Origin of the sequence: Arsenicicoccus sp. UBA6765, assembly GCF_002453335.1 — a bacterium.
In the GTDB taxonomy this organism is placed as follows: domain Bacteria; phylum Actinomycetota; class Actinomycetes; order Actinomycetales; family Dermatophilaceae; genus Arsenicicoccus; species Arsenicicoccus bolidensis.
This window is the reverse complement of the sequence record NZ_DKGR01000033.1, coordinates 89,432-200,990: the sequence shown is the minus strand read 5'-3', so window position 1 is coordinate 200,990 and position 111,559 is coordinate 89,432. Positions and strand designations below refer to the sequence as shown.

The following is a 111,559-nucleotide window of genomic DNA, read 5'->3' as shown; positions in this document are numbered from 1 at the left end:
CCCCGCGCACGTGGTCTCGCAGCTGATGGCCCTCTCCCTGGACGAGGCCCTGCTCGGTCGCCTGGTCGAGCTCGTCACGGCCTCGGAGCCGGTCACCTGACGGCAGCTCCTGACAGGGCGTCCAGGCTGACCATGGGTGCGCCGTCGACCCAGTCGGCGCGCGTGGATCCCTGCGCGGCGTACCACGGTCGGACCCGCCACGCGGTGTCCGTGAGGCGCGCCCGTTCGGTCGGGTGACGCACGATGCTCGCGACGACCTGGAGGTCCAGGTCCGGTTCGTGCAGGCGCAGCCGGGCGTTCGGGTCGGCCGCGAGGTTCGCCAACCAGTGGCGAGGGCCAGGGGTTCCGACGACGTGCAGGCGTCCCTCGTGGACGACGTACCAGATCTCGAGGGTGCGCGGGCGCCCGCTGCGTCGGCCCGTCGTGGTCAGGTCGCAGACGCCCGTGGGTGGCAGAGCGGCGACATCGAGTGGGCTGGGAGCCGGGTGGACGCCCCCGTCGCTGGTCGGCCCGGCGCGTGCTCGTGATCCCATGCACCCCAGCCTGGATGGTCAACCTGGGTTGAGGTCAAGGGCGTCCGAGTTCGCACCCACCGACATCGTGAGTGTTTCGTCCAAGATTCTTGGACGGAACACTCACGATCATGGAGGTGGGGAGGGCCGTCCGGGGCGGAGATCGGCGGGCCACGTGGGCCGACCGGCTAGGTTGGGTCCGACGAGCAGAGGGAGGGTGCCGTGCGCCGCACGACGACGAGCCTGGCCGGTGCGGGGGCGATCGCGCTCGCGCTCGCTCTGGGGGTGGCGGGCTGCACCTCGGACACCCCGGCCCCGCAGGACGTGGCCAGGCAGTATGCCGAGGGCCTGGCCCGCCTCGACCTGACCGGCGTGCCCGTCGACGGCGTCGACGCCGCCACCGCCACGACCCGCCTGACCGCCCTGACCAAGCCCCTGGCCGGCACGAAGCCGCAGGTCAGCGTGCGACAGGCCGGTCCCGACGAGGGGGAGTCCACGACGGCCCGCCTCGCGGTGACCTGGCCCGGGACGGGGGCGAAGCCCTGGAGCTACGAGACGACCCTCCCCCTGGTCAAGCGGGACGGGACCTGGCGCGCGCAGTGGAGCCCCGCGACGGTCGTGGCGGGTGCGACGGAGGGGGACACGATCCGCGCGGAGCGCACCGCCGCCCGCCGTGGTCGGGTCCTCGGCGCCGGCGGCGCAGCCATCGTCCAGCCCCGGCCGGTGCGTCGCGTCGGCGTCGACAAGGTGACCGTCACGCCCGAGCAGGCCCTGGCGGCAGCGCCCAAGGTCGCGGCCTTCGCCGGGCTCACCGACACCGCTGCCTACGCGGCGCGGGTCAGGGCGGCGGGGCCCAAGGCCTTCGTCGAGGCGATCGTCCTGCGCCAGGGCGACCCCACCCTGGCCCGGCTCGACGCCCTCACCGCCTCGACGCCGGGGGTGGGGGTCGTGGACGCCGAGCTCCCCCTCGCGCCCACCCGCACCTTCGCCAAGCCCATCCTCGGGACCGTGGGGGAGGCCACCGCCGAGGTCGTCGAACGGTCCAAGGGTGCGGTCGCGGCCGGCGACGTCGTCGGCCTGTCCGGACTGCAGCAGGCGCAGGACGCGACGCTGCGAGGCACCCCCGGGCTCACGGTCTCGCTCGTGCACGCCGGCACGGCCAAGCCGGTGCACAGCACGGAGCCGGTCCCCGGCCGGGACGTCACGACGACGCTGGACGTCGCCCGGCAGACCCGCGCCGAGCAGCTGCTCGCGGGGATCAAGCCTGCTAGCGCCCTCGTGGCCGTCCGCCCCTCCACCGGTGAGGTCGTCGCTGCCGCGAGCGGCCCTGGGGGACAGGGATACTCGACCGCCACGCTCGGCAAGTACGCCCCCGGCTCGACCTTCAAGATCGTCAGTGCGCTGGCCCTCCTGCGCGGCGGCGTGACCCCCACGACGCCCGTGCCGTGCACCCCGACCCTCACGGTCGACGGCAAGCCCTTCGAGAACTACGACGCCTATCCCGCCGACGGCCTCGGCCAGGTGCCGCTGTCCACGGCCTTCGCCAAGTCCTGCAACACGGCGTTCATCGCCTCGCGCGACAAGGCGTCCGGCGACGCGCTGCCGCGGGCCGCCGCGTCGCTGGGCCTGACCGCGACCCCGTCCGCCGGCGTCCCCGCCTATCTCGGCGGCGTGCCGGCGCCGGGCAGTCAGGTCGAGGCCGGCTCCGAGATGATCGGCCAGGGCGAGATCACGGCGAGCCCGCTCGGGATGGCCACGGTGGTCGCCAGCGTGGTCAAGGGCGGCCCGGTGACCCCGCGGATCGTCATACCCACCAACGAGACCGGCGCCACGACGCCCTCTGCCAGCGCGACGCCCCCGACCACGGCGACGCCCTCGGCGGCGACGGCTCAGCCGGTCACGGCCGCCGAGGCCGCCACCCTGCGCACCCTCATGCGCGGGGTCGTCACGGGCGGCAGCGGCGCGTCGCTCGAGGACCTGCCCGGCGATGTGATCGCCAAGACGGGCACCGCGGAGTTCGGCACGACGACCCCGCCCAAGCTCCACGCCTGGATGGTCGCGGCCCGAGGCGATCTCGCCGTCGCGGTCTTCGTCGACGAGGGGGAGGGCGGGTCGCGCACGGCCGGCCCGATCCTCAGGGCCTACCTGCAGGGATGAGGAGCGAGATGACGACCACCTCTGGAGCGCGGTCACACACCTCCCCCTGGGAGCTGTATGACGGCCTGACGGCGCTGGTGCCTCGCGGCGTCACCGTCACCACCTGCGTGGTGTCGCGGTGGGCGCTCGTCGAGACCGACGCCGGCGGGGCGGGGCTGTCGAGCGTGCCCGACGACGGCCGCGACGACCCGCACGGGCCGCAGGACGTGGTCGGTCAGGACCTCGCCGACGTGGCCGCGCTGGTGCGCTCGTGGGACCGACGCCTCGCCGCGATCGGGCTCGCCGCCATCAACGCCTGGTGCAACACCCAGGAGCGGCTCGAGGCGCACGCCGGTGACGTGATCGACTGGGACGCCTCGGCGTTCGAGCGGTCGGGGGAGCTCGTGCAGGGGCGCCGGGTGGCCGTCGTGGGGCGCTTCCGCCACCTCGACCAGCTCGCGTCCCGCTGCGACCTGACGGTCCTCGAGCGCCGCCCCCAAGGTCGTGACCTGCCCGACGCCGCAGCGGAGTTCGTGCTGCCGGAGGTCGACCACGCGTTCATCACGAGCATGACGCTGGCCAACAAGACGCTGCCGCGGCTGCTCGAGCTGAGCGGCGGCGCCCGCACCACGCTGGTGGGGCCGAGCACGCCGCTGGCGCCCGAGGCGTTCGCGGGGCGGGTCGACGAGATCAGCGGGTCGCTGGTCTACGACGCGCCCTGGTGCCGCCGCGCCCTGATGCAGGGGCAGGGGATGGCCTCGATGCGGGGCGCCCTGACGCTCTTCAACCTCCGCGTCCCCGCCTGACCGCCCGCCCCAGACCACCCGCCATTGGTCACCAATGACGTGTCGAGGGGTGTTATGAACGATCCAAAACGTCATTGGTGACCAATGGCGCGAGCCGGGTGAGCCGCGCGAGCCGCGCGAACCACGCGAGCCGGGGGAGGACGCGGCAGGTCAGATCAGGTCAGGTCAGGGGCAGCGGACGACCTGGCCGGCATAGGCCAGCCCGCCGCCGAAGCCGAACAGAAGGATCGGGGCGCCGCTCGCGACCCGTCCGCTGCGCACGAGCTTGGACAGGGCGAGGGGCACGCTCGCCGCCGAGGTGTTGCCGGACTCGACGACGTCGGTGGACACGACCGCGTCGGTGGCCCCGATCTTGGCCGCGAGCGGCTCGATGATCCGCAGGTTGGCCTGGTGCAGCACGATCCCGGCGAGGTCGCTCGGCGCGACGTCGGCCCGCTCGCAGATCTGTCGGGCGATGGCCGGCAGCTGCGTCGTCGTCCAGCGAAAGACGGCCTGGCCCTGCTGGCTGAACCCGTCGGGCAGCTCCTTGATGACGACGGCGTCGCCCATCTCGGGCACCGACCCCCACACCACGGGGCTGACCCCGCGCTCCGGCGACGCCTCGAGCACGACGGCCCCGGCACCGTCGCCCACGAGGATGCACGTCGTGCGGTCGTTCCAGTCGATGAAGTCCGTGAACTTGTCGACACCCACGACGACCGCGCGCGTGGCGCTGCCCGTGGCGATCGCCTGTTCCGCGAGCGCCAGCGCGTGGCAGAAGCCCGAGCAGACGGCGTTGACGTCCATGACCGCGGGCGCCGAGCCGAGCCCGAGCCGGCGGGCCACCTGGGCGGCGGTGCTGGGGGAGCGGTCGTGGTTGGTGCAGGTCGCGACGATCACGAGGTCGATGCCCGCGGGGTCGATCCCCTTGTCCTGCAGGGCGTCCCGTGCGGCCTCGGTGGCCATGTCGGCGACCGTCTCGTCCGGGGCGGCCACCCGGCGCTGCGCGATGCCGACCCGGCGGGTGATCCACTCGTCGCTGGTGTCGACCAGGCGGGACAGCTCGTCGTTGTCCAGGATGCGCGCGGGCTGGTAGTGGCCCACGGACACGATGGTCGAACCGATCACGGGTGGGCTCCTCGGGCAACGGTGGACGGGATGCGTCGGTTCGCCCCAGCATGCGCGTTACCCCTGGGTACGCAGAATCGGCGTCGTCTCGCCGGAGGTTGACGGATTGTGGCGACGCGTGGTCACGGATGCCGCTCCCCCCTATGGCGTAACGGGCGGGGGCGTCATACGCTCGCGAAGCGACCAACGTCGGTCGCACGCCATCTCTGGGAGGAACCGTGCACAAGCACCCATGGACCGGTCGAGGGAGACCGGTCATCGTCTCGGCGGCTGCTGCAGCCGTCGCGTTCGGCCCGCTGGCGATCGCCGGCGCGCCGGCCAACGCCGCAGGCCAGGGTTCTGCAGAGCTCTACATCGTCCAGGTCGCGGGCGCGCCGCTCGCCACATACACCGGTGGGGTCGAGGGGATCCCCGCCACCAAGCCCGGCAAGGGCAAGAAGGTCAAGGTCCGGTCCAGCGCGGGGCAGCGCTACGCCCAGCACCTCAAGGCCGACCACACCGACACGCTCAAGGCCGCGGGGGTCCCCGCCTCGGCCAAGACGCGCGACTACACCACGTCCTTCAACGGCATGGCCGTGCGCCTCACGCCGGCTCAGGCGGCCAAGCTGGAGAAGTCCGGCGACGTCGTGCGCGTGTGGAAGAACGAGATCCGCACGATGGACACCAACACCACGCCGCAGTTCCTGGGCCTCGACGGCCCGAACGGCGTGTGGCAGAAGCAGTTCGGCGGCAACGCCAACTCCGGCTCCGGCATGATCATCGGCGTCATCGACTCGGGCATCTGGCCCGAGAACCCGTCCTTCGCCCCGCTCGCCAACCCGACCGACCAGTGGCGCATCGACCAGAACTGGAACGGCGTCTGCGACGGCGGCACCGGACCCAACAAGGTCACCTGCAACAACAAGCTCATCGGCGCGCGTGCCTACTACAGCGCCTCGACGGTCGAGCCCTTCGAGTTCAAGACCCCGCGCGGCTACAACGACCACGGCACCCACACCGCGGGGACCGCCGCCGGCAACTACGGGGTCCCGGCCTCGATCAACGGCATCTCGGTCGGCAAGATCTCCGGTATGGCGCCTGCCGCCCGCATCGCGGCGTACAAGGCCCTGTGGGCGACCCCTGACGGCCGCGCGAGCGGCGCCACGGTCGACCTCGTGGCCGCCATCGACCAGGCGGTCGCGGACGGCGTCGACGTCATCAACTACTCGGTGTCGGGCTCCAGCGTCTACTCCGTGACGCCGGACGAGATCGCGTTCTTCAACGCCGCCGACGCCGGCGTCTTCGTCTCCGCGTCGGCCGGCAACTCCGGTGACACCGTGGGCGAGTCGTCGGTCGCGCACAACTCCCCGTGGGAGATGACGGTCGCCGCCAGCACGGCGCCCAAGGCCGTCAGCAAGAAGGTCACGCTCGGCAACGGCCAGACCTACACCGGTGTCGGCACCGGCGGCAAGATCGGCCCCGCGGCCGTCATCGACTCCGAGAAGGCCGGCCTGCCGGGCGCGGACGCGACCAAGGTCAAGTACTGCTACTCCGACGTCGACGACAACCACGGCAACGGCATCACGCCCGTCCTCGACCCCGCCAAGATCAAGGGCAAGATCGTCCTGTGCACGCGCGGCGGCAACGCCCGCGTCGACAAGGGTGAGGCGGTCAAGGCCGCCGGCGGCATCGGCATGATCCAGGTCAACACCGCGGACAACCAGTCGCTCAACGCCGACTTCACGCCGGTGCCGATGATCCACCTGTCGGCCACGGACGGCGCCAAGGTCAAGACCTACGTCAACGCCGACGCCAACCCCACCGCGACGCTGGGCGACCCCTACCTCGACCCCGCCGCGCGCAACCCCGAGATGGCGGGCTTCTCGTCATACGGCCCGTCCCTGGCCGGTGGTGGTGACCTGCTCAAGCCCGACATCACCGCCCCGGGCGTCGACATCATCGCCGCCGTCTCGCCCAAGGCCGACGGTCACAACAACTTCAACTCCATGTCCGGCACCTCGATGTCGGCCCCGCACATCGCCGGCATCGCCGCGCTCATCAAGCAGGCCCACCCCGAGTGGACCTGGTCCCCGATGGCCGTGAAGTCCGCGATGATGACGACCGCGTCCCCGCTCGACGACAAGGGTCAGCCGATCCAGCGCTCGGGCGAGAACGCCACCCCGCTCGACATGGGCTCCGGTCACGTCCGTCCGGCCCAGGCCCTCAACCCGGGCCTGGTCTACGACTCCTACTCGCCCGACTGGCTGATGTACCTCTGCGGGATCAAGCAGCTCGAGCTCGTGCAGGCGCCCGGCACCTGCGACCGGGTCGGCACCATCGACCCGAGCGACCTCAACTACCCGAGCATCGCGGTCGGCGACCTCGCCGGCTCGCAGACGGTCACGCGCTACGTGCGCAACGTCGAGAGCAAGACCGCGACCTACAAGGCTCGCGTCCAGCAGCCGACCGGCGTCAAGGTCTCCGTCTCGCCGTCGACCATCACCGTCAAGCCGGGTGAGACCAAGAAGTTCACGGTCACCTTCACCCGCAGCGCGGCGCAGATGAACCAGTACGGCTTCGGCGCGCTGACCTGGCAGGGCAACCGCGGCCAGGTCGTCCGCAGCCCGCTCGCGATCCGCCCGGTGGCCCTGGCCGCCAGCACCAGCGAGATCAAGAGCGCGGCCACGTCCGGCTCCGAGGTCATCAAGGTCACGCCCGGCTACTCGGGCACCCTGACCGCCAAGCCCGCCGGCGCGATCCCGTCGCAGGTCAGCACCGGCACCGTCGCCAAGGGCGCCGTCCTCACGACGACCGTCCAGGTGCCGGCCGGCACCAAGGCCGCCCGCTTCGCGACCTTCGACGCCGACTACCCGCAGGGTGTCGACATCGACCTCGTGGTCAAGAAGGACGGCAAGGAGATCGGCAACAGCGGCGAGGCCACGGCCCAGGAGCAGGTCACGCTGATGAACCCGGCGGCCGGCACCTACACCGTCGAGGCCAAGCTCTTCGCCGGTGCGGACTCGCTCGCGATCAAGCAGCACTCGTTCGTGCTGGGCGACAAGGCCGAGGGCAACCTCACGGCGACCCCGGCCACCCAGTCCGTCACGATGGCCCGACCGACCACCGTCACGGCCGCCTGGAAGGGCCTGACCGCGGGGCAGCACTACTTCGGTGCGATCTCCCTCGGCAACGGCGCGGCCACGGTCAAGGACGTCTTGGTCAGCCTGGACCCCAAGTGACCTCAGCCCGCTGAGTCACCGACGAGGGCCCGTCACCTCCGCGAGGAGGGGGCGGGCCCTTCGGCATACCTGCTCTGCTCTGGTCAGGCCGGGGAGGTGAGACCGTTCAGGTCGGGCAGCACGACGTCGGCGCCCGCCTCGCGGAGCGCCTCGGCCGAGAAGCTGGTGGTGACGCCGACGACGGTCCCGACGCCCGCGGCTCGCCCGGCCCGGACGCCGGCTGGGGTGTCCTCGGCGACCAGGCAGTCCTCGGCGCGGACCCCGAGGGTGCGTATGGCGAGGAGGTAGCCGTCGGGCGCCGGCTTGCCCTCGGTGACGTCCTCGCGGGTCACCATCGCCGCGAACCGCTCGGAGCCGCCGAGGAGCTCGAGCGCGGCGACCGCCCAGCGACGGCCGGCCGAGGTGACGAGCACGCACGGGATGCCGCGGGCGCAGGCGTCGTCGACGAGCTCCCGTGCCCCGGCGACCGGCTCGGGGAGCAGGTCGTGGGGGTGGTGCGACACGACCTCGTGGAAGAGGGCGGTCGGGTCCTCGGCGGACCAGGGGCCCGGGGTGCTGGCAAAGACGTCGTCCGCGCGGCGACCGGTGAACAGCGAGAGCAGCGCGTCGTCGTGCTCCCACCCGCGGGCGCGGAAGAAGCGCCGGTAGGCCTCGCGGTGCACGGGCTCGGAGTCGACGAGCGTGCCGTCGAGGTCGAGCAGCAGCGCGGCGGGTCGCCTCAGCTCGGCCACGTCAGCAGCGTCTCGCCCACGGCGACCGGCGATCCGGCGCGGTCGGTCGGCACGGCGCCGGCCAGCTGGTCCAGGACGCACACCATGACGATGGGGGAGCGGTCGCCCGCCTCGACGGTGGTGGGATCCCAGCGGACCACGGCGGCGCCGGCGTCGACGTGGGCGCCCTCGGTGGCGAGGACCTCGAAGCCCTCGCCGCCGAGCTGGACGGTGTCGATGCCCAGGTGGACGAGCACCGCGATCCCGTCCCCGGCGATGGCGAACGCGTGGGGGTGCAGCTTGGCGATGGTGCCGGAGATCGGCGCGACGGCGGTCTGCGGCTCGCGCGCCGGGTCGACGGCCAGGCCGGGGCCGACCATCTCGGCGGCGAAGACCGGGTCGGGGGCCTCTGCCAGCGGCCGGATGGTGCCGGTCGCCGGGCTGAGGACGTCCGTCACAGCAGGTCCTCGATGTCCTCGGCGAGGTTGTCGGCCTCGGGGCCGACGACGACCTGCACGACCGTGCCGGCGGCGACGACGCCGTGCGCGCCGGCGGCCTTGAGGGCGGCCTGGTCGACCACGGAGGGGTCCTTGACCTCGGTGCGCAGGCGCGTGATGCACGGCTCGATCTCGACGATGTTGCCGGCGCCGCCGAGAGCGGCCAGGATCTGCTCGGCCTTGGTCATGTCAGGGGTCCTTTCGGGATCACGCGCGGTCGTCGGAGGACGAGTCTGCTTCGGTCTGGGTGACCTTGGCGAGCCCGCGCGGGCTGTCGGGGTCCAGGTCCAGCCGGGCGGCGAGGCGTTCGACGACGAGCTGGGCGGGGACGATGGTGCCGATGGGGGCCAGCGTCTCAGGTGCGGCGGGTGCCGGCACGTGCAACCCGCAGGCCCGGACGAACTCGTCGTCCCCACCGATGCCGATCACGGTGGCGCCACGCTCGGCCAGCGCTCCGGCGAGCTCGGTCATCGGACCGGTGAGCGGGCCGTCCTGGGCGCAGACGAGCACCGCCACCGCGCCCGGACGGACGACGGCGATCGGCCCGTGCCGCAGGTCGGCGTAGGAGTAGCCGCGCACCGGGCGCAGGCAGGTCTCCTCGATCTTGAGCGCCGTCTCGAGCGCCGTGCCGAGCAGCAGGCCGCGGCCCGTGACGATCGTGGGGCCCATGGCCTCGGCCAGGGCGCACGCGGCCTCGTCCACGCCGGCGCCGGCCTCGATGACCTGCGCGATGCGCCGGGGGAGCTCGGCGAGCTCGGCGTCGAGCGTCGTCGGGGTGGGCGAGAGCGCGGTGGCGAGGACGGCCATGGCGATGGTCTGGCCGAGATAGGTCTTGGTCGCGGGGACGGCGAGCTCGGGACCGGCCTGGGTGACGAGGGCGAGGTCGGCCTCGGCCGCGAGGGGGGAGTCGGCGACGTTGGTGATGGCGACCGTCGCAGCGCCCTGCGCGCGCACCAGCGCCTGGGTCTCGACCAGCTCCTGGGTGCTTCCGGACTGGCTGACGGTGACGACGAGCGTGTCGGACAGGTCGACGGTCGCCTGGTAGTGCGTGAACACGCTCGGTGCCAGCATCGCGGCGGGACGCCCGGCATACGTCTCCAGCAGGTAGCGGCCGTAGAGGCCGGCGTTGTCGCTGGAGCCGCGCGCCGCGAACAGGACGTGGCGCCGGCCCTCGGCGAGGGCGGCGATCTCGGGACGCATCGGCACCAGCGCCTCGATGGTGCGCGTGGCGGCGGCGGGCTGCTCGTGGATCTCGCGCAGCATCTGGCTCTCGATCATGACGTCTCCTTCGAGTCACGAGTCGGCATCGGCACGGTTGGGCGCGTTGACAGCGATGGCGACGAGGTGGATCCTACAGGTCCGTACTGGTACGGACCAGTATGCACCACACTGCCGGACGAGAGGACCCCGATGCCACCGCGCACCCGCCTCTCCGACGGCCCCGTCCCCAAGCACGTCCAGCTCCGCGAGGCCCTCGCGGGCCGGGTGCGCACCCTCGGGCCGGACGACGCCATCCCGTCCGAGCGGGAGCTCATGACGGCCTACGACGTCAGCCGGGCCACGGTGCGCCGGGCGATCGAGGGGCTCATCGCCGACGGCGTCCTGCACCGCATCCAGGGCAAGGGGACCTTCGTGACCCGGCCCCGCGTCCAGTCCCACCTGCACCTGGCGTCGTTCACCCAGGACATGCGCCGCCGGGGGCTGACCCCCTCGACCCGGCTCGTCGGGATCAGCCTCGAGGAGCTGCCCGGCGAGGTGGCCGGGGACCTGCGTCTCGAGGCGGGCGTGCCGGCCTGGCTCGTCCAGCGGGTGCGGCTCGCCGACGACGAACCCATGGCCTTCGAGCGGGCCTGGCACCCCGCGGACCTGCTCCCCGGCCTCGACCAGCACGACCTGACCGGCTCGCTCTACGACGTGTTCGCCCACGAGTACTCCCTGACCGTCGACACGGCCGAGCAGACCGCCTGGGCCGACCAGGCCCAGTCCGCCGCCCGCCACCTCGGGGTGTCCACCACCGCCCCCGTCATGATCTTCGACCGGCTCTCCCGCTCCGGGGACCGGCCGATCGAGCGCGTACGCAGCTGGTACCGCGGAGACCGCTACCAGGTGCACATGACGCTCGACCGCACGATGACGCCCTGACGCCGTCGCGCCGCACCACCCCGCACCCCCGAGAGGAACATCCGATGAGCACCACCAGCACGACGACGGCGTCGGCGCCCCGAGAGCGCAAGGGCCTGGCCGCCGCCCAGAAGCTCGGTCGCAGCCTCATGCTGCCGATCGCCGCCCTGCCCGCCGCGGCCATCCTGCTGCGCCTCGGCCAGCCCGACATGCTCGGGGCCGACGGCGCCGGGTGGACCCAGGTCGCCCCCGTCATCGCGGCGGCCGGTGACGCACTGTTCGCCAACCTCCCGCTGATCTTCGCCGTCGGCGTGGCCATCGGCTGGGCCAAGAAGGCCGACGGCTCGACGGCCCTCGCCGCCGTGATCGGCTACCTCGTCTTCAAGGGCGTGGGCGACGCCATGTCGCTCCTGGTCCTCGACCAGCCCACCAAGGCGGGCGAGAAGCCTGCGCTGATAAACTACGGCGTGCTCGGCGGCATCCTGATCGGTCTGCTCGCCGGCTGGCTGTGGCAGCGGTACTACCGCATCTCCCTGCCGCCCTACCTCGCGTTCTTCGGCGGCCGACGCTTCGTGCCGATCGTGACGGCCTTCGCCGCCCTGCTGCTGGCCGTGCTCACCGCGTTCATCTACCCCGCCTTCAACACCGGGCTCACCTCCGTCGGTGAGTGGGTCGCCAAGAACACGATCCTCGGCGGCTTCGTCTACGGCACGCTCAACCGCCTCCTGATCCCGCTTGGCCTGCACCACATCCTCAACTCCGTGCCGTGGTTCATCCTCGGCGACTACACCGCCGCCTCGGGCAAGGTCGTGCACGGCGACATCGCCCGCTTCCTGGCCGGCGACAAGACGGCCGGCGCCTTCATGACCGGCTTCTTCCCGATCATGATGTTCGCCCTGCCCGCAGCGGCGATCGCCATCTGGCAGGAGGCCAAGCCGGCCGCCAAGAAGGTCACCGGCGGCATCATGCTCTCGGCCGCGCTGACCGCCTTCCTCACCGGCGTGACCGAGCCGCTCGAGTTCGCCTTCATGTTCGTCGCCTGGCCGCTCTACGTGATCCACGCCGTCCTGACCGGCACCTCGCTGGCCCTGGTCAACGCCCTGGGCATCAAGGACGGGTTCGGCTTCTCCGCCGGCGCCATCGACTTCGGGCTCAACCTCGGCATCGCCACCAACCCCTGGTTGCTCGTGCCCATCGGGCTCGGCTACGCCGCGCTGTACTACGTCCTCTTCCGGTTCGTCATCCGCAAGTGGAACCTCAAGACCCCCGGCCGCGAGGACGAGGGCGAGGAGAGCGGCGTGCTCGACTCCGACGCCCGCCGATGATCCTCACCGCGCAGCGTCTGCTCACCACCCGGGGCATCACCGGCCCCGGGTGGGTGCGCGTCCAGGGGGACACGATCGTCGAGGTGTCGTATGCCGAACCGCCCGCACCCGGGGCCGGTCCCGACGCAGAGGACTGGCTGGACCTCGGGGACGTGCTCCTCGCGCCGGGCTTCGTCGACGCGCACAGCCACGGAGGCGGCGGTGCGGCATACACCGATGGCACCCAGGACGCCGCACGCCAGGTGATCGCCACGCACCTCGCGCACGGGACGACCACGATGATGGCGAGCCTGGTCACCGACACGATCGACGAGCTCGCCCGGCTGGTGGGGGTGCTCGCGCCGCTGGTGGCGGACGGCGAGCTGGTGGGCGTGCACCTCGAGGGGCCGTGGCTGAGCCGCTGCCACAAGGGCGCGCACGACCCCGACAAGCTCGTGCCCCCGACCCGGGCAGACCTCGACCGCCTGCTCGGCTCCCATCCCGGCACCGTCCGGATGGTCACGCTGGCACCCGAGCTGGAGGGCGGCCTCGACGCGGTCCGCACCGTCGTGGGGCGCGGCGTCGTGGCGGCGATCGGCCACTCGGACGCGACCTACGACATCGCGCTCGACGCGATGGATGCTGGGGCGACGGTGGCGACGCACCTGTTCAACGCGATGCGGCCGCTGCACCACCGCGAGCCCGGCATCATCGGCGCCTCGCTCACGGATCCCCGCGTGGCGGTCGAGGTGATCTGCGACGGCATCCACGTGCACCCGGCGATGGTGCGTCACGCCGCCGACACCTGCCCCGAGCGGCTCGTGCTCGTCACCGACGCGATGGCGGCGGCGGGGGCACCGGACGGTGAGTACCTGCTCGGGCCCCTCGGCGTCGAGGTCATCGACGGCGTCGCGCGGCTCGTCACCAACGGCGCCATCGCCGGCAGCACGCTCACGCTCGACCGGGCCGTCCGCTACGCGGTGCACGTCGCCGGCGTCCCGCTGGAGGTGGCGCTCGCCGCCGCGACGGCCAACCCGGCCCGGGTGCTGGGGCTGGACGACCGCGGCACGCTCGAGCCGGACAAGCGGGCCGACCTGGTGGCTCTCGACGCCGACCTGCAGGTCACCACCGTGGTCCGCGCCGGGATCCCGCTCGGGGACTGACCCCGGGCCGATGTTCCTACCCCAGGCGCGGGAAGGGCCGGTCACCGTGATGCGGTGACCGGCCCTTCGTCATACGGGCTCGAGCGTGAGACTGGGTGCAGGATCCGGTGTCAGCCCGGCGTCAGTGACCCGCCGGGCGACCGGTGTCCTCGGCGTCGTCGGTGTCGACGTAGTCCGGGACCACGATCGGCCGCAGCCGCGCCCACGCCATGAAGCAGCAGGCGACGACCAGCAGGGCGAGGCCCGTCCACAGGTTAGCGTTGACGCCACCGGTCTTGTCGAGCTCCTTGTCCCCGAAGAGTCCCATCAGGGTGAGGACCAGGCCGTAGAGGCCGAGCAGGTAGCCGATGAAGTTGCGGATGTCGAACGCGCCCGCCTTGTGCCTTCCCTTGCCCGGGCGAGCGGCTGAGGTGCTGGTGCTGGAGCTCATCGGTGCCTCCTCAGGCGAAGATCGTGTTGAGGATGATGACGAGGACGAGAGCCAGGCCGGCCAGCGGCACCGGGCGCGCCAGGAGCGGCAGCGACGCCGCGTCCGCGTCGGTCAGGCTCTCCTTCGGCGTCTCGGAGTAGACCAGGCCGACGAGGGACTCCCGCGGCTTGGGCTTGGTAAACATCGTGACGACGACGCTCACGACGATGTCGACGACGAACGCCGTCGAGGCCGCGAGGAAGGCCAGGCCCTGCCCCGCCATCTCGAAGGCACCACCGAACTTCGAGGCGTACCAGAGGCCGATCGCCGAGACGGTGCCGGCCACGAGGCCCGCCCAGCCGGCGGTCGCGGACATGCGCTTCCAGAACATGCCGAGGATGAACGTCGCGAACAGCGGGGCGTTGAAGAAGCCGAACAGCGTCTGGAGGTACTCCATGACGTTGCCGAACTGGCCCGCGATGCTGGCGGTGAACACCGCGATGACGGTCGCCGCGACGGTGGCCAGACGGCCGACGCGCAGGTAGTACTCGTCCGGCTTGTCCTTGACGGCGTACTCCTGCCACAGGTCGTAGCTGAACACCGTGTTGAAGGCCGAGATGTTGGCGGCCATGCCGGCCATGAACGCCGCGAGCAGACCCGCGATCGCCAGGCCGAGCAGACCGTTGGGGAGCACGTCGCGCATCAGAAGGAGCAGCGCGTCGTTGTAGGTCGCCGTCGTCTCGCCGCCACCCTTGAGGGTCTTGATCTCGCCGACCAGGACCGCCGCCACCATGCCGGGCAGGATGACGATGAACGGGATGAACATCTTGGGGAAGGCGCCGATGATCGGTGTCTTGCGGGCCGCGGTGATGGAGTTGGACGCCATCGCGCGCTGCACCTCGACGAAGTTGGTCGTCCAGTAGCCGAAGGACAGCACGAAGCCGAGGCCGAAGATGATGCCGACGACCGACAGGATCGGGCTGTCGAAGCCCGACAGGGCCTGACCCGGCCAGGAGGACAGCTGCTCGCCGCCACCGGGCGAGGCCGTGACCTTCTCGGTGAAACCGTTCCACCCGCCGACGCGGTGCAGACCGATCAGCGTCAGCGGCAGCAGCGCCGCCACGATCACGAAGAACTGCAGCACCTCGTTGTAGATCGCGGCCGACAGGCCACCGAAGGTGATGTAGGACAGCACGATCACGGCGGCCACGATCAGGGACACCCACTGCGGCCAGCCCAGCAGCGCCTCGACGATGCGGGCGAGCAGGAGCAGGTTGACGCCCGCGATCAGCAGCTGCGCCAGCGCGAACGAGATCGCGTTGACCAGGTGCGCACCCGGGCCGAAGCGGCGGAGCATGAACTCCGGGACCGACCGCACCTTGGAGCCGTAGTAGAACGGCATCATCACGACGCCGAGGAACAGCATCGCCGGGATGGCACCGATCCAGAAGTAGTGGAAGGTCGGCATGCCCATCTCGGCGCCGGTGGCGCTCATGCCCATGATCTCGACGGCACCGAGGTTGGCCGAGATGAAGGCCAGGCCGGTCACCCACGCGGGGAGCGAGCGGCCGGACAGGAAGAAGTCCATGGAGCTGGAGACCTGGCGGCGCGCGGCGAAGCCGATGCCCAGGACGAACAGGAAGTACAGCGCGATCAGGAGGTAGTCGACCCAGGTCGCATTGATCAGGGTCTCCTTGGCGACCATCGCTGCCGGTGCTAGTGCGGTCATGGGACCACCCTTACGTCGGTGGAAAGGTACGGCGGGACACTACTCCCGCCTCGCGGTGACCGCCCTCCGGGCCGATCGTGGCACTCGCACTGTGGCCGAACCGTCATACTGGGCAGGCCATGTCATCGCTCGCGCCGCCGCCCGCAGGGGCGCGCATCCCCCGTGAGATCTGGGTCCTCGTCGCGGCGGCCCTGGTCATCGCGCTCGGCTTCGGCCTGATCGCGCCCGTCCTCCCCGCCTATGCCCGGTCCTTCGACGTGGGCGTGACGGCCGCGTCGGTCGTCGTCAGCTCGTTCGCGCTGATGCGGCTGGTGTTCGCGCCCGTCGGTGGGCGCCTCGTCGGCCGGCTCGGGGAGCGCCCCGTCTATCTGGTCGGCCTGCTCATCGTGGCGGTGTCGACGGGGGCGTGCGCCTTCGCGGGGACCTACTGGCAGCTGTTGGTCTTTCGCGCGCTCGGCGGCATCGGCTCGACGATGTTCACCGTGTCGGCGGCGGCGCTGATCGTGCGCCTCGCACCGCCGACGCTGCGCGGGCGGGTCTCGTCGGCCTACGCGTCGGCCTTCCTGACCGGCAACATCCTCGGCCCGGTCGTCGGTGGGGCGCTGGCCGGCCTGGGCTATCGCGTGCCGTTCATCGTGTATGCCGTCACCCTCGTCATCGCGTCCGGCGTCGTCGCGGTGTTCCTCTCCGGCGCATCGTTGCGGCCCGCGCCCGGCTCGGTGCCGCTGCCGCCGATGACGCTGCGCGAGGCCTGGGCGCACCCGACCTATCGCGCGATCCTCGGGGCCGGCTTCGCCAACGGGTGGTCCAACTTCGGCATGCGCGTGGCGATCCTGCCGTTGTTCGCCGTCGCCGCGCTCGGCACCTCTCCCGCGGTCGCGGGGCTCGCGCTCGCGGTGTTCGCCGCCGGCAACGCCGCCGCCCTCACCGTCGCCGGCCGTATGACGGACCTGCGGGGCCGCCGCCCCCTCGTGATCGCCGGGCTCGTGGTCAACGGGATCTTCACCATGCTCGTCGGGGTCACCGGCTCGCTGTGGCTGCTCTTCGCCGTGTCCCTGCTGGCGGGGGCCGGGGCCGGGCTGTTCAACCCCGCGCAGCAGGCCGCCGTCGCCGACGTGGTGGGCAACGAGCGCTCGGCGGGCGAGGCGCTCGCGAGCTTCCAGATGGTGCAGGACGCCGGCACGATCGTCGGGCCGGTCCTCGCGGGCCTGATCGTCGACCACTACGGCTACGGCTGGGCGTTCGCGATGGCGGGGGCGATCACCCTGCTGGCGGCCGTGCCATGGGTGCGCGCCCCCGAGACCGCCCCCGCCACCACCTGACCCCCCTCACCCATCACCCCCGCGACCCCCGTCACCCCCGCGCCCCCACACTCAAAGATCGGGGCTACTTCTGGTGGCTATGACCACCAGGAGTGGCCCCGATCTTCGGTGGAAGCCTCATGCTGCCTCGTCGGCGGCCTCGCGACACCGAGAGCACCGGCCCGTCTCACCGGTCCAGCCGCGACGCTGGAGGGCTGTCGCCACCTGTGCGGCCACCGTGCACGGAACGGTCGCCACCTGGCGCCAGCCATAGCGGAGAGTCGCCTTGCCCAGCACCGTGTGAGCGTTGTCGCGATCCATGTCTCGGAAGCGCCCGTCCCCGACATGACCTTTGCGCCCGTCCAGCTCCACGAGGACGTCGAACCCGTCGTACTCGACATCGCAGATCGCGCCGGTCCCGTCCTGCCTGGCCTGGCGCCGAGCCACGGGAAGGCCATGGGCAGACTCGACGTCTCGGGCGTATCGCAGCTCCAGGTGCGTCGTGGTCCCTGACGCCATGTCGTCCAGCAGCGCGTGAAGGAGCTGCCGATGGGGGTGTCGCGTCCGCAGCGTGAGTCGGTGACGGAGGAGGTCTGCCGTCGTCCTCCCTCGTTGGACCGCGTCGAGCAGAGGTGACATGCATCCGTCGACGTTCGTGGACGCCGCGGAGAGGTCGAGCACGGTGTCCTCCACGCGCTGCCGCGGTGGGTGTCCCGGGCGAGGGTCCAGCAGGACCCCCGGGCGCCTGCGCACGAAGCGCCACCCCGCTCGCGACCGCACCCGCCGATTGCGGGGGACGGAGATGTCGATGACCCGGGGCTCCTCCCCGATCAACCCCTCCAGGCGTGCGGCCGCCCTGCCGGCGACCAGGGCGCCCTCGCCCGCATGGAGCAGGCCTGCCCAGACACGGCTCATGAGCGGCAGGTCCCGTGGGTCTGTGCCGGGAGCAGCGGAGACGGCGTAGATGCCGGCAAAGACGGTGACCCATTGCTGCCGCCGCCAACGGATCGCGTTGTCCGACAACCCTGCCGCGAGTAGCTCGGCACGCGTCACGATGCCCCCACGCCGTCTGACGAGGGTGGTGACCGACTGCGGGAGCTCGCGCATGAGCGCAGCCTGACCGATGCCGCCGGGCGGCGCACCTGGCCGGCCAGCACCTGTGGATCCCGCGGTCCGATCCGCGTCTCGCTGTGGACGCCGGGGCGCTGATGCACCCTTTTCACCCGATGCCATGACATCGGGGCTACTTCTGGTGACCATGACCACCAGAAGTAGCCCCGATGTGCAGCGAGCGGTCGGCGAGGTCAGCGGGAGGGATAGGGGCGTGGCAGGCGCAGCCCGTTCAGCGCCATCACGCGACGCCCCAGGTCGGGGTAGTTCGTGATGAAGCCGTCCACGCCGTTGTCGATCAGCGTCTGCATCGTCGCGGGGTCGTCGACGGTCCACGGCACGACCTTGAGCCCGCGCGCATGGGCCGCGTCCGTCATGGCGCGGTCGGCATACAGCCGGAAGCCGGGCTCGCCGACCTTGCCGTCCTGCGGGAAGCCGTAGTTGGGGGAGAGGGTCGTCACCCCCGGGATCGACGCAGCGGCCGCCACGAAGTCGCCGCCGAAGTCGTCCGCGTCGATGCCGCCCAGCCACGGCGAGGCCCCCGGCTTCCCGACCTGCAGGAAGTCGTAGTTGGTCAGCGCCACGACGGGCAGCGAGCGGTCGAGGCTGTGCATGACCTTGAGCGCGCCCCAGTCGAAGCTCTGCACCGTGACCTGCTTCTTCAGGCCGGAGCGCCGGATCTCGCCATACACAGTCCGGACGAAGAGGTTGCGCTCCATCGTCTGCTCGGGGGCGCCCGCCTCGACCTTGGTCTCGATGTTCATCATGACCCTCTTGGCCTTGTGCTCCCGCACCACGGCGAACACGTCGCGCAGCTCGGCGAGCCGGTTGCCCCAGACCACCTCCTGGCGGGGGTGGTCGGGCAGCTGCTGGTAGCCGCAGTTGAGCGTCTTGACCTGGGCCAGCGTCAGGTCCTTGATGAACTTGCCGACGTACGGGAACTGCGGGTCGCCGGCCCGCACCGGTGCCGTGTCCGCACACTTCACGCCGGACACCTGGCGGTCGTGGGTGACGACGACCTTGAGGTCGCGGGTGACCTGGGTGTCGAGCTCGAGGGTGGCGACGCCCAGCTCGAGCGCCTTCGCGAAGGCCTCCGGCGACTCCTCGGTCGTGAGGCCGAGCCCGCCTCGGTGGGCCTGCAGGTCGAAGGCCTTGGCGGGCTTGGGCTTCGGCTTGGCGGACGGCTGGGCGGTGGCGGACGGCGCGGCGAGGCCGGCCAGGGCGAGGGTGGCGAGGGTTGCCGCGGCGGTGCGGGTGAGGCTCACGAGGGCTCCTGCGAGGTATGGCGAGCGCGCTGCTCGCTCGACGGGTCCTGCCTGGTGCGCACGACGCTAGGTCTCGCCGATGACCTCCCGCCCATCACCGGTTGAACGTCAGGGGGAGGATGAAGCCATGGACCATCGACCGAAGCACGTCGACGCCGATCCTGACGAGGATGGGCACGAGCACGAGCACGAGCACGTTCCCGTGCCGGCGGGGATCCTGCAGGCCGCCCGTGCCGCGAGGCGGGTCACGGTCCTGACGGGCGCGGGCATGAGCGCCGAGAGCGGCATCCCGACCTTCCGCGACGCGCAGTCGGGCCTGTGGGCGCGGTTCGACCCGATGCAGCTGGCCACCCCCGAGGCGTGGGAGGCTGACCCGGCGCTCGTGTGGGCGTGGTATCGCTGGCGGGCCGCCCTCGTCCGAGGCGTCGAGCCCAACGCGGGGCACCGGGCGCTCGCGACCTGGGCCGACGAGACCGCCACGCAGGTCCGCGTCGTCACCCAGAACGTCGACGACCTGCACGAGCGCGCGGGCAGCGCCGTGCTCGCCCACGTGCACGGCAGCCTGTTCGCGACGCGGTGCGCGGACTGCGGGGAGGCGCCATACGAGGAACCGCCCGTGCCACCCGCCCCGGTGGAGCGACTCGACCCGCCGACCTGCACCCGCTGCGGCGGGCTGCTGCGGCCCGGCGTCGTGTGGTTCGGCGAGATGCTGCCGACCGCGCCGATGTCGCGGGCGGAGGAGGCGGTCGAGGAGTGCGACCTGGTGCTGGTCGTCGGCACCTCGGGTCTCGTCCACCCCGCGGCCGGCCTGCCGCACCTGGCCCGCGCCCGCGGGATCCCCGTCGTCGAGATCAACCCCGCGCCCACCGAGCTGAGCGACGCCGTCGACGAGGTATGGCGGGAGACCGCCGCCCGCGCGCTCCCCGCAGTGGTGGCCGCCGTCCTCGCCTGACGTCCGCCAGGTCGTCATCGCACGGCCTCCTGAGGTTCACGTGTGACGGTGAACGTTGCTGTGGCGCACCAGCGCTCACCCCGCAGCAGCACCCTCCCCGAGGAGCTCGTGATGATGTCTCGCCGCACACCCATCGCTCTCGCCGTCGTCGTCGGCCTCGTGCCGGCCACCGCACTCGCCGTCAGCATCGCCGCTGACGAGCCGGCCGTCGCCCAGGCCCCGGCCGCTCCCCAGCCGAAGGCCGCGTTCGACCGGTTCGTCGGCAAGGTCCAGGTCGTCCGCGACGTCGGCGCCAGGACGCCCACCACCAACGCCGAGGGCGAGCCCGTCCTGCGCGGCGTCGTCTTCGAGGACAAGGACAAGGACAGCGCCTGGCAGGCCAAGGACAAGGGCGTCGCCGGGGTCAAGGTCAGCAACGGCATCGACGTCGTCCGGACCGACGCCCAGGGTCGCTACGAGCTCCCGGTCCGGGACAAGATGACCGTCTTCATCACCCAGCCGTCGGGCTACCAGGTCCCCGTCGACAGCAACAACGTGGCCCAGTTCGCCTACAACCACGCCCCCAAGGGGACCCAGCAGAAGCTGCGCTTCGGCGGGATCGAGCCCTCCGGCCCGCTGCCGTCGATGGTCAACTTCCCGCTCGCGCCGTCCAAGGCCACGGCCGCCGACACGCAGCGCTGCGTCGCCGCCGGGGACCTGCAGACCTACTCCGGCCGCGAGATCGGCTACGGCCGCGCCGGCGGCCTCAAGCACCTGGCCGACCGCGGTGACCTGGGCTCGTGCGGCGTCCTGTTCCTCGGCGACGTCGCCGGCGACGACCTCGGTCTTTACCCCCGCATCAAGGAGGCGGCCGGCCAGATCGACGCGCCCCTGCGCTTCGTGCCGGGCAACCACGACCTGGACTACGACGCGACGGACGACAAGGACTCCTTCGACACCTTCCGCCAGCAGATGGGTCCGGCCTACTTCTCCTACGACGTGGGCAAGACCCACTTCGTCGGGCTCGACAACGTGGTCTTCCCCTGCAAGAAGGCCACGGACAACGCTGACGGCAAGCGCCCCTCGTGCGACGACCCGGCCAAGCCCGTCTACAACGGCCGCCTCACCGACGAGCAGCTGCAGTGGCTCAAGAACGACCTGGCCAACACGCCCAAGGACTACCAGGTCGTCCTGGCCAGCCGCATCCCGCTCGTGAGCTTCGCCGACATGACCAGCCCCATCCACAGCACCGACAACGTCAAGGAGATCTGGAAGCTCCTCGAGGGTCGCAAGGCGCTGTCGCTGTCGGGCCACACCCACTCGCTGGAGAACATGCGCGCGGGTGACTCCTACGGCCCCTGGCAGAAGGCCGCGGGCGTCTCCACGCTGCCGTTCCCGCACATCGTCGCCGGCGCGCTCTCGGGCGACTGGTACTCCGGCGACCTGGACGTCGACGGCCTGCCGATGGCGACCCAGCGTGACGGCGGCCGGCCCGGTCACCTGGTCCTGGACATGAAGGGCAACGAGTTCCGCGAGACCTTCGTGGTGACCGGCGAGCCGGAGCAGAAGCAGATGGCGCTCGGCATCAACTCGCCGCACTGGCGGAGCTGGTTCACGACGCTGTCCCAGTGGCGCCAGGCCAACCCGCCGTCGGCCAAGGACCTCGTCCCGCCCCTCAGCTACAACGACCTCGGCGACCCGCACCTGGTGACCCCGCAGGACCTGGCCGGTGGCAGCTACCTGACCGCCAACGTCTGGAACGGCACCACCGGCTCCAAGGTCGAGGTGTCGATCGACGGGGGCGCCAAGGCGCCGGCCCAGCGCACCCAGCAGGCCCGTGGGGAGGAGTACCGCGTCGGAGCCGAGTGGGCCGACCCCTACGCCGCGACCCGCCAGCTGAGCGTCAACCGCTACGCCCAGCAGAGCACCTCGGGTGACCCCCGTTCCCAGGGCTACGAGCTCTACCGCGGCTCGAAGTACGGTCCGGGTGCGGCCCGTCCCGGCAACAACATCGCGGACCGTATGTCGCACCTGTGGCGCCTCCCGCTGCCGGCCAACCTCTCGGTCGGCGTCCACCGGGCGGAGGTGACGGCGACCGACCGGCTCGGTCGTCGCTTCACCGAGACCATCAGCTTCGAGGTCGTCGAGAAGCGCCCGCAGATGGAGTTCCGCAAGGAGCTGTTCACCACCGGCGGCTGACGATCCCGCTGTGCCGCAACCGCGCCCGCCCGCCGTGACCCCGTCACGGCGGGCGGGCCGGCATACGGCACCTCTAGGATTGCGGGGACACCCGACGACCGAGAGGGACCCCAGATGACCGCGCCCCAGCTGCCCTCCCGCCTCGAGACCGTCCGCGAGACGATCCTGCGCCGCAACCCTGGCGAGGTCGAGTTCCACCAGGCCGTCGACGAGGTCCTCGTCAGCCTCGGGCCCGTGCTGGAGCGCCGTCCGGACTACGTCGACGCGAGCATCCTCGAGCGCCTCGCCGAGCCCGAGCGGCAGATCATCTTCCGCGTGCCGTGGGTCGACGACCACGGCCGCGTGCAGGTCAACCGCGGCTTCCGCGTCGAGTTCAACTCCGCGCTCGGCCCCTACAAGGGCGGGCTGCGCTTCCACCCCAGCGTCTACCTCGGGATCGTCAAGTTCCTGGGCTTCGAGCAGGTCTTCAAGAACTCCCTGACGGGGCTGCCGATCGGCGGCGGCAAGGGCGGCTCGGACTTCGACCCCAAGGGCCGCTCCGACGGCGAGGTCATGCGCTTCTGCCAGTCGTTCATGACCGAGCTCTACCGCCACATCGGGGAGTACACCGACGTCCCGGCGGGCGACATCGGGGTCGGTGGCCGCGAGATCGGCTACCTCTTCGGGCAGTACAAGCGGATCACCAACCGCTACGAGGCCGGGGTGCTGACCGGCAAGGGCCTCACCTGGGGCGGCGCGCAGACCCGCACCGAGGCCACGGGCTACGGCACCGTCTTCTTCGCCGAGCAGATGCTGGCGATGCGCAAGGCCGCCTTCGAGGGGATGCGGGTGGTCGTGTCCGGCTCGGGCAACGTCGCGATCTACGCCGCGCAGAAGGTCGAGCAGCTCGGCGGGGTCGTGGTCGCCATGAGCGACTCCGGCGGCTACGTCGTCGACGAGGACGGCATCGACATCGAGGTCATGAAGGACCTCAAGGAGGCCCGACGAGCACGGATCAGCGTGTATGCCGAGGGTCGGTCGAGCGCTCACCACGTCTCGGACGGCTCGATCTGGGACGTGCCCTGCGACGTGGCCCTGCCGTGCGCCACCCAGAACGAGCTGCCCCTCGCCGGCGCCAAGGCCCTGATCCGCAACCACTGCCGGGTCGTGGCGGAGGGCGCCAACATGCCGACGACGCCGGACGCGACCGCCGCCCTGCAGGAGGCGGGTGTGCTCTTCGCCCCCGGCAAGGCGTCCAACTGCGGCGGCGTCGCCGTCAGCGCGCTCGAGATGCAGCAGAACGCCTCCCGCGACTCGTGGACCTTCGAGCACACCGAGCAGCGGCTGCGGGACATCATGTCGGGCGTCTTCGGCACCTGCGCGATGACGGCCGAGGAGTATGGCGTCCCCGGCGACTTCGTCAAGGGCGCCAACATCGCCGGCTTCGTCAAGGTCGCGGACGCCATGCTGTCCCTCGGCGTCATCTGACCCGGCCATCAGGTCGCTGGGCCGCCCAGTCCTTCCCGCGGGCCCGCCGGGAGGCGGGCGAGCCGGTACGGTGGGCGCCGTGACCACCCCCACCACGCCCAGCCGCCCCGCTGCAGCACCGTCGTCCCACCGCTGGTGGCAGGCCTCCCCGCCCGCCAACCTCGCCGCCGTCGCGCCCGAGGTCGCCCGCCGCACCCCCGCCAAGGTGGTGGCCCGCAGGCGCCGGGGCAAGGAGTGGCACCCGGTCACGGCCACCCAGCTGGCGGCCGAGATCGCCCAGCTGGCCAAGGGATTCGTCGCCGCGGGGGTGCAGCCGGGGGACCGCGTCGCGATCATGAGCCGCACCCGCTACGAGTGGATGGTCGTCGACGTCGCGCTGTGGACCGCAGGGGCGATCCCGGTCGCGGTCTACGACTCGTCGTCGGCCCCGCAGCTGGAGTGGATCCTTGAGGACTCCGGCGCGGTGGGTGTCGTGGTCGAGGGTCGTGACGGGGTCGCGATGGTCGAGCAGATCGCGTCACGGCTGCCCGACCTGGTCCACCGCTGGAGCATCGACGACGCCGACGGCGCGACGAGCCTGGACTCCCTCGGGACCCGCGCGGCCGCGGTCGAGGACGCCGAGCTGGACCGTCGCCGCGAGGCGCTCACCCGCGACGACGTCGCCACCTTGATCTACACCTCCGGCACGACCGGGCGCCCCAAGGGGTGCGAGCTGACGCACGACAACCTCCTGCGCGAGGCGGAGCTGGCGGTCGGGCGGCTGCCCGAGCTGTTCGACGGCGAGGACGCCTGCTGCCTGTTCTTCCTGCCGATGGCGCACGTGCTGGGGCGGCTCATGGAGGTGGCCTTCCTGCTCGACGGCACCACCGTCGGCCACAGCGACCCCGGCCGCGTCACCCTCGACCTCGCCACGCTGCGCCCGACCTTCACGGTCGCCGTGCCGCGCATCTTCGAGCGCATCTACGACGGCGCGCAGCGCAAGGCCACCAAGGACGGCAAGGGTCGCATCTTCGACGCGGCCACCGCGACGGCGATCCGCTGGAGCAAGGCGCGCGAGGCCGGCCGCGTCGGCCCGATCCTGGCGGCGCAGCACGCAGTGTTCGACCGCCTCGTCTACGCCAAGATCCGCGAGCTCTTCGGCGGGCGGGTGCGGTATGTCGTGAGCGGGGGCGCGCCCCTGGGGGAGCGGCTCGGCCACTACTTCCACGGCATCGGCGTGACCGTGCTCGAGGGCTATGGCCTCACCGAGACGACGGGCGCGGCGACGGTCAACACCGCGGCCGAGATGCGCATCGGGTCCGTGGGGCGGCCGCTCCCCACCTACGACGCCCGGGTCGACGCCAAGGGCGAGCTGCTCGTCCGGGGCCGCCACGTCTTCCGCGGCTACTGGCACAACCCCGAGGCCACCGCCGACGTGCTCGACAGTGACGGATGGTTCCGCACCGGCGACCTCGCCCGCATCGACGAGGACGGCTACGTCCACATCACGGGTCGGGTCAAGGAGATCATCGTCACCGACTCCGGCAAGAACGTCTCGCCCGCACCCCTCGAGGACGTCATCCGCTCCCACCGGCTCGTGTCACAGGCCGTGGTGGTGGGCGACGCCCGGCCCGCGATCGGGGTGCTGATCACCCTCGACGAGGAGGCGGTCGCCGAGTGGCTGCGCGACCAGGGACGCCCCGAGGTGCCCGTCGCCGAGCTGGTGGACGACCCGGCCCTGCGGGCAGAGCTGCAGCGCGCGGTCGATGCCGCCAACGCGACGGTGTCCCACGCCGAGCGGATCGCCCGCTTCGGCATCCTGCCGGTTGAGCTGACCGAGGAGGGTGGGCACATCACCCCCACGATGAAGCTGCGCCGGGGTGCGGTCACCTCGCAGTTCGCCGACCAGATCGACGCGCTCTACCGCCGCGGCTGACGGCCCGCGCGGCGACACGCAGTGCCATGACGTATGCCGCAGGGTGATCGCGGCCCCCGTCTGGCGCTGCCAACCTGTGAGGTGTCTCCGCATCTGCGGCCTGACCCCAACCCTACCCTCACGTAAGGGTAGGGTTGGGGCTGTCGTCATGCCCGCCGTCCACCGCCTAGGAGCCACCGCCGTGACCCGGTCCAACGCCTTCCGGCCCCCGTGGGACGCACCCCAGCCCCAGCCGGCCGAGCCCATCGCCTCCGATGCCCGTGTCCCCGCCGAGCGCCGCTGGGTCGAGTGGCTCGCCCGCCGTCACCCGATCGTCGACGTCCTGCGCGAGGACCGACAGCGCAACGACGGCATCTCGTCGCCGGGATTCCAGGCCGTCGCGTCGCAGCGGCTGGCCCGGTGGGCGGCCTCCGCGGAGGCCCCGCGATGGGCGCGAGGACCGGTGGGTCGCGCCGCTCGTGCGGGGCAGTGGGTGGCCCGGTCCGTCTACGGCATCGAGATCCCGGCCGAGGTGAGCCTCGGTCGTCGCGTCCGGGTCGCCCACCAGAGCGGCATCGTCGTGCACCGCGACGCGGTGATCGGTGACGACGTCACGCTGCGGCAGAACGTCACGATCGGCCTGCACCGCGACGACGTCGAGGACCAGGCCCGCAACGTGCCGACGATCGGGGACGGCGTCTCCCTCGGCGCGGGCGCCGTGGTCGTCGGACCGGTCGACGTGGGTGCCGGTGCTCGGGTGGGCGCCAACGCCCTGGTCACCGAGGACGTGCCGGCCGGGGGCAAGGCCGTGCTGCCCAAGGGCGTCGTGACCGGCCCGGACCGGCTGGCCGCGACGCCGCGCGCCTCCTGATCCCGGGCCGCTCGCGCGGGCGCCGATCCGATCAGGACGTCAGGCCTTGGCGCGAGCCGTGGCCTGTCCGAGGCGCTGACCCAGGTGCTTGGCCGCCGACAGCCGCTGCTCGATCTCGGCCAGCGCCGTCGTGACGTCCGACCGGCACTCGGCGACGGTGGCCACGTCGTCGTCGGTGCCCTCGCCGTTCTCCAGCGCGAGGCAGGCGTCGACGATCGGGCGGATGCGCTCCAGCGGGAGGCCGATGATCTTGAGGTCCATCACCAGCCGCAGCCGCTCGACGGCCTCGGCGCCATAGATGCGGAAGCCGCCGTTGGTGCGTCCGCGGGGCGTCACGAGCCCCAGGTCCTCGTAGTGCCGGATGGACCGCAGGCTGAGCCCCGTGAGGTCGGCGACGTCCCCGATGTGCAGGGGACGGTCGGGGACAGGCCCGGACAGGGGCGAGATCAGCATCGAGGACTCCGGGACGTGGCTGGCAGGGTGGCTGGCTAGGAATCCTAGCCGTCGTCAGCCCCAGACCCCCGACGATCCCCGGCGGTGGCTGTCGACCAGGTGGGTGTCGACGATGCCGATGGCCTCCATCAGCGCGTGCATCGTCGTGGGTCCGACGAAGGTGAATCCCTTGCGCTTCAAGGCCTTCGACAGGGCCAGGGACTCCGGTGTCGTCGTGGGGAGCTCGGCCAGGGTGCGCGGGGCGGGGGTGGAGGCCGGCCGGTGGGCCCAGACGAGCTCGGCCAGCCCGCCCTCCGCGCGCAGGGTGACGGTGGCGCGGGCGTTGGTGATGGTCGCCTCGACCTTGCGGCGGTTGCGGACGATCCCGGCGTCGCCCATCAGCCGTTCGACGTCGCTCTCGCCGTAGGCCGCGACCGTGTCGGGGTCGAAGTCCGCGAAAGCGCTGCGGAACGCCGGTCGCTTGCGCAGGATCGTCGACCACGAGAGGCCGGACTGGAAGGCCTCGAGGCTCAGCCGCTCGAAGACCCCGCGCTCGTCGCGGACCGGCATCCCCCACTCGGTGTCGTAGTAGTCGCGCAGCAGCGGGTCGGTGGCCGCCCACGGCGGGCGCGCCAGGCCGTCCTCACCGATCACGATCTCGCTCAACGACTCTCCTCAGGGGCCGGTATGCCGGTCCGCCGGCGTGGCAGCGGCGGACTCCATCGCCAGCAGCCACTGCTTGGCCTCGGCCCCACCACGATAGGCGCCGCTCGTGCCGTCGCTGCGGACGACGCGGTGGCAGGGCACGAGGATGGGCACGGGGTTGGTGGCGCAGGCCGTGCCCACCGCCCGCACCGCCCCGGGGCTGCCGGCCGCGGCGGCGACCCCGGCGTAGGACCGCGTTGCGCCATACGGGATCTCGCGCAGCCGGTCGAGGACGTCGCGGCGAAATCCCTTGGCGAGCGCCAGGTCCGCGGCGACGTCGAAGTGGTCGCGGCGCCCGGCGAAGAAGTCGTCCAGCTCCCGGGCGACGTCGTCGAGCGTCGAGCCTGCCGGCAGCACGCGCGGGCCCAGGCGCCGGGCGAGGTCGTCGACCACCGCGTCGAACCCCTCGTGCGCGAAGGCGACCCGGGCGACCCCTCGCGGCGTCGCCGCCACCAGCAGCGGCCCGACCGGGCTGTCGATCGTGCGGTGACGCACGTCCAGGGTCCCCTCGAGCAGGGCGCGGAAGGACAGGGCCGCGGTGAGCCGGGCGAGGTCGGCCGTCTCGTCAGCCTGGCCCGTGGCGTCGGCTCCGGCCTCCAGCAGCGTTCGCAGGTCGGTCATCTCGGGTCCTCGTCTCGGTCGTCGTTGGCCAGCAGGGGATAGGTGCGCCGCAGCGCCGCGATGCCGTCGGCGCAGGCGCGGCGGGTGGCGGCCGGCGTGCTGCCGAGGATGACGGCGACCTCGGCGTGCGGGATCCCGGCGAGGTGGTGGTAGGCCACCGCCTGGCGCTGCCGGTCCGTCAGGGTGGCCAGGGCGGCCCACAGGTCGGGGTCGTGGTCGTGCGGGTTCCCGTGGCGCGCAGGGCGGTCCGGGACGTGCTCGGTCGGGGTGCTGCGAGCGGCCTTGCGCACCAGGTCGATCGCCTTGCGGTGCGCGATCGTGACGAGCCACGCCTCCACGTTGGCGTCCGCGTCGAGCCGCGGCCAGGCGCGCAGGGCCGCGAGAAAGGTCTCGGACCAGGCGTCCTCGGCCTCGACCGGCCCCACCACGGCCCGGCAGACCCGCAGGACGGTGGCCCCGTGGGCGGTGACCACGTCCTCGAAGGGCTCGCTGCGCGGCATACGAGATCGGCTGCCGCTCAGAAGAGCCGGCCGGTCACGGACGCCGCCGGCTCCTCGTGCGCGAGCAGCCAGCGCTTGCGCTCGAGCCCCCCGGCATAGCCGGTCAGGGAGCCGTCGGACCCGATGACGCGGTGGCACGGGACGACGATGGAGATCGGGTTGGCGCCGTTCGCGTTGCCGACCGCCTGGGCCGCGCCCGGCTGGCCGAGAGCCCGGGCGAGCTGCCCGTAGGACCGCGTCTCGCCGTAGGGGATCTCGCGCAGCTGCGCCCACACGCGCTGCTGGAAGCCGTCCCCGGGGGGAACCGTGGCGAGGTCGAAGGTCGTCCGCTCGCCGCCGAAGTACTCACCCAGCTGGGTTCGTGCCCGGGTGAGCAGCGGGTCCTTGTCCGCCCGCTCGCCGTGCTCGGTGACGGCCGGAGCGCGCCCGTGCCGCTCGAAGTAGAGCGCGATCAGGGCGTCGTCCTCGGCGACCGCGGTCAGCGGCCCGACCGGGCTGTCGATGATCGTGTGGCGACGCATGCTGCTCCTCGGGCTGGGGCTCTTCACACACGGTAGACGCCGCGACCCCCCGATCCGTGAGCCCTCACGCCCGATAGGTCTGCGCGACGCCGTGCCAGGCCAGCTCGGCCAGCTGGTGCGTGAGCTCGGCGCGCGTCATGCGGGGCGCGGGGTCGGTCGCGAGCCAGTCGTCCGCGCAGGCCTGCACCGATCCGACCAGCGCCACGGCCCAGACGTGAGCCACCGCCGGGGTGGTCGCCTCGTCGAGGATCGCGGCCACCGTGGCCGCCACCTGGCTGGTGATGCCGGGCACCGGGTCGTCGTCGAGGGGGCCGTCGACCAGCGGACGTCGTATGACGAAGCGGTACAGCTCGGGGTCGCGCTCCACCAGGCGCAGGTAGGCGTCGATCACGGACTCCAGCACCTCGCGCGGCGACGCGTCGGCGTCCAGCGACGAGCGGACCCGCCCCACGATCTGCCCCTCGACGCGCTGCGCCACGGCGCGGTACAGGCCGGTCCGGTCCTCGAAGTGCCGGTAGATCACGGTCTTGCTGGTCCCCGCCTGGGCCGCGATGTCGTCGAGCCCGACCCCTGCGCCGTGCTGCCGGATCGCGCGGACGGTGTGGTCCACGAGCTCGACCCGTCGCTGCCGGCGGTGCTCCTCCCACCGGGAGGCCCGCCCGTCGACGCGTCCGGCGCCGTTGCCGGGGTGGGGAGTGTCGCTCGTCATGCAGGAGAAATTATCAGGTGATCAAGGTATCGGGTACTCAAGGTATCGGTTAGATTGGCAACAGTGTCAGACCCATCTCGCACAGGAGCACCCATGACGACCACCCGTCGCGTCGCCGTCCTCGGCGGCAACCGCATCCCGTTCGCCCGGTCCAACGGCGCCTACGCCAAGGCCTCCAACCAGGACATGCTCACCGCCACGCTGGACGGGCTCGTCGCCCGCTACGGCCTCGCGGGCGAGCGGCTCGGCGAGGTCGCCGCCGGCGCGGTCATCAAGCACTCGCGCGACTTCAACCTCACGCGTGAGTCCGTGCTGGGCACCCGGCTGTCCGCGCAGACCCCGGCCTACGACCTGCAGCAGGCCTGCGGCACCGGCCTCGAGGCCGCCATCCTGGTCAGCAACAAGATCGCCCTCGGGCAGATCGAGGTCGGCATCGCCGGTGGCGTCGACACCACCTCGGACGCGCCGATCGTCATCAGCGAGGGCCTGCGCCGCAGCCTGCTGTCCGCCATGCGCGCCAAGACCCCGATGGCCCGCGCCAAGGCCTTCGCCGGCCTGCGCCCCCAGCACCTGGCCCCCGTCGCCCCGCAGAACGACGAGCCCCGCACCGGCCTGTCGATGGGCGAGCACATGGCCCAGACCGCCAAGCGCTGGGGCATCACCCGTGAGGCGCAGGACGAGCTGGCCGCCGCCTCGCACCACAACCTCGCGGCGGCCTACGACCGCGGCTTCTTCGACGACCTGATGACGCCGTTCCTGGGCCTCACCAGGGACAACAACCTGCGGCCCGACTCCTCGGTCGACAAGCTCGCCACCCTCAAGCCGGTCTTCGGCAAGGGCGAGGGCGCCACCATGACCGCCGGCAACTCCACCCCGCTCACCGACGGCGCCTCGGCGGTGCTCCTCGCCAGCGAGGACTGGGCGCGCGAGCACCGCCTCGAGCCCCTCGCCTGGTTCGTCGACGGCGAGACGGCGGCCGTCGACTACGTGCAGGGTGACGAGGGCCTGCTCATGGCCCCGGCGTATGCCGTGCCCCGCCTCCTAGCGCGAAACGGCCTGAGCCTGCAGGACTTCGACTTCTACGAGATCCACGAGGCCTTCGCCTCCACGGTGCTGTCCACGCTCAAGGCCTGGGAGGACGAGGACTTCTGCCGGGATCGGCTCGGCCTGGACGCGCCGCTCGGCTCGATCGACCGCAGCAGGCTCAACGTCAACGGCTCGTCGCTCGCGGCCGGCCACCCCTTCGCGGCCACCGGTGGTCGCATCCTCGCCAGCCTGGCCAAGATGCTGCACGAGCGGGGCTCGGGCCGCGGCCTGATCTCCATCTGCGCGGCCGGTGGCCAGGGCGTCGTCGCGATCGTGGAGGCCTGAGATGGCCGACCAGTACTCCGACTTCATCAACACGCCCTTCGGCAAGAACGTCGCCAAGCGGCTCGGCCTGCCCGCCCCCGTGCGCCTGCGGCGCTACGAGCCGGGCCAGATCCTCTGCGAGTCACCGGTGCTCGTGGCGGGGACGGGCTCGTATGTCGCGAGCGTGCGCTCCCTGCTCACCAACGCCGCCGTGTCCGTGGTGGACTCGCTGGAGGAGCTGGGCGACGGTCGCCTCGGTGGCGTCGTGCTCGACCTGTCGGACGCGCGTCACCCTGCCGACCTCGCCGCGCTGCGCGAGCTGGGCGCCCCGGCCGTCAAGCGGCTCGGCCGCAACGCCCGCGTCGTCGTGATCGGCACGGACCACACGCAGCTCACCGACCCCGTGCAGGTGGCGACCCAGCGCGCCCTCGACGGGTTCACCCGCTCCCTGGCCAAGGAGCTGCGCGCCGGCGCCACGGCCAACCTCGTCCTCGGGCCGGTCTCGGAGGGAGAGGTGTCCGAGCAGGCTCGCGCCAACGTCGGCGAGGCCGTGCGGTTCTTCCTCTCCGGCCGGTCGGCGTTCGTCGACGGGCAGCCCGTGCGGGTGAGCAGCGCTGCGGCGCAGGCCAACCCGTCCGTCGACCGTCCTCTCGACGGCCAGGTCGCCGTCGTGACCGGCGCGGCGCGAGGCATCGGCGCGGCCATCGCGCGCACCCTGCACCGCGACGGCGCCACGGTCGTGTGCGTCGACGTGCCCGCGGCCGGCGAGGCTCTCGCGCAGGTCGCCGGCGAGGTCGGTGGCACGGCGCTGCAGCTCGACGTCACGGCCGAGGACGCCGGCCGCCGCATCCTCGACCACGCTCGCGGCCGTCACGGCGGGCTCGACATCGTGGTGCACAACGCCGGCATCACCCGCGACAAGCTCTTCGTCAACATGGACGAGTCCCGGTGGGACAGCGTGATGGCCGTCAACCTCGCCTCGATCGTGCAGATGAACGAGACCCTCCTCGGCTCCGACGGCCTGGGTGACGGCGGCCGCATGGTGTGCCTGTCCTCGCAGTCCGGCTTCGCGGGCAACCGCGGCCAGACCAACTACTCGGCCACCAAGGCCGCGATCATCGGCCTCGTCGGCGCCCTCGCCCCACAGGTCGCCGAGCGCGGCATCACCGTCAACGGGGTCGCCCCCGGCCTCATCGAGACCGAGATGACGGGCAAGATGCCGTTCGCCACGCGCGAGGCGGCCCGCCGCCTGTCCTCGCTGCAGCAGGGCGGCCTGCCCGTCGACGTCGCCGACACGATCGCCTGGCTGGTCCAGCCCGCGTCGGCCGGGGTCACCGGCCAGGTCGTCCGCGTGTGCGGCCAGAACATGATCGGGGCGTGAGGGCCGGATGACGACCGACCAGCCCACCGTCGCCACCGAGGAGATCCGCGAGTCTCCCTCTCTGGTGCGCTCGCTCGTGCGCGGCGCCCTCACCGCCAAGGGGCGCGGCGGTGACCTGAGCACCCGACGCCTGGTGCGCCGCGGGGTGCAGGTCGACCGTGGTCACCTCGCGGACTACCAGCGGCTCGTGGGGGCGGCGGGCGGTGACGTCCTGCCGCACGCCTACCCGCACCTGCTGGGCTTCCCCCTGGCCGCAAAGATCATGTCCGACAAGGACTTCCCCCTGCCCATGCCGGGCCTCGTGCACGTCGAGAACGCCACGACCGTGCACCGCACCCTGACCGCCGACCAGGCCTACGACGTCACCGTGTGGGCCGAGTCGCTGCGCCCGCACACCAAGGGGCGGCTCGTCGACCTGGTGACGCTCGTGGAGGTCGACGGCGAGGCCGTCTGGCAGGAGACCAGCACCTACCTGCAGCGCGGGGCCGGCCAGGCCGACGCCCCGCGTGGCGCCGCGGCCCCCGGCATACCGGCTGGAGACCCGTGCGCCCGGTGGCGGCTGGCCGACGACCTGGGCCGGCGCTATGCCGCGGTGTCCGGGGACGTCAACCCGATCCACCTGCACCCGCTGACGGCCAGGGCGATGGGCTTCCCGAGGGCCATCGCGCACGGCATGTGGACCGGCGCGCGCACCATCGCCGCGCTCGGTCCGCAGAGCACCGGCCCGAGCCGGTCGCACGTGTGGTTCCGCAAGCCGGTGCTGCTGCCGACCACCGTGGACCTCGTCGTGGACCGCTCGGGCAGCGCGCAGGTCGCGGCGCTGCGTGGGACCAGGAAGCCCGACACGATCCACCTCGTGGCCACGCTCGAAGCCTGACACCCGTCCGCGCGCTGCGGCGCGGCAGGGGGTTGCGTCGTATCTAGATATGACGTGTACTTAGATACGTGACGGACGACATCTCGCGCTGGCCGCTCCCCTGGGTGCGGGCCCTCCTGGAGCCCGCGATCCTGGGCGTGCTCAGCGCCGGACCGGGGCACGGCTACGCCATCGCGGCGTCGCTGGAGGCCGCGGGGCTCGGCCGTCTCAAGGGGGGTTCGCTCTATCCCGTGCTCGCCCGGCTCGAGGAGCGACGCGACGTCACGACCACGTGGACCCCCGGCGAGAGCGGGCCCGGTCGGCGAAGCTACACGCTGACCGAGCAGGGGACGGCCCGTCTCGCCGACGACCTCGCCGCGCTGGGTGACCTGCAGGCCACCCTCACGCGGCTCGCCACCAAGGGGGAACGATGAGCAGCACGCAGCAGCCCGACGTCCTGGCCGTCCTCGACGGCTTCCGCGAGGCGCGGGGGAGCGCCGACGACCGGGCCTGGGCGGAGCGGGCGTACTACCGCCTCTTTCGCGACGACGTCCGGTCGAGCGCGGCGGCCCGAGCGCTGGACCAGGCGCTCGACCTGGTCCGGGAGTCCGGGGAGGGGCCGGAGGAGCTGTTCGGGTCGGCGGACGAGTGGGCCGAGGAGCAGCGGGCGCGGTGGAGCGAGGCGGGATCGGACGTCACCGACGACAGCGGGGCGCAGCTGCGGGACGTCCCGGTCATCGCCTCGGTCGGCGCCGTGGTCGTCACGCTCCTGCTGGGCGTCGTGCACGCGCTGTCCGGGGAGTGGGAGGTGACCTACACGATCGGCCTGGTCACCATGCCCTTCACGATCTCCGCCGCCGCCCTCCTCAGCCTGTGGACCTACGAGCGGCTCCTGCGCCGTCGCCGCGTCGCGGTCGCCGCGGCCGGGGCGCTGGGCACGCTGCTCGTCTGCGCCGTCGCGATCGCCCTGGCCTTCGCGACCGGCAACCCCCACCCGATCGCCCACGCGTCCGTCCTGTGGTTCGTCCCGCTGCTGGCCGCCTACGCCGGGCTCGCCTGGGTGCTGGGCAAGGTCGTCCCGGACGCTCCCGCTGCGGCGCCCGCGAGCCGGCGCCGGCTGGTCGACGAGGACTGGGCCGCCGAGCTGGCCCGCGTCCTCCGGTCCCGGGGAGACGTGACGGAGGACCGCATCCGCACCATCACCGAGGAGGCGCGAGCCCACGCCGCGCAGGCGGGCTCGACCCTGGACGACGAGTTCGGGACCCCCGGCGCCTATGCCCAGCGGATCGCTCGCGACCCCCGCGTGCGGGCCCGGCGCGGCATCGTCGCCCGGCTCGCGCTGCTCGGGATCTGGGTGTGGCTGCTCCTCGACGCCGGCCTCGGTGGCGAGTCCGCCTGGACGATCGGGTGGCGGAGCCTGCTCCTGCTGGTCCTCGTCGTCGAGGCGGTGCGCGTCTGCTGGCGCTACCGCGAGCTGCTGACGTCCGGCCGCGTCAACGACCGCTGATGCTCGAGTAGGGGATCCGCTTGATCTCGCGCACCTCCCCCACCGTGCCCCACTCGTCGCGGCCGAGGCGGGCGAGGGGCGCGAGGTCGCGGATCCGGGCGTGCGGGCTGTCGGGGCGGCTGAGGTCGAGGACGTCCTCGTCGACGGCGACGTGCTGCACGGCGCCGATCACGACCGTCGAGTCGCCGAGCGTCACCGCGGCGTGCAGCCGGCACTCGATGGCGACCGGCGACGCGGCCAGACGGGGCACCGAGACGGTGGCGCTGGGCTCCCGTTCGAGCTCGAGCGCCTCGAGCTCGCTCACCTCCGCCGGGTAGTCCGTCCCCGATGCGTTGCCCACCTCGACATGCCGCTCCCCGAGCAGGTGGACGACGAACTCGCCGGTCTCACGGACGTTTCGCAGGGTGTCCTTGACCCCCACCGAGGTGAACTGCACCATCGCCGGGTCCACGCACGAGACGGTGTAGAACGAGTGCGGCGCGAGGTTGTCCACGCCCGCGGCGGACCGTGAGGTGACCCAGGCGATCGGCCGCGGGACGATCACCGACGTCAGCAGGCGATACAGGCCGCGGTTGGGGAGGGCACCCTCGCCATGGACCGGGAAGTCGTGACGCATGCCGCCACCCTAGGGCCGCGGTGCCGGACCACGCCCGTCCGCCCCGGCTAGAGTCGCCGCCATGGAGACCCTCGACCACGACGGCGGACCGGTCGTCACCTCGACCCCCGACCTCGTCCGGCGCCTGGCGGAGGCCATCGACGGACCCACCCGCCGCAAGGCGCGCGCCTTCGAGGTGGTGCTCGTCGTCCTGGCGGTCGTCGCGGCGGTGGTCGTGGCGCTCTCCGGCGGATCGACCTCCTGGTGGCTGGCCCTGGCGCCCGTCATCCTGGCGGTGGTCCTCGTGGCGGCCGACGTCGGTCGGCGCCGGCGGGTCACCTCGGCGCTCGGGGGGCAGGAGCGCTTCGCGCTGCGGTATGACGCCCCCGCCCGCCTCGTCCGGTTCCCCATCTCGGGGACGGAGCACCCGCTCGACCGCTTCCGCCGGGCCCGGGTCACTGACGACGGCGTGCTCGTCCTGGAGCGCCGCGACAACACCCGCACCCCGCTGCCCGTCGACGCGATCCCCGCCGACCAGCGCGATTCCCTCCTCGCCGACCTCGCCGGCTGACCCTCGCCGCCCCACCTGGTCACGGGTTCAGGCGTCGCCGAGGTGCTTGAGGGCCTCGCGGACCGAGAGCGGGGACAGGCGGGTGCGCCGGGTCGCGACATACGTCCGCACCCAGGCGGGGTCGACCCGGGCGTGCTGGCGCAGCGCCCACCCGATGGCCTTGCGGATGAAGAACTCGCGGTCGCCGAGGTTGGCGTCCAGGCAGTCCTGCAGCAGCGCGACGTCGGTGCGTCCCTTGCTGTCGAGCTGGCCGATGATCGAGGCGCGGCGCAGCCAGAGGTCGTCGGACGTCGACCAGGCGCGCAGCCGTGATGCGAATCCCGGCTCGGCGCGCAGGATCTCGCCGACCACGGGCGTGGTCGCGTCGACGACGTCCCACCACGCACCGGTCGTGATGAGGTGCTCGAGCAGGGGAGCTAGGCCGCTGTCGCGCCACTCGCGGTAGGCGCGGTGCCGGAGCAGCTCGATCGCGGTGTAGCGCTCCTCGCGGTGGGTCGCCTCGTCCCACACCCGGCGGACGGTCGCCTCCCACTCCTCGCGCGTGGTCAGCCGGTGCGCCGCGAGGACGGGACGGGTCACGAGCCGGCGCTCCGGCGAGGTCAGCCCGTGGAACGGCATCGCCGACCTCATGTAGCGCTGCTGCGCCGCCGCCCGCTCCGGGTCTGCGTGCGCGGCGAGGAGGGACCGGACCTCGAGGACCAGGGCGTCGGCGTCGCTCACGGCGCCAGCGTAGCCACCAGCGGCCGGACGGTCCTGCGCGAGGTGGCGACCACGGGTGCCGCGGTCAGTGAGGGCCGCCGGGCCGCCACTGGTCGGGGTCGGGCACGCCCGCCGAGATGATCGACCCGTCCGTGCGCAGGTCGCCGATCACCGGGTGCGAGCCCTGCAGGCTGGCGCGTCGCTCTCCCTGCCCGTCGAGCGGGACGGTGACGGGCGAGCCGGCGGTCACGGCATACGGCACCCCCCGGACCGACAGGTCGACCTGGGTGCCCTCCTCGACCTCGAAGGCGATCGACTCCTGCCGCACGGTGACGCGGATCCTGGTGCCGCGCACCCGGATCGGGAAGGTCAGCTGGGGCCAGGCGTCGGGCATGCGGGGGTCGAAGGACAGCTCGCCGTGGTAGTCGCGCATGCCGGCGAAGCCGTAGACCAGGGCGTTCCAGACGCCGCCGGCGGACGCGATGTGCACGCCGTCGGAGGTGTTGCGGTGCAGGTCGGCGAGGTCGACGAACAACCCGGAGTAGAAGTACTTGAGCGCCATGTCGGCGTACCCGACCTCGGCCGCGATGATCGACTGGACGACGGCGGACAGGGTCGAGTCACCGGTGGTGATCGGGTCGTAGTAGTCGAAGTCGCGGCGCTTCTCCTCGAGCGAGAAGCGGTCACCCTGCAAGAACAGCGCCAGCACGACGTCGGCCTGCTTGAGCACCTGGAAGCGGTAGATCACGAGCGGGTGGTAGTGCAGGAGCAGCGGCCGCCGGGCGGGGTCGGTGCGGGACAGGTCCCAGACCTCGCGGTCGATGAAGTGGTCGTCCTGCGGGTGGATGCCCAGCTCGTCGTCGTAGGGGATCTCCATGTGCTCGGCGCAGGCCTGCCACTCGACGATCTCCTCGTCCTCCAGCCGGAGCCGACGCACGAGGCGGGCATAGCCGGAGGGGTCGTCGTCCTGCAGCTCGCGGACCGCGCGGGCGGCGCGCTCGAGGTTGTCGCGCGACATGACGTTGGTGAAGAGGTTGTTGTTGACCACGGTGGTGTACTCGTCCGGGCCGGTGACCCCGTGGATCTGGAAGGTGCGCTTGCCGTTCTCGCGCCAGAAGCCCAGGTCGGCCCACATGCGGGCCGTCTCGACGAGCACGTCGATGCCGTCGCGCGCCATGAAGCCCACGTCGCCCGTGACGTCGTGGAACTTGCTGAACGCGAAGGCCACGTCGGCGTCGATGTGGTACTGCGCCGTGCCCGCGGCGTAGTAGGCCGAGGCCTCCTCGCCGTTGATCGTGCGCCAGGGGAACAGCGCTCCGCGCTGCGACAGGTCGCGGGCGCGCTCGCGGGCCTTGGGGAGCATCTGCACTCGGGCGCGCAGGGCGTTGCGCGCCACCTCGGGGGAGGTGTAGGTGAGGAACGGGACGACGTAGACCTCGGTGTCCCAGAAGTAGTGGCCCTCGTAGCCGGACCCGGTGACGCCCTTGGCGGCGATGCCCATCTGGTCGGCGCGGGCCGAGGCCTGGGCGAGCTGGTAGAGGCTCCACCGGATGGCCTGCTGCAGGGCCGGGTGACCCTCGATCTCGACGTCGGTGTTGGCCCAGTAGCGGTCCATCCACGCGCGCTGCTGCTCGACGTAGTGGTCGGTGCCGTTCTCCCGCACCCGGTCCAGCGTGCGGCGGCACCGGTCGACGAGCTCGCGCACGGGCACGCCCCGCGACGTGTGATAGCTGACGGCCTTGGTGATCGTGACCGTCTGGCCCTGCTTGGCGTCGATGCGATAGATCTTGCGGCCGCGGTCCTGGTCGCTGTCGATGAGCTCCTCGTATGCCGCCTCGGTCTCGATCGTGTGGTCCGCACCGACGGCGAGGGTCATGCCGGACTGCGCGGTGCGGTAGCCGAGGATCATCCGGCGGTCGCTGTGCCAGTGCGACTGCGGCTCGAGCACCCGGTCCGCGAAGGCCGCCGCCTTGCGGGGGTCGTGGCCCTCGCCCATGGCGGCCGCGCGCACGTGGTACTCGTCCTTGCCGTCCTGCCGGTTGATGATCTGGCTGGACACGACGATGGGGGCGTCGCCCTCGAGCAGGGTCACCTCGAGGGACATGAGGGCGAGGTGGCGCTCGGTGAAGCTGACCATGCGGGTCGAGCAGATCCGCACCCGCTTGCCGGAGGCGGTGCGCACCTCGATGTCGCGGGTCTGCATCCCGGTCCGGAAGTCCAGGGTGCGCTCGTAGTGCACGAGGTCCGCGACGGCCAGCAGCAGCGGCTCGTCGTCGATGTAGAGCTTCATCAGCTTGGCGTCCGGGACGTTGACGATGGTCTGCCCGACCTTGGCGAAGCCGAAGGCCTGCTCGGCGTGCCGGATGTCCCACGTCTCGTGGAAGCCGTTGATGAAGGTGCCGTGCGTGTGCGCCTCGCGCCCCTCGGGCGGGTTGCCGCGCATGCCGAGATAGCCGTTGCCCACGGCGAACAACGTCTCGGTGGTGCCGAGGTCCTCGCCGGAGTACTCGGTCTCGACGAACCGCCACGGCTCGACGGGGAAGCGGGTGCGGTCCAGGGGGTCGGCCGTCAGGTGCAGGGGTGTCACTGCACCAGCTCCGCGAGGTCCGAGACGACGACGTCGGCCCCGCACTCGGTGAGCCGCTCGACGCCGGCGCCGCGGTCGACGCCCACGACCAGCCCGAAGTCGCCCGCGCGGCCGGCCGCCACCCCGGACTCCGCGTCCTCGAGCACCACGGCGCGCTCGCGGGGCACGCCGAGGCGCTCCGCGGCCGCGAGGAAGGTGTCGGGGGCGGGCTTGCCGGGCAGGCCGTCGGCCTTGGCGACGACGCCGTCCACGATCACGGGGAAGCGGTCCACGAGCCCGGCGGAGGTCAGGACGGGTCGGGCGTTCTGGGAGGAGGAGACGACGGCGACCTTGGTGCCGATGGCGGCGAGGTGGTCGAGCAGCTGCACCGATCCGGCATACGGCTCGACGCCGTCGCGCTCGAGGACGGTGCGGAAGGCGTCGTTCTTGCCGTTGCCGAGGCCGCAGACGGTCTCGGTGCCGGGCGCGTCGGTCGGCTCGCCCTCGGGCAGCGTGATGCCCCGCGAGGCGAGGAAGGTCCGCACGCCGTCGTAGCGCGGCTTGCCGTCGACGTGGGCGAAGTAGTCCTCGTCGGTGTAGGGCTCGGTGATCCCGCGCGAGGTCAGGTAGGCGTTGAACATCTCGCTCCACGCCCGCATGTGCACGATCGCGGTGGGCGTGATCACGCCGTCGAGGTCGAAGAGCGCAGCGTCATATCGGGTCCAGTCCACCCCTCGAGGGTAGCGAGGATCTGACGCCACTTGAACGATCTAGTCGTGATTGCCCCGCACGAGCGCCCGGGGTCGCTGAGCGTGACGGCCCGCGCGGCGTGCACAGTGGTCCCATGACGACGACGCAGCGCACCGGGGCGCGGACCGTGGCAGGGATCGAGATGGGCGGCACCAAGGTCGTGTGCGCCGTCGGGGCGGGACCGCAGGACCTGCGCGAGCGCACGGTGATCCCCACGACGAGCCCCGACGAGACGCTCGGCGCCGTCGGCGACTGGGTCCAGGGGCGGCTCGACGCGGGGGAGGAGCCGGCCGCGCTCGGCGTCGCGTCGTTCGGGCCGGTGTGCCTGGACGAGGGGGACCCGGCATACGGCCGGATCACGACGACCCCCAAGCTGGGCTGGGGCGACACCGACGTGGTGGGACGTCTCCGGGAGCGGTTCGGGCTGCCCGTGGGCTGGGACACCGACGTCAACGGCGCCGCGCTGGCCGAGCAGCGCTGGGGCGCGGGGCAGGGGGTCGGCTCGGTCGTCTACCTCACCGTCGGCACCGGGATCGGCGGCGGTGCGGTCCTCGACGGCCGCCCCGTCCACGGCCTGCTCCACCCCGAGATGGGCCACGTCCTCGTCGAGCGGCACCCGGACGACGACTACGCGGGCCGCTGTCCCTACCACGGGCGGTGCGCCGAGGGCATGGCGAGCGGCCCGGCCTTCGCCGACCGGTACGGGACGCGCCTGGAGCTGCTGGACCCCGGCCGCCAGGCCGAGGCGGCGCAGCTCGCCGGCTACTACATCGGCCAGGTGACGGCGGCCCTGGTGCTGATGCTCTCGCCGCAGCGCATCGTCGTCGGCGGCGGCGTGCCGCACCTGACGGGGGCCTTGGAGGCGACGCGCGCGGCCATGGTGGGGAGGCTCGGCGGCTACATCAGCCGTCCCGAGGTCGTCGGTGGTGCAGCGGACTTCGTGGTGCCGCCGGGGCTGGGCGATGACGCCGGGGTGCTCGGCGCGATCGCCCTCGGCCTCGACGTCAACGGCTGAGGAACGGATCCACATCAGTGCTGCACGGGTCGATGACGTCGTCCAGGGAGACGTGGCACGATCTGCGTCGCTGTCGTCAACCGTGCCGAGGAGTCCCGTGAGCCCCCGTCTGCTGTACCGCCGTCTCGCCCAGGCCGAGGTGGTCACCTGGACCCTGCTGATCATCGGCATGGTCCTCAAGTACGTCACGCACACCACCGAGCTCGGGGTGCGCATCGGCGGGATGGTGCACGGGGTGGTCTTCCTCGCCTATGCCCTGGTGACCGTGGTGGTGGCGATCGACCGGCGCTGGCCGGTCGGCACGACCCTGACGGGGTTGGCGTCGGCCGTGGTGCCCTACGCGACGGTGCCGTTCGAGTCGTATGCCGAACGGCGCGGCCTGCTCGCCGACCGGTGGCGCCTGGGCGCCGGGGGAGAGGCTCCGCGGACGCTGCCGGAGCGGGTCGTCGCCACGGGTCTGGCCCGCCCGCTCCTGGCCGTCGTCGTCGCGGTGCTGGTGGTGGCCGTGGTGGCCGCCGTGCTGCTCTGGCTGGGCCCGCCCGTCCCCCGGCGCTGAGGCGTCACGGGGACCGCCGCACGCCGCGACGGCCTCAGGCGGTCATCGGACCCTGGCGTCGAACGCCCGGGCGTAGGCGTCCTGGCCCTCGGCGGTCGGGTGCATCGACGAGGAGTCGATCGAGACGGACCCGGTGGTCGCCGAGACGGTGCCCTTGACCGGCGTGATCCACGACGAGGTGCCGCTGCACAGCGAGTGGTCTCCGTAGTAGGGGCGCACGTCGGCGACCTGCGCGGGGCGGCCGCGGACGGACCGTGGCGCGTCGAGGATCACCTGGTCGAGGCGGTCGACCGTCTCGGTGAACCACGTGGCGTCAGCCTTGGAGACGTAGAGCGGGACGGTCTGCGTCGGCGCCTCCCGCACGGTCAGCCCACCGACCCGGCACTCGGTGCCGGCGAAGGTCGAGGACACGAGCCGAGGGTAGGTGCCGAGCACGACCTGGGCGTGCGGGGAGCGCTCGCGGATGTCGGCGACGATTTCGTGCAGGGGCGTGATCGGCAGGCCGCCCGGGGTGGTGGCGGTGCCGCGGCCGGCCAGGGCGTCGATGCGGGCGGCCACCGCGCCGGTCAGCGCGGCGTCGGCCGAGCAGTCCTTGCGGGTTGCGCGCTGCTGGTCGCCATACAGGCATGCCGCGAGGACCGAGCCGAAGCCGACGTCGTTGCCACCGATGGTGAGGGTCACGACGTCGGTGCGGCGGTCGACCCGACTGAGCTGGGCGGGCTCGAGGGCGTCGACGGTGACGCGGTTGCCGTTGTGGTCGGGGGCGTAGAGGTCCTCGGTGACCGCGCCCGCGCAGGCGCCGAAGTCGAAGCTGGTGGCGCCCAGGGTCGCGGCGAGCTGCGGGGGATACGCCCGCTGGGAGCGGTGGCAGCGGTTGGTGGCGGTGTCGGAGCCGGGGAGGTAGGGCGTGACCGCCTCGCCGGAGGAGTAGGAGTCGCCGAGGGCGACGTAGTCGCGCGGGCGCTCGGCCTGGGCCGGGGACGCCGCGACCGCCGTGACGAGGGTCGTGGTGACCGCGGTCGCGGCCGCCAGGGCTGCGAGGCGCGCCGGTCGGGTCGTTCGACGTGCGGTGGAGTGACGGTGCTGACCCATGGGGGCTCCTCGGGGCGGTCTGGTGGTGGCTGACCGTGACGATAGCGGTCCGTGGTCGGGGGCGGGCCCGTTGCCTGGGATGATGGGGCCATGGGCGATCCCCGACTGATGAGCATGCAGCAGCGCTACGAGACCTGGGCGGACCACGCGAGCGTCCTGCTCCTGGAGACCGCGGCGGTGCACCAGACCGCGGTGACCTACGCCGACCTGGCGGCTCGCGTCCAGGAGCGCTCGGGGGTGAGCACCGAGGTGCCGTTCCGCAGCTGGCTGGGCAAGGTCCTCACCATCGTGGCCGGCCGCACCCGGGAGGCCGGCGAGCCGGAGCTCGTGTCGCTGGTCGTGCAGGCCGACGGGGCGGTGGGCCCGACGTATGACGCGGTCCTGACCGCCTGCGGGGACCAGGCCCCCGGACCGGAGCTGCGCGAGCAGGCCGCCGCCGAGGCGCGGCTGGAGTGCAACCGTCGCTATGCGCCGGGCGTGCCCGAGGACGCCCAGCCGCTCCTGCACCCGGTCACCACCGTCGACACGTCCCCGGTCGCGGACCGTGCGGTGCGTGCTGTGCGGACACCTCGGACACCCAAGGAGCCCAAGGCGCCTCGCGAGCCGCGGGTCCCCAAGGCGCAGCCGGCCCGCCGGGTCAGCAAGGCCGACTCCGAGCCCGCGCCGGTGATCTGCCCGCGGTGCTTCCTGCAGGTGCCGCTCAACGGGATCTGCCCCAACTGCGACTGACCTGACCGCGGACCCGCTCCTCCTCGAGGGGGAGGCGGGGCGGCCGGATCTCCGCCCTTGGGCCGAGGTGCGGGGCCGTCATCGCTGGTGTGATGGATCCATGGAGACGACGCAGAAGGCCCAGCAGACCCAGAAGCCCCGGCAGTCCGAGAAGGCCCGCATGCAGGGCGCCATCGCCGCCTTCACGGCCCCGATCGCGATCCTGATGACCTGCCTCATCACGCTGGTCGCCAAGGGTGAGGGATCGCCCGTGGAGTATTCCGTCCTCGGCCTGGCGCTCGCGGCGATCGTGGGCACGATGTCCTGGATGCTGCGCCGCCAGCGGGCCGTGCAGTCTCAGCGCTGAGGGTCGGGGCGGCGCGCCGCCGTCACGGGGTCGCGGCCCCGGGTGACGGCCCAGCCGAGCCCGACCACGGCCAGCAGGCCGAGGAAGGACCCGAAGACCCGGGCGAAGCCCGACGGCTCGTGCTCGCGCGAGATGTCATCAGTCATCGCCCCACCGTAGCCCCGCACCGCGTCCTGCTGGCCGGATCGGTCAGCGGCGGCGGTTGGTGCGCGCCGTCGCCTGGGCCGTCCACGGGTCCTCGGGCCACGGGTGCCTCGGGTAGCGGCCCCGCATCTCGGCGCGCACCTGCTGGTAGGGCCCGCTCCAGAAGGACGCCAGATCGTCGGTGATCGCGAGCGGCCGCTGCGCCGGCGACAGCAGGTGGAAGATGAGGGGGACCCGTCCGTCCGCGACGGTCGGCGTCGCCGCCCAGCCGAAGCACTCCTGCAGCTTGACCCGCACCGTCGGGCGCGCGGTCGGGTCGTCGTGCGGGGGATAGGTGATACGGACGTGCGAGCCGCTCGCGACGGTAAGTCGCTCCGGGGCCAGCTCGTCGAGGCGGGCCGCCTCCGGCCAGGGCAGCAGTCGACGCAGCGGGTCGGTCAGGTCGAGGCCGCTCGCGGCGGATCCTCGCGCCAGGGTGTCGATCTCGGGTCCGAGCCACGCGTCCAGCCGGTCGAGCAGCCCCTCGTCCGAGACGTCAGGCCAGGGCCCGCCGAGATGAGCGTGCAGCAGCGCCAGGCGATCTCGCAGCGCGGCCGCCGACGGTGACCACGTGAAGATGTCGAGTCCCTTGTCCTGCACGGCTTCTCGGACGGCCTCCCGCAGGGCCGAACGCACGTCGCCCCGGAGCCCTGCGCCGGACGTCGCCACCGGCGTCGAGGTCAGCTCGATGGCGCCGATCGCCCGCACCTGCCGGGCTCGCACGCGTCCGCCGACCAGCTCGGCCCGCACCTCGTCGACCAGCAGGTGGGCGGCGACGAGCTCCGCCGTCGCCTGGTCCAGCGGCGCGGCCAGCCGGACGACGGCGCCGGTCCCCGCAGCGGCACGGCCGGAGGCCCTCGTGACGTCGGCGATCGCCAACCACTCCCTGTGCGCGAGTGGGCTGCCCTGCGGCAGAGCGGCTCTCGTCCCACTGGCCAGCAGATAGGTGTCGCCGGACCGTCGAGCCACGCGGTCGGGGTGCGCCAGCCCGACGACGAGCCCCTCGACCACCCCGTCGTATGTCGTGCCGCCCACCCGATCGGCGGCCAGGGGCTCCAGGCGGCGGGTCTCGCGGCGCCACCGGTCCGAGGCCGGGTGCCCGGACCGCAGGTCGCGCAGCAGGCCCGTGAGATCGCCGGTGGGAGAGCGGATGTCGTCGGACAGTGCGGCCACCACCTCGGCGGCCCGGCGCGGTCCGACCAGCTCGCTGCCGTCGAGCAGGCCGCGAGCGAGCCTGGCGGACACCGGGATCCGCGCGAGCCGGTGGCCCTCGGCGGTCGCCGAGCCGACGGCGTCCACGGCGCCCAGCCGCCGCAGGGTCGTCTCCGCGTCGCGCATCGCCGCAGCTGGAGGGACGGTGGGCAGGTGCAGGCCCTGCCCCCGCGGAGTGCCCCAGCAGGCGAGCAGCAGCGCCGCGTCGGTGAGGTCGCTCGTCGCGATGGCGGGGGTCACGTGCTCGGGCATCCCGGCATACGTGCTCTCGTCGTAGCACCGCACCACCACGCCCGGCCCGAGGCGGGCCGCGCGACCGGCGCGCTGGTCGGCGGAGGCGCGCGAGCAGGTGACCGTGACCAGGCCTGACATGTCGCGTGCCGCGTCCCGTCGAGGCTCCCGGGCGAGCCCGGAGTCGACGACCAGGCGGACCCCGGGGACGGTCAGCGAGGACTCGGCCAGCGAGGTCGAGACGACGATCCGCGGCGGTCCCCCGGGCGGCCGGCCACCCACGGCACGGTCCTGCTCGCGCGGTCCGACCTGGCCGTGGAGCTCGAGCACCTCGGTGCCCGTGAGCTCGCGCAGGCGCGACGCGACCTGGCCGACCTCCCAGGCGCCAGGCACGAAGACCAGCGCGTCCACGTCCGGGTCGGTGGCGAGGGCGTCCCGGTGGGCCTCGGCCGCGACGTCCGCCACGTGACGCAGGAAGGCGCGGGAGACCCCGCGGTCGTCGGTCCGCGGTCCGGCCCCGGGTCGCCAGGACACCGTCAGCCGGTGCAGGGCCGACGGGCAGTCGACCACCGGGGCGGCTCCCGACCCACCCCCGAGCAGCCGGGCGAACATCCCCGCGTCGACCGTCGCCGACATCGCCACCAGCACCAGGTCGTCCCGCAGCTCGCGCAGGTCGGTGAGCAGCCCGACGAGCAGGTCGGTCTCCAGCCCGCGCTCGTGCACCTCGTCCAGCACCACGGCACTCACGCCGTCCAGCGAGGCGTCGCCGAGCAGGCGCCGCAGGAGTATGCCGGGGGTCACGACCTCGATCAGGGCGCCCCGGTCCAGCCGTCGCTCGCCCCGCACGGTCCATCCGACGAGCTCGCCGACGCGGGTCCCCGTCAGCGCCGCCAGCCGGGTGGCCGCAGCCCGCGCGGCGACTCGACGTGGCTGCACCACGACGACGCGACCCGCAGCGCCAGCACCATCCCCGCCACCACCATCCCCGCCACCACTCTTGCGGCTCGCCAGCACCCTGGCGACCACGGGCGGCACGAGCGTCGTCTTCCCCGTCCCCGGCGGCGCCTGCACCACCGCGACACCTGCGGCCAGCGCCTGCTGCAAGGCCGGCACCGAGGCCGCGAACGGCAACCCTGCACCGATCCGGCCGAGGTCCAGCCGGTCGAGACCTGGCAGGCGCAGGGCAGTCATGCCCAGAGAGTAGCCCCCGGTTGTCAGAGTGCTCTCAGGTCGTGCAATATTAAGCACGACATATCCCGTTATTAATGGAGGGGCGATGAGCCTCAAGGACTCTCAGGACACCGGAGCGCTCGTCGAGCACCACCGGATCTCCCGGCGAGACAAGCGATGGTGGATCGCGCTGGCCTGCGTGGTCGTCGGCTCGTTCGCCGTGCTGCTGTGGATGGGGCAGCAGATCAACACGCACAAGCCGCCGATCCCCGCCCACGTCGTCTCCACCGACGGGCAGGAGCTGTTCACCGGCCACGACATCGTCCAGGGACAGCAGGTCTGGGCGTCCCTCGGCGGGCAGGAGATCGGGTCCGTCTGGGGCCACGGGGCCTACGTCGCTCCGGACTGGACGGCCGACTGGCTCCACCGCGAGTCCACGCTGCTGCTCGAGACCTGGACCAAGGCGGAGGGCATGTCGTCCTACGACCAGCTGCCCGTCGAGCGCCAGGCCGCGCTCAAGGCGCGCCTCAAGCAGGCCATGCGCACCAACACCTTCGACGCCCGCACCGAGACCATCTCGCTGTCCCCGGAGCGGGTCCGGGCGTTCGAGTCCAACGCCCAGTACTACGGCTCGATGTTCGCCGGCGGCCACGAGCACTACGCCATCCCGCGCGGCACGCTCAAGGACCCCGCGGCGGCCCGGCAGATGGCGGCCTTCTTCTGGTGGACCAGCTGGTCGTCGTCCACCGACGCCCCCGGCACGGACGTGACCTACACGCAGAACTGGCCGCACGAGCCGCTGATCGACAACGTCCCGCCGCCGGGCAACATCCTGTGGAGCATCATCAGCTTCATCCTGCTCCTGGGCGGCATCGCCGGGCTCGTGTGGTACCACACGTCCCACGCCGAGGAGGACGTGCAGACCCCGGAACTGGCACCCGGCCGCGACCCGCTCCTCGGCTACGCCCCGACCCCGAGCCAGCGCGCGACGCTCAAGTACTTCTTCGTCGTCGGCTTCCTGCTGGTCCTGCAGATCGCCTGCGGCATCGTCAGCGCCCACTACGGCGTCGAGGGCGGTGCTCTCTTCGGGATCCCGATCGACCAGGTCCTGCCGTATGCCGTCGTGCGCACGTGGCACACCCAGCTCGGCATCTTCTGGATCGCGACCGCGTGGCTCGCCACCGGCCTCTACGTCGGTCCCGCCGTCGGCGGTCGTGAGCCCAGGCTGCAGCGGCTCGGCGTCAACGTGCTGTTCGTCGCCCTGCTGATCGTCGTGCTGGGCTCGATGGCCGGCGAGTGGCTGTCGATCAAGGGCAAGATGGGCTACGGCACCGAGCTCACCTTCTGGCTCGGGACCCAGGGCTACGAGTACGTCGACCTGGGCCGCGTCTTCCAGATCGGCCTGTTCATCGGCCTGTTCCTGTGGTTCTTCCTGATGTGGCGCGCCATGGCCCCGGCCCTGCGCCGGGCCAAGGCGACGGGCTCGTCGATCAGCCCCACCGAGGACGCGCCCCTGGCCTCGGGCAGCATGCGCTCCCTCGTGGCGATGCTGCTCATGAGCTGCCTGGCCATCGCCGGGTTCTACGGCGCCGCCTTCGGCATGGGCCACTCCACCCACCTGTCGATCGCGGAGTACTGGCGCTGGTGGGTCGTGCACCTGTGGGTCGAGGGCTTCTTCGAGGTCTTCGCCACGACGGTCATCGCGTTCCTGTTCGCCCGCCTCGGCCTGATCAAGGCGACCACCGGCACCACGGCGGTCATCTCCGCGACGACGATCTTCCTCGCCGGCGGCATCATCGGGACGGCCCACCACCTGTACTTCACCGGCGCCCCGGCCCCGGTCATGGCACTCGGCGCCGTCTTCAGCGCGCTGGAGGTCGTCCCGCTCGCCCTCGTCGGCTTCGAGGCCTTCCGCAACCTGCGCATCCTCAAGGTCAAGGAGTGGGTCTCGGGCTACAAGTGGGCGATCTACTTTTTCGTCTCGGTCTCCTTCTGGAACATGTTGGGCGCCGGGGTCTTCGGCTTCCTGATCAACCCGCCGATCTCGCTGTTCTACGTCCAGGGCCTCAACCTGACTCCGCTGCACGCCCACACCGCCCTGTTCGGCGTCTACGGGATGCTCGGCATCGGTCTCATGCTGTTCTGCGTGCGCTCGCTGATGCCGGGCCACGAGTGGAACGACCGGTGGATCAAGTGGGGCTTCTGGGGCCTGAACGGCGGCCTGCTCACGATGGCCCTGGTCTCGCTGCTGCCGCTGGGCCTGGCCCAGGCCTGGGCGTCGATCGACTCCGGCCTGTGGTACGCCCGCAGCGAGGAGTTCCTCTACACCCCCACGCTGACCTTCGTGCGGTGGCTGCGCGTCCCCGGGGACATCATCTTTGCCCTGGGTGCGCTCGCGATCGGCGTGTTCATGGTCGGCCTGCTCACCGGGAGGTCGCTGCGCGGCCGCTCGGACGAGGTCGAGGCCGGCGACCTGCGCACGACCGACACGGAGCCCGCGCTCCACGAGTGATCAGGGCGGGCCCCGGCGACCACGCGGGTCGCCGGGGCTCCGTCATACCTGAGCGCGCTGAGCCCGCTCACTGCCAGGCGCACTCTCCCAGAGGGGTGTGGTCCGCCGGCACGCGCTCGCCCTCGGGGACCGGGCCGGGAGCCGTGCCCGCGCCCCACGGCGACCCGCCGAGCTGCTCGCGGCCGCTGGGCTCGAGCAGCCCGGCCAGGTCGGGGCCGAGCGGGACGATGCGCGTGGGGTTCACGTCCGAGTGCACCCAGTAGTAGTGCTCCTTGATCTGCGGGAAGTCCGTCGTGTCGCCGAACCCGGGCGTCTGGAACAGGTCGCGCAGGTAGGCGTGGAGGACCGGCATCTCGGACAGCGTGCTCCGGTTGCACTTGAAGTGGCCGTGGTAGACGGCGTCGAAGCGCACCAGCGTGGTGAACAGCCGCACGTCGGCCTCGGTGATGTGGTCGCCGACGAGGTAGCGCCGGTCGGCGAGGTAGCCCTCGAGCCAGTCCAGCGCGGCCCACAGGCGCTCGTACGCCGCGTCGTACGACGCCTGGTCCGAGGCGAAGCCGCAGCGGTAGACCCCGTTGTTGACCTCGGTGTAGATCCGCTTCATCAGCGGCTCCATCTCGGCCCGGAGCGCCTCCGGCCACAGGTCGGGCGCGCCCTCGCGGTGGTGCTCGCGCCACTGCGTCGACAGGTCGAGCGTGATCTGCGGGAAGTCGTTGGTCACCAGCTGCCCGGTCGAGACGTCCACGATCGCCGGGACCGTGACCCCCTTGGGGTAGTCGGGGATGCGCTCGTCGTAGGCCTCTCGGAGCAGGTGGATCCCCAGGACCGGGTCCCGCCCGTCCGGGTCGAGGTCGAAGTTCCACGACTCCTCGCCGTGGGTGGGGGACACGAGCCCCAGCGAGATGACGTCCTCGAGGCCCAGCAGCCGGCGGACGATGACGCTGCGGTGCGCCCAGGGGCAGGCACGGGCCGCGACCAGGCGATAGCGACCCGGCTCCACCGGCCAGCGCATGGCGCCGACCCGGTCACCCGTGGGCTCGCCGGCGGCGGCGTCCGCGACGATGCGGTCGTTGACATAGGACTCGTCCCGCTCGAACGGGCCGTCGACGGAGGCGTTGCGTGCGTCAGGCATGACCTCACCATGCCCCGGCGGTCGCGAGGTTAGCCACGGGTCGCACGGCTCAGGCCACCTGGAAGGACCGCTTGGACAAGCCCGTCCAGTAGCCCTCGACGACGCCCTGCACGGGAGCGGTCGGATCGGCTGCCGCCCCCAGCGTGACGAACAGCGGCGTGAAGTGCTCGACGGTCGGGTGCGCGAAGCCCACCCCGGGAGCGCGCTCGGCGAACCGCGCCAGCTCCTCGACGTCCCCGCGCCCGAGCGCCTCGGCCGCCCAGGCGTCGAACTCCGAGGACCAGGTCGGCACGACGTCCGGCTGGGACCACTGGATGAAGGGCAGCCCGTGCGTCATGAAGCCCGAGCCGAGGACCAGCACGCCCTCGTCGCGCAGGGGGCGCAGGGCCGCCCCGAGGCGCAGGAGCCGCTCGGGGTCCGCGGTCGGCAGGCTGAGCTGGAGCACCGGGACGTCCGCCTCGGGATACATCGCCTTGAGGGGCACCCAGGCGCCGTGGTCGAGTCCGCGAGCGGTCTGCTCGTGGACGTGCACCCCGTCCGGCATGACCTCGCGCACGCGTCGGGAGAGCCACGAGGCGCCGGGGACGTCATACCGCATCCGCTCGTAGAGGGGGTCGAACCCCCAGAAGTCGTAGACCAGCTCGCGCGGGTGGGGGTTGGTGATGGCGATGGCGTCGGACTCCCAGTGGGCGCTCACGACGAGGACGGCGCGCGGGCGGGGCAGGTCGTGGGCCCAGGTGTGGAGCTGCGCCATCCACCCCGCGTCGGCGAGCAGCGGCGGTGCGCCGTGGGAGAGGTACATCGCGGGGAGGGCCCCGTCGTCCGGCGTCCACGAGGGGTGCCGCTCCGCCGCCGCGGCGCGGTGCAGGTGGCCGGCGAAGGGGTGGGTCGCGGGCACGAGCGCGTCGGCTGCGGCGGTGGTGGTGGTCACGGGCTGGCTCCTGGCTGGCAGTCTGCTAGATAGTTGAGGATTCAACCATAGCAGTGCTGCGCCTGAGGGAGAAGAGGTATGGCGGTATCCCGCGCAGGTCCATCACCCCAACGAGGGTGTCCGGGTCGACCGCCCGGAAGGTGTCGACGATCGGCTGGTGGTCGTAGACGAGGGCTGCCGACACCACGCCACGATGCTCGAGCATCCGCAGCCGGCCCCGAGGACGACGGGTCTGCAGCGCCGGGCGCAGCGCGCGAAAGGCATTGGCCGTCATGCGAGCTCGCAGCAGGGGCGGCACCCGCAGGCCGACGCCCAGGGGGAGCCGGGCGGGGTCGACCTCGTAGGTCCCGCCGCCCTGCGCCCGGAACACCAGCGGGTGCGCGTCCTCCGGTCCCGCGAACCACTTGCCCCACCAGCCGTATGCCGTCAGCGCGCCGTCGAGGGGATGCCCCGTCGGGATCTCGGTGCCGCGCCACCATCCCCGCAGCTGCGCCACCGTCACGGGCGCGAGCCGGTCGTAGGTCTCGAGCGCCGTCCCGAGGTCGGTGCCGTGCTCGAGGTCGTGAAGGTCGGTCATGCCCCCACTGTCTCGCGCCGTCGGGTGGTCCGCACCGCCCAACCGGCCAGGGCGGCCGCCGCTGGCAGCTCCACGGAGGCCATCAGCACCGCGCCGACGAGGTCTGCGGATCCTGCTGTGCTGCAGTCGAACCACGCGTCCGCCAGCAGGGCCGTCGCGGTGGCCAGCGCGAGTCCCGGGGCGAGGGGGTCCTGCCGCCGGACGAGCCAGCCGGTCGTGGCGAACAACCCGGCGAGGGCCAGGTCGAGGCCCGCCCAGGCGAGGCCCCACCGCTCGGCGGCGTAGGTCGCCGGCAGCGTGCGGTCGAGCCCGTCCCGGCGGGGACGGCGAGGCGGGGGAGGGAGGCGGCAGGCGTGCTCATGTCTCCAGGGTGGGTGCGCAGCCTGCCGTGGCGCTGTCGTGCGCCTGTGCCGACGCTGTGGAGCCCGGCGACCGCGTGGGTCGCCGGGCTCCGGTGGGCGAGCTGGTCAGGCGCTGGTGGGGGCAGAGGTCGAGCTGGAGCTGGGCGCCTGCTCGCCTCCCTGTGCCCCGCCGTGCCCGCCCTGGCCGCCGGTGCTCTGGGTGATCGTCGCCAGGTCCTTGGACACGTCGTAGAACACCTGCTGGCCGGCCTTGGTGCCGAGCGCGTCGTAGGACCCGTCGGGGTCCTTGCGGACCTCCGTGATGGTGACCGAGGAGTCCTTGGCCTTGACGGCGTCCTTGACCTTGGTCGCCTCGGTGCCGGTCACGGCAGTGTCCGTGCTCCCCCCGCCGCGCCCGCCGCCGTGGCCCCCGCCGGTGCCGACCGTGACCGTCTTGTAGTCCGCGGAGACGTCGACGCGGACCTGCTGGCCTGCCTTGGTGCCGAGCGCGTCGAAGGATCCGTCCGGGTCCTTCTGCACGGTGGTGACCGTGATGGTGGAGTCCTTGGCCGTGACCGCGGCCTTGACCTTGGCAGTCTGGTCGGCCGTGGCGGCGGTGTGCTCGTGCGGGGCCCGCTGCCCGCCGCGCCCGGCGTCGCCGTAACCCTGGGCGGCGTAGCCGTAGCCCGTCGTCGCCTGCCCGGACCCGGTGGTCGCGGCGTTGGCGGCCGCGGCGCCGCCGGCGATCATCAGACCGGCAGCGGCCACCGCGGCAGCCGTGAGAGTGCGGTTGTTGGGGGACATCGTTGCTCCTGGTGGATCGTCATGAGGTCGGTGCGGGTGCACCGGCGGGCCCTTCACCCGCCACCTCTACGATCACGACCAGGGCTGTCGCGACGCTGTCAACGCCGTGGGGCCGACCTAGGAATCAGACGGCGTAGCCGGCGGGGGAGGCCGCTCCGCTCGTGCTGGGGGCCGGCGTCTGACCGGGCTGGCCGGCGTGACGCCCATGGCCGCCGCGGCCACCGGTGCGCACGTCGACCGTCTTGAGGTCCTTGCTGACCTCGGCCATCACGCGCTGGCCGGCCTTGGTCCCCATGGCGTCGAAGGAGCCGCCTCGTCCTTCATGACCTGCTCGACCGTGATGGTCGAGTCCTTGGCCTTGACCGCGGCCTTGACCTGCGTGGTCTCCGAGGCCGTGGCCGCGGTGTGGTTGCCGCCGCGCGGGCCCTTGCCGCCGCGCCCGCCGGGTCCTCCTCGTCCACCGGTGCGCACCTCGACCGTCTTGAGGTCCTTGCTGACCTCGACCATCACGCGCTGGCGGGCCTTGGTGCCGATGGCGTCGTAGGACCCGTCCGGGTCCTTGAGGACCTGCTCGACGGTGACCGCCGAGTCCTTGGCCGTCACGGCCTCCTTGACCCTGGTCGCCTCGTCGCCGGTGACGGTGGTGTGCTCGTGGCCGCCGCGACCCCGCCCGTCGCCGTAGCCGGGCGGGGCGCCGTAGCCAGGCGTCGAGCCGTAGCCCGTCGCTGCGGGGGCGGTCGAGGTGGCCGCCTGCGCTGCGGCCGCGCCACCGGCGATCATGAGCCCGGCGGCGGCGACGGCGCCGGCCGTGAGGATGCGGTTGTTGTCGGACATCGTGACTCCCGTGTCGGTGTGGTGGCGCCGGCGCCCGAGGGGACAGGCGCCGGAGCCGACGCCGTCTGCTGCGTCGCCAGCGAGCCTGGTGCGCGGTCCTGTCGCGAGCCTGTCGTGAGGTTATGAGTTGCCTAGGAATCCCGGGGGACGCGGTAGGTTCTCTCGCCATGACCTGGGGCGAGCGGCGGCGTGCGGTCGCACCTGACGGTGCCGCGATCTCCTGGTGGTCGTATGGCGACGGCCCACCGCTGCTCCTGGTCGCCGGGCAGGCCGTCGACCACCGCTCGTGGGACCGAGCGCTCACGGGGCTGGGCGCAGGGCGACGGGTCCTCGTCTACGACCACCGGGGGATCGGGGACAGCGAGCGCGGCGACGGGTCCCGCTACAGCACGCGCCGGCTCGCGGAGGACGCGGTGTCCGTGCTCGACGACGCCGGGGTGGACCGCGCCGACGTGCTCGGCCACTCGATGGGCGGCCGGATCGCGCAGTGGCTCGCGATCGACCACGTCGAGCGGGTCGGGCGGCTCGTGCTGGCGGCCACGTCGGCCGGGGACCGGCATACGCCCGCTCGTGATCCCGAGGCCGACGAGATCCTGAGGTCCGGGGAGACCGGCCGGCTCGCCCAGCTGTTCTTCCCCGGCGGCCCGAACCCGCAGTCGCTCGTGGATCTCCTTGCCGTGGGCGGCCGCTCGCTGGACCGAAGCCGTCACTTCCGGGCCAGCCGCTCGCACGACGCCCTGGCCGACCTGGGGGCGATCACCGCGCCGACCCTCGTGGTGCACGGCGAGCTGGACCGGCTGACTCCGGCCAGCCAGGCGCGGCTCGTCGCCCGCGCCATCCCCGGCGCACGCCTCGCCATCCTGCGGGGTGCCGGGCACGGCGTGGTCCTCGACGGCGGGCTGGGGGCGGAGCTGGCGGCCCGTTGGCTCGCGGATCCTCAGGCGTAGGAACGCATCACGCGCAGCGCGCTCGCGCCGTAGCCGCCGCCGAACAGGATGGCGTGCACGAGCAGCGGCGGCAGCTGGTGCCATGCGATGCGCTCACGCCACCCCTCCGCCAGGGGGAAGGCTTCGTCGTAGGCCCGGTAGCACTCCTCGCCGAAGCCGCCGAAGAGCTGCATCATCGCGAGGTCGTACTCGCGGTGCCCCCAGTGCGCCGCGGGGTCGATGAGCCAGCTGCGACCGCCCTTGTCCACCAACCGGTTTCCCGCCCACAGGTCGCCGTGCACGAGCGCCGGCGGCTCGGGCGGACCACACAGCTCGTCAGCCCGTCCGGCCAGCTCGTCGACGAGCTGCAGCGCCACGGGGTCGATCCGCGACTCCCGCACCGCGCGCTCGGTCAGCGGGCGGACCCGCCTGTCCACGAAGAACTCTCGCCAGCTGCTGGTGGGCGTCAGGTCCACCTGCGCGGATCCGAGGTAGCCCGCCAGGGCGTCGTCGATCGCCCCGAGCGTGTCGTGGGTGCTGCGGTGCAGCCCGGCCAGCCCCCGCCCGAACCGTTCCTCGGCGCCCCGTCCGGCCCGTCCGCCTCCACCCTCGTCGATCCACTCGAGCACCAGGCCGCTCGCGTCGGCCCGCACCACCTGCGGCACGCCGAGGTCGTCGGGGGCGTGCTCGCGCAGCACCGCGAGCCCCGCAGCCTCCCGCTCGAACAGGTCGGGGGTCGGCCGGTCCTTGGTCTTGAGGAAGTAGGTGCCGTCGGCCGTCTCGAGCCGGTAGGCGAGCGCGATGTCGCCGCCGCTCACGGGGGTGGCCCGGCGCACGTCCAGTCCGCGGGTCAGGGTCTCGGGCAGATGATCGGCCATGAGACCTGCGTACCCCAGGGCTGCGGCGGTCAGCCGGTGCCGTCAGCCGGTGCGGTCAGGCGAGGGAGAGGAAGAGCTTCTCCATCGCCGCGAGATCGACGTCGCGCTCCGGGTTGTCCTCGGTCATGCACTGCTGCAACCCGGTCGAGATGAGCGCGAAGCCCGCCCGGTCGAGGGCCTTGCTGCACGCCGACAGCTGCATGACGATGTCGCGGCAGTCCCGCTCCTCCTCGATCATGCGGATCACGGCGCCGAGCTGACCCTGGGCGCGGCGCAGCCGCTTGAGGACGGGGTCCAGATCCTCCACGTCGAGCTGCACGGGGCCTCCCTAGGGTCGTCGATCGGTGGCAGGTGTTCGGTCGTGTGGGCTCAGCGTCCCAGAAGGCGGGCGAGGAAGCCTCGACCCTCCGGCTGACGGTCGGCGTGGCCCGTGCACCACTGCCCGGCGGGGACGGAGCGGCGCACCTGGTCGACGTGCTGGCCGCAGCCGGCCCAGGTGGTCTTGCCGCAGGTCTTGCAGGTGACGGAACGACACATGTCGATGCTCCTCGAGTGCTCCAGTGACTGGGTCAGGGCATGAGCATATACCCCAGGGGGTATGCTTGGGACATGAACATCGTGATCATCGGAGGCGTCGCCGGTGGCATGTCCGCGGCCGCGCGACTGCGCCGCCTGGACGAGTCGGCCACCATCACCGTCGTCGAGCGCAGCGGGTACGTGTCCTTCGCCAACTGCGGACTGCCCTACCACGTGGGCGGCGTCATCGCCGAGCGCTCGGCGCTGCTCCTGCAGACCCCGGAAGCGCTCCGGGCGCGCTTCGAGCTGGACGTGCGTGTGCTCACCGAGGCCGTGCGCATCGACCGCGAGCGACGGGTGGTCGTGGTGCGCTCGGTCGAGACCGGCGAGGAGAGCGAGCTGCCGTACGACGCCGTGGTCCTCGCCCCGGGTGCTCGCCCCGTGCGACCGCCGATCCCCGGCATCGAGCGTGCCCTGGCGCTGCGTGACGTCGAGGACACCGACGCGATGGTCGCAGCCGTCGAGGGGGCGCGCACCGCCGTCGTCATCGGTGGGGGTTTCATCGGCGTCGAGATGGCCGAGAACCTCCTGCACCGGGGCCTGGCCGTGACGCTCGTCGAGGCCACCCCTCAGGTGATGGCCCCCGTCGACCCCGAGATGGCCACGCCCGTCCACGCGGTCATGCGCGACGCCGGGATCGACCTGCGTCTGTCCACCTCGGTCACCGCGATCGGCGAGCACGACGTGGAGCTGTCCACGGGAGAGCGGGTCCCCGCCGACCTCGTGGTCGCCGCGATCGGGGTCCGTCCGGACGCGGCCCTCGCCGAGTCCGCGGGCCTGGAGGTCGGGTCCCGCGGCGGCATCGTCGTCGACGAGCGCTACCGCACCAGCGACCCCGCGATCTATGCCGTCGGGGACGCCGTGGAGAAGGCCGACGCCCTCGACGGCTCGGCGGTCCTCGTGCCGCTCGCCAACACCGCCAACCTGCAGGGGCGTCGCGTGGCGGACCACATCGCGGGCCGCGAGGTGCGCAACCGACCGGTCCTCGGGACCGCCGTCGTGGGCGTCCTCGGGCTGCAGGTGGCCGTCGTCGGGTGGAGCGAGAAGCGCCTCGTCGCCGCCGGCCGCCCCCACCGGATCATCCACACGCACCCGCTGTCGCACGCGGGCTACTACCCCGGGGCGCAGGGGCTCGCCCTCAAGCTGCTCGTCGACCCCGGCACCGACGCGATCCTCGGGGCCCAGGCCGTCGGCCGTGACGGCGCCGACAAGCGCATCGACGTGATCGCGACGGCCATGCGCGGCGGGCTCACCGCGAGCGAGCTGGCTGAGCTGGAGCTCGCCTACGCGCCGCAGTTCGGCTCGGCCAAGGACCCCGTCAACATGCTGGGCTTCGTCGACGAGAACCTCGCCGAGGGGCTCACCGACACCATCCAGTGGCACGAGGTGGAGGCCGCGCAGCGCGAGGGCGCGACCGTGCTGGACGTGCGCACGCCGGGGGAGTTCGCTGCGGGCGCCATACCGGGGGCTGTCAACGTCCCGGTCGACGAGGTCCGGGAGCGCCTCGACGAGGTGCCCGAGGGAGAGCTCGTCGTCCACTGCGCGGTCGGCATCCGCGCGCACGTGGCGACCCGGATCCTGCAGGCCTCCGGCCGCTCCGTGCGCAACCTCGACGGTGGCTACACGACCTGGTCGGCGGGAGTAGCCTCCCGCTCGTGACGACCTGGCCCGGGCACGCGGTCCTGCAGGTTCCGGTCCCTGCGCTCGAGGGGGTCGTGCGGGAGAGATACGAGTGGTATGACGCCAGCCTGGTCGCCCTCGACCCGGGCCACGTCCACGCGCACGTGACCGTGCTCGGCCCGGTCCCCGCCGCGCTCACGCCCGCCCAGGACGCCGCCGTGTCCGCGGTGTGCGCCGACACGCCGGCGATCGACCTGGAGCTGGCCGAGGTCGCGACCTTCCCCAACGGCGTCATCCACGTCCTGCCCGCCGACCCGAGGCCCTTCGACCGGCTGACGGACGCCCTGGTCGAGGCGCTGCCGGGGCACCCCCCCTACGGCGGGGTGTTCCGACCCGTCCCGCACGTGACCATCGACGCGACCGGACCGGGGGTGGACGAGGAGTCCGTGCGGCGCGAGCTGGCGACCGTGCTGCCCGCCCGCTGCCGCGCGGACCGCGTCGAGCTGGTCTGGTACCGCCGCGGCGAGACCCGGGTGCTCCGACGCTGGACGCTGGGCTAGACCCGCGCCTCGCAGCGGTCCTTGAGCGCGGTGCCGCCCTCCTCGAGCATGCTGGTGTAGGTGCCGCCCTGCACGGTGTTGAAGGCTCCGGTGAGACCGGACGCCGAGAGCACGGTGTGCATGCGCGTGGTGCGCTCGTCGACCGAGGTGAGGGTGTAGGTCACCTCGGTCCTGCTGCCCGCCTGGCTCTGCTCGAGGACGAGCCGCTCCGGCACGTCGAAGGCCGCGACCCGCACGGTCATCGGCAGCCCGAGCGCGGGGACACCTTGGCTCAGGGAGTACTCCGCACCCAGCCCGCCGGCGGGCGTCTGCGTCCGGACCTCCTTGACCTCCGCCATCCACTCGGGCCAGCTCTGCACATCGGTCAGCACGTCCCAGACGAGCTGACGAGGTGCCTGGATGTCGACGGTCGACTGCTGCTCGGACATGGGTCCCCCTGGTGTCGCTTCAGGTCATCGGATGCTGACCATCATGGGCCATCTCGTCCAATGACGTTGAGGGGTGCCTCTGGTGATGGGAGAGTGGGCGGACGCCCAGCGAGAGGAGACAGAGATGTCTGCCAAGGACAAGCCGCAGCACGCACCCGTCCCGGACGAGGTCAAGCAGAAGATGCGAGCGGCTCTCGACGCCAAGAAGGCTCACGCCGGACGGGACGTGTCGGCCGACGACAGCGATCGCTCCAAGGTCTCGGGCCAGGGCCACGGCCGTGAGGCCTCGCAGCACATGTTCCGCCGCAAGGCCGGCAGCTGACGCTCAGGCCTCTCCAGCGACCTCCGTCGTGAGCCGCGCGACGTGGAGGGTGAGGTAGACGACCTCGTCCTCGGTGACGGTCCGGCCGAGCCGCAGCTCGAGGACGGTCCGGCAGCGCTGCGCGCACGCGTAGGCCGCCGGGTAGGAGGCGCGGATGGCGTCCCGCAGCGGGCCGGCCTCGTCGGTCAGCTGCCGGTCGCTCCTCACCCGCACCAGGAAGTAGCGCAGGTGCGTGATGAACCGCGCGGCGTTGACGGTGGCCATGTCGAAGCGCCGCCCGAACGAGCTCTCGATCACCTCGAAGAGCTGCTTGATGATGCCCGTCATCGCGTAGGTCTCGGTGAGGTCGCCTCCCATCATCGCGGCGTTGACGAGGTGCATCGCGATGGCGACGGCCTCGTCCTCGGGCAACGGCTCGGTCAGTCGGCTGTTGACGTGGGCGAGCACCTGGCGAGCACGGTCGAGCTCGCGGGGATAGAGGTGCTCGACCTCGGCCCGCAGCGGCATCTCGAGCTCGATGCCCTGGTGCACGCGCTTGATGGCAAAGCTGATGTGGTCGGCGATCGCGACCAGGGTCGTCGCGGTGACGGGGACACCGACCAGGTCCAGGGCCTCCTCGGCCAGGGCGATGTGCTCGGGCGGTATGGCGGCTACCAGGCCGCCCAGCGTGTCGGGGTCTCGGCCGTCGGTCGGCTCGAAGACCCGGACCACCTTGAGCGGGTCGACCTCCTGCCCGGGCCGCGTCTGGAAGCCCAGGCCGCGTCCGGTGAGCACGACCTCGGTGCCGTCCTCACGGCGCGCCAGGACGACGTTGTTGTTGAAGACCCTCAGGATCTGCACGTCGACCCCCTGCCCAGGTCCGTGGTCATGCTGCACGTCCGAGCGGGCGGATGAGCCATCCGGCACGGGCGAGGTGCTGCCACCGGGCGCGTCGCGCGGCCTGGAGGGACTCGTCGTGGTGCTCGTGCGCCCGGCTGGTGAGCTGCTGGCCCAGATAGGTGGTGATGCGCAGGACGCCGTCCGCGTCGAGGCGGTGCTCCCAGCGTTGCTTGGTCTTGAGCTGGTGGTGGTGCCGGCACAGGGGGACGAGGTTGGCGGGACTGGTCGGACCGGCCGGCCAGGGGGTGCTGTGGTCGAGGTCGCACTGCTCGGACCGTCGGTCGCACCCGGGGACGCGGCAGGTCAGGTCTCGGGCCTGCACGTCGGCGCGCATGGTCTCGGTGGGCTGGTAGGTGTGCGTGGTGCGCTCGAGCAGCGTCCCGGTCACGGGGTCGTGGACGACGCGGTGCCACACGCTGTCGGTGCGCAGGGCGATCTCGCGGGCGAGGTCGGCGCTGAGCCAGCCGTGACCGACGAGCTGCGCCGGGTCGTCCTGCAGCCCGAGCAGCGTCGTGAGGTTGACGCGGACGTCGATGCGGGCGGCGGGGGCAGGCAGGGACGCGATGAGTGCTGCGGTGGCGACCAGCCAGGGGTCGGGGTGCTCCGGCGGCGTCGGCGGCGGGTCGGCGTGGACGGGGTCGTGCAGCGGCAGGTCGGCGAAGGGCGAGGTCTCGTCCTGACCGCACTTGGTGGCGTCGCCGTCCCCGGTGGCGTCGCTGTCCCCGGCCCTCCCGGCCCGCCGGCCACCAACGCCAGGCCCGAAGGGACCCAGCACCTCACCGGTGATCGGGTCGACCAGGCACCCATCCAGGCCGACCAGACGCAGCCGGCCGGGCAGGACGTGCTGAGCACCTCCAGAGGGCAGGGCACCGGTGCTCGGCGCGCCTGGCTGGGACGTGCCGGGCACCCATGGCAGCCCGGTCGCTGCCGGCGCGCTCGCGGACGTCGCCGGGCGGAGCGCCTCGCAGCCCGGGACGGTGCCGTGCAGGAGCAGGCCGAAGGCGATGTCGGAGCGCAGCTGGGCCAGCGTCCTCGACTCCCCGCGGGTCTTGGCCGCTCGCGCCAACGCGTCGAGGCGGTCCCGGGCGGCTGCGGCCTGCTCGGCGGTGCCCGCGGCCAGCAGCTCGCCGGTGCCGTGGCTGGTGGTGCGCGCGTGCACGTCCCGCCGGCTCAGGTGGTCGGCGCGCGCCTCGGCCTCGAGCCCGAGGCGGGCCTCCTCCTTGGCCACCTCGGCGTGGAGGCGCTGGCGGAACAGGCGGTGGCTGACGACGGCGTCGGTTGACAGGTCCTCGGGGTCGAACCCTCGCTTGGGGCGCAGCACCCGCTCGGCCACGTCGGAGGCGACCTCGTCGGGCAGGCGGTCGGTGTCGTCGCGCAGGGTCGTGGCGCGCTCGAGGGTGCAGATGCCCGTGGCCATCGCCTGGACGAGCGGCTCGCGCACCGCGGCCGGCGCAGAGGCGAGACGGGCGCGCCGCTGGACTGCGCCGACGCCGAGACCGGTGGCGGCCACGACCTCGTCGGTGCTCAGGACGCGGGCGTCGGATCGCAGGGCCGAAGGGCCCGGGTGGCGTCCGTGCTCGGCCTCGGTCCGGCGCAGGTCGGCGGCGATCGCGTCGATCAGGTCGGCGTGGGCCGCGACGGCCAGGGCCTCGAGGCAGGCCGTCGCGCGGTGGACGGCCACGACGACGGCGAGCGCTCGCCGCGCGTCGTCGAGGTCCAGATGGCCCTCGAGGTGGCCTCCTCCGTCACGCGCGTCGCCACCGCAGGGTGTGTCGGTGGTGAGCGCCAGGATGGGGGCCAGGACCTCGGGGAGGTGCTCCGCGACGACCGTCGGCAGGGACCTCGACACCATCGGGACCACCTCCTCGACCTCGTCCCGCAACACCTCACAGACTACCGCAGAACGCCTTCCAGGGGAAGGGCTGATCGGCACATCTCTGCAGGTCAGAGGCTGTTTCCAGCATGCCGCGAGGGCTGCGCGAGCGGTGCCCGCGCAGCCCCGGCGCCATACGGTCAGACGAGCGAGCCGCCGTTGGACCTGATGACGTCGCCGTACCACCCGAAGGACTTCTTGCGGAAGCGCTCCAGCGTGCCCGACCCGTCGTCGTTGCGATCGACGTAGATGAAGCCGTAGCGCTTGGACAGCTGGGCCGTCGAGGCGCTCACCAGGTCGATGGGACCCCAGGAGGTGTAGCCCAGCAGGTTGACGCCGTCCTTGAGCGCCTCGCCGACCTGGACGAGGTGGTCGTTCATGTAGGCGATCCGGTAGTCGTCCTCGACCGTCTTGACGCCGTCGACCTCGACGAGCTGGTCCTTGGCACCGAGACCGTTCTCGACGATGAACAACGGCTTCTGCCAGCGGTCCCAGTAGTCGTTGAGCACGATGCGCAGACCGACCGGGTCGATCTGCCAGCCCCACTCCGAGGCCTCGAGGGTGGGGTTCGGGACGCCGCCCATGATGTTGCCCTCGCCCGTGGCCTGCTTGGCCGGGTCGGCGGTCTGGCAGACGCTCATGTAGTAGCTGAACGACACGAAGTCCACGGTGTTGGTGAGGTCCTCGCGGTCCGCGTCGGTGATCTCGATCTCGATCCCGTTGTCACGGAAGAACCTCAGGAGGTAGCCCGGGTAGTAGCCGCGGCAGTGGATGTCGCCGAACGCGTAGTTGGTGTGCTCGGCCTGCTTGGCGGCCAGGGCGTCCCGCGGGTCGGGGCTCAGCGGGTAGGTCGGCATCGCGATGACCATGCAGCCGATCTGCGACCCGGGGGCCAGCTCGTGCGCCAGCCTGGTCACGCGGGCGGAGGCGACCAGCTCGTGGTGGATGGCCTGGTAGAGGTCGCTCTTGCTCAGCTCCTCGACCGGCGTCGGGATGCCGCCGGACATGAAGGGCACGTGCACGATCGAGTTGATCTCGTTGAAGGTCAGCCAGTACTTCACGCGCGAGCCGTAGCGCTCGAAGCAGGCGCGGGCGAACCGCTCGTAGAAGCCGATCAGCTCACGGTTGGTCCACCCGCCGTACTCCCGCGCCAGGTGCAGCGGGGTCTCGTAGTGGGACAGCGTGATCAGCGGCTCGATCCCGTGCTTCTCCAGCTCGTCGAGCACGCGGTCGTAGAACGCGAGGCCCTCCTCGTTGGGCTCGGTCTCGTCGCCCTGGGGGAAGATGCGGCTCCACGCGATGGAGAAGCGGAAGACGGAGAAGCCCATCTCGGCGAAGAGCGCGATGTCCTCGGCGTAGCGGTGGTAGAAGTCGATGCCCTCGAGCTTGAGGTTGTCGAGGGTGGGGCCCTCGGTGGGCGGCGTCGTGATGCCGTGGGGCATGACGTCCTGGATGGACAGGCCCTTGCCGCCCTCGGCATACGCGCCCTCGAGCTGGTTGGCGGCGGTGGCGCCGCCCCAGAGGAATCCGTCGGGGAAGGTGGTCGTCATGATGTCTCCTTCGTCGGTCGTGCTGGGCTGGTCGGGTGGGATCGGTGGGTGCGAGCGGTCGTATGCCGGGAGCGGATCACGGCTGGACCGCGACGACGGCATCGCCCGCGGTGACGGTCGCCTCGGGCAGCGGCGTGACCTTGGTGAGGGCAGCGGTATTGGTGACGGTCATGATCGTGGTCGTGTCGTAGCCCGCCTCGCCCACGGCGACCAGGTCTACCTCGGCGAGGACGTCGCCGCGCTGCACGCGGTCGCCCGTGCTGACCTTGACGGTGAAGTGGCGGCCGTCGAGCTGGACGGTGTCGATGCCGACGTGGACGAGCACCTCGACGCCGTCGTCCGTCTTGAGGCCGAAGGCGTGCCCGGTCGCGGCGGCGGTGACGACGGTCCCGGTGACGGGGGCGCGCACGGTGCCGTCGGTCGGCACGATCCCGACGCCGTCGCCGAGCACACCAGAGGCGAACACCTTGTCGTTGACCTGGGCGAGCGGGACGACGGTGCCGGTGACCGGGGCGGCCAGGTCGACGATCCCGCCCTCGGTGGCTGCGTCGGCGGTCGCTGCAGCGGTGGTCGTGGTGGTCGTGGTGGTCGTGGCCACCGAGCCGGCCACTGGGGCGGAGGGCGCGTCACCCACGGTGGCGGCGGCCGGGACGGCGTCAGGGATGGCCGCGTCGACGTCCTTGCTCTCGCGGTCCATGAAGATGAACGTGATCACGAAGGCGATGACCATGGCGACGGCGTCGCCGATGACCTGCATGGCGAAGCTGCCGTGGTTCCACGCGGGCAGGGCGAGCAGCGAGGCGAAGGCGAAGGTCGTGTTGCCCGAGCCGCCGATCGCGGCGATCGCACCGCCGACGGCGCCGCCCGCGATGCCGGCGTAGAAGGGGATCTTGAGGGGCAGCGTGGCGCCGTAGATGCCGGGCTCGGTGATGCCGGCGAAGAGGGCGGAGATGCTGGCGGGGCCGGCGATCTCGCGCCGCTTGGCGCTGCGGGAGCGGATGGCGATGGCGGCCATCGCGGCGCCCTGGGCGACGACGGCGGCGACCAGCGGCCCGGCGAGCAGCGAGTAGCCCTGCGTGGACAGGTCGTTGATCATGACCGGCACGAAGCCCCAGTGCAGGCCGAACAGCACGAACACCTGCCACAGCCCGCCCATGATCGCGCCGCCGAGCCACGGGGCGAAGGTGAAGATGGCGGTGACCCCGGTCGAGATGCCCTTGGCGGCATACGTGGTGATCGGTCCGACGGTGATGAAGATCAGCGGCACCATGACGAGGACCGTGAGCAGGGGCACCATGAAGTTGCGCAGGGCGTCGGGCAGCACCCGCTCGAGGAAGCGCTCGAGGTAGCCCTGCACCCAGACGCCGACGACGATCGGGATGACCGAGCTGGTGTAGCTCATCATCGTCACCGGGATCCCGAAGAAGGTGACCGGGCCGGTCGCGGCGCCGAGCGCCACGATCGCGGGATAGACGAGCGCGCCGGCGATGGCCATGGCCGTGAACTGGTTGGCGCGGAAGCGCTTGGCCGCCGTGACCGCCAGGAACATCGGCAGGAAGTAGAAGAGCCCGTCGGCCGAGGCGTTGAGGATGATGTAGGTCGTCGACTTGACGTCGATCCAGCTGAACTGCACCGCCATCGTGAGGAAGGCCTTGAGCAGACCGACGCCGGCCAGCGGCCAGAGCACGGGCAGGAAGATCGAGGAGATCAGCTGGATGAACTGGTTGAGGATGTTGCCCTTGGGGCCGTCGTCCGTGACGACCCGGTCGTCCCCGGTCAGGCGGGAGATCTCGCCGAGCGCGGCATAGACCTTGGGCACGTTGTTGCCGATGACCACCTGGTACTGCCCACCCGCCTGCATCACCGTGATGACGCCGGGGGTGCGCTCCACCGCCTGGGTGTCGGCCTTGCTCGCGTCGCGCAGCTTGAGGCGCAGTCGCGTCGCGCAGTGGGTCGCGCTGAGGACGTTGTCCTCCCCGCCCACGTGATCGAGGATCCCTTGTGCTGTTGCCTTGTAGTCCACCGACGCCATCGTCCGGTCCTGTCTCGATGCGGTTGCCCGGGCAACAAAAAAGACCTGAGCTGCACGCCGAAGCGTGTGGCTCAGGTCTTGCCTCGTTGCCGAGTAACAATCCTGGGTGGCGGTGATCCGCCGAGAGAGACGATAGCGAGGGTGCGGGACGCCCGCAACAGTGGTCAGAGGTCTAACGCTTCAGCGATGCCGTCCTCGTCGTTGGAGGCGGTGACCCGGTCGGCGCCGGCCTTGACGTGGTCCAGGGCATTGCCCATGGCCACCCCGGTGCCGGCGACGCGCAGCATCGGCAGGTCGTTCTCGTTGTCCCCGAAGGCGATGGCCTCGGCGGGGTCGAGGTCGCGGGCGGCGCAGTAGTCGAGCAGGCCGGACCCCTTGTCGACCCCGGGCGGCGTGATCTCGAGGTAGAACGGGGCGGAGAGGGCGAGCTCGGCGTGACCGTCCAGCTCGCCGCGGAAGGTGTCGAGGTGCTGGGCCAGCAGGTCGGGCTCCGCGCACACGAGGATCTTGTGCAGGGGCTCGTCGAGCTCCTCGAAGCGCGGCGTGATGGCGAGCTCCATGCCGTTGGCCGGCGCCTCGTCGGCGACGTTGTAGCCGTCCTCGCGGGTGGCGTGCACCACGTGCCCGAGCGGTGTCATGGCGGCGACGCCGAGCTCCTCCACCAGGTCCAGCACCCGCGCCACGAGGGCGTGCTCGAGCGTCCGGTGGCAGATGATCTCCTCGGTCTCGGCGTCCACGACGGCCGCACCGTTGCACGCGGAGAGCACGAGCCGGTCGAGCCCGAGTCCGAGGCGCTCGGCTAGGTGGCGCAGGCCGTGCTCGGGGCGCCCGGAGGCGAGCATGAGGATCGCGCCCTGGTCGCGTGCCGTGCGCAAGGCATCGCGCGTGCGTGGGGACAGGGTCTGGTCGGAGCGGAGCAGGGTCCCGTCGATGTCGACGGCGATGAGCGCAAACATGTTGTTCCTCAACGGATTCCGGGGGCGGGGCGGCCGTTCTCGAGATAGATGGCGTGCTCGGCCTCGAGGCCGGCGGCGACGCGGCGGCGCACCGGCTTGCGCAGCAGCTCGAGCGCCTCCTCGACCGGCGCGAAGCGGTGCTCGCTGATCTCCTCCTCCTGCAGGCGGATCCGCCGTGCCGCGCGGGCGGTCACGGTGCCGCAGTGAAAGAGCAGGCGCAGACCGAGCTTGGCGCCATCCTTGCCGGGGCGGGTGTCGACGACGACGAGCCGTCCCTCGTCGACCTCGAGCCCCGTCTCCTCGAGCACCTCGCGGCGGCAGGCGTCCCACGGAGACTCGCCGTCGGCCTCCATGACGCCGCCGGGGATGGTCCACCCGGACTTGTAGGTCGGCTTGAGGATCAGCAGGCGGCCCTGCTCGTCGAGGAGGATGGCGCCCGCGGACACGGGCAGCTCGGGCGGGGTCCAGGCGCTCATGCGCGTCAGCATCTCAGACGCTCGCGGTCTCGCGCGCCGGCAGCTCACGGAGCCGGACGAGGGGGCTCGCGACGACCAGCCAGCACGCCACCACGTGCAGGCCGGCCATCGCGAGGATCGTGGGGCGCACGCCGACGGTGCTGCCGAGCCAGCCGGCCAGCACCCCCGCGAGCGGCATGGTGCCGAAGTTGACCGTCGACATGGCGGTGACCGTGCGGCCCAGGACCTCGGCGGGCACGTAACGCTGGCGCCAGCTCGCGCGGACGACGTTGCCGCCGACGACGCAGGTGCCGACGAGGACGTAGCCGAACGCGGACACCCACACCTGGCTGCGGTCGGTGGGGAGGCCGACGAGGAGCGCGGCGGGGGCGGCGAGCAGGGCCACGGTGTGCAGGCGACCGGTGCCGATGCGGCGGGCCAGCGGGACGGCGATCACCGAGCCGATGACACCGCCGATGGCGCCGGTGGTGAAGTACCAGCCGACCATGTCGGTGGTGAGCCCCAGGTCGCGCACCAGGTAGAGGACGAGGAGGGCGCCATACCCCGTCAGCCCGAGGTTGGACAGGCCCCCGATGACGACCAGCCAGGGCAGGTAGCGGTCGCGGAAGACGAACGCGAGACCCTCGCGGATGCGCGCCCCGAGCCCCTCGGCCCCCTCATCCCCCTCACGATCCTGGTCGGGGACGGTCCGTCCGGGCTTGATCCGCCAGAGGCAGACCGCCGACACGAGGAAGCTCGCCGCGTCGATCGCCAGGCCGAATGCCGGGCCGCCGGCCGCCGCCAGGCGTGCGGCCACGCTCGGCCCGACGACCATCGCGGTCGCCTCGGTGCCGAAGAGGCGGGCGTTGGCGGTGTCCAGCGCGGCGTCGTCGACGAGCCTCGGGATGATCGTGGTGTAGGCGGTGCGGAAGAAGACGGTGCTCACGCCTCCGGCCAGGGCGGCGAGGACGAGGTGGGGGAGCGTGAGGTGGTCGAGCCAGGCGGCCACCGGGACCGTGATCAGGGTGAGGGCCGCGGCGATGTCGGCCACGATCATGGTGAGGCGGGCATCGAGCCGGTCGACCCAGGCACCGGCGGGCAGGCCGATGACGAGCCAGGGCAGCCAGGTCGCGGCGGCGAGGGCGCCCATCCAGGCGGGGCCGGCCTGCAGCTCGAGGACGGCGGCGAGCGGGAGCAGGATCGAGGTGGTGGCGTTGCCGACGAGGCTGACGGTCTCGCCGGCCCACAGCAGGTGGAAGTCGCGGCCGAGCGGGGGGCGTGCGGGCATGACGAAGCTCCTTGTGGCAGGGCAGGATCGAGCGAGGGCGCACCGTGGCGATGGCCGCGGCGAACGTGGTCGCGTCGAGGTCGGGCTGATGTGCCTACCTGAGGTAGGTCAGGGCTGGGCGGGGAAGCCGCGGGCGAAGACGAAGCAGGTCTCGCGCTCGACCCCGTCGTCGGGGAGCTCGCGGGACTGCCAGCGGCGCATGACGGAGAGCAGCTCTTCGGAGAGCTGGTCGAGCTCGGCGGGGGACATGGTGAGCCACTGCTGGGTGGCGAACGAGCCCGAGGCGCTGCCGGGGTTGTCGGCGGTGGTCATGATGTCGTCGCGCGCGCGCTGGAACTGGCGCTCGAGCCCCACCATCTCGGCCTCGTGCGCCGCGGCCTGGGCGCTGGGGTCGGTCATCTCGGAGCGCGACCACCGGGTGTGGGCGTGCGCGAGGCGCCAGAAGCGTTGGCGCCGATCGGTGCTCAGGTCGGGCGCCTCCTCGACCAGGCCGGCCTCGTCGAGGACCTTGAGGTGATGGCTCGCGCTGCCGACGGCCTGGCCGGTGCGCCGAGCGAGCATGGAGGCGGTGGACGGGCCGTCCACGGCGAGGGCGTCGAGGATGCGGGCTCGCGCCGGGTTGGCGAACGCCGCGAGGGCCGGGGCCTCCGTGATGGAGTGCGCCGGGTTGGCCCTGCGGGGTCGCTGGTCCTCAGTCATGGCACCACCCTAGATCCACAAGGACAGTTGCACAAGAGTTTTTGTGCAACTGTCCTTGTGGATGATTTGAGGGGGTATGCCGGAACCGCCCGTCAGTAGACGCGGACGCGATCCTCGGGGTCCAGCCACATGCCGTCGCCCGGACGGGTGGCGAAGGCCTCGTGGAAGGCGTCGAGGTGACGGGCGAGGTTGGCGAAGACCTCGAACGGCGGGTGGACGTCGCCGTGCAGGCGCGCCCGTGCCGTCTCGGGGCGGTCGATCCCGCGGCGGCCGTAGGCCTTGGCGAGGAAGAAGCGCTGGGCGCCGGTGAATCCGTCGACGGGTGTGGCACGTTCGTCAGCCGTGGTCATGGACGCGTAGGTGTCCCAGGCGATCTGGTAGCCGACGAGCTCGGCGACGACCTCGAACCCGACGAGGCGGCCGTCGACCACGGCGTCCTCGATGCCGCGCGGATGACGGCCGTCGACGTCCGTCACGACCCGAGCCACCCTCTCCTCGAAGGCGGCTCGGTCGCCCGCCGACCACCAGTCCCGCACCCGTCCGAGCTCGTCGCGCTGCGAGCCGCGGGAGTCCAGCGCGTGCCCGAGCTCGTGCCCGATGATCGAGCCATACCGCCCGAGCAGCACGGCGGGGTCCGCGAACGCGGACGGTGCGGCGAGGCTGGCGCCCTCCACCGTGAGCTGGTTGAGCATGGGGTTGTAGAAGCAGTTGACCGTCGTCGGCGGTGGTCCCCACTCCTCGCGGTCGACGGGCCGAGTTGCCTTGTCCCACGTGCGATCCTGCTCACGACGCGCCGCCGCTCGGACCGCCCCGACCAGATCCCCGTCGGGCAGGTCGAGGTCGCCGAGCGAGGGCCACTCCCGCGGCCACCCGATGTTGAGTACCACCGCGTCGACCTTGGCCACGGCACGCTCCCGGGCCTCGTCGGAGAGCCACGAGCACCCCTGCAGCACAAGGCGATAGCTCGACCGGACCCGCTCGGCGAGCCCGAGCGTGCGGTCCCGCGCCGACGGGTCGAGGGTGCGCTCCACCCACAGGCGGGCGAGCGGCATCCCGAGGTGCTGCTGCACGATCTCGACGGCGCGGCGCCAGGGCGGTGCCTGCTCGGCCTGACCGGAGAGCGCTCGCCCGTGCAGCTCGTGGTGGCGGGCGCCGATCGCCGCGGACAGCAACGGTGCTCGCGCGTCGACGATCCGCCACTGCGCCCACGCCTGCCAGTCCTCCAGGGACCGCTCGCGCAGCAATCGCCCCACACCGGCCCAGAACTTGGGCTGGCAGACGTTGAGCGGCAGGCGTTCCGGGTCGGCGCAACCCAGCCCGCGCATCAGCGGCAGCACGTCCACGCCGGCCGGGTCACGCAGGTCGTCCCAGCTCATCGGGTTGGTCAGCGCCTCGTCGTCGTCCCCGTCGGGGCGGTCCCAGGACACCTGCGCGATGGCAAGCTCCAGGTCGATCGCCCGCTGCCCCACGTCGGGAGGCAGCCCGCACGCCGCCACGAGATCGGTGGCGGCAGAACGCACCTCGCCCTCAAGCCGGGCATAGAGCGGCGGCACGGGCAGGGTCAGCCCGCCCTGGAAGAGGTGGATCGACCAGGTCGTCGGGTCGGTGGCGTCGGGCAGGAGATAGACCTCGCACAACCCCGGCACGCCCTCCCGCCGGCGCTCGCCGAGCACTCGCAGCAGCTCGTCGATCGAGCGGGTGGCCGTCACGGCGGCGAGCTCGTCCTGCAGCGGGTCCGAGCCGAGGCGGTCCCGGGTCTCGAGGTCGGTCGCGGCGGCATACAGCCGGGCGACGGCACGCTCCTCGGGCGAGGAGGAGGCGGGGTCGGCGTCGCGGACGAGCTCCCGCAGCTGCCGGGCCACCTCGGCCCGCCGGGAGTCGGACAGCCCCCAGCGGGCGCGATCGGCGGGGATCGGGTCGGAGTCCGCCCATGGCCCGTTGACGTGCTCCCACAGGTCGTCCTGCGGTCTGACGGTCGTGGACAGCTCGTCGAGGGGCAGGGTCATCGCGGGGCTCAGCCCGGGGGAGGCGTGCGATAGCCGGGACGTCCGGCCGTCGCGGCCGCCCACAGCGCTCCACGACCGATGGCTCCCGCGGCCCGGCTCAGCATGCCCGGTTGGTCGCCGGTGACCCGCGGCGGCATCACGACGACCGGGCAGGCCGCCGCATAGACCAGCCGCTGCGCGAACGCGGTGCCCGTCGCTGGCAGCCCGCGCGGGGCGTCGACCACGAGCAGGTCCGCGTCCTCGGCCGCGTCGAGCAGCGCCTTGCGCTTGCCGCCCCGCACGAGGATCAGCCGGGCGCCGTGGTCAGGACCGAGCGCAGCCTCGACGTCCGCCTCGAGGGATCGCATCGCCTCGTCCTCGACGTCCTCGGCGACCGACATGCGGCCAGACGAGATGCCGGAGGGTGTGGCCTGCGGCGAGGGGACCTTCCAGGCGCGTATGGCGACCAGCTCGCCCCCGTGGGTCTCCGCCTGGTCCCGGGCCCAGGCCAGCGCGGCCGCGGACCCGGAGGTGGCGCTGACGCCGACGGCGACGGTGTACGGACGTTCGGTCATGGCAGCCTCCTCACACCGGGAGCTTCGTGGTCTCGTTGCCCTGCTCGTCATAGCTCGTGAGCGGAGGCGCGATCTCCTCGAGGGACTTGCCCTCGGCGTCGACGCCCCACCTCGCCGCCACGAAGGCGCCGAAGAGCATGATCACCGACGCGATCACGTAGCCCCAGAACATCGGGGTACGGTCCTTGCCCTCGCCGATGAGCCAGCCGTAGAACACCGGCCCGATGGCGCCGAACACCTGGGCGATCGCGAAGAAGTAGGAGATCGCCTGACCGCGCACCTCGAGGGGGAAGATCTCGGAGACGGTGAGGTAGCCGGCCGAGGCGCCCGCGGACGCGAAGAAGAACGCCAGGCACCAGAAGCCGGTGTGCACCCAGGCGTTGATCATGTCGCCCTGGAACAGCCAGGCCGAGATCAGCAGGACGATCGCGGCGAAGGAGTAGCAGCCCGCGATCATCTTGCGGCGTCCGACGGTGTCGAAGAGCGGACCCAGGAGCAGCGGGCCGAGCAGGTTGCCGACGGCGAAGGGGAAGAAGTAGATCGCCGCGCTGGCCGCCGACAGGCCGTAGAAGTTCTGCAGCACCAGGGAGTACGTGAAGAAGATCGCGTTGTAGAGGAAGGACTGCGTGATCATCAGCGTCGCGCCGAGGAAGGTGCGCGTCGGGTACATCGTGAAGAAGACGTAGCGCAGCTGCTTGACCGTGAGTCCCTCACGAGGCTTGATCCACATGCCCTGGTCCTCGGACAGGCGCGGCAGCTCCTTGCCCTGCGCCTCGACGTCGTGCTCGATGCCGGAGACGATCTTCTCGGCCTCTTCACCACGCCCGTGCGTGAGCATCCAGCGGGGGCTCTCGGGGATGTGGCGGCGCAGGTAGATGATGCCGAGGCCGAGGATCGGGCCGAGCATGAAGGCGATGCGCCAGCCGAGGTTGTCGTCGAAGCGGCCCTCGGCCAGGAAGTAGGCGCTCGCGGCGGCACCGAGGCCGGCGCCGAGCCAGTAGGTGCCGTTGATCGCCAGGTCGACGCGCCCGCGGTACCTGCCCGGGATGAGCTCGTCGACGGCCGAGTTGACCGCGGAGTACTCGCCACCGATGCCCGCCCCGGAGATGAACCGGCAGACCAGGAAGATCCACATGTTGGGGGAGATGGCCGCCAGCGCGGACCCGGCCAGGTAGACGAACAGCGTCAGGACGAACAGCTTCTTGCGTCCCAGGGTGTCGGTGAGCCGCCCGAAGGTCAGGGCGCCGACGACCTCGCCGAGCAGGTAGATCGTGCCGGCGAGGCCGACCTGGGCAGGGGTCATCCCGAGCGACTTCTCGAAGCCTCCGGCAGCGACGATCTGGACCTCGAGGCCGTCGAGGATCCAGGCCGTGCCGAGCCCGAAGATGACCATCCAGTGGAAGCGCGACCAGGGCATCTTGTCCATGCGCGCCGGGATCATGCTGCGGACCGGCTTGTCCTCGGTGGATGCAGCAGCCGTCATGGGTGCCTCCTTCCGTTCAGCTCACAGGGGGAGTTCAGGTCGACGTGTATCGACCCGTCCGGCAACCTACGCCCCCTGAGTCACCTGCGCAGGGGTTGCGGCCGAAAAGACTTCCGACGACGCACCGAGTCGTTCCGATCACCGGCCCGTGGGCCCCGCTCCACCACCACTTCTCGGTGTAGGAACGTCACTGCTCCTCGGGCGGCAGGTCCACCACGTAGACCCGGCGGAGCTTGATGATGTCCCGCCATCGGGTCGGGAGCGACTCGTAGTGGCCGAGGATGAACGCGGTGATGTCGGAGCCGCTGAGTAGGCGCAGGTCCTGACGCATGCGCTCCATGGCCTGGGCCTCCCTTGTGTACGTCCCTAGCGTCACGAACAGCCCGACCTCACCCTGCGACAGCGTGCCCACGAGCCGCTGGACCTCGGGTGCCCCCTGGCTGACGGTCGTGTGCTTGCACTGAACCTTGATGAGGGGGGCCTCGAGCCCGAGACGGTCCTTGTGGGCGATCACGTCAACGCCACCGTCTTGCGAGTAGCTGGTGGTGCGGGCCTGATAGCCCATCACGCGGAGCAGATCGGTGGTGAAGAGCTCGAACTGTTCGTGAGTGAGGCGGCGGTGCAGCGTCCGCACGATGAAGTCCTGGGTATGCTGCTGAATCCGGTCAGCATTGGGCTCTTCCTCGTCCAGGGTGGGGGACAAGCCGTATTCAGGCGCTGTCTCGACCAGCCCTGTCGTTGAGTCCTCGACGGCGGTGGCGGCAGCCTCAAACGCCGCTTCGTCGGGTGCCTCTAGGAACTCTTGGAAGATCTGTTCGTGTCGGCGGATCCGAAAGCGCGTGACGGCCGAGCCGATCTCGTAGAGAGCCGACTGAGGAAACAGCCCTCGTGCGACGCCGGTCTTGAGCCATTCGACGCGGCGTCGATGGCGGTGCGTGCGGGCTTCCGGGACGTATTCATAGCCCCCAACGATCCTGCCAAAGTTGATCGTGCTGTCCGGCTTGTACGGAGCCACCACCAGGTCGCCCACCTGGAGCTCGTAGGCAAACCGATGCAAGACCCCAGCCCACACCGGGAACGCTCCCGGTTTTCCCCCGGGGTAAGTCCGCGCGACGGCTTCCCTGAGCGTGGACCGGTCCCTCCCGATGGCACGGACGTCTCCGATCTCGTCCCATCCGATCGAGATGAAACCGTTCGTCACCAGCTCCGCGCCGAGCGCGTCGTTGTGAATGCCCCACATTGCTGTCATGGCTCATCTCTCCTTCGGCACAAGTGGCGACAGACTGTCACACCTTGTTGACGTTGGTGGGAGCTTTAAGCAGCTACCTGGAGTCCGGCAGTCCGATGAACCCCACATCGGAATCGACGACCAGCGTCATTCCGATCGACTCGATGAGGTCCTGCAGGTCCTGTCCGGGCGACTCGGGCAGGACGATGGCGAGTCGCGGGCGAGGCGTGCGATACCTCGCGTAGTCGAGCAATTGCCCGATGGCCATGCGTACGGACTTGCGCTCCGCCGTCGCCTTCACCTCGTAGAGCACGTTGGATGTCACGTCGTAGGTGTCCGTGGCGAACTGGGCCTTGCCGTCGGCTGGCTGGATACGAAGCCTGCCAGGGTGGTGCCCGAGAACACGTAGGTGTTTCTCAAGGCGGCGCATGAGATCCGCCTCAGTGCGGGTTCCTGCGCCGCTCGGCTGGGCTCCCCTCTCGAATACATCCGCGGTGTTCTGCTCGCACGCAACAACAAGGACGGTGGAGGCCGATGCCGCGCTCGTGCTGGGCGACGCAACGGCCGTCTCTTCCGGGTGTAAGCCCACGTCTGCCAACCGCGCCATGGCGTGCTTCCCGCCCTTGCCGCGGAGGTCGGCCGCGCGGACCAACGTCTTGTCCACGTGCCAGAAAGCGCGACCCATGATGGCCTTCGCTGGGTACTTCTCTCCCTGATGCTGGATGCGGTGCTTGATGTTTCGGTCGCCGAACCCGTAATAGCGCAGAAATCGGGCCTCAGTTGATGCCTGGCACTCCTCGATGGCCTTCAGTACCGCGTCGCGGGTGAGCGTGGGTAGTTGCACGTGCCTGAGAGTAGCGAGAGGCCGCACGCTGCGTGGACAGTGCCCCGGGTTTCGGCATACGGGCTGGGGCAGGGAGAGGCAATGGGTCAGCGGGCGACGGAGCGCTGGTAGGTCCGGATCGACAGCGGGACGAACACCAGCAGCAGCCCGACGATCCAGGCGATGGTGTAGATCTCGGCGTGCTGCAGGGCCCAGGTGTACTCGATCCGCTCGCGCATCCCTGCGGCGTCGCCACCCCCGCCCGGCGTGAGCGCGAAGAGGTTGCCCAGGTTGTCGCGGGCGGCGTGGGTGATGGTCGAGACGGGGTTCCACCCGGCGATGGTGCGCAGGACGGCCGGCATGTTCTCGCTCGGCACGAAGGTGTTGGCGACGAAGGTCAGCGGGAAGATGATCATGAAGGTCGCGTTGTTGAAGATCTCCGGGGCGCGGACCTTGAGCCCGATGTAGGCCATGACCCAGCTGATCGCGTACGCGAACGCCAGCATCAGCGCGTAGGCCAGCAGCGCGCGCAGCAGCCCGTCGCGGATCCGCCACCCGATCGCGAGACCGGTCAGCGTCATGATGATCAGCACGATGACGTTGTTGAGCAGGTCGCTGAAGGTGCGTCCGGTGAGCACCGCGCCGGGGTGCATGGGCAGCGTGCGGAAGCGGTCGATGACGCCCTTCTGCATGTCCTCGGCCATGCCGGATCCGGTGATGGTGGCGCCGAAGATGATGGTCTGCGCAAAGATGCCGGCCATCAGGAACTCGCGGTAGCCCTGGCCGTTGCCGGATCCTGCGAGCGAACCGAAGACATAGCCGAACAGCAGGATGAACATGATCGGCTGCAGCGTCGTGAAGACGATCAGGTCGGGAACGCGCTTGATCTTGATCAGGTTTCGTCGGGCGATGGTGCTGGCGTCGGCGAGCAGCGTGCTCATCGGAGGTCTCCCTGCCCGGACGTGGCCGGCTCGGTGGCGATCGGGTCGGTGGCGGTGGGGTCTGCGTCCTCGGCCGGGCGGCCGGTCAGCGACAGGAAGGCGTCGTCGAGCGTGGGGCGCCGGACGCCGATGTCCTGCACCGTGATTCCCCGGTCGCCGAGCCGCTGGACGGCGTCGACGAGGGTGCGGGTCCCGCCTGCGGCGGGCAGCGTGAGCTCGCGGGTGTGCTCCTCCACCTTGACCTGCCCCTCACCCAGTCCTTCGAGGACCTCGCGAGCCAGCCGTATGTCGGAGGCGTCGGCCACTGTCACGTGCAGGCGGCCGCCGCCGACCTGGTCTTTGAGCTGGTCGGCGGTTCCCTCGGCGATGACCCGACCGTGGTCGACGACCAGGATGTTGTCGGCGAGGCGGTCGGCCTCCTCGAGGTACTGCGTCGTGAGGAGCACGGTCGTGCCCTCGCGGACCAGGTCACCGATGACGTCCCACATGTCGCCGCGGCTGCGCGGGTCCAGGCCGGTGGTGGGCTCGTCGAGGAAGATCACGGGCGGCCGCGCGACGAGGGCCCCGGCGAGGTCGAGGCGGCGACGCATCCCGCCGGAGTAGGTCTTGGCCGGGCGGTCGGCCGCCTCCTCGAGGCGGAAGTCCCGCAGCAGCTGGCGCGCCCGCTGCCGGGAGTCCTTGGCAGAGAGGTGGTAGAGGCGGCCCACCATCTCGAGGTTCTCGTAGCCCGTGAGGTACTCGTCGACGGCGGCGTACTGCCCGGAGACGCCGATGAGCCTGCGCACCGCCTGGGGGTCGTGGACGACGTCGGCGCCCGCGACGGTGGCCCTCCCGGAGTCCGGGCGGACGAGGGTGGTGAGCATGCGGACCGTGGTGGTCTTGCCGGCGCCGTTGGGGCCGAGCACGCCGAGGACGCTGCCCTCGGGCACTGTGAGCGAGATGCCGTCGGCCGCCCTGACGATCGATCCGGTGCGCCCCCTGCCGCTCCGGTAGTGCTTGACGAGGTGGTCAGCGATCACCGCTGGGGTGGATGACATGAGGCGAGCATGGCAGAGGTGTGGGTGCCATCCCAGGCCTCTGCGGTCAGGAGCTGTCCGCTGGTTGCTCTTGCTGCTGTTCGGTCGTTCGCTCGTCGTCGAGCTGCCAGGCGGCGAGTGCGGTGTGGTGGCCGGTGGATCGGGTGCCAAGGCGGCCGTCGAGGCGCTGGCCCTTGCCCTGCGCAAGGAGGTCGCGCCCCTCGGTCTCACGGCCACGGTGGTCGAGCCCGCGGGCCGGCGACGCAGGGAGCACGACACGGTGCTCGGGCCGAGCCGGGGGGCCGACCACGACGGACGGGTAGCCTCGATGTATGCACGACCACGCGCACGACACCTCCAACCGCGCGCGCCTGGCGATCGCCCTGGCCATCACGGCGACGATCCTGGTGGGGGAGCTGGTCGGCGCCGCCGTCACCGGGAGCCTGGCGCTGCTCGTGGACGCAGCGCACATGCTCACCGACACCATGGGGCTGGCCGTCGCGCTGGTGGCCGCCGCACTGATGGCCCGTCCGCCCTCGGCCCGTCGGACGTGGGGCTGGCAGCGGGCGGAGGTCCTCGCGGCCGGCGGGCAGGCGACGATCCTGCTCGGGGTCGGGGCCTACGCGATCGTCGAGGGCGTCCAGCGGCTGCTCGCGCCGCCCGAGATCCGGCCGCAGGCGCTCGTCGTGGTGGGCGTCGTCGGCCTGATCGGCAACCTCGTGGCGATGCTCGTGCTGAGCGGGAGCCGGGGCAGCAACCTCAACATGCGGGCCGCCTTCCTCGAGGTGGTCAACGACGCCCTGGGCTCGGTCGCCGTCATCGTCGCCGCGATCGTGATCGCCACGACCGGGTGGGCCAGGGCCGACGCCGTGGCGGGCCTGGCCGTCGCGGCCCTGATCGTCCCCCGCGCCGTCGTCCTGCTGCGCGAGTCCGGATCGATCCTGCTCGAGAGCGTGCCGTCCGGGCTGGACCTGGAGGAGGTGCGCCGGCACATCCTCGGGGTGGACCACGTCGTCGACGTGCACGACCTGCACGCCTCGGTCGTCGCCACCGGCCTGCCCGTCCTGTCCGCCCACGTGGTGCTCGCCGACGAGTGCTTCTCGGACGGGCACGCCCTGCGGATCCTGGACCACCTGCAGGAGTGCGTGGCCGGGCACTTCGCGGTCAGCGTGGAGCACTCGACCTTCCAGCTCGAGGCGGTGTCCCATCGCGACCACGAGGCGCACGTCCACGCCTGATCCGTCGCGCCCGGTGCCGCGAGTGGCGGCAGTGGGTCGGGATCAGCAGCAGCGGGCGTCGCCGGTGGTGGTGCCCAGGAAAGCGCGTGCCACGTCCAGGACCTCGGGCACGACGGCGTAGTGCGCCCAGCGACCGCGCTGCTCGCGCGTGATGATCCCCGCGCTGACGAGCCTCTTGAGGTGGTGGCTCAGGGTGGGCTGGCTGATCCCCAGCTCGTCCGGCAGGTGGCAGGCGCACACCGTGCCGCCCTGGGCCGCGGCGATGTAGCCCACCAGCCGCACGCGGGTCGGGTCGGCCAGCGCCCTGAACAGATCGGCCAGGCAGGCGGCGCGATCCGCGGGCATCAGGGTGGTGCTGCCCGCGGCGCAGCAGTCCGTCGAGGCGGTGGCCAAGGTCGTCATACGGCGATGGTATCCGCCATATTGACAACTATCAATGCGAGTGCCAGGCTCCAGATCGACGAACGTCGATGAGAGGAAGCCATGACCACCACCGACCGCGCGCCCGAGACCTCGGTCACGGCGCGGCTGTCCACCCTCGACCGATACCTGCCGGTGTGGATCGGCGTCGCCATGGTCGCCGGCCTCCTGCTCGGGCGCCTGGTGCCGGGTCTCGGCGACGCTCTCGCGTCAGTCGAGGTCGACGGGGTCTCGCTGCCGATCGCGATCGGCCTGCTCGTGATGATGTACCCGGTGCTGGCCAAGGTCCGCTACGACCGCCTCGACACCGTGACGCGCGACGGACGCATGCTCGGCTCCAGCCTCGTCCTCAACTGGATCGTCGGGCCCGCGCTGATGTTCGCCCTCGCGTGGACCTTCCTGCCCGACCTGCCGGAGTACCGCACCGGCCTGATCATCGTCGGGCTCGCCCGCTGCATCGCCATGGTGATCATCTGGAACGACCTGGCCTGCGGCGACCGCGAGGCCGCGGCCGTCCTGGTCGCCCTCAACTCGATCTTCCAGGTCATCGCGTTCGCGGCCCTCGGCTGGTTCTACCTGTCGGTGCTGCCCGGCTGGCTCGGGCTCGAGCAGTCCGCCCTGGACGTGTCCCCGTGGGAGATCGCCACGAGCGTCCTGATCTTCCTCGGCATCCCGCTGCTGGCGGGCTACCTGTCCCGCCGCCTCGGCGAGAAGCGTTGGGGGAGAGAGTCGTACGAGCGGGGGTTCCTGCCGAAGGTCGGGCCCTGGGCCCTCTACGGGCTGCTCTTCACGATCGTCATCCTCTTCGCCCTGCAGGGGGAGCAGATCACCAACCGGCCGCTGGACGTGGCGCGCATCGCGCTGCCCCTGCTCGTCTACTTCGCCCTGATGTGGGGCGTGTCCTACGTCCTCGGGCGGGTGCTCGGCATGGGCTACGAGCGCACGACGACCCTGGCGTTCACGGCCGCGGGCAACAACTTCGAGCTGGCCATCGCCGTGGCGATCGCGACCTTCGGCGTGACCTCGGGGCAGGCGCTGGCCGGCGTCGTCGGCCCGCTGATCGAGGTGCCCGTGCTCGTCGGCCTGGTCTACGTCAGCCTCTGGCTGCGCCGCCGCTTCCCGCACGCCGCTGACACCCCCCGCTGACACCCCCCGCTGACACCCATCGTCGACCCAGGAGTCCCGATGAACGACCGCCGACCCTCCGTCATGTTCGTGTGCGTCCACAACGCCGGCCGCTCCCAGATGGGTGCGGCCTACACCCACCACCTGTCCGGCGGGGCCGTCGAGGTGCGTTCGGCGGGCTCGGCCCCCGCCGACACCGTCAACCCCGCCGTGCGCGAGGCGATGCTCGAGGAGGGCATCGACATCTCCGCCGAGAAGCCCAAGGTCCTCACGCCCGAGGCGGTCCAGGCCTCCGACGTCGTGATCACCATGGGCTGCGGGGACGACTGCCACTACTACCCCGGGAAGCGCTACGAGGACTGGGTGCTCGCCGACCCCGCCGGTCAGGGCGTCGAGGCCGTGCGACCCATCCGGGAGGACATACGGCGTCGGGTGACCGAGCTCCTCGGCGAGCTGGGGGTCGAGGTGCAGCCGCTCGGGCGCTGACAACGCCCTCGTGCCGGCCGAGGTCACCTAGGGTTCGGTGCATGAACGCTGGTCGACTCCCTGCAGGGGCAGGGCTGCTCGCACGGTCGGCGCTCGCGGCCCTGGTGATCGCGGCAGTCTCGGCGTGCGGGGTGCAGGTCCCCACCGATCCCGGACGCACCCTGGACCGGGTCCGGTCCGAGCGGGTGCTGCGCGTCGGGGCGACCCACGCGCCGCCACGCGTGGTCGCCACCGATCCCGAGGGGGAGCCGTCGGGGCCCGAGGCCGAGCTCGCCCAGCGGTATGCCGCGCACCTCGGCGCCCGCGTCGAGTGGACCACCGACAGCGAGGCCGCCCTCGTCGAGGACCTGTCCGACGGTGAGGTCGACCTGGTCGTGGCCGGGCTCGACGCGACCAGCCCCTGGGCCGCCGACGTCGGGCTGACCAGGCCCTATGCCGAGTCCACGGACCCCGGCGGCCAGACCCGGCAGCACGTCCTGGCCGTGCCCGCGGGGGAGAACGCCCTGCTGTCCGACCTCGAGCGCTGGCTCGACAGCTCGGCGGGAGGGGCGTCGTGAGCCGCTCGTCGACGACGAGGTTCGGCGGGACGACGCTGCCGGAGGAGCAGCGCGACGCCCTGCACCGCGCGACCCGCCTCGAGTGGATCACCATCGCCTACATGGTGACCTGCGTGGCCGCCGTCTACCTCGTCATGGGTTCGTCCCAGGCGATGAAGGCCGCCTGGATCGAGGACCTGCTCGCGTTCGTGCCGCCCATCGCCTTCCTGATCGCTCGGAAGCAGGTCGGCAAGAGCCCCTCGCCCGAGTATCCCTACGGACGCCACCGCGCCGTCGCCAGCGGCCACCTCGCCGCCTCGGTGGCGCTGCTGCTGGTCGGCGCGATGCTGCTGTGGGACTCCGTCACCGGGCTGGTCAAGGCGGAGCACCCACCGATCGGCACCCTCCAGCTGCTCGGGCACACCGTCTGGGCGGGCTGGGTGATGATCGCGGTCATGGCCTACACCCTCGTCGGGCCGATCATCATCGCGCGACGCAAGATGCCGCTGGCCGAGGCGCTCCACGACCGGATCCTCTACGCCGACGCCGACATGCAGAAGGCGGACTGGATGACCGCGGCCGGGTCGATCGCCGGCATCGTCGGCATCGGCCTGGGCTGGTGGTGGGCGGACGCGGCGGTGGCCAGCGCCATCGCCCTGTCCATCGTCAAGGACGGGTGGTCCAACCTCAGGTATGCCGGACGCAACCTCATGGACGGGCGGGCCAGGACCTACGACTCCGCCCACACCCACCCCCTGGTCGCGGAGGTCGACGCGGTCCTGCGGGGATGCGGGTGGGTCTCGGACGCGCGCAGCCGGGTCCGCGACATGGGCCACGTGCTGCACGTCGAGTCCTTCGTGGTGCCACGGGGATCCGCGGCGCTGACGGCGGACGTCGAGGCGGCGGCGGCCGCCATACGAGCCCTGGACTGGAAGCTGGACGACGTGGTGATCATGCCGGTGAGCCGGATCGGTGACCTGCCCGACCCCCGGGAGGACCGCGCATGACCATGGACGTGCGGATCGGCACCTCGGGGTGGACCTACAAGCACTGGCGCGGGACCTTCTACCCCGACGGGCTGCGGATCGCCGACCAGCTCGACTACTACGCCGAGCGGTTCGACACCGTCGAGCTCAACGGCTCGCACTACCGCTGGCCCGCCGACACCACCGTCGAGGGCTGGCGCGACCGGCTGCCGGCGGGCTTCGAGATGACGGTCAAGGCGTCGCGCTACCTGTCGCACTACCGCAAGCTCAAGGACCCCGAGGACTGGGTCGAGCGCATCACGCACACCCACGACCTGCTCGGTGACAAGGCCGGCCCGCTCGTCGTGCAGCTCCCCGCCGACCTGCACCGCGACGACGACCGGCTCTCGACCTTCCTCGGGATGCTGCCCGAGCGGGTGCGGGTCGCGGTCGAGCCGCAGCACGAGTCCTGGCTCGACGACGGGGTGTTCGACCTGCTCGACCGGCACGGCGCGGGCTTCGTGGTGTCGGTGATCGCCGGGCGCGAGCCCGTGCTGCGGGCGTCTGGTCGGCTGGCCTACGTGCGGTTCCACAACAGCGACCCCGAGTGGCGGTATGGCGGGTCCTTCGACGACGAGGCCCTCACGCGGTGGGTGGGGCACCTGCGGGGTCTCACGGCGGGCGGCCGACCTGCCTACTGCTACTTCAACAACGACAACTACGGGTATGCCGCGTTCAACGGCCTCCGCCTCAAGGAGCTGGTCGCCGCCGAGCAGGCGTAGCCACGCCGCCACCTCGCCCGGCGAGATGATCGAGCACGTGGAGATCGGGGCTACTTCTGTTGGCTATGACCAACAGAAGTAGCCCCGATCCTTGGTGCCGTCGTGGTGGGTCCGGAGTCAGGCGCGGGCCAGCCAGGCGGCCAGTCCCACGCCGGCCACCGCGACGAGCCAGCGCATGACCCGCTCGGGGATCAGCTGCTGCGCGGCGGGGCCGAGGTTGCCACCCACCAGGCAGCCGAGGCCGAGCGCCAGGGCTGCCCACCAGCTCACCGGCCCGAAGGCGATGAACAGCACCGCGGCCACGATGTTGGTGGCGGCGAGCAGCACGGACTTGAGGATCATCGACCGCCCGAACGCGTCGCTGGAGGCGAGCAGCGCGAGAGCGAGGTAGATCGTGCCGGCACCGGCGCCGAAGTACCCGCCATACGTGCTCACCACGAGGACCCCGGCGAGGTAGACCCAGCGGGGTGCGGACCGGTCTCCCTGCAGGCGTCGCAGGCGCGGGGAGACCAGGACCATGAGCGACGCCAGCAGGATGAGCCACGGCACGACGAGCTGGAAGGAGCCTTCGCCGCCGACCAGCAGCACCGCGGCGCCGATCCCGCCGCCGAGGGCCGCGAGGCCGAGCTGCAGCAGCAGGTCCCGGCGTCCGCCGGCGAGCAGCGTGGGCATCGCCCGGGTGGCCGCGCCGGCCCCGATGCCGATCAGGCCGAGGGTCTGGCTGACGTTGGCGGCGACGGGGGACAGCCCCGCCGCGAGCATGGCGGGATAGGACACGAGCGAGGCCATGCCGGTCAGGTAGCCCACGAATCCCGTTGCCACCCCGGCCAGCACGAGCAGGGCGAAGGTCGTCAGCTCCACCGCGTCGCCGCCGGTCCCACGAGGGCGGACGCGTGGCCGGGATCCGTCATGTGCTGCAGGGTAGCCCCGCGGGTGGCCGTGGCCGGGATGGGCGGCCCGGCGCTCAGGTGCGCAGGAGCGCGCTCAGCGCCTGGACCGCCTTGCACCCGCAGCCGACGACGTGGGGGAAGGGCACGCGCACGTCGTGCACGCCGCCCTCCTGCTCGACACGCATGACGACGCCGCGGGTGTCGGCGAGGACGGGGCGCACCCTGGCGTCGGGGCCGAGGGGGAGGTGGCGCGAGACGAGCGCCCGCACGAGCTCGCGGTGGCCCTCGTCGAGGTGGGCCATCCACCGGTCCTCCCACCCGCCGAGCGGGTCGATGCGCGCCGCGACGTAGTCCTCCGGCTCGACGACCTGATAGGTCGGTCGGCCGTCCGTGGTCTCGATCCGCCACTCGAGGCTCACGCGGGTGGGCGTCAGGCGTCCCACCGGCGTCCCGTCGGTCACCCCGAGGTGCTCGGCCAGGTCGTCCCGGATCGGTCCGGGATGCACGTCGACCGTCCCCGTCATGCGGACGATGCCCCGCACCCGATCGGCCCGGTGCGCGCAGGAGACGTCGACCGCGACCAGGTCCAGGACGGGCAGGTCGGCCCCGGGGGCGACGCGCAGCGCGCAGCGGGGTGGGACCTCGCCGAGCGAGAAGAGCACGGCGCCGGAGCGTTCGAGGGCGTGGCGGCGCAGCAGCACCCGGTGGTCGAGCACGCCGAGCTCGACGTGCGTCGAGGTGGCCATCACGGTCTTGGCGCGGCGGTCGGCGTCGATCACGGGGGCCTCCTCCATCCGTTCGTCCGTCAGCGGGATTCAACTTAGGCAACCCTAACTTAATCAGAGGCGGTGAGAACCCTAACTACCCATTGACGTTTGCTGGTTACCGAACTAGCGTCATGACATCACTGGTTAAGGGAGAGGGAAGAGGAGCCATGAGCATCAGCATCGGAAACGTGTGCGTGGACACGAACGACCTGCCGGGCAGCACCGCCTTCTGGCGGGCGGTGACCGGCTACCAGGTCGCGTCCTCGGACGAGAGCACCACCTATCTCGAGGACCCGGGCAAGGGCGGCGTGGGTCTGTCCCTGCAGCTCGTGCCCGAGCCGCGAGCAGGCAAGAACCGGCTGCACCTCGACCTGTTCACCGGGGACCTGGCCGGCGAGGTCGACCGGATCCGCGACCTCGGGGCCGCCGAGGTCCGAAGGTTCGACGACGACGGGTGGGTCGTCCTGGCCGACCCCGACGGCAACCAGTTCTGCGTGGTCGCCTCGTAGTCGCGGTGCGCCACCCCGCCTGAGGTCGACCGCGTGGTCGACCCTGCGATCCCTCCCTGGGCTCGTGGTCCGCGACGCCACGCTCCGGGTCGCGTCGCTCCGGGGCGCACTGTGGTTCTTCGCCTTCTGCGCGGTGTGGGCGGGGTTGTCGGTCGCGTTGTCGGCGGCACCGTACGGGTACTCGGCCGGACGCATCGGGTTGTACGCCCTGGCCGGGCTGTCGGGAATCCTGGTCACTCCGGTCGCCGGCGCCTTGACCGACCGGATCGGCGCCGGCCGCGTCGTGGCGCTGGGTCTGACGCTGGCCGGCGTGGCTGCGGCCACGGCGAGCGTCAGCCTGGGCAGCACCCCCGTGCTGCTGGTCTGCCTGGCGGTGTTCGACGCAGGCCTGTTCGCCGCTCAGGTGGCCAACCAGAGCGCCGTGCTCGGCATCGATCCGGTGGCGCCGGCCCGCTTCAACAGCGCCTACATGCTCGTGTACTTCGTCGGGGGCAGCGTCGGGACGGCCTACGGCGCCGCCGCGGTCGACGCGATCGGGTGGCCGGCGACGGCCTTGACGTCGGCCGGGCTCGTCGCGGTGGCCCTGGCCCTCACGGTCATCACGCCGGGCACCAGACCCGGACAGGCGTCGAGGAGCCGTCGTCCCGCGCCGACCAACCTCGATAGGCGGTTAGAATTCACGGATGGAATCGCCCGCCACCCCCCACCCGCTGAGCCTGATCGAGGAGTTCATCAACACGCGAGGGCCGGACGCGGACGAGCTCAGCACCCGCCAGCAGCTCCAGGCGTGGCTGGCCGGACGCGAACTCGCCCCCGCCGGGGCCACGGTCGACGAGGCGGAGCTCGCCCGGGCGACCTCCGTCCGTGAGGGCCTGCGGGCACTGATCGCTGAGAACAACGCCCCGCCCGTGGACAGTCCTCACCCCGACGGGCTGGACCCCCACGCGCGGAGCGACCTCGCGGGGTTCGTCGCGGAGCTGCCACTCGTGCTGGACATCGGTGGGCCCGCACCACGGCTCGCCCCCCGGGCCGGTCTGTCGGCCGTCGACGCGGCCCTGGCCACCCTGGTCGCCGCCGTGCCGGCAGCCGTCGCGGACGGCACGTGGACGCGACTGAAGGCCTGCCGCGAGCCGAGCTGCCGCTGGGCGTTCTACGACCACTCGCGCAACCGCTCGCGGTCGTGGTGCTCGATGGGGCTGTGCGGCAACCGTGCCAAGGGACGCGCGTTCTACCACCGCAACCAGTGATCTCGCGCGTCCTAGGCTGGCGGCGTGGACGACGGCGCGACCCCGCTGGTGCGGACGCTCCTGGCGCTCGAGGCGATCCAGGACCGGCCGGGGGTGACCGCTGCCCAGCTGGCCGACCGGCTCGGCGTCACCGAGCGGGCGGTGCGGCGCTATGTCCTGACGCTGCGCGAGGCGGGTGTGCCGGTCGAGTCCTCCAGGGGGCCGTATGGCGGCTACCGGTTGGGGCGCGGCGCCCGGCTCCCTCCCGTCGTGTTCACCGAGGACGAGGCGATCGCCCTGGTCACGGCGGTCCTGTCGGCCACGGCGGGGCAGCGGCAGGGGACCGACATCCGGCGCGAGGCGCTGGACAAGGTCATCCGTGCGCTCCCGGCCAGGACCCGGCAGCAGGCAGCCGTCGTGCGCGACACCGCCAGCGGGGCGGGACGTCCGGACCCGCTGCCGGAGCCGACCGTCACCAGCGCGCTGGTCGCCGCCATCGCCGAGGGGCGCCGGGTGGAGCTCGACTACCGCAGCGAGTCGGGCCGTACCCACACCTGGCTCGTCGACCCGTGGGCGCTCGTGGTGCGCCACGGCCGGTGGTACCTCCTCGGCCACTCCCACCACGCCCAGGCGACGCGCACGCTGCGCGCCGACCGGGTGGCGCGGGTGACCGTGACGTCCGAGTCCTGCTCCGCCCCAGCCGATCTCGATCCCGTGGCCGCGCTCGAGGAGGCGCTCGGGGCGGGCTGGGAGCTGACGACCCACGTGCGCTTCGAGGCCCCCGTCGAGGAGATCGCCCGCTGGGTCGGCGCCGTCTCCGGCACGCTGACCGCGGTCGAGGGCGGCTGCGAGCTGCGCGGCTCGACCAGCAACGCCGAGATGTATGTCGTCGAGCGCCTCGCCCAGGTCCCGCACCCGTGGCGCATCCTCGGTGGCCCCGAGCTGCGGCAGGCCGCCCGCGACGTGGCCGCCCGCCTCGCCGCGGCTGCGGACTGAGGCGGGCGGGACGGCATACGCGCTGGTGGGGTCAGAGGCCGACCATCGACATCCCGGCCTCGTCGTAGCGCTCCCCGGCGACGCCGACGCGCTCCGCGAGCCCGTCGAGGTCGGCGACGTCGTCCGCGGACAGGGCGACGGCGGTGGAGCCGGCGTTCTCGTCGATGCGCTCGCGGCGACGGGTCCCGGGGATCGGCACGACGAAGGGGTGCTGCGCGAGCAGCCAGGCGAGGGCCACCTGACCCGGCGTGGCACCGCGCTGCTCCGCAAGGGCCTTGACGTGGTCGACGAGGGCCTGGTTGGCGGCGAGGTTCTCGGCCGCGAACCGCGGCACGCGAGCCCGGATCTCACCCTCGCCGAAGGTCGAGTCGGCCGAGACCGTGCCCGTCAGGAAGCCCTTGCCGAGGGGGCTGAACGGCACGAACCCGATGCCCAGCTCGGCGCACGTCGGCAGGACCGCGGGCTCGGGATCGCGCGTCCAGAGGGAGTACTCGCTCTGGACGGCGGTGACGGGGTGGACGGCGTGCGCCCGGCGGATCGTCTCGGCGCCGGCCTCGGACAGGCCGAAGTGCTTGACCTTGCCCTCCTGGACGAGCTCGGCGACGGTGCCCGCGACCTCCTCGATGGGGACGTCCGGGTCGACGCGGTGCTGGTAGAAGAGGTCGATCGCCTCGACGCCGAGGCGGCTCAGCGAGACCTCCGCCACGCGGCGGATCTGCGCGGGGCTGGAGTCGGTGCCCTTCATCTGGCCGTCCTCGATGCGCCAGCCGAACTTCGTGGCCACGACGACCTGGTCGCGGATCGGCGCGATGGCGTCGCCGACCAGCTCCTCGTTGACGTAGGGGCCGTAGACCTCGGCCGTGTCGATGAAGGTGACGCCGTGCTCGACGGCGTAGCGCAGCACGGCGATCATCTCGTCGCGGTCACCCGGGTTGGAGCCGTAGCTCATGGACATGCCCATGGCGCCGAGGCCGATGGCCGACACCTCGAGTCCCTGCCCCAAGGTCCTGGTGTGCATGGCGATCCTCCTGCTCGTCGACGGGTTCGGATGCATCCATCACACACCGATCGAGAGGGGCAGGGGGAGTCCCTGGCGGGAGGGGGTACTCCCAGGGCCTGCCTGGCGTCGCGTCAGTGGCCCGCGCCGAGGTGGCCGGACAGCTGGGCATGACGGGTCGCCGAGGCGGCGTCGAGACCGACGATCTCCACGCGCTTGCCCTTGGCGGCGTACTTCGCCTCGATGGCGTCCAGGGCGGCGACGGTGGAGGCGTCCCAGACGTGGGACCCGGACAGGTCGACGACGACGTGCTCCGGGTCGCCGGCATAGTCGAACTGGTAGACGAGGTCGTTGCTCGAGGCGAAGAACAGCTCGCCGTGGACCCGGTAGACCCGGGTGTCGATCGTGCCGTCTGCGTCCTCGTCGGTCTCTGTCACCCGCTCGACCGTGGAGAAGTGCGCGACGCGGCGCGCGAACACGACGAACGCCGTGTTGACGCCGGCGATCACGCCGTAGGCCAGGTTGTGGGTGGCGACCGTGACGATGACGGTGACGAGCATGACGATCGTCTCGCTCCACGGCATGCGGCGCAGCGTGGACGGGGCGACGCTGTGCCAGTCGAAGGTCGCGACCGAGACCATGATCATGACCGCGACGAGCACCGCCATCGGGATCCGGGCGACGGCGGGGCCGGCCCCCACGACCAGGCCGAGCAGGAAGAGCCCGGCGAGGAAGGTCGAGATCCGGGTGCGGGCGCCGGAGGCCTTCACGTTGATCATGGTCTGGCCGATCATGGCGCAGCCGCCCATCCCGCCGAAGAGCGCGGTGACGATGTTGGCGACGCCCTGCCCCCAGCTCTCGCGGGTCTTGCTCGAGTGGGTGTCGGTGATGCCGTCGACGAGCTTGGCCGTCATCAGCGACTCGAGGAGCCCGACGAGAGCCATGGCGAGCGCGAACGGCCCGATGACCTGCAGGGTCTCTAGGGTGAGCGGGACGTTCGGCAGGAGCAGGGTCGGCAGCGAGTCCGGCAGCTCGCCCTGGTCGCCGACGGTGGGCATGCGCCACCCGGTCACCTGCACGAGGGCGGTGATCAGCACGATGGCGACCAGGGGCGCCGGGACCGCGGTCGTGACGCGAGGCAGGAGCACCAGCACCGCGATGCCGAGGGCGACGAGGGGGTAGACGATCGGGGGGATGGAGGGGCCGACCAGGTGGGGGAGCTGGGCCAGGAAGATCAGGATCGCCAGGGCGTTGACGAAGCCGACCATCACCATGCGGGGGATGAAGCGCATGAGCCTGGCGACGCCGAGCAGGCTGAGGACGATCTGCAGCACCCCGGCGAGCAGCACCGTGGCCAGGAAGTAGTCGATCCCGTGATCGCGGGCGACCGGGGCGATCACCAGGGCGACGGCGCCCGTCGCGGCGGAGATCATCGCCGGACGGCCACCGACGATCGCGATGGTGCAGGCCATCGTGAACGACGCGAACAGCCCCATGCGGGGGTCGACGCCCGCGATGATCGAGAACGAGATGGCCTCGGGGATGAGCGCCAGGGCGACGACGAGCCCGGCCAGCACCTCGGTCTTGAGCCGCCGGGGGTCGCGCAGCGCGGCGAGCGTCGAGGTGTCTCGGTCGCCGGCGTCGGGGACGAGGGGGAAGCCCCGTTCGCCGCCCCGGGTCTCGGTGGCGCTGGGGGTGGTGCTGGCCAAGGATGGCTCCGTCCATGAAAAGGGCCGCAGCGTGAAGCCAGCTGCGGCGGGGTGAGGCTTCGCGATCCTACCTTGACGCCACGTGAGGGTTGCCCCGCTCAGGCCGTATGCCGGGGGCCGGGGAGCGCGTCGTAGCGCTCCGTCAGGACCCTGGCTGCGCTCTCGCGGGCGCGGCAGGTCGACATCGGAACCTGACCGAAAGCACTGCGCGGCAAGGGGTCTCGTCCCAGTGCGGCGGTGCGGGCGTCGTCCCAGCGGACGAGGACCTGCCAGGCGCCGCCGTCCTGCGCGACCTCCCGGACCGTTCCGACGGCGCACAGCTCCTGGCGGCGCGACAGGTAGGCCCAGATCGTGTCGCCCGCTTGCATCGTCCGGAATCCCGAGCGCAGGCACCAGCGGTCGATCTGCTGAGAGCGTCCGATCGCCTCCCAGACCGGGCCGGCATCGGGACGGGTCCGCCAGTCCGGCGGCTGGTGCTCGGCGTGCGCCGCCGGGTCGATCGGCAGCATCCAGTGGGTCCTTGGTGCCTCGGACTGCGCCTGCACGTGCGGCTGCGAGGCGCCCGGCCAGGACGGGCCACGGCGCAGGCGCACCGGGCCTCGGGCCGTCCGCACGTCGACCGGCCGGCCACCCTGGACCACCTCGATCACGCCCTCGTCGGCGAGGTGGGCGGCGGCATCCCGGGTCGGCTGCATCAGGGCCCGCCACGCTTCGCCCCCGAGCCGACGCGCCACCTCGGAGGGGCAGACGGTGACGTCCTGGGACCGGCGGCCGAGCAGGTCGAGGATGCCGCCCCGGAGCTCGGCGTCGCTGGGTGGCGTGGGCATCCCCGCACTCTAGGTCGTCCGCCGGCTCGGGGCGGCCCTCGCCGCCCCGAGCCGTCACCAAGTGCTGCACTCTGGCGGGGCCGGAGATAGCCACCCGTTGCAGGACAACGGAGTTCGCTCTGCGCCCAGCCAGACTGCAGCACTTGGTTTCAGCGGGCGGGGCTACAGGCTTCCGTAGGCCGCCATGACGACCGACAGGCCTCGGTCGTCGCCCATGGGCCCCTGCTCGACCATCTGGTTCATGACATAGGCGACCGCCATACGGGCGTCGAGGTCCACCAGGGCGACCGAGCCGCCCCAGCCGCCCCACGAGCAGGTGCGGCCCTGCACGGCGTAGCCCATCCCATAGGTGATGGGGGCGCCGAGCACCTCGTCCTGGCCGCTGAACTGCACGTCGAGGGCCCGCGCGCAGCCGGCCTCGGACAGCAGCCGGGTGCCGCGCACCTCTCCTCCCGACGCCAGGACCGACTGGACCCTCGCCACGGACCGCGCGTTGCCGATGCCGTTGCCGCTCGGGATGTCGGCGCGGCGCCAGGCGTCGGTGTTGGCGGCCTCGGCCGGGATGGGCGGGTTGCCGGGACCTCGGGCCTCGAGCTCGGGAGCCCGGGTGGAGGCGGGGATGGTCGCGGCGACGCGGTGCGCGTGCTCGTCGGGCAGCCCGATGTGGAAGTCGGCGTCCAGCGGCCCGGCCAGCTCGTCGGCGAAGAACCGGCCGAGGCCACGCCCCGTCACCCGCCGCACCACCCTCGCCGAGCAGGAAGCCCTGCGTGACCGCGTGGTAGGCGCCGACGACGCCAGGCTCGGAGCTCGGCTCCTGCTCGGAGAGCAGCGAGGTCACGGCGGACCAGTCGTAGAGCTGCTCGAGCGTGAGCTGCTCGGTCCAGGTCGGGAGCCCGGCCGTGTGGCCGAGGACGTGCCGGACGAGCACGCCGCCCTTGCCGGCGGCGGCGAACTCGGGCCAGTACGTCGCCACGGGGGCGTCCAGGTCGATCGCTCCGCGGTCGGCCAGCAGCAGGACGCACAGCGCGGTCATGGTCTTGGTCGTGGACCACACGGTGGTGATGGTGTCTCGCTCCCACGGGACGGTGCCGGCCGCGTCGGCGTCGCCGCCCCAGAGGTCGACCACCGGCTCGCCGTCGATGTAGACGGCCGCGGAGGCGCCGGCGCCGTCCTTGTCCAGTGACGCCGCGAGCGCGTCGCGGACTGCGTCGAAGCGGGGTTGGCACGTGCCGTCGACGGAGACCATCCCTCAGGGTCCACCCGTGAGGGTGGCGGGCGCGACCGAGTTGTTCGGCGTCGGGCGCGCCGCCCGGGAAGTCGACGGGATGCCATCCTGGGGGCGTGCGACCACGAGGGTATGTCGGTGTCGTCGGCCCGGGTGCGGCCACGTCGGAGCAGGTGCAGCAGGCAGTCACGGTCGGCCGGCTGCTCGCCGAGCAGGGACTGGTCGTGGTCACCGGCGGTCTCGGCGGGGTGATGGCCGGAGCAGCGCGAGGGTGCGCCCAGGCCGGTGGGACGAGCCTCGGGCTCCTGCCCGGCGACGACCGCTCCGCCGCCAACCCGCACCTGTCGGTCACCATCCCGACCGGCCTCGGCGAGATGCGCAACGCCCTGCTCGTCCGTGCCTGCGACGCGGTGGTCGCGGTGGGCCACAGCTGGGGGACGGTCAGCGAGATCGCGCTCGCGGCGCGCACCGGCGTGCCGGTGGTGCTGCTGGACGGGCTGCGGTTGTTCAACGAGGTGCCGGTCGACGGCGACGACGTCCGCGCGCCCCGGCACGCGGTGTCGCCCGAGGATGCCGTGTCGAGCGTGCTCGGGGATCTGGGGCTCGAGACCTCGCCTGCTCGTGAGGGTGGCGAGCCGGCATACGACGGCTGGGTGCTTGGCGTCGACGGGGCCCGGGGCGGGTGGACCGGCGCGCTCCTGCCCGTGTCCGGCGCGGGGACGGTGCGGATCGTGGCCGGGGCCGACCTGCGGACCGTGATCGACCGGGTCGATCACGGCGCTGTGCACGTCGAGCTCGTCGCGGTCGACGCGCCGATCGGCCTGCCGGACACCGGGCGCCGCAGGGCGGACGTCGAGGTGCGCGGGCGGCTGGGCCCGCGCGCCGGCTCGGTCTTTGCGACCCCCGTGCGTGACGCGCTGGCGGCCGAGTCGTATGCCGAGGCCCGCCGGATCAGCGTCGCCCGCACGGGCGGGACCAGCCTGGCCGCGCAGAGCTATGCCATGCGCAGGGCCATCCTGGACGTCGACGCCTACGTGCGCGGGGAGGGGCCGACCCTGCCGGTGGTCGAGGTGCACCCCGAGCTGTGCTTCGCGATCATGGCGGGCGCGCCGCTGGCCTCGAGCAAGAAGACTCCCGAGGGGCTGCGCGAGCGCGAGGGTCTGCTCCTGGCCCAGGGGATCCGCCTGCCGCGGGACCTCGACCTCGGTCGGCGTGGTGCCGACGACGTCCTCGACTCCGCCGCCGCGGCCTGGAGCGCGGCGCGCGTCGTCCGCGGGGAGGCCGTCCGCCACCCCGCGCAGCCCGAGCGCTTCAGCGACGGCATCGACGCCGCGATCTGGGTCTGACCCGTCGCCCTCCGACGCCGGGGAACAAAGGCGTGACCGACGGAGTTGAGCCGGATAGACTCAAGTTCACTGACAAGAGCTTGCACATGGATCGCAGGCGGTCATACCTTGAGTGCTGACGACTCAACATCCGCTAGTCAACAAGGAGAGCCACACATGGCACGTGCAGTCGGTATCGACCTCGGCACCACCAACTCCGCCGTCTCCGTCCTCGAGGGCGGCGAGCCGGAGATCATCGCCAACGCCGAGGGCGGTCGCACGACCCCGTCGGTCGTGGCGTTCAGCAAGAACGGCGAGGTGCTCGTCGGCGAGATCGCCAAGCGCCAGGCCGTCACCAACGTCGACCGCACCATCCGCTCGGTCAAGCGCCACATGGGCACGGACTGGAAGCAGGAGATCGACGGCAAGGACTACACCGCGCAGGAGATCAGCGCCCGCACGCTGATGAAGCTCAAGCGCGACGCCGAGTCCTACCTCGGCGAGCCCGTCACGGACGCGGTCATCACCGTCCCGGCGTACTTCGACGACGCCGAGCGCCAGGCCACCAAGGAGGCCGGCGAGATCGCGGGTCTCAACGTCCTGCGCATCGTCAACGAGCCGACCGCGGCCGCGCTGGCCTACGGCCTGGACAAGGGCAAGGAGGACGAGCTCATCCTCGTCTTCGACCTCGGCGGTGGCACCTTCGACGTGTCCCTCCTCGAGGTGGGCAAGGACGCCGAGGACGGCTTCGCGACCATCCAGGTCCGCGCCACCAACGGCGACAACCGCCTCGGCGGCGACGACTGGGACGACCGGATCGTCAAGCACCTCCTGACCCAGGTCAAGAACAACACCGGCGTCGACCTGTCCAAGGACAAGATCGCCATGCAGCGCCTCAAGGACGCCGCCGAGCAGGCCAAGAAGGAGCTGTCCACCGCGACCAGCACCAACATCAACCTGCAGTACCTCTCGATGGGTGAGAACGGCCCGATCCACCTGGACGAGACGCTCACGCGCACCCAGTTCGAGCAGATGACCGCGGACCTGCTGGAGCGCACCAAGGCGCCCTTCCACAGCGTCATCAAGGACGCGGGCATCTCCGTCGGGGACATCGCGCACGTCGTCCTCGTGGGTGGCTCGACCCGTATGCCGGCCGTGTCCAACCTGGTCAAGGAGCTCACGGGCAAGGAGCCCAACAAGGGTGTCAACCCCGACGAGGTCGTGGCCATGGGCGCGTCCCTGCAGGCCGGTGTCCTCAAGGGCGAGCGCAAGGACGTCCTGCTGATCGACGTCACGCCGCTGTCCCTGGGCATCGAGACCAAGGGTGGGCTGTTCACCAAGCTCATCGAGCGCAACACGGCCATCCCGACCAAGCGCTCCGAGGTCTTCACCACCGCCGACGACAACCAGCCGTCCGTGCTGATCCAGGTCTTCCAGGGCGAGCGCGAGCTGGCCCAGCAGAACAAGGGTCTCGGCACCTTCGAGCTCACCGGCATCGCCCCGGCCCCCCGCGGCATGCCCAAGATCGAGGTGACCTTCGACATCGACGCCAACGGCATCGTGCACGTGTCCGCCAAGGACCAGGGCACGGGCAAGGAGCAGTCGATGACGATCTCGGGCGGCAGCGCGCTGTCCAAGGACGAGATCGACCGCATGGTCAAGGACGCCGAGGCGCACGCCGACGAGGACAAGAAGCGGCGCGAGGAGGCCGAGGCTCGCAACAACGCCGAGCAGCTCGTCTACTCCACCGAGAAGTTCCTCGCCGACAACGCCGACAAGCTCCCCGAGGACGGCCGCAAGCCCGTCGACGAGTCCCTCAAGGACCTCAAGGACGCGCTGGCCGCCGAGGGCACCTCGTCCGAGGACATCTCCACCAAGGCCACCACGCTCTCCGAGGAGTCCCAGAAGCTCGGCGCCGCGCTCTACGCGCAGCAGTCCGACGAGGGCGCCGCGGGTGCGGGTGCTGCCGGAGCCGGCGCGGCGGGTGGCGCGGCCGGCGCCGGCCAGGCCAAGGCCGATGACGACGTCATCGACGCCGAGGTCGTGGACGACGACACGGACAAGAAGTGACGGACGACACCACCGGCCGCGTGGGCTCTCCCGAGGGGGAGCCCACCGGCCCGGTGATCCGGGACAAGCGACGCATCGACCCCGCCACGGGCGAGGTGCGCCAGCCGGCCCCCGACACCCCCACACCCACCTCGAGCGACGACAGGGAGACCCCGATGTCCGACCCGTCAGACCAGCACGAGCCCGGTGACCAGCAGAGCGGCATGCCGCAGGACCCGTTCTCGGCCGAGGAGTCGGCCCTGCACGAGGCCGAGGTCGGCGCGGCCGAGGCGGACGCCGCGGCCGAGCGGGCCAAGGCCGACGGCGAGCACCCCGACACGGTGCTGGCCGCCGAGCGGCTCGCCGACCTGCAGCGCCTGCAGGCCGAGTACGTCAACTACAAGCGGCGCGTCGACCGCGACAAGGTCCTGCTCAAGGACCTGGGCGCCGCCTCGGTGATCGAGGCGCTCATGCCGGTCCTGGACGAGATCGCGCTGGCCCGCCAGCACGGCGACCTCGGCGAGGGCACGCCCTTCGCGTCGATCGCCGACAAGCTGCAGCAGGCCCTCGGCCGCTTCGGCCTCGAGGCCTACGGCGCGCCGGGCGACGAGTTCGACCCGGCCCTGCACGAGGCCCTGATGCACGTCCAGGCGGAGCTCCCCGAGGGAGCCACCACCACGACGGTCGTCCAGGTCCTGCAGCCCGGCTACCGGCAGGGCGACCGCGTGCTGCGCGCAGCCCGCGTCTCGGTCGCCGACCCGCAGTAGCACCGCCCACGCCGGCCCGCCAGCACGACTGGCGGGCCGGCCGGGCACCACCCCCTTTGCGTAGCACCTTCGACCCATGGAAGGAGTCGCCGATGGCCAGTCAGGACTGGTTCGAGAAGGACTTCTACGCCACGCTCGGCGTGGCCGAGGACGCCGACGCGGCGACCGTCAAGCGCGAGTACCGCAAGCTCGCCCGCAAGCTGCACCCGGACCAGAACCCCGGTGACGAGGCGGCCGAGCAGCGGTTCAAGGAGATCGGCGAGGCCTACGCGGTCCTCTCCGACGCCGAGCAGCGCAAGCAGTACGACGCCATCCGCCAGATGGCCCACGGCGGAGCGCGATTCGCCCCCGGGGCCGGCGGCAACGGCGGCTTCGAGGACGTCTTCAGCAACCTGTTCACCGGCGGTGGCGCGGGCGGCCCCGGCATGCGGTTCACCACGAACGGCGGACCCGGGGGCGGCCAGCCGGACATGGAGGACCTCCTGCGCATGTTCGGCGGGGGAGGGGGCCAGAGCCCCTTCGGCCAGGGATACGGCGCGTATGGCGCCCCCACCGGCCCGCGGCCCGGCGCCGACGTCGAGGCCACCGTCACCATCGGCTTCCCCGAGGCGGTGCGCGGCGACACCGTCACGCTGACCGCCGCCGACGGCGAGCGCATCACCACCCGGATCCCCGCAGGGGTCAAGGACGGCCAGCGCATCCGGCTCCGCGGCAAGGGCGGCCTCGGCGACCCGCAGGCACCCCGCGGCGACCTCTTCCTCAACGTCACCGTCACGCCGCACGAGGTGTTCGGCCGGGACGGCGACAACCTGACCGTCGAGGTCCCCGTGACCTTCGCGGAGGCGGCGCTGGGCGCCACCATCAAGGTGCCCACCCTGGGCGGAGACCTCGTCGGCGTCAGGCTCGGTGCCGGCACCCAGAGCGGCCAGCGGCTGCGGGTCAAGGGCCGCGGCATCGCCACCAGGTCAGCGACCGGCGACCTGATCGTCACCGTGCACGTCGTGGTCCCGCAGCGGCTCACCGACGAGGCCCGGGCCGCCGTCGAGGTCCTGGCCGCGGAGGACGCCGAGACCGACGTCCGCGCCGACCTGCGGGCCCGCGCCGCGAGGGCGTGATCTCGTGCCCGGCCGCGAGCGACGCGAGTTCGTCCCCGACGACGACGCACCCATCTTCGTGATCTCGGTGGCGGCGCAGCTGGCGGGCATGCACGCGCAGACGTTGCGGCAGTACGACCGGCTCGGCCTCGTCGTGCCCAAGCGGTCCGGGGGCGGCGGGCGGCGCTACAGCGCGCGTGACGTCGCCCAGCTGCGCGAGGTGCAGTGGCTCTCCCAGGAGGAGGGCGTGAGCCTGGCCGGCATACGGCGGATCCTCGACCTCGAGAGCCACGTCAGCGCCCTCGAGGCGAGGCTCGCGGACGCTCTGTCCGAGGTCGAGCAGCTGCGCCCTCAGGCGTTGTACGGCCACCGTGTGTTCGCCGCGGGTCGCCGCGGCGACGTCGTGGCCATGCCACCCGGTCAGCGTCCGCGGGTCGCCCGCTCGACCAGCCAGGCCCTGGTCGTCTGGCGCCCCGACGCGCCGCGCTGAGGCCTACTGGGCCGGCGCGGCGATCTCCCGCGTCGTCAGGGCGGTCTGCATGATGGCGTAGATGTTCTCGGGCCGACGAGCGTCGTAGGCCTGACCGTCGGGGACCGCGGCCGCGATGCGCTGCAGCGCACCGAGATTCGCGTCCTGGCTGATCGCGATCAGCACGAGCCGCACCGGCCGGGCGCTGTCCTTGCCGGCCTGCCTCAGGTTGGCGATCAGCTGCGCCTCGCTGATGGAGCTGGGGTCCTCGTTCTTGCCGTCCGTCAGCAGCACGAGAGCGTTGGCGTAGTCCGGCTGGTAGGTGCGCTGCAGCTGCTGGTAGCCCGCCCAGATCGTGTCGTGGACCGCGGTGCCGTTGGCGCGCTGCCACTGCAGGCCCATCGCCGAGCGCGCGAGGGCCTCACGCTGGGTCAGGGGTCCCGCCGTCGCGTCGATGCGTCTGATCGGGACCCGCTCGACCCAGTCCTTGGGCTGCGAGGCGTGCGCGAGGTCGAAGGTCCACAGGCCGATCTGGCTGCTCGGCGGGAACTTCTCGAGGGCCTTGAGCGCGGCCCCGGACGCGAGCTGGAGGCGGTTCATGCCGGGGATCGCTGGCTTCTTCATCGACTCGGAGGTGTCGATGACCGCCAGCATGCGGGTCTGTCGGGACATGGTGACCCACGTGCGCAGGGCGGTGTCGGCGTCGCTGGCGCGCGGTGTCGATATGACCTTGGGGAGGCTGGCGGGCACACCGGCGAGGTCGGGGCCGTCGGACTCGCCGATCCGGAACCCCGCCTTGCGGAGCGCGTCGACCGACTGGGCGTCGGCCAGGGCGTCCTGCAGCTTGGCGACGGCGGCCGCAGACGGGGCGTTCTTGCCGGCCACGGTCACCATGCGGTAGTCGAGCTGGGGCGTGGCGTCGCTGGGGGTCATCGCCCGCAGCGGCGTCTTGGGGTTGGCCTGGTTGAGGTGGGCGAGCTGCTGCTCGGAGGTGGGGAAGGCAGGCGCGGACGCGGCCGGCGTCAGGGCCTGTCGCCTCAGGTCGGCCTCGTCGACCGTGCTGCGGGACAGGGTCAGCAGGAGACCCTGCAGCGCTCGGGCGTCCTGCGGCGAGGAGGCGACGGCCTGCTTGGCGCCGAGCAGGGCGAGCAGGGACGGGGTGCTCCGCTCCGGGCTCGCGACCTTGAGGGGGACGGCGCGCTGCGCGATCAGCTGGGACCACGTGAGCGGTCCGGGGCGCGCCGTGCCGGCGGCGCCGCGCGGTATGGCGAAGACGACCGGCGACGTCGCGACGACGGGCCCCATGTCGAGCTTGGTGCTGGGAGCGGCGGACGTGACGCGCTCGGCCCACAGGCTGGAGTCGGGGATCCACACCTGCGTGCGGTCGTCCGCCCCGCTCATGAGGCCGGACGCGGTCGCGGACGAGCTCTGCACGTCGACGGTGTAGTCGATGCAGTCGTCGCCGCGCGTCTCCTGCCGCTGGGTCACCTGGCCCAGCACGGGAGCCAGCTCCTCGGTGGTGGTGACGCGCATCGGCGTGACCGAGGAGCAGGCCGACAGGCCGGTGCGCGGTGACGTCGAGCCTGCGGCGGCGTCCCCGGGTGAGTCGTCGTTGACCAGTGCGGCCGCCCCCGCGATGCCGACGACGGCAGCGATGGGCAGGGCGAGGACCGCGACCTTGGGGACGGTCCGCGGGGCAGAGTGGCGTCCCATGGCGGCAATGTAGCCGAGGGGGGGCAGCCGGCGCCCGGGTTGCCGTCTTCAGGCGTGCAGGTGAAGGCCCAAGCGTCGTAACCGGATACGCTGCGTGATGAAGGTCGGCGGATCCGTCACCGTGGGTGTGCCGTTCCGACCCGCACGGCCCTACAGGATCGGCACCTGGGCCCGGGTGCGCTCGACCAGGTCCAGGTCGACGTCGACCACCAGCAGGTCCGGCGACCCACCGAGTCGCGCCCGCACGGCACCCGTCGGGTCGACGACGGCGCTGCGCCCGATGCCAAGGGGCTTCCGGACGGAGTCGGGCCGCCAGGCCTGTCCGGCGGCCACCAACCAGGCCTGGGAGTCGTGCGCCCGTGCGGCCGTCAGCAGGTCCCACTGCTGCGCCTTGCCCGGACCGTCGCCCCAGGAGGCGGGCAGCGCGACGAGCTCCACGCCCGCTCGGCCGAGCTCGGTGAACTGGTCCGGGAAGCGCACGTCGAAGCAGGTCGCCAGCCCCACGCGAACGCCGTCGACCTCCACGCTGACGTAGCCCGACCCCGGAGCGACCGTCTCGGACTCCGTCGTGGTGTAGGCGTCGAACAGGTGCACCTTGCGGTAGGTGGCCTCCGCGTGCGGCCCCGTGAGCAGGAGGGTGTTGTGCACCCGCCCGTCGTCGGCGGGCTCGAACATCCCTGCCACCACGGTGATCTCGTGCCGCTGCGCCGCCTCGCGCAGGGCCTCGGCGAAGGGGCCGTCGAGGGGCTCCGCGTGCGGGCCCAGCGGCACGGCGAAGGTCATCATCGTCGCCTCGGGGAGGACGACCAGCCGGGCGCCGGCCTCCGCAGCCTCGGCCACCAGGCGGCAGGCCTGCTCGAGGTTGTGCTGCTTGTCGTCGGTGCTGGCGAGCTGCCCGGCCGCGACGCGCCAGCGCCTCACGACCGCCCCAGCCCGACGCAGGCGGCCTCGAACGCGGTGTAGGACGTGGGGTCGAACGGCACGAACCGCACCAGGTCGATCCCGTCCCGGGAGTGAGCCGCGACCGTCGTCAGGGCGATGCGCGCGACGTCGGCGACCTTCCAGCCATAGGCGCCCGCGCTCACCGCCGGGAAGGCGATCGTCCGGACGCCCAGCTGCTGCGCGACGTCCAGCGAGCGGGTGTAGCACGACGCCAGCAGCCGGGGGTCGATCTGTCCCTCGTGCCGGTTGGGGCCGACGGTGTGGATGACATAGCGGCAGGGCAGGTCGCCCGCGCCCGTGGCGACGGCGTCACCGACGTGCAGGCCCTCGGGGTAGTCCGTGGCCCGCAGGTGACGGCACTCCTCGCGCAGCGTGGGCCCCGCGGCGCGATGGATCGCCCCGTCCACGCCACCGCCACCCATGAGGGAGGAGTTCGCGGCGTTGACGATCGCGTCCACCGCCTGGGTGGTGATGTCGCCCTGCACGATCTCGATGCCAGCCATGGCTCCCAGCCTACGACGGCGGTCGCCGGGCGGCCCCGGAACCACCCCGTCCCGCAGCGGTCGCGCGGCGTTCACCGTCCAGGGCCGGCCTGGACGCCTGGGCCACCTAGCGTCCTGGAGAACCCGCTGCCAGCAGAGAGGCCCGTGACATGTGCCGCGACGGCTCCCCCCAGCAGGACCATCAGCCGCTTCCCCACGTCTGGGACGAGCCGGTCACGCCCCTCCCGACCGCCACGGGTGCGAGCCATCGCAGCGTCCTGACGGCCGCGGGGGCCGCGGGGGCCGCGGCTCTCGGAGCCGGTCTGCTGCCCGGGGTCCTCGCGGCGCCGGACGCCGGTGCCGCACCCGCCGGGCGGCGGCCGCGCCACGACCGTTACGACTGGCTCGTCGGCGACCACCACGTCCACACGGTGTTCTCGCACGACGCGAAGTACCTCGTCGAGACGCAGGTCGCGCGGGCCCACGAATTCGGCGTCGACTGGATGGTGTTCACCGAGCACTCCAACGTCGGGCACCACGACAAGGGCGCGCACCTGGAGCGCCAGGTCCTGCAGCGGATGCGGCGCCAGTACCCCGACCTGCTCATCTACCAGGGCCTGGAGTGGTACATCCCGGCGGCCGAGCACTGCACCGTCATGGTCGCGCCCGGCGACAACGACGCCGATCTGCTGCGCCAGTTCGAGAGGCTGTGGGACGGCAAGCTCAACCGGTGGGAGAAGCCCACCCCCGGGACCCCGCAGGTCGCCGAGTGGGAGGCCAAGGCGGTCGAGGCGCTGCGATGGCTCGCGGCCGAACGGCGCCGTGGCGTCGTCGACGACGTGCTGGTCCTCGCCAACCACCCGCTGCGGCTGGGCATCGACTCGCCGCACGAGCTGCGCGCCTGGCGTGACGCCGCCCCCGAGATCATGATCGGCATGGAGGGGGCCCCGGGGGCACAGGCGGGTGCCTTCGGGACCAACCGGGCGCCCGGCTACCAGCGCGGGGAGTACGAGAACGCGCCCTCGGCCTACTCCTGGCCGGGCTACCCGCTCGAGGCCTATCGCACGAGGGGCGGTTTCGACTGGGCCAGCTCGGTCGTCGGTGGCCTCTGGAACTCCCTGCTGGCCGAGGGCCAGGCCCTACTGGATCACCACCAACTCCGACCACCACAACGAGTCGCGCGACCGCACCACGGTCGGCGCGTACCCGCCCGGCGAGACCTTCGACACCCTGGGCCGTCGCCCCGACCCCGTCCCCACCGCCGATCCCCAGGGGGGCGGTGACTACTGGCCCGGTAAGTTCAGCCGCAACCACACGGGCGTCGAGCGTCGCAGCTACCGCGCCGTCATGCAGGCCCTGCGCGAGGGCCGCAGCTGGGTCGACCACGGGCACCTGGTCAACCGCGTCGAGGTCGAGGTCACCGGTGGCGGACCGGCGGGTCGCGGTCGCGGCCATGCGGGTGGCCGGCAGGTCAGCGCCACGCTCGGCGGCCGCATCCGCGTCCGCCGCGGCTCCAGCATCACCCTGACGGTCACCGTCCACCCCACGACCTATCGCAACGCCTGGGGGATCCTGCCGCAGCTCGCGCACGTGGACGTGATCCAGGGGAGGGTCACCGGGCCCGCGACCGACCGCGACACCTGGCGGGCGCCCGGCACCCGCGTGGTGCGCACCTGGGACACCGGCGGCCGCCGCGGACCCGTCACGCTGCGCCTCGAGCTCGTCGCGGAGCACTCGGGCTACCTGCGCCTGCGCGGCAGCGACGGCAACCGCCACGGCGTCGGCCCGCTCGGGGCCGCCGTCGATCCCCACGGTCCGGTCCCGCACGACGGGACCCCGGACGCCGGGAACCCCTGGGCCGACACGTGGTTCTACACCAACCCGTGTTCGTCGACGTGGTCTGAGCCCTCTCCACCCCGGCATACGGCAGGTCACATGAGCGCGGAGGTGAGGCGGCAGAAGCCGTCCGCGACCTGCTCGTGCCACGGCCGACGTCTCCACTCCGCGAGGTCCAGCCTGCGCGAGCGGGACCGCAGCTGATCCTCGAAGGCCTCCAGGTCCTGGGCGAACTCGCGCCCCTCGACGAGGGCCGACACCTCGAGGTTGAGGGTGAACGAGCGCATGTCCAGGTTGGACGACCCGATGACCGAGGTCTGGCCGTCGACCGTGAGGGTCTTGGCGTGCAGGACGTAGGGCTGGGGATACATCCAGATCTCCACGCCGGCGTCCAGCAGGATCTCGTAGTAGGACCGCTGGGCGTGGTGCACCAGGAACTGGTCGCCCTGCTCCGACACGAACAGCTCGACCTTGAGCCCCTGCTGGGCCGCGGTCGTGACCGCCATCAGCAGCGACTCGTCCGGCACGAAGTAGGGACTGATCATGCGCACCGAGTGCAGGGCGTTGTAGATCAGGGCGTTGAACAGCTTGAGGTTGTTCTCGGCCTCGAAGCCCGGGCCGCTGGGCACGCACTGGGCGTAGAGGTCGCCGGTCGCCCGCACCTCCGGGAGCCCCTGCGTGGAGCCGACGTCGAGGAGCTCGTCGGTCTCGGAGTACCAGTCGGTGCGAAAGACCGCGTCCAGCTCGAGCACCACCGGTCCGGTGAAGCGCGCCATGATGTCGATCCACTCGCGCCCGAGCCGGCGGTTGCGCCGCTTGCCGTAGCGCGCGTCGATGAGGTTCTGCGAGCCGATGTAGCCCACGGCGCCGTCGATGATGAGCAGCTTGCGGTGGTTGCGCAGGTCGGGGCGCAGGATCTCGCGCTTGAACGGCGTGAACGGGAGCATCCGGGCCCACTGGGCACCTATGGCGTCGAGGCGCTTGATCGTCCGGCGGTAGCCCGGGATCCGCAGGGAGGCCAGGTGGTCGAACAGGACCCGCACCTCGACCCCACGGGCCACGGCCCGCTCGAGGGCCGCGAAGACCGGTGTCGTCGTCTCGTCGAGGCTGAGGATGTAGAACTCGGCGTGGACGTACTCGCGGGCGAGGTCGATCTCCTCGGCCATCATCTCCAGCGACCGGACGTAGTCCGTCTCGACGGTGGCGTCCGACCCCGCGACCATCGGCATGGCGCCGAGTCGCCGGTTCATCCGGGCGAGGGGCTCCAGCCACGGCGGCGCCGAGTCCGGCCCCTGGGTGTCCATGTCGGCCGTGCGCTGCAGGATCACCTCCGACACGCGGCGCTGCTTGTTGCGGCGGCGGCGGGGCAGCTTGGGCGACCCGATGAGGATGAACGCGAAGAGCCCGAGGAACGGGATGAAGAAGATCGCGAGCAACCAGGCCACGGCGCTCGAGGGCCGGCGGTTGTTGGACACGACCGAGGCCGCCACCACGCGGAACGCCAGGTCGAGCAGCACCAGCAGCTCGACGCCGAGGTTGCCCGGCGTGGGTGGCCAGTCGAACCATGCGAACCAGCCGAGCCACCAGTCCATGCTCACCTCCTCCGGACGCAGGACCACCTCGCGTGCCGAGTCTGGCACGCGAGGTGGTGGGGGGTGGGGTCTGCGTCAGCGGGTCACTCCTCGCGGCGTCGCCGTGCCTCGTCGAGGTCGACGGGCCAGCCGCCCTCGCGCAGGCGCTCGCCGACGCGGTGCATCTCCTCCTCGGTGGGGAGCTCGTCGATGACCCTCGTGATGCCGACGCCCACGTCGATCTTGCCCGCCGGCACCATGCCACGACGGACCAGCTCCTGACCGAGCTCGTCGACCTCGTCGTCGGTCAGCCGTCTGCGCAGCAGCGCGAGCAGGGGTTGGTAGTCGGTGTCGGGGACACCGCCGGGGTAGCCGGCGCGCAGCCAGTTGAGCGCGCGCTCGATGAACGAGGTCATGGCCGGTTCCTCAGAGATCGGGGGCTCTCCATCATGGCCTCAGCCGCTGCCGGGCGACGGGTTGCCGACGGCGTCGTCGTGCGGGTCGTGCTGGGCGTGCGGGTCGTGCTGGGCGACCGGCTCGGCCGCGGCCGCCCCCGTCGCGAGCGGCCACCCGCCAGCGGCGAGCCGGCCGGCCACCCGGGCGATGTCCTCCTCGGAGGGCTTCTCCATCGCGACGCGGCGGATGCCGGCCGCGATCTCCTCGCGGCTGATCTCGGAGTCGGGGACGCCGCGGTCCTTGCGGAGGGCGACGGCGATCTCGGCCACCTCGGTCTCGGTGAGGTCGCGGTGCAGGATGCCGAAGAGTGCCACGTAGTCCGACTGCGGGACGCCCTGGGGGTAGCCGCCGCGCAACCAGCCGAGGAGTCGGGTGAAGGGATTGGTGGTCATCGGGGAGGCGATCAGTGCTTGTCGACGAGCACGGGGAAGATGTGCTCGAAGCTGACGGACTTGCCGAAGCCGGACGCCACGATGATGGTGATGCCGAGCAGGACGGCTGCCGCCACGAGGGCGAAGCAGAGGATGCCCAGGGCTCGGCCGACCGGGTGCGGCGACGCCGTGGTGTCGATCTCGGCCGCGCCTCCCACGCCGTAGGCCATGGACCGGATCCCGAGGGCGAACAGGGCAGGCAGTCCGGCGCCGAGGAGCAGCCCGACGGCCAGGACCTTCCACGCCGCGTCGAAGAGCAGCCCGAGGTTGTGCAGCATGACGAACTCCTCTCAGCGAGCCGAGCGCGAGGACGCGAGCGCGTCGGCCGTCTCGGCCGGCACGCCGGAGGCGTCCCACTCGTCGTTGACGTTGTTGTGGTCGACCGGCGCCTGGCGGGACCGGTGGTACATGTAGCCGGCGAGGCCGCACAGGATGGCGAAGATCGTGATGACCCCGAGGAGCCCGCCGAGGGCGTGGCCGATGAACCACATGATCGCCCCCACGGCGGCCGCCGCGGGGAGGGTGATGAGCCAGGCGGCGACCATGCGGGCCGCGACGCCCCAGCGGACCTCGGCGCCCTTCTTGCCGATGCCGGTGCCGAGGATCGAGCCGGTGGCGACGTGCGTCGTCGAGAGCGCGAAGCCCAGGTGGCTAGAGGTGAGGATGACGGCGGCCGACGCAGACTCGGCCGCCATGCCCTGCGGCGAGGCGATCTCGACGAGACCCTTGCCGAGCGTGCGGATGATGCGCCAGCCGCCGAGGTAGGTGCCGAGCGCGATGGCGACGGCGCAGGAGAACTTGACCCAGAAGGGCACGGAGTGGGTGTCGGTGTGGGACCCGTAGCCGATGAGGGCCAGGGTGATGACGCCCATGGTCTTCTGCGCGTCGTTGGTGCCGTGGGCCAGGGAGACGAGCGAGGCCGAGCCGATCTGGCCCCAGCGGAAGCCGGACTCCTTCCACCGCTCGTTGACGCCCTCGGTGATCTTGTAGATCAGCCAGGTGCCGGACGCCGCGATGACGGCGGCGATCACGGGGGACAGGAGCGCCGGCATGATCACCTTGCCGACGACGCCGTCGAGCTTGCTGCCGTCGCCGTTCCACTTGACGCCGGCCCAGCCGATGGCGGCGATGGTCGAGCCGATCAGGCCGCCGAAGAGCGCGTGCGACGAGCTGGACGGCAGGCCGAGGAGCCAGGTCAGGAGGTTCCAGACGATGCCGCCGATGAGGCCCGCCAGCACGATGAGCAGGAGCGCCTGGCCGTGGTCGGCCATGAGGGTCGTGATCGGGGACCCGTCCTTGTTCTGGATCTTGATGACGGCGTTGGTGACCGTGAGGGCGACCTCCACGCTGAGGAAGGCGCCGATGAGGTTGAGGATGCCGGAGAGGGCGACCGCGGTCTTGGGCTTGAGGGCACCGGTCGCGATGGACGTCGCCATCGCGTTGCCGGTGTCGTGGAAGCCGTTGGTGAAGTCGAAGGCCAGAGCCGTGATGACCACCAGCACGAGGAGGATGAGGGAAACGTCCACGGGACCTATTGTGCGGCGCGAAACCACGACCGCGAACCGGGGGCCTGACGCCGCGGCGTGCAGTCACCAGCTGTTCACCCTGATGTCGCACGATGTTCGGCCGTCGGAACGGCTCGGTGGCCGACGCATTCAGGGTTGAGCGGAATAGGCTCAACTCTGTCGAGGTTGCACCAGGTGAGGCCGGGCCTTCCGGCATACACCCCTTGTCCGTCCCACTAGAGGAGCCGCCCCACATGGAGCTGACCACCAAGTCGGCCGAGGCCGTCAACGCGGCCGTGCACGACGCCACCGCAGCGCACCACGCGCAGGTGGAGCCCGCCCACCTCCTGCTCGCCCTGCTCGGCCAGCAGGACACCACCACCGGACCGCTGATCACCGCGTCCGGCGCCGACCCGCAGGCCGTGGGCCGCGCCGCCGCCCAGGTGCTCGCCGGCCTCCCGACCGTGTCCGGGTCCACCAGCACCCCCGGGGCCTCCCAGGCCACCGCGTCCGTCCTGCAGCAGGCCGGCAACGCGGCCGCGGCGATGGGCGACACCTACATCTCGACCGACCAGCTGCTGGCGGCGGTCGCCCGCGCCGGACGCTTCGGCCTCGACCCCGACGCGATCGAGGCGCAGATCCCCCAGGTCCGTGGCGGCCGCAAGGTCACGTCCGCGACGCCCGAGGGCACCTTCGAGGCCCTCGAGAAGTACGGCACGGACCTGACCCAGGTGGCCCGCGACGGCAAGCTCGACCCGGTCATCGGCCGTGACTCCGAGATCCGCCGCGTCGTGCAGGTCCTGTCCCGGCGCACCAAGAACAACCCCGTCCTCATCGGGGACCCCGGCGTCGGCAAGACGGCCGTCGTCGAGGGCCTCGCCCAGCGCATCGTCGCCGGGGACGTCCCGGAGAGCCTGCGCAACAAGCGGCTCATCTCCCTCGACCTCGGTGCGATGGTCGCCGGGGCCAAGTACCGCGGCGAGTTCGAGGAGCGGCTCAAGGCCGTCCTCGACGAGATCCGCCAGTCCGACGGCGAGATCGTCACCTTCATCGACGAGATCCACACGATCGTGGGCGCCGGCGCCTCCGGCGACTCGTCCATGGACGCGGGCAACATGCTCAAGCCCCTCCTGGCCCGCGGCGAGCTGCGGCTCATCGGCGCGACCACCCTGGACGAGTACCGCGAGAACATCGAGAAGGACTCGGCCCTGGAGCGGCGCTTCCAGCAGGTCTTCGTGGGCGAGCCGTCCGTCGAGGACACCGTCGCGATCCTGCGTGGGCTCAAGGAGCGCTACGAGGCGCACCACAAGGTCGCGATCTCCGACTCGGCCCTCGTGGCCGCGGCCGCGCTGTCCGACCGCTACATCACCGGCCGCAAGCTCCCCGACAAGGCCATCGACCTCGTCGACGAGGCGGCGTCGCGGCTGCGCATGGAGATCGACTCCTCGCCCGTCGAGATCGACGAGCTCCGCCGCCAGGTCGACCGCCTCAAGATGGAGGAGCTGCACCTGGAGCAGGAGACCGACGACGCCTCTCGCGAGCGGCTGGCGCGGCTCCGCAAGGAGATCGCCGACCGCAGCGAGGAGCTCGCGGGTCTCAACGCCCGCTGGGAGGCCGAGAAGGCCGGCCTCAACCGGGTCGGTGAGCTCAAGGCTCAGCTCGACGAGGCACGCTCGCGCGCGGACATGATGGTCCGCGAGGGCCGGCTCAACGATGCGGCTCCGATCATGTATGGCGAGATCCCCCGCCTCGAGCGTGAGGTCGAGGCGGCTCAGGCCGCCGAGTCCGAGGCGGCCGTCTCGGCGGTCGCCGCAGGCGGACCCATGGTGCAGGAGCAGGTCGACGCCGACGCCATCGCCGAGGTCATCTCCGCGTGGACCGGCATCCCCGCCGGCCGCCTGCTCGAGGGTGAGACCGAGAAGCTGCTGCACATGGAGGAGGTCATCGGCGAGCGGCTGATCGGCCAGGCCGCGGCGGTGCAGGCCGTGTCCGACGCGGTCCGGCGCTCGCGGGCCGGGGTCGCGGATCCCGACCGTCCGACCGGCTCCTTCCTCTTCCTCGGCCCCACCGGCGTCGGCAAGACCGAGCTGGCCAAGTCGCTCGCCGACTTCCTCTTCGACGACGAGCGCGCCATGGTCCGCATCGACATGTCGGAGTACTCCGAGCGTCACTCGGTGGCTCGCCTCGTGGGCGCGCCTCCCGGCTACGTCGGCTACGAGGAGGGCGGGCAGCTGACCGAGGCCGTGCGGCGTCGTCCCTACAGCGTGGTGCTGCTCGACGAGGTGGAGAAGGCCCACCCGGAGACCTTCGACATCCTGCTGCAGGTCCTCGACGACGGTCGCCTCACCGACGGGCAGGGGCGGACGGTCGACTTCCGCAACGTCATCCTCGTGATGACCTCCAACCTCGGGTCGCAGTTCCTCGTCGACCCGACGCTGGACGAGATCGCCAAGCGCGACGCCGTCATGGCGACCGTGCGGACGGCGTTCAAGCCGGAGTTCCTCAACCGCCTGGACGAGGTCGTGATCTTCGATCCGCTGTCCAGGGACGAGCTCGGCCACATCGTCGGCCTGCAGGTCGAGGAGATGGGGCGTCGCCTGTCCGGCCGCCGGATCACCCTCGAGGTGACGGACGCGGCTCGCGAGTGGCTGGCCCTCACCGGCTACGACCCGGCGTACGGCGCCCGACCGCTGCGCCGGCTGGTGCAGCGCGAGATCGGCGACCGCCTCGCCAAGGCGCTGCTCGGCGGCGACGTCCGCGACGGGCAGACGGTGGTCGTCGACCGCGACGGTGACGCCGACGCGCTGACCCTGCGCTGACGCGCCCCTGGTTAGGTCGCTGCGGCTCTAGAAGATCGGCAACCAGGCGCCGGCGCGGTCCTGGAAGGTCTGGGCGTCCCACGACCCCGCCCCGGCCGGGATCCGACCGAGCAGGGGTGCGCCGGTCACCTCCGGCAGGTCCTCCAGGTTGAGCCGCATGGCCAGGTCGGGGTGCTCGGGCCACGACCCGATCACGAACCCCAGGCAGTCCAGGCCGCGCAGCTGCAACGCCTCGGCCGTCAGCGCCGAGTGGTTGAGGGTGCCGAGCCCGGCGGTGGCCACCACGACGACGCCGACCCGCAGGCCGAGCTCCTGGACGCACAGTGCCAGGTCGGCCAGGGTGCCACCGGCCAGGTCGAGCCGGACCAGCAGCCCACCGGCACCCTCGACGAGGACCAGGTCGACGTCCGCGCGCCGCGACACCTGGGCTACCTGGGACGCCAGGACCGGCACCGGCGGGATGTCGATGCCGGCGTGCCGGGCGGCCGTGTCCGGCGCGAGCGGTTCGGGCAGGCGCACCAGCTCGTGCGTCTGCAGCTCACCGGCGAGCCGGCGCACCTCGGCCAGGTCAGCGTCCTCATCCGGCCCGACCCCCGTCTGGCAGGGCTTGACCACGGCCACGCGCAGGCCCTGCTCGCGGAACCCGACGGCGAGGGCCGCCGTCGCGACGGTCTTGCCGACGTCGGTGCCGGTGCCCGTGACGACGATGACGGGGGCGGTGCTCTCGGTGCTCATGGCCATCAGCCTCTCAGCCGTGCGCCAGCGCGACGGCCTCGACCAGCGCGCGGGTGATGGTGGCGACCTCGGCCTCCGAGCACGCGTAGGGCGGCATCGTGTAGACGAGGTCCCGGAACGGCCGCACCCAGACACCCCGGTCCAGGGCAGCCGCGGTCACCTCGGAGACCCGGACGGGCTCGTCCAGCTGTATGACGCCCACGGCGCCCAGCACCCGGACGTCCCGCACGTGGCGGAGGGATCGAGCAGGTGCGAGCCCGGTGCGCAGCCCCCGCTCGATGCGGGCGACCTCGGACGCCCAGCCGCGGGCCTCGAGCAGGTCCAGCGAGGCGAGGGCGACGGCGCACGCCAAGGGGTTGCCCATGAACGTCGGCCCGTGCATCAGCGCCCCGGCCGCGCCGCCACTGACCGTGCGGGCCACCTCGCTGGTGCACAGCGTCGCCGCCAGCGTGAGATAGCCGCCGGTCAGGGCCTTGCCGACCGTCATGATGTCCGGCACGATCCCGCACCGGTCCGAGGCCCACAGCGTCCCCGTGCGGCCGAAGCCCGTCGCGATCTCGTCCACCACGAGCAGCGCGCCCGACTCGCGGGCCAGCGACGCGAGCACCCGCACGGCGTACGGGCTGTAGACGTGTATCCCGCCCGCGCCCTGCAGGATCGGCTCGACCACGACCGCCGCGACGTCGGCGGCGTGCTCGGCATACAGCCTGCGTGTCTCCCGCTCCCAGGCCACCATCGCGGGATCGCTGCCGTCCCGGTCGAGGCCGCCCGGTGGGCGCGGCGCGAAGACCTGCTCGGGCAGCACGCCGGTGAACAGCGAGTGCATGCCGCCCTCGGGGTCGCACACGCTCATCGGGGCGAAGGTGTCGCCGTGGTAGCCGCCGCGGATCGTGAACATCCGCCGGCGTGGTCGGCCGAGGGCGACGTGGTGCTGCCAGGCCATCTTGAGGGCGACCTCGACGGCCACGGACCCCGAGTCGGCGAGGAAGACGTGCTGGAGCGGGGACTCGTCGCCGCCACCACGTGGGGCGAGCTCGACCAGCCGCCGGCCGAGGCGGATGGCGGGCTCGTGCGTCAGCCCGCCGAACATCACGTGGCTCATCCGGCCCAGCTGGTCGTGCGCGGCCGCGTCGAGCTCCGGGACGGCATACCCGTGGATGGCGCACCACCAGGAGGACATGGCGTCCACGACCTCGCGGGTCTCGCCGTCCACGTCCAGCCGCAGCCGCACCCCCTCGGCGGAGCGCACGAGGTGAGGCGCCGTGATGGCGGGAAAGGTCGAGTAGGGGTGCCAGAGGTGATCCCGGTCCCAAGCGACCAAGGGCGTCTCCTGAACAGTGTTCATGACGCCAGTATGGCGTCGCACCCGGCCCGACCGGGGTGGTGCCACGGCGGG

General features: G+C 72.1%; 110 protein-coding genes and 2 pseudogenes (1 of these 112 only partly in view). 46 read left to right on the top strand and 66 right to left on the bottom strand.

What is annotated here, in order from left to right; genetic code table 11:
- Nucleotides 1-100 carry the 3' end of a glycoside hydrolase family 31 protein gene (locus B4K29_RS10040; RefSeq protein ID WP_286967201.1) on the top strand. It extends 2,246 nt beyond the left edge of the window, so 100 of the gene's 2,346 nt are visible here — the last part of the coding sequence; the start codon falls outside the window, past its left edge; it ends in the stop codon at nt 98-100.
- Here the strand turns inward: B4K29_RS10040 and B4K29_RS10035 are convergent.
- Nucleotides 93-533: a nitroreductase/quinone reductase family protein gene (locus B4K29_RS10035; protein ID WP_286961698.1), complete on the bottom strand. Its 441-nt coding sequence runs from the start codon at nt 531-533 to the stop codon at nt 93-95. The two genes, B4K29_RS10040 and B4K29_RS10035, sit on opposite strands and share 8 nt — an antisense overlap.
- Before the next feature lie 201 nt (nt 534-734).
- On the opposite strand from B4K29_RS10035, the gene B4K29_RS10030 reads away from it, so the two are divergent.
- Together B4K29_RS10030 and B4K29_RS10025 are read left to right on the top strand one after the other, a co-directional pair.
- Nucleotides 735-2,669: a penicillin-binding transpeptidase domain-containing protein gene (locus B4K29_RS10030; protein WP_286967200.1), complete on the top strand. Its 1,935-nt coding sequence runs from the start codon at nt 735-737 to the stop codon at nt 2,667-2,669.
- Between the two features lie 8 nt (nt 2,670-2,677).
- On the top strand, nt 2,678-3,454 hold the full coding sequence (locus B4K29_RS10025) for a Rossmann-like domain-containing protein (protein ID WP_286959113.1): 777 nt from the start codon (nt 2,678-2,680) through the stop codon (nt 3,452-3,454).
- Between the two features lie 165 nt (nt 3,455-3,619).
- Here B4K29_RS10025 and B4K29_RS10020 read toward each other — a convergent pair whose 3' ends face one another.
- Complete coding sequence (locus B4K29_RS10020) at nt 3,620-4,561, bottom strand: beta-ketoacyl-ACP synthase III (RefSeq protein WP_019285099.1); 942 nt, start codon at nt 4,559-4,561, stop codon at nt 3,620-3,622.
- Nucleotides 4,562-4,779: 218 nt separating this feature from the next.
- Between B4K29_RS10020 and B4K29_RS10015 the strand changes: the two genes are divergently transcribed.
- Nucleotides 4,780-7,779 (top strand): S8 family peptidase, encoded by a 3,000-nt coding sequence (locus B4K29_RS10015; protein ID WP_286967199.1) that lies wholly within the window; start codon nt 4,780-4,782, stop codon nt 7,777-7,779.
- 83 nt (nt 7,780-7,862) lie between these two features.
- On the opposite strand, the gene B4K29_RS10010 is transcribed toward B4K29_RS10015, so the two are convergent.
- The 4 genes from B4K29_RS10010 to B4K29_RS09995 are packed head-to-tail and all read right to left on the bottom strand — an operon-like array spanning nt 7,863 to nt 10,264.
- Nucleotides 7,863-8,510, bottom strand: a complete 648-nt coding sequence (locus B4K29_RS10010) for an HAD family hydrolase (protein ID WP_239265798.1) — start codon at nt 8,508-8,510, stop codon at nt 7,863-7,865.
- Nucleotides 8,498-8,947, bottom strand: a complete 450-nt coding sequence (locus B4K29_RS10005) for a PTS sugar transporter subunit IIA (protein WP_029211510.1) — start codon at nt 8,945-8,947, stop codon at nt 8,498-8,500. The genes B4K29_RS10010 and B4K29_RS10005 overlap by 13 nt, the downstream gene beginning before the upstream one ends.
- Nucleotides 8,944-9,174: a glucose PTS transporter subunit EIIB gene (locus B4K29_RS10000; RefSeq protein ID WP_019285096.1), complete on the bottom strand. Its 231-nt coding sequence runs from the start codon at nt 9,172-9,174 to the stop codon at nt 8,944-8,946. The genes B4K29_RS10005 and B4K29_RS10000 overlap by 4 nt, the downstream gene beginning before the upstream one ends.
- Nucleotides 9,175-9,193: 19 nt before the next feature.
- Nucleotides 9,194-10,264 carry an SIS domain-containing protein gene (locus tag B4K29_RS09995; RefSeq protein WP_239265796.1) on the bottom strand — a complete coding sequence of 357 codons (1,071 nt, stop codon included), beginning with the start codon at nt 10,262-10,264 and terminating at the stop codon, nt 9,194-9,196.
- 132 nt (nt 10,265-10,396) lie between these two features.
- Between B4K29_RS09995 and B4K29_RS09990 the strand changes: the two genes are divergently transcribed.
- From B4K29_RS09990 to nagA, 3 genes are read left to right on the top strand one after another with little or no spacing between them, the layout of a single operon-like run.
- Nucleotides 10,397-11,128 carry a GntR family transcriptional regulator gene (locus B4K29_RS09990; RefSeq protein WP_029211508.1) on the top strand — a complete coding sequence of 244 codons (732 nt, stop codon included), beginning with the start codon at nt 10,397-10,399 and terminating at the stop codon, nt 11,126-11,128.
- A 44-nt stretch (nt 11,129-11,172) separates the two neighbouring features.
- Nucleotides 11,173-12,432 carry a PTS transporter subunit EIIC gene (locus B4K29_RS09985; RefSeq protein ID WP_019285093.1) on the top strand — a complete coding sequence of 420 codons (1,260 nt, stop codon included), beginning with the start codon at nt 11,173-11,175 and terminating at the stop codon, nt 12,430-12,432.
- The gene (nagA, locus tag B4K29_RS09980) at nt 12,429-13,574 is read left to right on the top strand and encodes an N-acetylglucosamine-6-phosphate deacetylase (protein ID WP_029211506.1); all 1,146 of its coding nucleotides are present in this window, start codon (nt 12,429-12,431) and stop codon (nt 13,572-13,574) included. The genes B4K29_RS09985 and nagA overlap by 4 nt, the downstream gene beginning before the upstream one ends.
- A 121-nt stretch (nt 13,575-13,695) precedes the next feature.
- Here nagA and B4K29_RS09975 read toward each other — a convergent pair whose 3' ends face one another.
- Both B4K29_RS09975 and B4K29_RS09970 read right to left on the bottom strand, forming a co-directional pair.
- Entirely contained in the window at nt 13,696-14,004 is a 309-nt protein-coding gene (locus tag B4K29_RS09975; protein ID WP_286967198.1) for a hypothetical protein, read from the bottom strand.
- A 10-nt stretch (nt 14,005-14,014) separates the two neighbouring features.
- On the bottom strand, nt 14,015-15,712 hold the full coding sequence (locus B4K29_RS09970; protein WP_286967196.1) for a sodium:solute symporter family protein: 1,698 nt from the start codon (nt 15,710-15,712) through the stop codon (nt 14,015-14,017).
- A gap of 119 nt (nt 15,713-15,831) precedes the next feature.
- Here B4K29_RS09970 and B4K29_RS09965 point away from each other — a divergent pair, with 119 nt between their 5' ends.
- Nucleotides 15,832-17,034, top strand: a complete 1,203-nt coding sequence (locus tag B4K29_RS09965; protein WP_286967195.1) for an MFS transporter — start codon at nt 15,832-15,834, stop codon at nt 17,032-17,034.
- Between the two features lie 1,283 nt (nt 17,035-18,317).
- Here the strand turns inward: B4K29_RS09965 and B4K29_RS09960 are convergent.
- On the bottom strand, nt 18,318-19,388 hold the full coding sequence (locus B4K29_RS09960; RefSeq protein ID WP_286967194.1) for a glycerophosphodiester phosphodiesterase family protein: 1,071 nt from the start codon (nt 19,386-19,388) through the stop codon (nt 18,318-18,320).
- Between the two features lie 127 nt (nt 19,389-19,515).
- Here B4K29_RS09960 and B4K29_RS09955 point away from each other — a divergent pair, with 127 nt between their 5' ends.
- The 5 genes from B4K29_RS09955 to B4K29_RS09935 all read left to right on the top strand — a co-directional run bounded on the left by B4K29_RS09955 (nt 19,516) and on the right by B4K29_RS09935 (nt 26,750).
- A complete protein-coding gene (locus B4K29_RS09955) occupies nt 19,516-20,340 on the top strand; it encodes an SIR2 family NAD-dependent protein deacylase (RefSeq protein ID WP_286967192.1) in 825 nt (274 codons plus the stop codon).
- Between the two features lie 42 nt (nt 20,341-20,382).
- Nucleotides 20,383-22,518: a calcineurin-like phosphoesterase family protein gene (locus tag B4K29_RS09950; RefSeq protein WP_286967191.1), complete on the top strand. Its 2,136-nt coding sequence runs from the start codon at nt 20,383-20,385 to the stop codon at nt 22,516-22,518.
- 114 nt (nt 22,519-22,632) lie between these two features.
- Entirely contained in the window at nt 22,633-23,985 is a 1,353-nt protein-coding gene (gene gdhA, locus B4K29_RS09945; protein WP_019285082.1) for an NADP-specific glutamate dehydrogenase, read from the top strand.
- Nucleotides 23,986-24,064: 79 nt separating this feature from the next.
- Nucleotides 24,065-25,900 (top strand): AMP-dependent synthetase/ligase, encoded by a 1,836-nt coding sequence (locus B4K29_RS09940; protein WP_286959100.1) that lies wholly within the window; start codon nt 24,065-24,067, stop codon nt 25,898-25,900.
- A gap of 181 nt (nt 25,901-26,081) precedes the next feature.
- On the top strand, nt 26,082-26,750 hold the full coding sequence (locus B4K29_RS09935; RefSeq protein ID WP_029211496.1) for a serine O-acetyltransferase: 669 nt from the start codon (nt 26,082-26,084) through the stop codon (nt 26,748-26,750).
- A 39-nt stretch (nt 26,751-26,789) separates the two neighbouring features.
- Here B4K29_RS09935 and B4K29_RS09930 read toward each other — a convergent pair whose 3' ends face one another.
- The 6 genes from B4K29_RS09930 to B4K29_RS09905 form a co-directional block, all read right to left on the bottom strand.
- Entirely contained in the window at nt 26,790-27,203 is a 414-nt protein-coding gene (locus tag B4K29_RS09930) for a MerR family transcriptional regulator (RefSeq protein ID WP_286961394.1), read from the bottom strand.
- A 54-nt stretch (nt 27,204-27,257) separates the two neighbouring features.
- On the bottom strand, nt 27,258-27,848 hold the full coding sequence (locus tag B4K29_RS09925; RefSeq protein ID WP_286961393.1) for a DNA-3-methyladenine glycosylase I: 591 nt from the start codon (nt 27,846-27,848) through the stop codon (nt 27,258-27,260).
- Between the two features lie 9 nt (nt 27,849-27,857).
- Complete coding sequence (locus B4K29_RS09920; protein WP_286967189.1) at nt 27,858-28,508, bottom strand: methylated-DNA--[protein]-cysteine S-methyltransferase; 651 nt, start codon at nt 28,506-28,508, stop codon at nt 27,858-27,860.
- Nucleotides 28,505-29,008, bottom strand: coding sequence for an RNA polymerase sigma factor (locus B4K29_RS09915; protein ID WP_286961391.1), 504 nt, complete (start codon nt 29,006-29,008; stop codon nt 28,505-28,507). The genes B4K29_RS09920 and B4K29_RS09915 overlap by 4 nt, the downstream gene beginning before the upstream one ends.
- Before the next feature lie 17 nt (nt 29,009-29,025).
- Nucleotides 29,026-29,529, bottom strand: coding sequence for a methylated-DNA--[protein]-cysteine S-methyltransferase (locus B4K29_RS09910; protein WP_286961390.1), 504 nt, complete (start codon nt 29,527-29,529; stop codon nt 29,026-29,028).
- Nucleotides 29,530-29,593: 64 nt separating this feature from the next.
- Nucleotides 29,594-30,238 carry a TetR/AcrR family transcriptional regulator gene (locus B4K29_RS09905; RefSeq protein ID WP_286967188.1) on the bottom strand — a complete coding sequence of 215 codons (645 nt, stop codon included), beginning with the start codon at nt 30,236-30,238 and terminating at the stop codon, nt 29,594-29,596.
- Between the two features lie 93 nt (nt 30,239-30,331).
- Between B4K29_RS09905 and B4K29_RS09900 the strand changes: the two genes are divergently transcribed.
- The 5 genes from B4K29_RS09900 (at nt 30,332) to B4K29_RS09880 (ending at nt 35,332) form a co-directional block, all read left to right on the top strand.
- Nucleotides 30,332-31,609, top strand: coding sequence for an acetyl-CoA C-acetyltransferase (locus tag B4K29_RS09900; protein WP_239263755.1), 1,278 nt, complete (start codon nt 30,332-30,334; stop codon nt 31,607-31,609).
- Nucleotide 31,610: 1 nt separating this feature from the next.
- Nucleotides 31,611-32,969 (top strand): 3-oxoacyl-ACP reductase, encoded by a 1,359-nt coding sequence (locus tag B4K29_RS09895; RefSeq protein ID WP_286967187.1) that lies wholly within the window; start codon nt 31,611-31,613, stop codon nt 32,967-32,969.
- Between the two features lie 7 nt (nt 32,970-32,976).
- A complete protein-coding gene (locus B4K29_RS09890; RefSeq protein ID WP_286967186.1) occupies nt 32,977-33,846 on the top strand; it encodes a MaoC family dehydratase in 870 nt (289 codons plus the stop codon).
- A gap of 68 nt (nt 33,847-33,914) precedes the next feature.
- Nucleotides 33,915-34,259: a PadR family transcriptional regulator gene (locus B4K29_RS09885; RefSeq protein WP_286967184.1), complete on the top strand. Its 345-nt coding sequence runs from the start codon at nt 33,915-33,917 to the stop codon at nt 34,257-34,259.
- Entirely contained in the window at nt 34,256-35,332 is a 1,077-nt protein-coding gene (locus B4K29_RS09880; protein ID WP_286967182.1) for a hypothetical protein, read from the top strand. Before B4K29_RS09885 ends, B4K29_RS09880 begins: the two co-directional genes overlap by 4 nt.
- Here the strand turns inward: B4K29_RS09880 and B4K29_RS09875 are convergent.
- Nucleotides 35,319-35,948 carry a flavin reductase family protein gene (locus B4K29_RS09875; protein WP_019285066.1) on the bottom strand — a complete coding sequence of 210 codons (630 nt, stop codon included), beginning with the start codon at nt 35,946-35,948 and terminating at the stop codon, nt 35,319-35,321. The genes B4K29_RS09880 and B4K29_RS09875 overlap by 14 nt on opposite strands.
- 61 nt (nt 35,949-36,009) lie before the next feature.
- On the opposite strand from B4K29_RS09875, the gene B4K29_RS09870 reads away from it, so the two are divergent.
- Nucleotides 36,010-36,498, top strand: coding sequence for a hypothetical protein (locus B4K29_RS09870; RefSeq protein ID WP_286967180.1), 489 nt, complete (start codon nt 36,010-36,012; stop codon nt 36,496-36,498).
- Between the two features lie 27 nt (nt 36,499-36,525).
- Here the strand turns inward: B4K29_RS09870 and B4K29_RS09865 are convergent, their stop codons facing one another.
- The 3 genes from B4K29_RS09865 to B4K29_RS09855 form a co-directional block, all read right to left on the bottom strand.
- On the bottom strand, nt 36,526-37,218 hold the full coding sequence (locus B4K29_RS09865) for a DNA alkylation repair protein (protein WP_286967179.1): 693 nt from the start codon (nt 37,216-37,218) through the stop codon (nt 36,526-36,528).
- Nucleotides 37,219-37,282: 64 nt separating this feature from the next.
- Nucleotides 37,283-39,784, bottom strand: coding sequence for a glycoside hydrolase family 65 protein (locus tag B4K29_RS09860; protein WP_286967178.1), 2,502 nt, complete (start codon nt 39,782-39,784; stop codon nt 37,283-37,285).
- Nucleotides 39,781-40,494 carry an HAD family hydrolase gene (locus B4K29_RS09855; protein WP_286959089.1) on the bottom strand — a complete coding sequence of 238 codons (714 nt, stop codon included), beginning with the start codon at nt 40,492-40,494 and terminating at the stop codon, nt 39,781-39,783. The genes B4K29_RS09860 and B4K29_RS09855 overlap by 4 nt, the downstream gene beginning before the upstream one ends.
- Before the next feature lie 113 nt (nt 40,495-40,607).
- On the opposite strand from B4K29_RS09855, the gene B4K29_RS09850 reads away from it, so the two are divergent.
- Together B4K29_RS09850 and B4K29_RS09845 are read left to right on the top strand one after the other, a co-directional pair.
- Nucleotides 40,608-41,528, top strand: coding sequence for an ROK family protein (locus B4K29_RS09850; protein WP_286967177.1), 921 nt, complete (start codon nt 40,608-40,610; stop codon nt 41,526-41,528).
- A 97-nt stretch (nt 41,529-41,625) separates the two neighbouring features.
- The gene (locus B4K29_RS09845) at nt 41,626-42,084 is read left to right on the top strand and encodes a DUF3817 domain-containing protein (protein WP_029211477.1); all 459 of its coding nucleotides are present in this window, start codon (nt 41,626-41,628) and stop codon (nt 42,082-42,084) included.
- 42 nt (nt 42,085-42,126) lie between these two features.
- Here B4K29_RS09845 and B4K29_RS09840 read toward each other — a convergent pair whose 3' ends face one another.
- Nucleotides 42,127-43,176: an SGNH/GDSL hydrolase family protein gene (locus B4K29_RS09840; RefSeq protein WP_286967175.1), complete on the bottom strand. Its 1,050-nt coding sequence runs from the start codon at nt 43,174-43,176 to the stop codon at nt 42,127-42,129.
- Between the two features lie 90 nt (nt 43,177-43,266).
- Here B4K29_RS09840 and B4K29_RS09835 point away from each other — a divergent pair, with 90 nt between their 5' ends.
- Nucleotides 43,267-43,905, top strand: a complete 639-nt coding sequence (locus tag B4K29_RS09835; RefSeq protein ID WP_019285057.1) for a hypothetical protein — start codon at nt 43,267-43,269, stop codon at nt 43,903-43,905.
- A gap of 100 nt (nt 43,906-44,005) precedes the next feature.
- The gene (locus tag B4K29_RS09830; protein ID WP_286967174.1) at nt 44,006-44,251 is read left to right on the top strand and encodes a hypothetical protein; all 246 of its coding nucleotides are present in this window, start codon (nt 44,006-44,008) and stop codon (nt 44,249-44,251) included.
- Here the strand turns inward: B4K29_RS09830 and B4K29_RS09825 are convergent.
- Nucleotides 44,242-44,397 (bottom strand): hypothetical protein, encoded by a 156-nt coding sequence (locus B4K29_RS09825; protein ID WP_286967172.1) that lies wholly within the window; start codon nt 44,395-44,397, stop codon nt 44,242-44,244. The genes B4K29_RS09830 and B4K29_RS09825 overlap by 10 nt on opposite strands.
- A 43-nt stretch (nt 44,398-44,440) precedes the next feature.
- The gene (gene hrpB, locus B4K29_RS09820) at nt 44,441-47,068 is read right to left on the bottom strand and encodes an ATP-dependent helicase HrpB (RefSeq protein WP_286967170.1); all 2,628 of its coding nucleotides are present in this window, start codon (nt 47,066-47,068) and stop codon (nt 44,441-44,443) included.
- Nucleotides 47,069-47,153: 85 nt separating this feature from the next.
- Between hrpB and B4K29_RS09815 the strand changes: the two genes are divergently transcribed.
- Complete coding sequence (locus tag B4K29_RS09815; protein ID WP_286959081.1) at nt 47,154-49,559, top strand: nitric-oxide reductase large subunit; 2,406 nt, start codon at nt 47,154-47,156, stop codon at nt 49,557-49,559.
- A gap of 67 nt (nt 49,560-49,626) precedes the next feature.
- Here B4K29_RS09815 and B4K29_RS09810 read toward each other — a convergent pair whose 3' ends face one another.
- From B4K29_RS09810 to B4K29_RS09780, 7 genes are all read right to left on the bottom strand, one after another.
- Nucleotides 49,627-50,691 (bottom strand): glutathione S-transferase family protein, encoded by a 1,065-nt coding sequence (locus tag B4K29_RS09810; protein WP_286967169.1) that lies wholly within the window; start codon nt 50,689-50,691, stop codon nt 49,627-49,629.
- Between the two features lie 49 nt (nt 50,692-50,740).
- Nucleotides 50,741-51,622: a dioxygenase gene (locus tag B4K29_RS09805; RefSeq protein WP_286967167.1), complete on the bottom strand. Its 882-nt coding sequence runs from the start codon at nt 51,620-51,622 to the stop codon at nt 50,741-50,743.
- A 25-nt stretch (nt 51,623-51,647) separates the two neighbouring features.
- Complete coding sequence (locus B4K29_RS09800) at nt 51,648-52,199, bottom strand: DUF4334 domain-containing protein (RefSeq protein WP_029211469.1); 552 nt, start codon at nt 52,197-52,199, stop codon at nt 51,648-51,650.
- Complete coding sequence (locus B4K29_RS09795; protein WP_286959076.1) at nt 52,196-52,426, bottom strand: hypothetical protein; 231 nt, start codon at nt 52,424-52,426, stop codon at nt 52,196-52,198. Before B4K29_RS09795 ends, B4K29_RS09800 begins: the two co-directional genes overlap by 4 nt.
- Nucleotides 52,427-52,666: 240 nt before the next feature.
- The gene (locus B4K29_RS09790) at nt 52,667-53,344 is read right to left on the bottom strand and encodes a hypothetical protein (RefSeq protein ID WP_286961372.1); all 678 of its coding nucleotides are present in this window, start codon (nt 53,342-53,344) and stop codon (nt 52,667-52,669) included.
- A gap of 124 nt (nt 53,345-53,468) precedes the next feature.
- Nucleotides 53,469-53,639, bottom strand: coding sequence for a hypothetical protein (locus B4K29_RS09785; protein ID WP_286967166.1), 171 nt, complete (start codon nt 53,637-53,639; stop codon nt 53,469-53,471).
- Nucleotides 53,612-54,178: a hypothetical protein gene (locus B4K29_RS09780; RefSeq protein WP_286967165.1), complete on the bottom strand. Its 567-nt coding sequence runs from the start codon at nt 54,176-54,178 to the stop codon at nt 53,612-53,614. Before B4K29_RS09780 ends, B4K29_RS09785 begins: the two co-directional genes overlap by 28 nt.
- A 167-nt stretch (nt 54,179-54,345) precedes the next feature.
- Between B4K29_RS09780 and B4K29_RS09775 the strand changes: the two genes are divergently transcribed.
- Nucleotides 54,346-55,125, top strand: a complete 780-nt coding sequence (locus B4K29_RS09775; RefSeq protein WP_019285049.1) for an alpha/beta fold hydrolase — start codon at nt 54,346-54,348, stop codon at nt 55,123-55,125.
- On the opposite strand, the gene B4K29_RS09770 is transcribed toward B4K29_RS09775, so the two are convergent.
- The 3 genes from B4K29_RS09770 to B4K29_RS09760 are packed head-to-tail and all read right to left on the bottom strand — an operon-like array spanning nt 55,116 to nt 56,519.
- Nucleotides 55,116-55,982, bottom strand: a complete 867-nt coding sequence (locus B4K29_RS09770) for a fructosamine kinase family protein (RefSeq protein ID WP_239263699.1) — start codon at nt 55,980-55,982, stop codon at nt 55,116-55,118. The two genes, B4K29_RS09775 and B4K29_RS09770, sit on opposite strands and share 10 nt — an antisense overlap.
- Nucleotides 55,983-56,037: 55 nt before the next feature.
- Nucleotides 56,038-56,301 (bottom strand): metal-sensitive transcriptional regulator, encoded by a 264-nt coding sequence (locus B4K29_RS09765; RefSeq protein ID WP_019285047.1) that lies wholly within the window; start codon nt 56,299-56,301, stop codon nt 56,038-56,040.
- A gap of 50 nt (nt 56,302-56,351) precedes the next feature.
- Complete coding sequence (locus B4K29_RS09760; protein ID WP_019285046.1) at nt 56,352-56,519, bottom strand: hypothetical protein; 168 nt, start codon at nt 56,517-56,519, stop codon at nt 56,352-56,354.
- Nucleotides 56,520-56,591: 72 nt separating this feature from the next.
- Here B4K29_RS09760 and B4K29_RS09755 point away from each other — a divergent pair, with 72 nt between their 5' ends.
- A complete protein-coding gene (locus tag B4K29_RS09755; RefSeq protein WP_029210854.1) occupies nt 56,592-58,217 on the top strand; it encodes an FAD-dependent oxidoreductase in 1,626 nt (541 codons plus the stop codon).
- Nucleotides 58,214-58,738 carry a 2'-5' RNA ligase family protein gene (locus B4K29_RS09750; RefSeq protein ID WP_019285044.1) on the top strand — a complete coding sequence of 175 codons (525 nt, stop codon included), beginning with the start codon at nt 58,214-58,216 and terminating at the stop codon, nt 58,736-58,738. Before B4K29_RS09755 ends, B4K29_RS09750 begins: the two co-directional genes overlap by 4 nt.
- Here the strand turns inward: B4K29_RS09750 and B4K29_RS09745 are convergent.
- Entirely contained in the window at nt 58,735-59,166 is a 432-nt protein-coding gene (locus B4K29_RS09745) for an SRPBCC family protein (RefSeq protein WP_029210853.1), read from the bottom strand. The two genes, B4K29_RS09750 and B4K29_RS09745, sit on opposite strands and share 4 nt — an antisense overlap.
- A gap of 124 nt (nt 59,167-59,290) precedes the next feature.
- Here B4K29_RS09745 and B4K29_RS09740 point away from each other — a divergent pair, with 124 nt between their 5' ends.
- Nucleotides 59,291-59,488 carry a DUF5302 family protein gene (locus B4K29_RS09740; RefSeq protein WP_019285042.1) on the top strand — a complete coding sequence of 66 codons (198 nt, stop codon included), beginning with the start codon at nt 59,291-59,293 and terminating at the stop codon, nt 59,486-59,488.
- 3 nt (nt 59,489-59,491) lie between these two features.
- On the opposite strand, the gene B4K29_RS09735 is transcribed toward B4K29_RS09740, so the two are convergent.
- The 15 genes from B4K29_RS09735 to B4K29_RS09665 all read right to left on the bottom strand — a co-directional run bounded on the left by B4K29_RS09735 (nt 59,492) and on the right by B4K29_RS09665 (nt 77,292).
- The gene (locus B4K29_RS09735; protein WP_037212571.1) at nt 59,492-60,328 is read right to left on the bottom strand and encodes a PRD domain-containing protein; all 837 of its coding nucleotides are present in this window, start codon (nt 60,326-60,328) and stop codon (nt 59,492-59,494) included.
- A 25-nt stretch (nt 60,329-60,353) separates the two neighbouring features.
- Nucleotides 60,354-62,219 carry an HNH endonuclease signature motif containing protein gene (locus B4K29_RS09730; protein WP_286967164.1) on the bottom strand — a complete coding sequence of 622 codons (1,866 nt, stop codon included), beginning with the start codon at nt 62,217-62,219 and terminating at the stop codon, nt 60,354-60,356.
- 161 nt (nt 62,220-62,380) lie between these two features.
- Complete coding sequence (locus tag B4K29_RS09725; protein WP_286961368.1) at nt 62,381-63,790, bottom strand: glycoside hydrolase family 1 protein; 1,410 nt, start codon at nt 63,788-63,790, stop codon at nt 62,381-62,383.
- A 76-nt stretch (nt 63,791-63,866) separates the two neighbouring features.
- Nucleotides 63,867-65,822, bottom strand: a complete 1,956-nt coding sequence (locus tag B4K29_RS09720) for a beta-glucoside-specific PTS transporter subunit IIABC (RefSeq protein ID WP_029210849.1) — start codon at nt 65,820-65,822, stop codon at nt 63,867-63,869.
- Nucleotides 65,823-65,986: 164 nt separating this feature from the next.
- A complete protein-coding gene (locus B4K29_RS09715; RefSeq protein ID WP_286967162.1) occupies nt 65,987-66,778 on the bottom strand; it encodes a Cof-type HAD-IIB family hydrolase in 792 nt (263 codons plus the stop codon).
- 8 nt (nt 66,779-66,786) lie between these two features.
- The gene (locus B4K29_RS09710; RefSeq protein ID WP_239263687.1) at nt 66,787-67,254 is read right to left on the bottom strand and encodes an NUDIX domain-containing protein; all 468 of its coding nucleotides are present in this window, start codon (nt 67,252-67,254) and stop codon (nt 66,787-66,789) included.
- Nucleotides 67,255-67,267: 13 nt separating this feature from the next.
- Nucleotides 67,268-68,521 (bottom strand): MFS transporter, encoded by a 1,254-nt coding sequence (locus B4K29_RS09705; RefSeq protein WP_286967161.1) that lies wholly within the window; start codon nt 68,519-68,521, stop codon nt 67,268-67,270.
- A 108-nt stretch (nt 68,522-68,629) separates the two neighbouring features.
- Complete coding sequence (locus B4K29_RS09700; protein ID WP_286967159.1) at nt 68,630-69,220, bottom strand: ArsR/SmtB family transcription factor; 591 nt, start codon at nt 69,218-69,220, stop codon at nt 68,630-68,632.
- 92 nt (nt 69,221-69,312) lie between these two features.
- Nucleotides 69,313-71,226 carry a M13-type metalloendopeptidase gene (locus B4K29_RS09695; RefSeq protein ID WP_286967158.1) on the bottom strand — a complete coding sequence of 638 codons (1,914 nt, stop codon included), beginning with the start codon at nt 71,224-71,226 and terminating at the stop codon, nt 69,313-69,315.
- Between the two features lie 8 nt (nt 71,227-71,234).
- A complete protein-coding gene (locus B4K29_RS09690; protein ID WP_286967157.1) occupies nt 71,235-71,780 on the bottom strand; it encodes a universal stress protein in 546 nt (181 codons plus the stop codon).
- A gap of 10 nt (nt 71,781-71,790) precedes the next feature.
- On the bottom strand, nt 71,791-73,263 hold the full coding sequence (locus tag B4K29_RS09685) for an MFS transporter (RefSeq protein ID WP_019285032.1): 1,473 nt from the start codon (nt 73,261-73,263) through the stop codon (nt 71,791-71,793).
- 187 nt (nt 73,264-73,450) lie between these two features.
- On the bottom strand, nt 73,451-74,512 hold the full coding sequence (locus B4K29_RS09680) for a restriction endonuclease (RefSeq protein WP_286967155.1): 1,062 nt from the start codon (nt 74,510-74,512) through the stop codon (nt 73,451-73,453).
- Between the two features lie 73 nt (nt 74,513-74,585).
- Entirely contained in the window at nt 74,586-75,335 is a 750-nt protein-coding gene (locus B4K29_RS09675) for a hypothetical protein (RefSeq protein WP_286967154.1), read from the bottom strand.
- An 86-nt stretch (nt 75,336-75,421) separates the two neighbouring features.
- Nucleotides 75,422-76,255: an ABC transporter permease gene (locus B4K29_RS09670; protein WP_286955556.1), complete on the bottom strand. Its 834-nt coding sequence runs from the start codon at nt 76,253-76,255 to the stop codon at nt 75,422-75,424.
- Nucleotides 76,252-77,292 carry an ATP-binding cassette domain-containing protein gene (locus B4K29_RS09665; RefSeq protein ID WP_286960088.1) on the bottom strand — a complete coding sequence of 347 codons (1,041 nt, stop codon included), beginning with the start codon at nt 77,290-77,292 and terminating at the stop codon, nt 76,252-76,254. Before B4K29_RS09665 ends, B4K29_RS09670 begins: the two co-directional genes overlap by 4 nt.
- Before the next feature lie 311 nt (nt 77,293-77,603).
- Between B4K29_RS09665 and B4K29_RS09660 the strand changes: the two genes are divergently transcribed.
- Nucleotides 77,604-78,509, top strand: a complete 906-nt coding sequence (locus B4K29_RS09660) for a cation diffusion facilitator family transporter (RefSeq protein ID WP_286955554.1) — start codon at nt 77,604-77,606, stop codon at nt 78,507-78,509.
- A 42-nt stretch (nt 78,510-78,551) separates the two neighbouring features.
- On the opposite strand, the gene B4K29_RS09655 is transcribed toward B4K29_RS09660, so the two are convergent.
- On the bottom strand, nt 78,552-78,911 hold the full coding sequence (locus tag B4K29_RS09655; protein ID WP_376783705.1) for an ArsR/SmtB family transcription factor: 360 nt from the start codon (nt 78,909-78,911) through the stop codon (nt 78,552-78,554).
- 81 nt (nt 78,912-78,992) lie between these two features.
- Here B4K29_RS09655 and arsB point away from each other — a divergent pair, with 81 nt between their 5' ends.
- Genes arsB through B4K29_RS09630 form a run of 5 tightly spaced genes read left to right on the top strand, consistent with a single transcriptional unit; the run spans nt 78,993 to nt 82,823 of the window.
- A complete protein-coding gene (gene arsB, locus B4K29_RS09650; RefSeq protein ID WP_286967153.1) occupies nt 78,993-80,075 on the top strand; it encodes an ACR3 family arsenite efflux transporter in 1,083 nt (360 codons plus the stop codon).
- A 39-nt stretch (nt 80,076-80,114) separates the two neighbouring features.
- The gene (locus B4K29_RS09645) at nt 80,115-80,540 is read left to right on the top strand and encodes an arsenate reductase ArsC (protein WP_029210834.1); all 426 of its coding nucleotides are present in this window, start codon (nt 80,115-80,117) and stop codon (nt 80,538-80,540) included.
- A 41-nt stretch (nt 80,541-80,581) separates the two neighbouring features.
- Nucleotides 80,582-81,097, top strand: a complete 516-nt coding sequence (locus tag B4K29_RS09640; RefSeq protein WP_286967152.1) for a transporter substrate-binding domain-containing protein — start codon at nt 80,582-80,584, stop codon at nt 81,095-81,097.
- Nucleotides 81,094-82,083 carry a cation transporter gene (locus B4K29_RS09635; RefSeq protein WP_286967151.1) on the top strand — a complete coding sequence of 330 codons (990 nt, stop codon included), beginning with the start codon at nt 81,094-81,096 and terminating at the stop codon, nt 82,081-82,083. The genes B4K29_RS09640 and B4K29_RS09635 overlap by 4 nt, the downstream gene beginning before the upstream one ends.
- A complete protein-coding gene (locus tag B4K29_RS09630; RefSeq protein WP_286967149.1) occupies nt 82,080-82,823 on the top strand; it encodes a DUF72 domain-containing protein in 744 nt (247 codons plus the stop codon). Before B4K29_RS09635 ends, B4K29_RS09630 begins: the two co-directional genes overlap by 4 nt.
- Nucleotides 82,824-82,940: 117 nt before the next feature.
- Here the strand turns inward: B4K29_RS09630 and B4K29_RS09625 are convergent, their stop codons facing one another.
- Both B4K29_RS09625 and B4K29_RS09620 read right to left on the bottom strand, forming a co-directional pair.
- Nucleotides 82,941-83,684, bottom strand: a complete 744-nt coding sequence (locus B4K29_RS09625; protein WP_239265938.1) for a sulfite exporter TauE/SafE family protein — start codon at nt 83,682-83,684, stop codon at nt 82,941-82,943.
- A 103-nt stretch (nt 83,685-83,787) separates the two neighbouring features.
- Nucleotides 83,788-84,492 (bottom strand): DUF2470 domain-containing protein, encoded by a 705-nt coding sequence (locus B4K29_RS09620; RefSeq protein WP_286967147.1) that lies wholly within the window; start codon nt 84,490-84,492, stop codon nt 83,788-83,790.
- Between the two features lie 155 nt (nt 84,493-84,647).
- Between B4K29_RS09620 and B4K29_RS09615 the strand changes: the two genes are divergently transcribed.
- The 4 genes and pseudogenes from B4K29_RS09615 (at nt 84,648) to B4K29_RS09600 (ending at nt 87,211) form a co-directional block, all read left to right on the top strand.
- Nucleotides 84,648-84,989, top strand: coding sequence for a VOC family protein (locus B4K29_RS09615; RefSeq protein WP_286960097.1), 342 nt, complete (start codon nt 84,648-84,650; stop codon nt 84,987-84,989).
- Between the two features lie 64 nt (nt 84,990-85,053).
- Nucleotides 85,054-85,629, top strand: a pseudogene (locus B4K29_RS09610) (MFS transporter); the annotation flags it as partial.
- Nucleotides 85,630-85,672: 43 nt separating this feature from the next.
- A complete protein-coding gene (locus B4K29_RS09605; protein ID WP_286960098.1) occupies nt 85,673-86,236 on the top strand; it encodes a CGNR zinc finger domain-containing protein in 564 nt (187 codons plus the stop codon).
- Between the two features lie 24 nt (nt 86,237-86,260).
- Entirely contained in the window at nt 86,261-87,211 is a 951-nt protein-coding gene (locus tag B4K29_RS09600; RefSeq protein ID WP_286960099.1) for a helix-turn-helix transcriptional regulator, read from the top strand.
- A 31-nt stretch (nt 87,212-87,242) separates the two neighbouring features.
- On the opposite strand, the gene B4K29_RS09595 is transcribed toward B4K29_RS09600, so the two are convergent.
- The 5 genes and pseudogenes from B4K29_RS09595 to B4K29_RS18445 all read right to left on the bottom strand — a co-directional run.
- Nucleotides 87,243-88,229: an aldo/keto reductase gene (locus B4K29_RS09595; RefSeq protein WP_286967146.1), complete on the bottom strand. Its 987-nt coding sequence runs from the start codon at nt 88,227-88,229 to the stop codon at nt 87,243-87,245.
- 113 nt (nt 88,230-88,342) lie between these two features.
- The gene (locus B4K29_RS09590; protein ID WP_376786851.1) at nt 88,343-89,917 is read right to left on the bottom strand and encodes a SulP family inorganic anion transporter; all 1,575 of its coding nucleotides are present in this window, start codon (nt 89,915-89,917) and stop codon (nt 88,343-88,345) included.
- Nucleotides 89,918-90,015: 98 nt separating this feature from the next.
- On the bottom strand, nt 90,016-90,744 hold the full coding sequence (locus B4K29_RS18345) for a DUF3253 domain-containing protein (protein WP_313666748.1): 729 nt from the start codon (nt 90,742-90,744) through the stop codon (nt 90,016-90,018).
- A gap of 162 nt (nt 90,745-90,906) precedes the next feature.
- The gene (locus tag B4K29_RS09575; RefSeq protein ID WP_286967144.1) at nt 90,907-91,485 is read right to left on the bottom strand and encodes a serine hydrolase; all 579 of its coding nucleotides are present in this window, start codon (nt 91,483-91,485) and stop codon (nt 90,907-90,909) included.
- A gap of 19 nt (nt 91,486-91,504) precedes the next feature.
- Nucleotides 91,505-91,990 (bottom strand): annotated as a pseudogene (locus tag B4K29_RS18445) (serine hydrolase domain-containing protein); the annotation flags it as partial.
- A 95-nt stretch (nt 91,991-92,085) separates the two neighbouring features.
- On the opposite strand from B4K29_RS18445, the gene B4K29_RS09570 reads away from it, so the two are divergent.
- From B4K29_RS09570 to B4K29_RS09550, 5 genes are all read left to right on the top strand, one after another.
- Nucleotides 92,086-93,315: a TIGR00725 family protein gene (locus tag B4K29_RS09570; protein WP_286967143.1), complete on the top strand. Its 1,230-nt coding sequence runs from the start codon at nt 92,086-92,088 to the stop codon at nt 93,313-93,315.
- Between the two features lie 156 nt (nt 93,316-93,471).
- Nucleotides 93,472-95,364, top strand: a complete 1,893-nt coding sequence (gene dnaK, locus B4K29_RS09565; protein WP_239261234.1) for a molecular chaperone DnaK — start codon at nt 93,472-93,474, stop codon at nt 95,362-95,364.
- Nucleotides 95,361-96,110 carry a nucleotide exchange factor GrpE gene (locus B4K29_RS09560; RefSeq protein ID WP_286960102.1) on the top strand — a complete coding sequence of 250 codons (750 nt, stop codon included), beginning with the start codon at nt 95,361-95,363 and terminating at the stop codon, nt 96,108-96,110. Before dnaK ends, B4K29_RS09560 begins: the two co-directional genes overlap by 4 nt.
- Nucleotides 96,111-96,202: 92 nt before the next feature.
- Entirely contained in the window at nt 96,203-97,225 is a 1,023-nt protein-coding gene (locus B4K29_RS09555) for a DnaJ C-terminal domain-containing protein (RefSeq protein ID WP_286960103.1), read from the top strand.
- Between the two features lie 4 nt (nt 97,226-97,229).
- The gene (locus tag B4K29_RS09550) at nt 97,230-97,694 is read left to right on the top strand and encodes a heat shock protein transcriptional repressor HspR (RefSeq protein WP_286960104.1); all 465 of its coding nucleotides are present in this window, start codon (nt 97,230-97,232) and stop codon (nt 97,692-97,694) included.
- A gap of 3 nt (nt 97,695-97,697) precedes the next feature.
- On the opposite strand, the gene B4K29_RS09545 is transcribed toward B4K29_RS09550, so the two are convergent.
- From B4K29_RS09545 to B4K29_RS09535, 3 genes are all read right to left on the bottom strand, one after another.
- Nucleotides 97,698-99,386: a substrate-binding domain-containing protein gene (locus B4K29_RS09545; RefSeq protein ID WP_286967142.1), complete on the bottom strand. Its 1,689-nt coding sequence runs from the start codon at nt 99,384-99,386 to the stop codon at nt 97,698-97,700.
- Nucleotides 99,387-99,536: 150 nt separating this feature from the next.
- Nucleotides 99,537-100,307 (bottom strand): carbon-nitrogen hydrolase family protein, encoded by a 771-nt coding sequence (locus B4K29_RS09540; protein ID WP_286967141.1) that lies wholly within the window; start codon nt 100,305-100,307, stop codon nt 99,537-99,539.
- Nucleotides 100,304-100,831: an O-acetyl-ADP-ribose deacetylase gene (locus tag B4K29_RS09535; protein ID WP_029210813.1), complete on the bottom strand. Its 528-nt coding sequence runs from the start codon at nt 100,829-100,831 to the stop codon at nt 100,304-100,306. Before B4K29_RS09535 ends, B4K29_RS09540 begins: the two co-directional genes overlap by 4 nt.
- 149 nt (nt 100,832-100,980) lie before the next feature.
- Here B4K29_RS09535 and B4K29_RS09530 point away from each other — a divergent pair, with 149 nt between their 5' ends.
- Together B4K29_RS09530 and B4K29_RS09525 are read left to right on the top strand one after the other, a co-directional pair.
- Entirely contained in the window at nt 100,981-102,093 is a 1,113-nt protein-coding gene (locus tag B4K29_RS09530; protein WP_286967140.1) for a PHP domain-containing protein, read from the top strand.
- Nucleotides 102,094-102,157: 64 nt separating this feature from the next.
- Nucleotides 102,158-102,850 (top strand): hypothetical protein, encoded by a 693-nt coding sequence (locus tag B4K29_RS09525; protein WP_286967139.1) that lies wholly within the window; start codon nt 102,158-102,160, stop codon nt 102,848-102,850.
- On the opposite strand, the gene cls is transcribed toward B4K29_RS09525, so the two are convergent.
- From cls to B4K29_RS09500, 5 genes are all read right to left on the bottom strand, one after another.
- Nucleotides 102,742-104,238 (bottom strand): cardiolipin synthase, encoded by a 1,497-nt coding sequence (cls, locus tag B4K29_RS09520; RefSeq protein WP_239261250.1) that lies wholly within the window; start codon nt 104,236-104,238, stop codon nt 102,742-102,744. The two genes, B4K29_RS09525 and cls, sit on opposite strands and share 109 nt — an antisense overlap.
- A gap of 83 nt (nt 104,239-104,321) precedes the next feature.
- Complete coding sequence (locus B4K29_RS09515; RefSeq protein ID WP_019284998.1) at nt 104,322-104,633, bottom strand: DUF3349 domain-containing protein; 312 nt, start codon at nt 104,631-104,633, stop codon at nt 104,322-104,324.
- Between the two features lie 39 nt (nt 104,634-104,672).
- Nucleotides 104,673-105,065, bottom strand: coding sequence for a DUF3349 domain-containing protein (locus B4K29_RS09510; protein WP_029210811.1), 393 nt, complete (start codon nt 105,063-105,065; stop codon nt 104,673-104,675).
- 11 nt (nt 105,066-105,076) lie between these two features.
- Complete coding sequence (locus B4K29_RS09505) at nt 105,077-105,382, bottom strand: hypothetical protein (RefSeq protein WP_019284996.1); 306 nt, start codon at nt 105,380-105,382, stop codon at nt 105,077-105,079.
- A gap of 12 nt (nt 105,383-105,394) precedes the next feature.
- Complete coding sequence (locus B4K29_RS09500) at nt 105,395-106,630, bottom strand: inorganic phosphate transporter (protein WP_019284995.1); 1,236 nt, start codon at nt 106,628-106,630, stop codon at nt 105,395-105,397.
- Between the two features lie 233 nt (nt 106,631-106,863).
- Here B4K29_RS09500 and clpB point away from each other — a divergent pair, with 233 nt between their 5' ends.
- Complete coding sequence (gene clpB, locus B4K29_RS09495; protein WP_286960447.1) at nt 106,864-109,428, top strand: ATP-dependent chaperone ClpB; 2,565 nt, start codon at nt 106,864-106,866, stop codon at nt 109,426-109,428.
- A 27-nt stretch (nt 109,429-109,455) separates the two neighbouring features.
- Here clpB and bioD read toward each other — a convergent pair whose 3' ends face one another.
- Both bioD and B4K29_RS09485 read right to left on the bottom strand, forming a co-directional pair.
- Complete coding sequence (bioD, locus tag B4K29_RS09490; RefSeq protein WP_286960449.1) at nt 109,456-110,163, bottom strand: dethiobiotin synthase; 708 nt, start codon at nt 110,161-110,163, stop codon at nt 109,456-109,458.
- A 13-nt stretch (nt 110,164-110,176) separates the two neighbouring features.
- On the bottom strand, nt 110,177-111,508 hold the full coding sequence (locus B4K29_RS09485; protein ID WP_286967137.1) for an adenosylmethionine--8-amino-7-oxononanoate transaminase: 1,332 nt from the start codon (nt 111,506-111,508) through the stop codon (nt 110,177-110,179).
- Nucleotides 111,509-111,559: the final 51 nt, after the last annotated feature.

Excerpts from the sequence above, each read along its gene's own strand:
- B4K29_RS09615 (WP_286960097.1), top strand. The coding sequence starts at position 84,648 with ATGAGCATCAGCATCGGAAACGTGTGCGTGGACACGAACGACCTGCCG.
- B4K29_RS09700 (WP_286967159.1), bottom strand. The coding sequence starts at position 69,220 with ATGACTGAGGACCAGCGACCCCGCAGGGCCAACCCGGCGCACTCCATC.
- B4K29_RS09955 (WP_286967192.1), top strand. The coding sequence starts at position 19,516 with ATGGACCATCGACCGAAGCACGTCGACGCCGATCCTGACGAGGATGGG.
- B4K29_RS09895 (WP_286967187.1), top strand. The coding sequence starts at position 31,611 with ATGGCCGACCAGTACTCCGACTTCATCAACACGCCCTTCGGCAAGAAC.
- B4K29_RS09720 (WP_029210849.1), bottom strand. The coding sequence starts at position 65,822 with ATGGCGTCGGTGGACTACAAGGCAACAGCACAAGGGATCCTCGATCAC.
- B4K29_RS09875 (WP_019285066.1), bottom strand. The coding sequence starts at position 35,948 with ATGCGTCACGACTTCCCGGTCCATGGCGAGGGTGCCCTCCCCAACCGC.
- B4K29_RS10025 (WP_286959113.1), top strand. The coding sequence starts at position 2,678 with ATGACGACCACCTCTGGAGCGCGGTCACACACCTCCCCCTGGGAGCTG.
- B4K29_RS09870 (WP_286967180.1), top strand. The coding sequence starts at position 36,010 with ATGGAGACCCTCGACCACGACGGCGGACCGGTCGTCACCTCGACCCCC.
- clpB (WP_286960447.1), top strand. The coding sequence starts at position 106,864 with ATGGAGCTGACCACCAAGTCGGCCGAGGCCGTCAACGCGGCCGTGCAC.
- B4K29_RS09595 (WP_286967146.1), bottom strand. The coding sequence starts at position 88,229 with ATGCACACCAGGACCTTGGGGCAGGGACTCGAGGTGTCGGCCATCGGC.
- B4K29_RS09790 (WP_286961372.1), bottom strand. The coding sequence starts at position 53,344 with ATGTCCCCCAACAACCGCACTCTCACGGCTGCCGCGGTGGCCGCTGCC.
- B4K29_RS09510 (WP_029210811.1), bottom strand. The coding sequence starts at position 105,065 with ATGACCACCAATCCCTTCACCCGACTCCTCGGCTGGTTGCGCGGCGGC.
- B4K29_RS09910 (WP_286961390.1), bottom strand. The coding sequence starts at position 29,529 with ATGCGTCGCCACACGATCATCGACAGCCCGGTCGGGCCGCTGACCGCG.
- B4K29_RS09515 (WP_019284998.1), bottom strand. The coding sequence starts at position 104,633 with ATGACCTCGTTCATCGAGCGCGCGCTCAACTGGCTGCGCGCCGGCTAC.
- B4K29_RS09965 (WP_286967195.1), top strand. The coding sequence starts at position 15,832 with ATGTCATCGCTCGCGCCGCCGCCCGCAGGGGCGCGCATCCCCCGTGAG.
- B4K29_RS09670 (WP_286955556.1), bottom strand. The coding sequence starts at position 76,255 with ATGAGCACGCTGCTCGCCGACGCCAGCACCATCGCCCGACGAAACCTG.
- B4K29_RS09525 (WP_286967139.1), top strand. The coding sequence starts at position 102,158 with ATGCAGGCCCTGCGCGAGGGCCGCAGCTGGGTCGACCACGGGCACCTG.
- dnaK (WP_239261234.1), top strand. The coding sequence starts at position 93,472 with ATGGCACGTGCAGTCGGTATCGACCTCGGCACCACCAACTCCGCCGTC.
- B4K29_RS09485 (WP_286967137.1), bottom strand. The coding sequence starts at position 111,508 with ATGAACACTGTTCAGGAGACGCCCTTGGTCGCTTGGGACCGGGATCAC.
- B4K29_RS09660 (WP_286955554.1), top strand. The coding sequence starts at position 77,604 with ATGCACGACCACGCGCACGACACCTCCAACCGCGCGCGCCTGGCGATC.
- gdhA (WP_019285082.1), top strand. The coding sequence starts at position 22,633 with ATGACCGCGCCCCAGCTGCCCTCCCGCCTCGAGACCGTCCGCGAGACG.
- B4K29_RS09775 (WP_019285049.1), top strand. The coding sequence starts at position 54,346 with ATGACCTGGGGCGAGCGGCGGCGTGCGGTCGCACCTGACGGTGCCGCG.
- B4K29_RS09640 (WP_286967152.1), top strand. The coding sequence starts at position 80,582 with ATGAACGCTGGTCGACTCCCTGCAGGGGCAGGGCTGCTCGCACGGTCG.
- B4K29_RS09545 (WP_286967142.1), bottom strand. The coding sequence starts at position 99,386 with ATGGGACGCCACTCTGCCCCGCGGACCGTCCCCAAGGTCGCGGTCCTC.
- B4K29_RS09990 (WP_029211508.1), top strand. The coding sequence starts at position 10,397 with ATGCCACCGCGCACCCGCCTCTCCGACGGCCCCGTCCCCAAGCACGTC.
- B4K29_RS09900 (WP_239263755.1), top strand. The coding sequence starts at position 30,332 with ATGACGACCACCCGTCGCGTCGCCGTCCTCGGCGGCAACCGCATCCCG.
- nagA (WP_029211506.1), top strand. The coding sequence starts at position 12,429 with ATGATCCTCACCGCGCAGCGTCTGCTCACCACCCGGGGCATCACCGGC.
- B4K29_RS09890 (WP_286967186.1), top strand. The coding sequence starts at position 32,977 with ATGACGACCGACCAGCCCACCGTCGCCACCGAGGAGATCCGCGAGTCT.
- B4K29_RS09690 (WP_286967157.1), bottom strand. The coding sequence starts at position 71,780 with ATGACCGAACGTCCGTACACCGTCGCCGTCGGCGTCAGCGCCACCTCC.
- B4K29_RS09645 (WP_029210834.1), top strand. The coding sequence starts at position 80,115 with ATGAACGACCGCCGACCCTCCGTCATGTTCGTGTGCGTCCACAACGCC.
- B4K29_RS09530 (WP_286967140.1), top strand. The coding sequence starts at position 100,981 with ATGTGCCGCGACGGCTCCCCCCAGCAGGACCATCAGCCGCTTCCCCAC.
- B4K29_RS10000 (WP_019285096.1), bottom strand. The coding sequence starts at position 9,174 with ATGACCAAGGCCGAGCAGATCCTGGCCGCTCTCGGCGGCGCCGGCAAC.
- B4K29_RS18345 (WP_313666748.1), bottom strand. The coding sequence starts at position 90,744 with ATGCCCACGCCACCCAGCGACGCCGAGCTCCGGGGCGGCATCCTCGAC.
- B4K29_RS09555 (WP_286960103.1), top strand. The coding sequence starts at position 96,203 with ATGGCCAGTCAGGACTGGTTCGAGAAGGACTTCTACGCCACGCTCGGC.
- B4K29_RS09915 (WP_286961391.1), bottom strand. The coding sequence starts at position 29,008 with ATGCCGCGCAGCGAGCCCTTCGAGGACGTGGTCACCGCCCACGGGGCC.
- B4K29_RS09825 (WP_286967172.1), bottom strand. The coding sequence starts at position 44,397 with ATGACTGATGACATCTCGCGCGAGCACGAGCCGTCGGGCTTCGCCCGG.
- B4K29_RS09760 (WP_019285046.1), bottom strand. The coding sequence starts at position 56,519 with ATGTGTCGTTCCGTCACCTGCAAGACCTGCGGCAAGACCACCTGGGCC.
- B4K29_RS09740 (WP_019285042.1), top strand. The coding sequence starts at position 59,291 with ATGTCTGCCAAGGACAAGCCGCAGCACGCACCCGTCCCGGACGAGGTC.
- B4K29_RS09630 (WP_286967149.1), top strand. The coding sequence starts at position 82,080 with ATGACCATGGACGTGCGGATCGGCACCTCGGGGTGGACCTACAAGCAC.
- B4K29_RS09905 (WP_286967188.1), bottom strand. The coding sequence starts at position 30,238 with ATGACGAGCGACACTCCCCACCCCGGCAACGGCGCCGGACGCGTCGAC.
- B4K29_RS09705 (WP_286967161.1), bottom strand. The coding sequence starts at position 68,521 with ATGCCCGCACGCCCCCCGCTCGGCCGCGACTTCCACCTGCTGTGGGCC.
- B4K29_RS09850 (WP_286967177.1), top strand. The coding sequence starts at position 40,608 with ATGACGACGACGCAGCGCACCGGGGCGCGGACCGTGGCAGGGATCGAG.
- B4K29_RS09755 (WP_029210854.1), top strand. The coding sequence starts at position 56,592 with ATGAACATCGTGATCATCGGAGGCGTCGCCGGTGGCATGTCCGCGGCC.
- B4K29_RS09785 (WP_286967166.1), bottom strand. The coding sequence starts at position 53,639 with ATGGGGACCAAGGCCGGCCAGCGCGTGATGGCCGAGGTCAGCAAGGAC.
- B4K29_RS09810 (WP_286967169.1), bottom strand. The coding sequence starts at position 50,691 with ATGCCTGACGCACGCAACGCCTCCGTCGACGGCCCGTTCGAGCGGGAC.
- B4K29_RS09970 (WP_286967196.1), bottom strand. The coding sequence starts at position 15,712 with ATGACCGCACTAGCACCGGCAGCGATGGTCGCCAAGGAGACCCTGATC.
- arsB (WP_286967153.1), top strand. The coding sequence starts at position 78,993 with ATGACCACCACCGACCGCGCGCCCGAGACCTCGGTCACGGCGCGGCTG.
- B4K29_RS09605 (WP_286960098.1), top strand. The coding sequence starts at position 85,673 with ATGGAATCGCCCGCCACCCCCCACCCGCTGAGCCTGATCGAGGAGTTC.
- B4K29_RS09880 (WP_286967182.1), top strand. The coding sequence starts at position 34,256 with ATGAGCAGCACGCAGCAGCCCGACGTCCTGGCCGTCCTCGACGGCTTC.
- B4K29_RS09840 (WP_286967175.1), bottom strand. The coding sequence starts at position 43,176 with ATGGGTCAGCACCGTCACTCCACCGCACGTCGAACGACCCGACCGGCG.
- B4K29_RS09815 (WP_286959081.1), top strand. The coding sequence starts at position 47,154 with ATGAGCCTCAAGGACTCTCAGGACACCGGAGCGCTCGTCGAGCACCAC.
- B4K29_RS09995 (WP_239265796.1), bottom strand. The coding sequence starts at position 10,264 with ATGATCGAGAGCCAGATGCTGCGCGAGATCCACGAGCAGCCCGCCGCC.
- B4K29_RS09710 (WP_239263687.1), bottom strand. The coding sequence starts at position 67,254 with ATGAGCGCCTGGACCCCGCCCGAGCTGCCCGTGTCCGCGGGCGCCATC.
- B4K29_RS09985 (WP_019285093.1), top strand. The coding sequence starts at position 11,173 with ATGAGCACCACCAGCACGACGACGGCGTCGGCGCCCCGAGAGCGCAAG.
- bioD (WP_286960449.1), bottom strand. The coding sequence starts at position 110,163 with ATGAGCACCGAGAGCACCGCCCCCGTCATCGTCGTCACGGGCACCGGC.
- B4K29_RS09730 (WP_286967164.1), bottom strand. The coding sequence starts at position 62,219 with ATGGTGTCGAGGTCCCTGCCGACGGTCGTCGCGGAGCACCTCCCCGAG.
- B4K29_RS09685 (WP_019285032.1), bottom strand. The coding sequence starts at position 73,263 with ATGACGGCTGCTGCATCCACCGAGGACAAGCCGGTCCGCAGCATGATC.
- B4K29_RS09655 (WP_376783705.1), bottom strand. The coding sequence starts at position 78,911 with ATGACGACCTTGGCCACCGCCTCGACGGACTGCTGCGCCGCGGGCAGC.
- B4K29_RS09680 (WP_286967155.1), bottom strand. The coding sequence starts at position 74,512 with ATGACAGCAATGTGGGGCATTCACAACGACGCGCTCGGCGCGGAGCTG.
- B4K29_RS09830 (WP_286967174.1), top strand. The coding sequence starts at position 44,006 with ATGGAGACGACGCAGAAGGCCCAGCAGACCCAGAAGCCCCGGCAGTCC.
- B4K29_RS09835 (WP_019285057.1), top strand. The coding sequence starts at position 43,267 with ATGGGCGATCCCCGACTGATGAGCATGCAGCAGCGCTACGAGACCTGG.
- B4K29_RS09745 (WP_029210853.1), bottom strand. The coding sequence starts at position 59,166 with ATGTCCGAGCAGCAGTCGACCGTCGACATCCAGGCACCTCGTCAGCTC.
- B4K29_RS09975 (WP_286967198.1), bottom strand. The coding sequence starts at position 14,004 with ATGAGCTCCAGCACCAGCACCTCAGCCGCTCGCCCGGGCAAGGGAAGG.
- B4K29_RS10035 (WP_286961698.1), bottom strand. The coding sequence starts at position 533 with ATGGGATCACGAGCACGCGCCGGGCCGACCAGCGACGGGGGCGTCCAC.
- B4K29_RS09535 (WP_029210813.1), bottom strand. The coding sequence starts at position 100,831 with ATGGCTGGCATCGAGATCGTGCAGGGCGACATCACCACCCAGGCGGTG.
- B4K29_RS09715 (WP_286967162.1), bottom strand. The coding sequence starts at position 66,778 with ATGTTTGCGCTCATCGCCGTCGACATCGACGGGACCCTGCTCCGCTCC.
- B4K29_RS09920 (WP_286967189.1), bottom strand. The coding sequence starts at position 28,508 with ATGACCGACCTGCGAACGCTGCTGGAGGCCGGAGCCGACGCCACGGGC.
- B4K29_RS09800 (WP_029211469.1), bottom strand. The coding sequence starts at position 52,199 with ATGACCGACCTTCACGACCTCGAGCACGGCACCGACCTCGGGACGGCG.
- hrpB (WP_286967170.1), bottom strand. The coding sequence starts at position 47,068 with ATGACTGCCCTGCGCCTGCCAGGTCTCGACCGGCTGGACCTCGGCCGG.
- B4K29_RS09770 (WP_239263699.1), bottom strand. The coding sequence starts at position 55,982 with ATGGCCGATCATCTGCCCGAGACCCTGACCCGCGGACTGGACGTGCGC.
- B4K29_RS09725 (WP_286961368.1), bottom strand. The coding sequence starts at position 63,790 with ATGACGACCACCTTCCCCGACGGATTCCTCTGGGGCGGCGCCACCGCC.
- B4K29_RS09780 (WP_286967165.1), bottom strand. The coding sequence starts at position 54,178 with ATGTCCGACAACAACCGCATCCTCACGGCCGGCGCCGTCGCCGCCGCC.
- B4K29_RS09505 (WP_019284996.1), bottom strand. The coding sequence starts at position 105,382 with ATGCTGCACAACCTCGGGCTGCTCTTCGACGCGGCGTGGAAGGTCCTG.
- B4K29_RS09665 (WP_286960088.1), bottom strand. The coding sequence starts at position 77,292 with ATGTCATCCACCCCAGCGGTGATCGCTGACCACCTCGTCAAGCACTAC.
- B4K29_RS09695 (WP_286967158.1), bottom strand. The coding sequence starts at position 71,226 with ATGACCCTGCCCCTCGACGAGCTGTCCACGACCGTCAGACCGCAGGAC.
- cls (WP_239261250.1), bottom strand. The coding sequence starts at position 104,238 with ATGGACTGGTGGCTCGGCTGGTTCGCATGGTTCGACTGGCCACCCACG.
- B4K29_RS09930 (WP_286961394.1), bottom strand. The coding sequence starts at position 27,203 with ATGCTGATCTCGCCCCTGTCCGGGCCTGTCCCCGACCGTCCCCTGCAC.